The following is a 101,045-nucleotide window of genomic DNA, read 5'->3' as shown; positions in this document are numbered from 1 at the left end:
AGACTTTGCGCCATAACGCTGCCCGCGCATCCCTTCCTACTGATCAACAATGTCAAAGAACTCTAGGACCGAAGCCCGAAACCGTCCGCCCCGCGTCGCCGTTCTTGTTGGCGCCGCACTGCGTCGGTGGAGGCGGGTTATAGGGCCCTAACTCCGACCTGTAAATACCTTTTTAATGAAAAAACGCATTTAATCTTAATTTTTGCAAAATCCATTGATTTTCAACAGTTTCGCGTTTGGCCTCTCCCCAACCACAATCATGCACACACAAACACATCGTGACCATAAGTTGAAAAATCACGCTATTGGCATGAAAACCACGTTGAGAACGACCAACAGGCAGCCCTAAAAAAGCAAAACGGCCCGCGAGGATTCTTTAAACCATATCGAAAAATCGCAGCGCGAGACCCAAAGCATATGTTTAAGCCGGGGATTCATCAAATATCTGATTTGGGATTCTTGCGGGTTGTTGAAGGAATTCGACGCAGCTTACCATTTCCAAGCACGTCATTCTGGTGACGCACGATATATATCAAGGCGTATCATCACACATATAATATATGTCATTGCCAACAAGGTCACACAAAACCCCGATCAAAACGGGCATAAAAACAAATATGTGAACCTTTCCTTTACATTCTAACCCGATGATAGAGCTAGATATCCATGCCCCATCGAAACAATGGGCATCAGGGGACCGAGGGAAGATGATGAGACTGCGACAATACCTTCTATGTGCTGCTGCGATTACTGGGCTTTCACTGGCGGGGTGCACAGGGGCCAATCTTGTGCCAAACACGGCATCTGATACAGCCACGGATGGCAAAGGTGCTAAGCCCGTTCCGGCATTTACCCAGTTTACCGATATCCCGATGCCATCCAATGCATCACTTGATATGGATAAGAGCATTATCTTTGGCGCGTCTGACGCGTGGCATGGACGTCTTGTCCTTAATGCTGGCGGCTCGCAGGCACAGATGTATGATTTTTACGAACGTGAAATGCCGAATTTCGGCTGGACCAAAGTGACTGTGGTCCGGGCTGATATCTCAGTCATGGTTTATGACCGCGAAAACCGCGTTGCGACCATTAAACTGACAGGCGGCTCGTTCGCCGGATCAACGGTTGATGTGACGGTATCGCCAAAGGGCTGATCCCTGCTGATCCCAACAGTCGACCAAAACAACAAAAGGGTGCCAAGCGGCACCCTTTTTTATGGTCGTCTTCATTGCCATTAATGCTGGCAAGAATTAGCGCGTTCCGAACAAACGGTCACCGGCATCACCAAGGCCCGGCACGATGTAAGCTTTTTCATTGAGCTTTTCATCAAGACCTGCGGTGTAGATCGGCACATCCGGATGAGCATCCTGGAAGACTTTGACACCTTCGGGTGCGGCAACGAGCGCCATAAAGCGGATGTCTTTATCGGCAACGCCATATTTATTGAGCGTATCAATCGCTGCCACGGCCGAGTTTCCGGTCGCCAACATCGGATCGACCAGAATAAAGGTACGGCCTTCGACTTCTGGCAATTTCACCAGATACTCAACCGGCATATGGGTTTTGGGATCCCGGTACAAACCGATATGACCAATACGTGCAGAGGGCATCAGTTCGATCAAGCCATCGGCCATGCCCGAACCCGCGCGCAGGATCGGCACAACAGCCAGTTTGCGCCCCTGAATGGTCGGTGCCTTCATCGGGCAAATCGGGGTCTGGATTTCTTCAAAGCTGACCGGCAATTCACGGGTAATTTCATAGCCCATGAGCAGCGCAATTTCCTTTAGCAACTGCCGGAAGGTTTTGGTCGAGGTATCGACCTTGCGCATGTGGGTCAGCTTATGCTGGATCAGCGGGTGATCAAGAATGTGAAGATTGGGGAAATCCTTGTGCATGGTCATGTTCTGCCAGCCATCCTGTCTTGCGTCGTCGCAGCCAATAAAATGGTGCCACCTATAATAAGCGTTTCGGCCTACCGCCTAAAGCCTTTGTCCGATGATGGCAAGTAGAATGCCGCAAATAACGCGCAAAAACAAACACCATCCCGACAATTTAACCACCAGCACACGCCATGCGTGCGCCACGCATAAAAAAGGGACGATACATTGCTGTATCGTCCCGTTGTATCGATCTGCTGCAGTGCACAGCGTAAGATTATAAAACCATCAACGCGTGCTTGGCGTTATTCAACTTCGCGGTCATTGGGCTCTGCCCGGACCGGGAAACCGTCAACGCCCTGATTTTTCTTAATCTTGGCGGCATCGTCGCGGGCCTGTGCGAGATTGGCGTATTTACCAACCCGGACATAGTACCATGCGCCCTCGCCCTCTGCGCCGCGGATAACAACGGCGACCTCAAGCCCCTCTTTGCGCAGCTCTTCGGCGCGCTGGCTGGCATTTTCATGCACCTTAAATGCACCAACCTGAACCGAAAACGGCTTTGCGGCACTGTCGCCAGATGCGGCCGGTGCTTTTGTTTCGGCAGGTTTGGATGCGGCTTCTTTCTTTGCCGGTTCCTTGGCAGCAGTTGATTTTTCAGCCGCAGCGGCAGGTTCTTGCGCCTCAGCAGCCGGTGCTTGGTCCGCAGCTTCTGCGTCTGTGTCGCGAATTTCCGGCGCGGTCAGTGCATTATCATCAGATGCGCCATCAACATCGGGTGCTTCAGGTGCAGCGGGTGCATCCACCGGTTCGCTATCCGATACAGAGGCATCATTATCAGAGGCCGCGTCGTTCGACGTCTGTTGATCGGTCTGGCCGTCTGTTTCCGACAGCGCATCGGTCCGTTCAGCGATCAGATCGCCAACCGGATCATCTTCGGATGCCACGGTTTCGTTCGCATCGGGCGCAGTAGTCGGTTCAGATTGCGGCATCGGCGCACTGACAGAAGGTTCATCAGGTTCGGTCGCCAACATTTCGACCGGTGCCCGATCATTTTGCGCAACCGTTTCCGGGTCACTGGAATCCATGAACAGGCCTGCGCCAACCAACATGCCAGCAAAGAACAATACCAGGCCCAGCATGCCAGCCCCGGTTATGAGGCCAAGGAGAGTTTTGCGATCCATATCACCTATCCATGCATTGAAGTTTTGCCGATCTGCCGAGCGGTTGTTGCGGCCTTGCGCGTCCCCACGCCCGTCCCGACCATAAATAAACGCCGGAAGCGGCGCATCTTTTTGCGCGGGCTCGGCCGTTTGATCGGGTGCCTGTACTGGTGCTTGTGCCGACGCCTGTTCGGGTATGTGTTCAGGCGTTTTTTCCGGTTCAGGCCGTTTGCCCACATCCGGATTTGGGTCAGCACGCAAATCAGAGCGCGTATCGGGTTTGTTGGTCGGTTCTTCGCCAGCCATCCGCTTTGGCCTTTCTTCACGACATTAACGGTAATGTGCTTTGTAACCGGCAGGCCGTTTATAAAACCCTAAAGCCGTTCAATCAGAGACATAATTGGGTCATTTGTCGCCATCTGAAACGTAAAGCTATGTCCTGATGAGCCGCAGACACGCACATAGTCCCCATCAATGATGGAAAGCAAATCGCAACCTCAAAGTCGCAAAGCCAAAATTTGGATAAAAAAAGGGAGGCTGGTATTTGCCCCGGCATTGTCCCGCACAATGATCCGGATACCAGCCCCCTCGAGTGAGAGAGATCGACCTTCGGGGAGAGAGATCCCGAAGATAATCAGGTCATCAGCTACGCCATGTCAGGCTGATGACCGGGTCAGAAACGGCGTTGCCGTCTGCATTTGACAAAGACAGTGATAGACTACCCAAAACGCAATTGCAAACGATTATCACACACATTCGCATTATTTTTTGTAATTTATCAGCACACCAACGCCACGGTGCAATCAAAATCCCCTGTTTTACGCGGGTTTCACATCATTAGGTGGCATCTTTTCGTGGTGCTTTTCGTTCGGAAAATGACGGACAAGGCATCAGCCCCTTGCCCCAACACAAAAGGCGGCCCCGAATGGAGCCGCCTTTTTTACGTCGATTTGATCGCGACGCAGATTATTCTGCCGCAGATTTCGACGCGATTTCATAGAGATCGTTCGAGATTTTTGGTTTGGCGAGAATGCGCTGCAAAGCAGCCTGCATAAGCTCGGCCCGGTCCGTATCATATTTCGCCCATTTACCAAGTGGCGCACACAGGCGTGCGGCGACTTGGGGGTTGATGTCATCAAGTTCGATCAGGCGATCGGCATAAAACGCATAGCCCGAACCGTCCTTTGCGTGGAAGTGACGCGGGTTGCCCATGGCAAACGCGCCGATCAGGGACCGGACTTTGTTGGGATTGCGCATGGTAAAGGCCGGATGGTTCATCAAGTCTTTGACGCGGTCCAAGGTATCATCGCGCGATGACATCGCCTGAAGCGCAAACCATTTGTCCATCACAACGCCATCCTTGGCAAAGCGGTTTTCAAAATCGGCCAACGCGTCAGCACGTCCCGGATGATCAAGATGGTTAAGCACCGAAAGGGCTGCCATCTGATCAGTCATGTTGTCTGACGCCTTATATTGTTCGAACGCCAAATCGGCAAAGCGGTATTCGCCACTGGCCACCAAATAGCCAAGGGCGGTTGCCCGCAAGGCACGTTGACCGGCGGACGTCGCATCCGGGCTATATGCCGCGTCCGAGACATTTTCATGATAGGTGGTTTCGAAATCATCCATCAAACGTGCGCCAATTCGTTTGCGCAGGGCATTACGCACTTGATGGATCGCATCCGGGTTGGCCGGTTTGCGTTGTTCAGAAATAAACTCTTCCCCCGGCAGGACAAGTGCGTCCGCACGGAACGCCTTATCAAGTTCTGCATTCAGAAGCGTTGCGCGCATTGCCCCAATAAAGGCATCCACCGCATCCCCAGATGCGTCGAGCGCCGCATCCGCATCGCCGTCATTTTCTTCAAACTCGGCAATTGCCGCAAGGATCAGGCGGGTTGCGTATTTCTGGGCCGCTTCCCAGCGGTTAAACGCATCCGTATCATTGCCCATCAGGAAGACCAGCTCGTCATCTGGCTGATCGGTCATGACATTTACCGGTGCAGAGAATCCGCGATTAAACGACACCACCGGCATTTCAGAAACGTTTTCAAAAACGAATTCCTGAGTTGCCTCGGTCAGTTCAACGGTTTTGGCGGCCAGATCCTGTCCATTTTTGCCCAAAAGCCCAATTGAGACTGGCATATGGAGCGGTTGCTTTTCATACTGGCCAGGTGTTGGGTCGGTTTCCTGGGTCAGAGTGATGGTAAATGTCTTGGCATCGGCGTCATAGGCGCCTTCCCACCAAAGTTTTGGGGTGCCTGCCTGCGAATACCAAAGTTTCAGCTGGGTGAAATCAATGCCATTGGCGTCTTCCATGGCCTTGGCAAAGTCATCACAGGTGACGGCCTGCCCGTCATGGCGATCAAAGTAAAGATCAATCCCCTTACGATAACCTTCCGCACCCAAAAGGGTGTGCATCATGCGGATAAGCTCCGCCCCCTTTTCATAGACCGTGGCGGTATAGAAATTGTTGATTTCCATATAGCTATCGGGACGGACCGGATGGGCCAGCGGGCCGCCATCTTCGGGGAATTGACGGGCACGCAATTGCGCGACGTCCTTAATCCGCTGTACCGGGCGGGATCGTTGATCGGCGGAAAATTCCTGATCACGGAAAACGGTGAGACCTTCTTTCAGCGACAATTGGAACCAATCGCGGCAGGTGACCCGGTTGCCCGACCAGTTGTGGAAATATTCGTGGGCGACAATCGATTCAATCAATTCAAAATCGGTATCGGTCGCGGTATCGGGCTTGGCGAGAATGTATTTGGCATTAAACACATTCAGGCTTTTATTTTCCATCGCACCCATATTGAAGTCCGACACGGCAACGATGTTGAACAGGTCAAGATCGTATTCAAGACCGTAAACCTCTTCGTCCCACTTCATGGAGCGTTTCAGGCTGTCCATTGCGTAATCGCAGCGATCTTCGTTGCCATGTTCAACAAAGATACGCAGCGCAACATCACGGCCGGAAACGGTTTTAAAGCTGTCTTCGAGACAGGCCAGATCACCGGCGACCAGTGCAAACAAATAAGATGGTTTTGGGAACGGATCTTCCCACACGGCGAAATGACGTCCGCCGTCAAGATCGCCCTGATCAATCAGATTGCCGTTCGACAGCAAAACCGGGCAGGATGATTTATCCGCATTGATGGTGACTTTATAGGTCGCCATAACGTCTGGGCGGTCGGTGAAATATGTGATGCGGCGGAAGCCTTCGGCCTCGCACTGGGTGCAAAAGGCACTTTGCGAAACATACAGCCCTTCAAGGCGGGTGTTGTTGGCTGGTGAAATCTGTGTTTCGATTTCAGCGATGAAGGCGTCACTTGGCGCATTAAAGCGCAGCCCATCCGGATCAACCGTGAAATCACCCGACGCAAGTCGTTGATCATTGAGGGTAACGGAAACGAGTTTCATATCCTCGCCATGGAGAAAGACCTCGTCGCCTATTCCAGTTCCGCGCGTAGGATTCGCATGCATGAAAAGCCGCGATTTGACGTTTGTGACCTCTCGCTCCAGATCAAAGACCAGTTCGACCTTTTCTACAAAAAAGTCAGGTTCTTTATAGTCTTTACGCGAAATCACGTTCGGCTGATCAGACATTTTTACGCCCTTTTTCCCTTGGTCTGCGCGGTATTGGAATGGATTGTATAAAATCCAAATTATTGCACCGCGATGTGGTTTGTCAGAACTGAATTTCGTTCATTACCTTCAGTGATAGGATAAATTTCATTTTTCGACAAATGCGGAGTTTACGGCGCCGATTTTAGTGGGCATAATCTTAAGTGGTGGCGCGAGGGGGGCCAGAGTTTCACATTTCGTGGGGCGAGAGTGATCTTTGGTTTCCCTCACTCCTTCTGCTGATAAAAACCAAGGCAGTTGGACGCAATTCGGGTCGCACCGACATCTATAATTAAAATATCCCATCCTTTTCTCACCGAACATTTTGTGAGTTCCGCGTATTCCGGATAGAATAATTGCGACCTGTTGGGGAAATAACTTTCAGGGAAAATCGCTTATGTCTGACGGCTTCCAGATTCTGATCGCAGATGACCATCCGCTTGTGCGCGGCGCATTAAAACAAGCATTATCGACAGAACTGGATAACGTCACACTTTATGAGGCTGGCAGCCTGTTTGAAGCGATCGAGCAAATCGACGCCCATAAAAGCGATATCGATCTTGTTCTTCTTGATCTTCATATGCCCGGCATGAACGGCTTTACGGGTCTGTTTACGTTGCGGGCGTCTTATCCCGATATTCCCGTATCCATTGTTTCCGCCAGTCAGGATTTGCCAGTTGTGCGTCGCTCCATCGAATATGGTGCGTCGGCCTTTGTGCCCAAATCCGCCCCGGTTGATCAAATCGGCCTTGCGGTTAAAACGGTTCTGGATGGTGGCATGTGGATGCCCGATTGGGCGCGCGATGCCATGGAAAATGGCCCCGCTGACGACGAGGCCACCGACCTTGCCGAAAAAATCGGCCAGCTTACCCCGCAACAGCTTCGTGTTTTGAACATGTTGACCGAAGGCAAGCTGAATAAACAGATTGCCTATGAGCTTGATGTCACCGAAGCCACGGTGAAGGCCCATGTATCGGCCATCCTTCGCAAACTAAGCGTTCACAGCCGAACACAAGCGGTGATCATTGCCCGTGAATTGCAGCTTCAAGAACCTGCGGTCGAGGCTTAAGGCAGCCTTTCTGCAATGTCGCCTTTCAAACGAAGGCGGTAATTTATCCCAACGGCGTTAAGATACTTGCCGCTGTAGATTTGATTGAACTTGTCACTGCATCAATGGCTGCTTCATCTTGGAGGCCGCGCGCGATCGTTAGGCCGCCGATCAGTATTCCCAAAAATGCCCACGCCTTTTGTTGGCGCTGATCGGCAGGGAATTGCGTTAATCCCTTTGCCACCAGTCCGGCAATGATTTTCATCTTACGATCATAGAGCGCGCGGGTTTTATCATCGGCACGGGTCATTTCCGGCGACAGACTGGTCATGGCACAACCGCATGCAAGATCATCCCGATGGGACTGTCCAAGATAATAATCGATAAATGTATCCGTCCAGCCATCACCAAAATCGCGCTGAAATCGCGGCACACCGCCAATCACTTCGTCGAGGCCAAGCTCAAGGGCTGCACAAAATGCCCCGTCCTTTGACCCGAAATGAGCATAGAATGCTCCCGACGTAGCATTTGCCGATTTGGCAATTGCATCGACCCCCACCCCGGCAAAGCCAAACTCACGAAAACCACGGCTTGCCGCATCCAAAATGCTGCGGCGGGTTTCTTCTTTGCGTGTTTGATTTTTGACCATGTGACCTCATGTGATCTTCAGAAATATATCGGTCGTTATATTTTTAATTGACAGCCCACCTTCTGTCGATCATTAAATTAAATAACGATCGTTATATTTTAATCTATACGGAGCACAGCTATGAAAAAAGATCCCCTGCACAGACCGAACGTTTCTACCTGCCAGCTTGGTCGTCGTGATTTTTTAATCGCGGCGACGACGGGGCTGGCTTTGACAACGGCACCACTCCTTGTCCCACACGGGTAAATGCAAGCTCCCTTGCTCAGCAAATAGGAACTCCCCCATGACGCAGCAAGCTTTCGTCTATACCGAACTTCAAATCTCCGCCCCGTTTGATCAAGTGCCTTGGCAGAAGATCAATGAAACGATCAAAACCCAGCCGGGGTTCATAAACAAAACATGGCTTTCAGGTTTGGGAAACAATTCGGCAGGTGGCATATACGCGTTTGATTCTATCGAAAACGCCCAAAAGTTTGTGACCGAATACTTCCCATCAGAAGCGCGTAATTTCGGTGTAGCCCAGACGACGCGGGTTTTTGACGCAAGCGCAACGCAAGAAGCCAGCATTGATATGGGATCGGTACATTACGGCACCGCCCCCACGGCAAAACCGGGGGCCTTTGTATATACTGAGGTGCAGCTTCGGGTGATGCCATTCGTGGATGGCCCTTGGCGTGCGTTTAACCCAGTGCTTAAACAGCAGCCGGGGGTTTTGTCTAAAACCTGGTTAAGTGGTCTTCATACTGGAACGATTGGCGGTTTCTATGCGTTTGATGCCATCGAAAATGCCAATCGTTTTGCCCTTGATTACTTCCCGGGTGAGGCGAAAACGTTGAAGGCGGCGTTTTATACCCGCGTCTTTGACGCCACACGGACCGAGACTGCCAGCCGCGAAATGGCATCGCCGTTTTACAGCTGATCATTTGTCTGCTTCCGGATTGACCGAAATTGGCGCATCATGCGGATCATGATGCGCCTTTTCTCTATCCGGGCGACGCTTGGGAACACTTGGGAGCACTTGGGCCATTCTGGAACATCCGGTTGTGTTACGACGTTATGACCTTTAAGACTGCCGGTTGCAATTTTGCCTAGCAGGATAACGCGGATTAATATGCATGAGCGATCCAATCGCTGCTACCAACGGAACAGCCGAAAAATCGAGCGCCGACGACGCGAAAGAACGCGTGGCGATGACGCGTGCGCTTTTGTATCGTCGCGCGCGCACGATATCGGTGATTGGTACGTTTGCAGTTGTTGTGATTGGCTGCCTTCACATCGCCAAAGCCATTGTCCTGCCGATCATTCTGGCGTTCTTGGTGTCGCTGGTGTTTTCGCCTGTGGTTCGAACCGGGGCCAGATTCCGTATTCCGCGTGTTTTAACCGCCTTTACCATTGTTTTGGGTTTAACCGCGTCGGCCTTTGCCGCTGTGTATGGCCTAAGCGGCCCGGTATCGGGCTGGATCGACGAGGCCCCGCAGATCGAGCGACAATTGCGCCTGCGCTTTGCCGATCTGAGTGAACCGCTTGATAAACTCCGTGATGCGCAAAAGCAGGTTGCGGACGCCACCGATCAAAGCAGTACGGACGAGGACGTTCAAAAGGTTATCGTCACCGAACCCAGCATGATCAGCCAAGCCGCCCAAGGGGCACCGGGCATTATGACCGGTATCGGTCTTATGCTTGTGCTTGTGCTGTTTTTGCTAACAAGCGGTGATTTGATTTATCAGAAATTTGTTCGGGCCCTGCCGACCTTTGGCGACCGGCGCAAGGGTTTACATATCGCCCATGATGTCGAACGCGAAGTATCGCATTATCTTGCGACGATTACTGCGATCAACATTGTTCTGGGCATTGTGATCGGCTTCTTTATGGCGGTCCTTGATATGCCCAATCCCTTCTTATGGGGGATTGCGGCGATGGTGCTGAACTTCGTGCCAATTCTGGGCGCGCTTTGCGGAGTGATTATTGTTGGTGTCGTCGCACTGGTGTCGGTGCAAACCACCGGCGAAGCCCTTATCCCGCCGGCAGTTTATCTGGCCTGTACGGTGATTGAGGGGCAGTTGATTACCCCTGCCCTTGTCGGCAACCGATTGCGGATCAATTCAATTGCCATCATTCTGGCGATTGCCTTTTGGGGCTGGCTTTGGGGTGTGGTCGGCGTGCTTGTTGCGGTTCCGCTTTTGATCGTGACCAGCGTCATTGCCAACCATGTCGAAGGGTTGGGCGCCTTGCGCGAATTGCTGGGCCCGCATCACCCCCAAGATAGCAATCTGGCCCAAACCGTGGCCGAGGCCCCGCCAGCGGCGGAATCCCAATAGACCAATTACCGCGACCGTGCGGTTATTTGCGCCCCTAAGATCGTTGATCTTTGCGTGGGCAAGGTCTCTTTGCGCGGGCGTCATATCTTAGCATTATTTGACCAAGAAAAGGCCGGTTTATTGCCTTGGGATTCGATTTAACCGTAAATATATCCCCCAAATCCGTCACATAAAAGTGGCCAAAACCCAAATATTACCCCCCGTAATTCAAATATCCCAATCTCTGATTCAATACTTATCCACAGTATTCCCCATTTAATTTATTAATTTCTTTTTAACTTTACTTATGGTTGTCCTGCGAATCATCATCGCGAACGGGGGGATGTATTTTGAGTTCAAAATGTAGGATTGGGGATTCACATGAAATTCAATGCAATCAAAATTGCCACCAAAGTTTTTGGGGGCTTTGGGATCATGCTTGCGATGCTTTTGTTGCTCGCAGGCACTGGCATCTTTTATCAAACCAACAATAGCGACTATTTCTCGGAGTATCGGTCGACTGCGATGCAAGCCAATCAGGCTTCCCGTGTGCAGGCCAACATCCTTGAAGGCCGCCTTGCAATGAAAAATGTGCTGATATCGGATGATGTTAAGTCACAGAAAGCGGCTGTTGAACGCTTGAACAAAGCCATCGAGCTTAGCCAAAACCTTAAAAGCTTGGCATCAAATCCAAAGCATATCAAAACCGCAGAGCAAACGATCAAAGACCTTCAAACCTATCTTCAAACATCAGAAAAGCTGATTGCCCTTCCGCAATCATCGCCGCAACGCCAAGACCTTGCGACATCGATCCTTGATGTGGTGGGACCAAAGGTTGCTTCTGACATGGAAAGCTTGAAGCTGGAGCTTAAAGCAGAACAGGATCTGATCGGGCCGAAAATTGCGGCGGCGGTCAAGACATCCGTCTTGGTCAGCAGCATCGTTGCGGCCATCGCCATCATCTTTGGGATATCGTGTGCATGGGTCATTGGGATGGGCATTTCGCGCCCGATCAAAAACATCACCGATGCCATGACCAAATTGGCCGGTGGCGATAAAACCACCGAAATCCCGGCACAAGACCACAAAGACGAAATCGGCGACATGGCGCAGGCCGTGCTGGTGTTTAAGGAAAACATGATCAAGGCCGAAGAACTTGCCATCAAAGATGCCGAAGCCCGCAAACAGCGTGAAGTTCGTGCTGCCCTGATTGAAAAACTGACCGCCAACTTTGATCAGGATGTCGCAAAGGTCCTGGCCGACGTATCGGCATCTTCGGCACAACTTCAAACCACTGCACAATCGATGCAGCAAACAGCAGACAAGACAAGCGAGCAGTCAACAGTTGTTGCGTCTGCTGCCGAACAGGCTACCAATAACGTCCAAACGGTTGCGGCCGCGTCCGAAGAACTGACAACCTCTATCTCGGAAATCAGTGAACAGGTAACGCAGTCGGCCAACGTTGCGGATCGTGCGGTGTCAGAAGCTGAAAGAACCAATGCGCAAATTCGCAACCTTGCCGATGCTGCGCAAAAAATCGGGGATGTGGTTGGATTGATCAGCGACATTGCCGCACAAACCAACCTTTTGGCGCTGAATGCGACCATCGAGGCGGCCCGTGCCGGCGAAGCAGGCAAAGGGTTTGCGGTTGTTGCCGCCGAGGTCAAAAACCTTGCCAATGCCACATCCAAGGCCACAGATGAAATCACCGGCCAGATCACCGCGGTTCAGCAGGAAACCGGTGTGGCAGTTGATGCCATTGATTCGATCAGTCGCACAATCAAAGACATCAGCACCATCACCGCCACCATCGCCAGCGCGGTCGAAGAGCAAGGCTCAGCCACGCTTGAGATTTCCCGAAACGTGCAGGAAGCATCGGAAGGAACATCGCAAGTTTCGCAAAGCATTGTGACCGTGAATGATGGCGCAACCCTGACTGGGCAATCGGCATCCGAAGTGCTTGAGGCATCCGAAAACCTGACAAGCCACGCCGAACATCTGCGCAGCCAGATCGAGCAGTTCTTGTCCGAGGTAAAGGCGGCTTAACACGCACGTGGGTACGAGCACCCATTTTTAAAAACTTCATGCAAGACGCACCGTCGATTGGGCGGTGCGTCTTGCAGCCCCTCGCCCACGTGATGATTGCCAAATGGCGCAGATGCTGCCAATTTTGAATAATGTCACGCGATCAGGTCGAAATCCTTTGTCATGATGTTCCCGGTGTCGAGGCCGTAACGGCCACGACGCGCCATAGCTTTGCCAAACACACCCACGAGGCGTTTGGCATTGGCTTTATGTATGCGGGTGCGCAAAAGTCGGCCTCTGGGCGCGGCATGGTCGAGGCGGGTGCTGGCAACATCATCACGGTCAATCCGCGCGAAGTGCATGATGGTCATCCGATTGGCGACAATCCACGCGGCTGGAACATGCTGTATTTCGATCCAGCCCTGATCGCACGCGCCGCAACGGACCTTTCGGACTCTGCCACTGATCAATACGAATTCAGCCGTCCGGTGATGGATAGCCCGGACGTCCGGCACTGCTTTGGGGCGCTGTTTGATGCTGTAACGAATGGCACCATGCAAAGCGCAAAACTCCGGCGGGACGAAATGCTGTTGCTTTTGCTGCATCACGCCATGAATGCGCCGGGCGAGCCAACCCCAAAATCAAACACGCGCACCGCCGTTGCCCATGCCCGCGTCAAATGCGCCAAGGCGTTGCTCGATGATTGCCCCAGCACCGCGCACAGCCTTGATGACCTTGCGAACGTTACGGGTCTTAGCAAGTTTCAAACACTTCGCGATTTTACCCGTGCAACGGGCCTGACACCGCATGCGTACCTGATCCAGCGACGAATTGATTTGGCGCGCGCGATGATCAAGGCGGGCGAAGGACTTGCCAATATTGCCCACATGGTCGGCTTTGCGGATCAAAGCCACCTGAACCGGCATTTTGTCCGGGCCTATGGCCTTACCCCGGGGCGCTATGCCCGCGCGGTTCGGGCGAACTAGCTCCCCAAAAAACAAACGGCAGCCCCCCAAATGTCATTCCCGCGCAGACGGAAATCCATCTTTGTCTCGGCGAACCATGGATTCCGGGTTTGTGCTGCGCTTCGTCCGGAATGACGCATTTGGCAAAATCATGCTGCAATTCCGTTCAAGAACGATGCCTTTGGCGGGCGTAACGTTGGGCCAATAAAGCCACAAGAACGGAACCGCTTAGCATGATCAGTTTTGACTATCTTCTCACATCGCTCATCATCGTCGCCCTGCCCGGAACGGGGGTGATTTATACCCTTGCCCTTGGGCTGGGACGCGGGGCCAAGGCCAGCATTTGGGCGGCGTTTGGCTGCACATTGGGCATTGTGCCGCATATGGCGGCCTGCATTCTGGGTCTTTCCGCCCTGCTCCATGCCAGTGCAGTTGCGTTTGAAATCGTGCGATATCTTGGGGTGGCGTGGTTGCTTTATATGGCGTGGGGCATGTGGCATGGCACCGGGGCGATGCAGGTGACTGCGAACACCACCGCAACCGGGATCATCAAAATCCTGCGCGATGGCATCTTGCTTAACCTGCTGAACCCCAAACTGTCGTTGTTCTTCTTGGCCTTCCTACCGCAATTTGTCCGCGCCGATACGCCCGACACAACATTGGACATGACCCTGCTTGGCGTGATTTTCATGGCGATGACGTTTGCGGTGTTTGTGGTTTACGGCGTATTTGCCGCAAGTGTTCGCCACCACATCATTGAACGCCCGACGGTTATGCAGTGGTTGGGGCGTGGGTTCGCCACCGCCTTTGTCGCGATGGGGGTAAAGCTTATCTTTGCGTCGCGCTAACCGACCGATTGGAAAACGCGGGATTTCATGGTTTGATATCCAATCTAAAGCCGCTGACACAGGTAAAGAACATGGATTTCATTGGTTTTCTGGAAAAGTCGATGATGATGGATGACGCCACATGGAAACGTCACGCCAATCCCTGGAGCGTCTGGACACGGGTGATCATCCTGCCCCTTCTGACCTTGGCGATCTGGAGCCGGGTCTGGATAGGCTGGTGGAGCCTTATCCCCATCATCCTTTTGATCATCTGGGCTTTTGTGAACCCGCGCGCCTTTGCCAAGCCCGCGTCAACAACATCTTGGGCGTCAATGGCGACCTTTGGCGAACGGGTTTGGTTAAACCGAAAACAACACCCGGTCCCCAAACACCATCAACGTTTTATCCCCGTACTTAGCGCCATGACCGGACTTGCCACCCTGCCCTTAATTTATGCCCTGTTCACCAATGATGGGATCATCGCTTTCTTTAGCGTCATCTTGGTCGTCGGGATCAAATTGTGGTTTTTAGATCGTATGGTCTGGCTGTACCAAGATATGAAAGACCAACATCCTGAATACGCTTCTTGGCAGTATGGCGATGTAACGTAAGAGGACTTAACTGCCTCAAAAGTCATGATTCTGCGAAAACCAACGAGAAGACAAAACCACCACAGAATTTGTAAACAGTTAGCATCACTCCGCCGCATCACTTCCCAACCGATTAAGCGCCCTTGTCATCAACGCCCGCAACTTCGCTGGTCGAAGTGGTTTGTTGAGCAACGAAAAGCCCTGTTCGCGGATAAGGTCGCTGGTTTCTGTTGAGCGGTCGGCGGTGATGATGACGCCCGGCACGTTAACGCCGTGAACATCGCGGAGCTTGATCAGCACATCGAGGCCGGTTTGGCCGGAATCGAGGTGGTAATCGGCGAGGATGATGTCCGGGGCGAAGCTGTTATTTTTCAGCATGTTCTCGGCAACCATCCCGCTTTGGGCGGTTGCCACGACGCAATCCCAGTTTCCAAGCATCGCGCGCATGCCATCCAAGATATCGGGTTCGTTATCAATGCACAGTACGCGCAAACCGCCGAGTTCCCCCGCCATGCGGCGTTTGGGTTTGGGGGCGGACGTTGTATCGGCGATGCCAAGCGGCACATCGACGGAAAAGACCGTACCGCGCCCAGGCCGGGACCGGACCGAGACCGGGTGCCCAAGGGATTTGCCCAAGCGATCCACAATGGCAAGGCCAAGGCCGAGGCCCTTTACGTCGCTGGTTTGCGCACTTTCGAGGCGATGGAATTCGCGGAAGATGATTTTTAGTTTGTCTTCGGGGATACCCGGCCCGCTGTCCCAGACTTCAATGCGCAGCATTTCACCACGCACACGGCACCCGACCACCGCCCCGCCATCGCGGGTATAGCGCATGGCATTGGAAATGAAGTTTTGCAGGATACGGCGCAGTAAGCGGGAATCGCTGCGCACCCAAAGATCGCGTTTATGGACCTTAAAGCGCAGCCCCGCATGTTCGGCAACCGGGCCAAATTCGGTTTCAAGCGCGCCCAATACATCGGTAATGGCAAAATCACGGATGGTGGGCTGCATGGCGCCTGCATCAAGTTTGCAGATATCAAGAAGCTCGTTGAGCAGTTCTTCAACGCCCTTAAGCGACAAATCAACCTTACCAATCAGATCATGGATATCCTCGGCCAGGCCCTGCTTGCCGCCCAATGCGACAGTGAACAGGCGCGCGGCATTGAGCGGCTGCAAAAGGTCATGACTGGCGGCAGCAAAGAAGCGGGTTTTGGTGTCATTGGCGGTTTCGGCCTGTTCCTTGGCGACCGAAAGTTCAGAGTTCAGGACTTCGAGCGCGTGTGTGCGTTCGGTAACGCGTGCTTCGAGGCCTTCGTTGGCTTCTTTTAAGGCCTGTTCGGCGGCTTTGCGTTCGGTAATGTCATGATAGATGCAGAAATACCCCAGCACTTCGCCGGTTTCGTCAAAGTGCGGGATGTAGGTGCCTTCGGCGTAGCGGCCTTCGCGCACGCCCAGCACACCGCGTTCATCATTGCGATCACGCGTGATGGCCGGAAATTCGATTTCAAAACTTTGACGATGGCCTTTGAGGACCAGTTCGATCATCGCGGCAAGATGAACGTAGCGTTCCTCGCCGACGGCTTCGCGGACGGCCATGCCGTGCGCCTCAACCCGGCGCAGGCCAAACATCCGTTCATAGGGGCGGTTGGTAAAGCGTAGGCGTTGATTTTTATCGGCATAGGCGATCATCACCGGCATGTTATCGGTGTAAATCCGAATGTTGCGTTCACTTTCGCGCAGGGCTTCTTCGGTACGTACACGCGCCGTGATATCGGCAATGGTGGCAACAAAGCCGCCATCGGGCATCGGGTTGGTGCGAATTTCAAGCACCATGCCGTCGGACCTTTTGCGCTCATAAGTATGGGGCAAGCGGCGCATTTGCGGTGCGGCGTTACGGCCCAAAAGAATATCAATATCGACAGTGCGAGAGTCGTTTTCGCGGCACACGCGCACCAACTCAGACAGCGGCAAGGTGACTTGAATGTCGCTGGCGGCAAGACCCAAAAGATCAATGAAGCGATGGTTCCACGTTGCCAAACGCAGGTTTTGGTCAAACACCCCAACCCCTTGGGAAATGTTTTCCAGTGTGTTGAGCAATAGGTCACGGTTAAATTTAATCGCCTCGGAGGCCTCGTCGAGCAATTCCATCGCATCACGACGCGAGACAGCTTTGTCGGGCAACAGCAACGCCATCACAACGCGCGATGATGCCGCACCAACCGCGCCCGACAACAGATGTTCGGTAAAGCTGGCGGCATCGATATCGGCAATGTCGGAGCGTTTCGATGTGCCGCCGCGTTTTTCAAGATAGGTGCGAAAGGCGCGCTGCGCCCAGTGTTTCCCCAAAAAGCGCGCGGCCAAATCTTCGAGATCGCCCAGCGTAACCCGCCCCGGCCATGTATCGGTGCGCGCACGGGTATCTTTGCGCCAGACATCAACAAACCGTTGGGCTTGGCGGCGCTGGGTCACCCCCTGTACACCGACGGCCGATCCGACAAACATCAAAACAAAATTCACGCCAAGCGACCAAATCACCCCATGGGTGAGTGGATCTGCGATGCTGCCGCCCAGCAATGCCTGCGGTCTCAAAATCGCAATGCCAAACGGCCCGTCGGTCAAGATGGATGCCGGTAATCCCCCACCCTGAATAAAGCCGGGCAACAGCAACGTATAAGCCCACAGGATAAACCCGGACGCCAAGCCAAGGTGAACGCCAGTGCGGTTGATGGATTTGAGATAAATGGCGGCCAAAACCGCCGGGGCGAATTGCGCCATCGCGGCAAAGGACAACATGCCAATATCGGCCAGCGCATATTTTTCCGATAAAAACCGATAGAAACCATATGCCAGAAACAGCAGAACAATGACCGCGGCACGGCGGACTTTGAGCAACACCTGACTGACATCGCCTGACATGCGGTTTTGCAGTTTTTTCGCACGCAGCAAAAGCGGCATGACCAGATCGTTACAGACCATGGTCGACACCGCAACGCACGAGACAATCACCATGCCAGTACTGGCCGAAAGGCCGCCGATAAAGGCAACAACCGCCAACCAGTTCTGCCCGCCCAAAAGCGGCAAGGTCAGGACAAAGGTATCGGGATTAACCGTCGGATCACCGCGAAACAGGAACAAGCCCGCAACCGCAATCGGCAAGACAAAGATGTTGATGCCAATCAGATAGGCCGGGAACAACCAACGGGCACTGATCAAATTGCGGCTGTCATCATTTTCAACAAAGGTGACATGGAACTGACGCGGCAGGCAAAAGATCGCAAAGGCCGCGAGCATTGTGGAAATAAAGAAATGCGATGTCAGCCACGTATCGGGCTTAAATATCTGCTGCACGGTTGGATCGGACATGGCGCGCGCATTCATGTCGCCAAATCCGTCAAACAGGCCATAGACAACAAACACCCCGACCAGCAAAAGGGCGATCAGCTTGACGATGCTTTCAAACGCAACGGCCAGGATCAAACCATCATGATGTTCGGATGCGTGGATGTAGCGCACACCAAAAAGGATCGCAAAAGCCGCCATCAAAATCGTGACGTAAAACGCAGTGTCCTTGGAAAAGTCAGAGGCCGAATGACTGACAACCTGTTCGCCCAACTGCCCGATCAGCACATCAAAGGATAGCGACACGGCTTTGAGCTGAAGCGAGATATACGCCAGCACGCCCACCACGGCGATCACCGCGACAAGGGCGGCCAAACTTTGGCTTTTGCCATAGCGCGATCCGAGAAAATCAGCAATCGAGGTGATGTTTTGTTCGCGGCAGACCGTGGCGATTTTGGTCATGATGCCAAAACCGAAAATCATGATCACAATCGGGCCGATATAAATCGGTAAAAACGCCCAGCCGCGTGTTGCCGCCGTCCCGACCGAGCCAAAGAACGTCCAGCTGGTGCAATAGACCGCCATGGACAGCGCATAGATGGTTGGCTTTAACTTTGATCCGCGCCACTGATCGGCATATTTGTCGCCATAATGGGCAATGGCGAACAACAGCCCGATATAGGCCATGGCAACAATAAAGATCAGTCCGCCCTGAAGCATCCGTGCAACGCCCTGTCTACATAACTGTTATCTGTCTGCCAATTCAGGCAGTTATAATTATCTTGTACGGGGGACTATACCACGGGCGGGTAATTGTCTAAAACGTCGCAAATCCCATTCCGACGAAAGAGAGTTGTTTACATGGCTTCCGATTACGGATTTTACGCCGGAATTTTGCGTTTCGTTGCCAAGAAGACCGAAACAGAGGACCGCGAAATTCGCATCATGATGGGCCATCTGGCTGGCATCGCCGATGCGATTGAGCAAACCGGACGGTTCATGGTCGAACGCAATAACTGTGAAAGTGCCGCGCGCGCCTTTGCCGGTGTTGCCAAGTTCCTGCAAGAACGCATCCTGCCCGAGGCCCTTAATGCCGGGAATGAAGGTGCGGTCGCGCAGCTTAAATGGACGATTGAGACGTCGCTTGTTCTGGCAGCTGAGCTTGTTAAGCGTGCCGCAAATGAGGAATTAAAGGACCAAGATACCTTTACCTTTGACCTGCCCGCCGCCCCGGAACAAGTAACCGTTCATTAAGCCCATCGCGGCAACTTACTGCGTTTACGCAAAACAAATTGCAGACAAACAAAAAGGCCGACACCCAAAGGTGCCGGCCTTTGTTATTTTATCATCAGATATCCTGAAATCAGGAAGCGTCGCGGGCAAAGACCTTGGCGCGCTGCAGAAGTGAGGTTGCCTCAAATTCCTTGCCGTATGGCGCGGCTTTTTTGGCAAAGTCCATCATCGATGCGTAGATACGGCCATTCAGCTCGTTCTTGGCAACGATTTCTTCAATCGCGGCTTTGGACGCGTCGGCAAAGGCCAGGATCAGATCGTCATTGAAGTGACGGATTTCCGTGCCTTTATCGAGGATCGCCTGATAGGACTGAATGTTATTGAACGTGAAGTCCGCAAGGGTCTGATCGGTGTTGGCCTGTGCGGCAACAGCAACGATTTCCTGCAGGTCTTCTGGCAGTTCAGCAAATTTATCTTTGTTGATAAAGACTTCGATGCCTGAACCCGGTTCGGCGAATGCCGGGGTGTAGTAATATTTGGCAACGCTGGCCAAACCGAACGCGTAATCGTTCCACGGGCCAACCCATTCTGCCGCATCAATGGCGCCAGACTGCAAGCTTGGCAGAATTTCAGCCGCCGGAAGCAAGGTCGGGTTTGCACCCAGACGACGCATGGCTTCGCCGCCGATACCGGCATAACGGACTTTAAGGCCCTGAAGGTCGTCAACGCTGTTGATTTCCTTGTTGAACCAACCACCGGCCTGAAGGCCTGTGTTACCGGCCAAGAACGGTTTGACGTTGAACTGGGAATACAGTTCATCCCAAAGTTCCTGACCACCGCCAAAGCGCAGCCAACCGGAAAGTTCCCAGCCCATCAGGCCGAACGGAATGGTGGTAAAGAACGAAACAGCCGGATCTTTACCGAACCAGTAATACGGGGTGGAGTGCGCAAGATCGGCAACGCCCTGCTCGACCGCGTCCATGCACTCAAGAGCTGGAACCAGTTCGCCAGCGCCATACACGGTGATGTTCAGACGACCACCAGACATTTTGTTCACACGTTCGGCGAACAGTTCACCATTGGCACCAAGGCCCGGTGTGCCCTTTGGCCACGGCATAACCATACGCCAATTGATGGTTTCTTCGGCTTTGACGATCGCAGGTGCGGCTGCAGTCGCGGCAAACGCGCCCGCTGCAACACCGGCGCCGCTCAGAAACTGACGACGTTTCATAGTGAGGCTCCCAATCTTTTATTGGTAAAATTTTGCGTTAAACAGCCACGAAGGTAATTTCGTGACCCAGCATGAACCCAAAGTTACGTTTTTTGCCGCGCCCAACAATTCATCTTTGCGGGACGCAGCATCCCGTAGACTGCATACCATCGATTTTGTGTAAAGCAAAATTCACCCGCAAATTGCAAACAAAAAGGGGCAGCCAAATGACTGCCCCCTTTTTTCGCAAGACGCGAGACGTTTTGAAGGCAATGCTGTCACGGGTTTGACGCGTGATTTATCGGGCGATTATCGGGTCTTAAAATCCCCAGACTTTCGCGCGTTGCATCAAGCCGGTTGCTTCGAATTCCTTGCCATAGCGCGCACCTTTTTTAACAAGATCAAGGTAGCTTGCAGCGATACGGCCCGAAAGATCGTTCTGGGCGGCGATTTCATCCACGGCCGCCTTGGATTGCTCGGCAAGGGCCATGATGACGTCATCTGGGAACTGACGAACTTCAACACCTTTGTCGATCAGCGGCTGATAGGATTGCAGGTTATTAAAGGTAAAGTCCGCAAGGGTGTTTTCAGAAATCGCCTGTGCCGCACAGCGGACAATCGCCTTAAGGTCTGGCGCCAGACCTTCGAACTTGTCCTTGGCGATGAAAATCTCAAGCCCCGGACCAGGTTCGTGGAAGGCAGGCGTGTAGTAGTATTTACCAACCTGATAAAGACCGAACGCCAAATCGTTCCACGGGCCAACCCATTCTGCTGCGTCAATTGCGCCAGACTGCATGGCAGGCATAATTTCGCCCGGCGGGATCATGCTGACATTGGCGCCGACACGGCGCATGGCTTCGCCCCCCAAACCGGCATAGCGCATTTTAAGGCCTTGAAGGTCATCAAGTGAATTGATTTCCTTGTTGAACCAGCCGCCAGCCTGCATGCCGGAATTGCCCGCATAGAACGGAACAACGTTAAATTCTGCGTAAGCTTCTTCCCAAAGCTTCTGTCCGTCGCCAAAACGCAGCCAGCTTGAAAGCTCCCACGCGGTCAGGCCAAACGGAATGGTCGAGAAAAAGTTCAGGGCCGGGTTTTTGCCCTGCCAATAATATGGTGTGCCGTGCGCCATTTCGACCACGCCCTGCTCGACCGCGTCCATGCATTCGAACGGCGGGACGATTTCACCAGCACCATAGACGGTAATCGTCAAACGGCCATTGGACATTTCCTTGACCATGGTCGCGAATCGTTCGGCGTTGGTCCCAAGGCCCGGCGTGCCTTTTGGCCATGGCATAACCATGCGCCAATTTACGCTTTCCTGTGCTGAAACAACTGCTGGTGCGACAACCGATGCGGCGGCTGCACCGACGCCAACGCTGGCCCCTTTTAGGAACTGACGACGTTTCATGTGAATCCCCTAAATTATTATAATTTGGTGGTTTTTTGCGCGCCCACCGACGCCCATTAGGGGATTTTGGCTAAAACAGGCGTCTGTTTCCACTATTTTTGCGATATCGGTGGATAATTTTTTCACCGACGTTACGGAACGCTGGAATTTGACGCCCGCTTATCCAATGTAACGGTGGTAGTCGGCGATGAATTGTTGGGTCGTCCCCGCGCCAAGAGGTGTGTTGTAATATTGCTTCCAATACGCCGCCAAACCATCAAGATCATTTGCATCTGATGGCATCGCTGCAGGGGCGCGGTAATAGCGGATGCGACACATCGCTGTGGCATAGGCCAAATTCGTCGCAAGCTGGGTCGCCTTGTCCGGCCCGGCTGGCGCGCCATTTGTGTCAGACGTCATCGGGCTTTGCGCCAGAAACGCATCGACCTTTGCCTTAAGGTCTGCACGGCCGGGGTAATTTAAGTAATTTTCGTAACAATCATTTAGGGTTGCAGGCTCCATCTGATAGATGCCCATCGCGGGACCGCCCCCCACTTGTTTGATGAAGTCACCGAGATGGCTTTCATGGGCTGCCGTTCCCATCAAAAGGTTTTCTGCGACATCGGGTGCGGACAAATCCAACGCGGCAAGAACCGGGCGAACAACGAGTGTGCGGAGTTGGTCGGGATTGATTGGCATTTTGCGCTACCTCTTGGGGTCATGAAAATAAGTCACCACAGAGACGACGCACAAAAACGCTTTTTGGGAAAAATTAAATCCACTCTTGCGTGCATAAGACACTTCGCAGATACATATTCACGTACACAAAAACCATAACATATACCTATGTATAGTTTTCAGGAACGAGCGACACCCAATTTACACTAGAAGCTTGAAATTCAACCGGCCATAGGTATAGACCTGCACCAAAGGATAGATTATGCATCCGGAGCTTCAACGTAGACTTGATTTTATTGGCTTTAACGAAACGAAATCACAGCTACTCCGCAAGGCGTGGCCGGTTATCGATAAGAATATCGGGCCCATTCTTGATGAATTTTACAAAAAAGTCATGGGCCGACCAGAACTGGCCAAGATCATTGGTGATCCATCCAATATTGAAGGCCTTAAAAACGCTCAGCGCAAACACTGGGCCAAGTTGTTTGAAGGCACATTTGATGATGCGTTTTATGACGATGTGCGGCGTATCGGCAAGGCGCACGAACGCATTGGCTTAACCCCGGAATCGTATGTGTCCGCGTATAATTTTATGCTGGGCGAGCTTTCCGAACTTTTGTTCACAAACTTCAAACGTTCTTCTGATGTTTCCCAGATGGTTGTGGCTGCAACCAATGCCCTGTTGGTCGATGTTGAGATGGCGATCACCGTCTATTACGAAGAAACGCAGAATACGTATAACCGCATGCTCAATGAAATGTCGGCAGAGTTCGAAACAACAATTGGATCGGTTGTTTCGGCGGTTGCGGCATCAGCCAACGAGATGTCACAAGCATCAGACACCTTGATGGCAAGCATGAATGAAACCCAGTCCGAGGTCGAAAAAGCCCGGGGGGCCGCCGAAATTTCCGCGGACAACGCCACGACGGTTGCTGGTGCTGCTGAGGAACTTGATAGTTCAATCCGCGAGATTTCCAGTCAGATTGCGCGCGCCTCTACCATTTCGAACGAGGTGGAGACATCGGTCAAAACCACGACAGAGACGATTGAAGCGCTTAACGTTGCCGCCGAAGAGATCGGGACTGTTGTTGATTTAATTGACAAGATCGCCAGCCAGACCAACCTTTTGGCCCTGAATGCAACGATCGAGGCCGCACGCGCGGGGGAAGCCGGCAAGGGATTTGCGGTTGTTGCAAGCGAGGTTAAAAACCTTGCCAATCAAACAGCAAAAGCCACCGGCGACATCACCGCACAAATTGATTCGGTCCAAGCCAGCACCGGTGCCGCCGTGAGTGCCATCCGCGGGGTGGCAGAGCAAATTGGATCAATCGTTGAGGCAGTAACCGCCATTTCGGCCGCCGTTGAGCAGCAAGCCGCCGCGACCACGGAAATCAGTGGCAATATCAACACGGTTTCATCGGCCAATCGAGAAGTGAATTCCAGCCTTGAAACGGTGAACGGAACGGCAAGCAGAACCAGCTCCGTCGCGTCAGAAGTTTCAGAAGTCGCCAAAACGCTTTTGCGTAATTCAGAACAGCTGCGCGCCGATGTGGATGCCTTTGTCACCCGTCTGACATCAGACAGCTAAGCTATACGGCCGATAAACTTTAATTCGCAAAACAGGCGCAAGGATATCGCTCCTTGCGCCTGTTTTCGTTTCAAACTGATCTGCTGTTGACCGACCTATCGGATGTTATAGATCACCGGGACGGACAGGCTAATTTTGTCTTCCGTCATGCTATCGGGGAAAGGCGGAAACTTTTTAACCCGTTCGATCATGCGTTGCGTTTCGCGATCAAGCAGACGCGATCCACTGCCCGATGTCATTTCAAACACCTCAATGGTACCGTCGCGTGCGATCACAAGAAGAACTGTATTTTGGCCTTCGATGCGACGGCGTTTTGCACGTTCGGGATATTCGCGGTACCGATTTAGCATCTCAAGAACAGATGATTGGTAATCCACCATGGCCGCACGGCTTGCTGCCCCGCCACCACTTCCGCTGGACGAGCTTGCAGCCTGACTTTGGGCGGCTTTCCCCACCGTGCCTTCGGAATGGCTGGAATCGACCAAGCCTGCTGGCGGTGCGGTGGCCGTTTCCGATGTCTTTTCCGGCTTCTGCGTTTTAGGTGCTTCGGCCTTTTTAACCGGTTCTGGGGCCTTGGCTTTCTCGACTGGTGGCTTTGGCTTTACCGGTACGGGCAAAACGTCGGCAAGCTTTTGAACCTCTACGGGTTCGGGTTGCGGCACAGCCACAGGTTCGGAAATTTCTGGTTCCGGCTCAGGCTCTGCTTCCGGTTCCGGCTCGACGACTTCTTCTTCGACGACCGGTTCGGGCTCAGGTTCGGGCTCGACAACGGGCTCAGATGCCTCTTGCGGCTCGGGTTCTGGCTCGGTCACTGGCTCTGGTTCTTTGACCGGCTCTGGCTTTGCTTCTGGTTCTTGGGGCTCGACCGTTTCTTCGGCCACGCGGCTTTCGACAGAATCAGCTGCTTGCTGATCGGTTTCGGCTTCGCCCGTTGTTGCCTGGCCTGCGCCAAGTGAAATGCTAATGCTTTGCACATTGCCAGCCCCGCCCCAGCCAGACGGCTTGGGATCAGGCATCGCCAACACGACGCCCCCCACCAAGACAAACCCGGTCAAACCGGTTGCGATCAAGAAATCTATGCGTTTTGACATGTCATTCCTGTTCTGCTTCCATCGCCGTCATCAACTGGACCTTGTCGACGCCAAGTTCCTGCAAACGTTTAAGCAAGGCGACAACCTTTGCGCCATCGGTGCTGCGGTCTGCACGAATTTCGACCGGACGCCCGATATAATCCTCAGGTAAAAACGACGAAAGATTTTCAAGTGTGCCGGTGTGATCACCAAGGCCAACTTCGCCACCCTTCCCGAACCAAACCACAATCGTATCTTCGGGCTGGCTTTCGGCGGTGTGGCTTGCCGGTGGGTCGACGTCAAAAGGCCCTAGTTTTTGCAGGCTGCCCGCGATCATGAAAAAGATCAAAAGCAAGAAGACGATGTTGATCAGGGGCAACATCGGTTCCTGGGCGGGGCTGTCATCAGCAATATTGATACGACGGCGCTTCATTCGACCAGATCCACGTTTGTTACGCCACCACGCCCCAAGGCATCCATCACATTGATCAGATGCTGCAAGCTGGCCCCATTCACAGGACGCAGGCGAACTGGTGCATCGGAATGATCGCGCAGCAACATCTGCGGCAAGCCAGAAAGCGATACAGCTTCGCCATTAAGCGACAGCGCACCATTGGCGTTGACGTCGATTGTCACAGGGCGGACATCGCTTTGACTGGTCGATTTGCCATCGGTGATGGCGACCGACATTTCAAAGCCCTTCCAATCAAGAAAGCTTGATGCCAGCATGAAAAAGATCAGCAGAATAAAGACGACATCAATCAGCGGCGTCAGACCGATCATCGGCGAAGAGCCGCGATTACGTTCGCGCAATTGCATTGGGCGTATTCCGGGGTAAGTTTCTATTCAGCCGCGTGGCGCAGCTCAGACACGTTAGAGGCCTTTTGACGCGCCCTGTGCGACAATTCGTCCCGATTGACCACCATGGTACAGACGTCTTCCATAACAGCCGCTGCACGGCCAATAACGCCTTGCATCCACATATGAAACGCAGTTGCCGGGATTGCGACGACCAAACCGATTGCCGTGGTCAAAAGAGCCAACCAAATACCGCCCGACAAAACAGATGGATCAATGCGGCTGCCAGCACCTTCCATTTTCTGGAACGCTTCGATCATGCCCATCACCGTCCCCAAAAGGCCCAATAGCGGACTTAGGACCGCGATGGCCGACATAATGCGCAAACCACCATTGAGACCGTCGATTTCCTTGCGTGCGCGTGCGCCGATCAAATCAGAGGCCGCTTCGCGCTCCGCCGCGGAGGAAACCGAAAGGTTCAAGCCCGAAAGACCAATCCGGGCCGCCGGGTGACGACGACGTGCAAGCAAGTCAGCTGCTTGGGCTTCGTCCCCATTGGTCAGGTGTTTTTCGACATCCCCGACAAACCCGTCGGCAAACACGCCACGGCGCAAGAAGCCAACAAGCTTATAGAAGAACAGCACCAGTCCGATCAGCGCCATGGCCGCCAGAACCCAGCCAACAACGCCAGCACGGTCGACTTGCTCGATCACAGGCAGGCTCAGAAAACCGTCATTAACGGCAACTTGCGTGGTCGCCGTTGTATCGACCGGCAATCCGGTGCCCGGATCGACCGAGACGGTTCCGTCCGCACCGATGGTTTCGGCTGCTGTTCCGGTGTCGGCCCCGGTGGAGGTTGCGGCATCATTCGCAGTCGACGGGGTCTGTGCATCGTTGGATGCGACCGATGGATTTACGGGTTCAGGCATGTATCTCTTCCGATCAAAAATGTGATCATCACCGGATGACCTGCTCCAGTGCATTTGAAACTGATTTGCATTCTTTACATGAAATAGAATTGCGATGCAATCGCAACACGTCGATTTGCGTCGTTTTCTTAATGGTTTGCCGTGTGGCGAAGCATCGCAGGCAAACGCATTTTGCAATCGGCAGCAATTGGGGAGGTTCGGGCAAAGCCCAGATATGCAAAACCCCCGGAACTTATGGTTCCAGGGGTTTTGAATTGGTGAGCCCGACAGGATTCGAACCTGTGGCCAACTGATTAAAAGTCAGTTGCTCTACCAACTGAGCTACGGGCCCTCAACGTTGGTGAGCGGCGTTTTAATGGGCCTAGCGCAATCGGTCAACCCCCCTTTTTAAAGGAAATTGCATGCTTGCTACTATTTAAGGGAAAAACCGCTTAAAAACCGGGGTTTTTCCGGTCAAAAAAACTGTCACAAAAGGTCAAATTGAGCCCCTACCCCACACCGGATCGAAGCATGTTCTGGCAGCGAACTGTCCGATAAGACACAAAGACGTCCGAAACAAAAGTCGGGGCGATATTTCGTAAAAAGAAGGGATGATATTCCGGAAAAGAAAAAGCCTCCGAAACCGGAAAGGTTTCAGAGGCTTTTTGGTGAGCCCGACAGGATTCGAACCTGTGGCCAACTGATTAAAAGTCAGTTGCTCTACCAACTGAGCTACGGGCCCGTCTTGTTGGTGAAGCGCGTTTTAATGGCACAGCGCGCGCTGGTCAACACCTCATTTCTATATTTTTCCGCTTTTTATGCTTTCAAGCCCTAAAACGCGAAAGCCGCCCCACAAAGGGACGGCTTTCGGTTGTGATTGATCGCAGTGCGCGCTTACTCAGCGTCTGCTGCAACCTGCATTTTGATGATGTGATCTGGGTCCGCGACCGAGCCATTTGCCCATGAAGCACCCTTTTTGATCATATCGACATATTCCATGCCTTCAACCACCTCACCCCAGACGGTGTATTGACCATCAAGATGCGGTGCATCCGCCAAGCAGATGAAGAACTGAGAATCGGCACTATCGGGGCTGGCCGAACGGGCCATGGAAACCGTGCCACGCGCATGATGCTCGTTGGAAAACTCAGCTTTGAGCTTTTGACCCGAACCACCAGTACCATTGCCAGCCGGATCGCCGGTCTGCGCCATGAAGCCATCAATAACGCGATGGAATTTCAGCCCATCGTAGAAGCCCTGACGGGTCAGCTCTTTAATACGGGCGACATGGTTTGGCGCAAGGTCAGGCCGAAGCTGGATCACAACGCGACCATCTTTTAGATCAAGATACAGCGTGTTTTCCAGGTCCTGCGCGCTGGCGTCGTTTGCGTTGGACATGGTTACAATTCCTAGTGCGAGTAAAAATAGTGATAAAAGACGAATAAGACGCATGGCCTGCGTTATTCCTTTTCCTCTGCAAGCTTCTGATGCAGGCGGGTTAGCACGTTGGCAGGGACAAATTCTGTCACATCCCCACCCAGACGGGCAATTTCCTTCACAAAGCGCGAAGAAACAAACTGCTGCTTTTCAGAAGCCATCAAAAAGACGGTTTCAACTTCCGGGGACAACCGGGCGTTCATCCCGGCCATCTGGAATTCGTATTCGAAATCAGACACAGCACGAAGACCACGAAGGATCGTGCTGGATCCGTTTTCTTGGGCGAACTGCATCAAAAGCGAAGAAAATGGCTTTACCGAGGTACGGGCAGCAACCTCGCCACCGGCGGCCTTAAGGGCCTCTTCGACCAGCTTACAGCGTTCGTCGACACCGAACATTGGACCTTTGCCGGCGTTGATCGCAACGCCGACAATAAGCTGGTCCACAATTCGGGTCGCACGACGAATAATATCCATATGCCCCTGGGTCACCGGATCGAAAGTACCCGGATAGATCCCAATACGCGGGGCTGTAGAAGACATTTCAGTCATCGAACTTCCACTTAATCGTCGCTGTCTACACCATCCGATTCCGGTGCATCACCGGCATCTTCAGCACTGGTCTGTACGGCGTCATCCGCAACTGGGGCAGCATTTTCAATGCCGTCCACAATGCCTTCTTCGCCTTCGAGTTCTTCGTCGCCACCAAGGTTGGACAGACGTTCAACAGCAACGACTTCTTCGTCCTGTGCTGTACGGAACAGTGTCACACCCTGTGTCTTACGACCCGCCATACGAATGTCGTGGGTTGGCATACGGATGACTTTGCCACCATTGGTGACCATCATCAGCTCGTCGCCTTCTTCGATCACGAAGGATGCGGCAACGTCGCCATTACGTTCAGACATTTCGATATTGGCAAAGCCCTGACCGCCACGCCCGGTAACACGATACTCGTACGCCGAGGTCCGCTTGCCGTAGCCATTTTCAGTCACAGACAGGATCATCTGATCACCGCTGAGAATTTCCTGATAACGGTCTTCGGACAGCACTTCGAGCGGAAGGTTGTCAGCAGTGATTTCCTCGCGGCGGAGTTTGCCGGTAATCGAGAGATATTCACCGCGTTCTTCCATCGAAACGTGGTTACCAAACAGAACCGACATTGCGATAACTTCGTCTTCGTCTGCCAGACGGATACCACGGACACCAACCGAATTACGGCCGGTAAATACGCGGACATCGGTCACACGGAAACGAATGCATTTACCCTTACGGGTGGTCAGCAAGATATCATCATCATCGGTACAGGTCTGAACCGCGATCAGCTTGTCGCCACGATCTTCTTCAAGCTTCATGGCGATTTTGCCGTTTGATTTCACATTCACGAAATCAGCAAGACTGTTACGACGGACATTCCCGGTCGAGGTTGCAAACATCACATGCAGGTTCGGCCATTCTTCCTCGTCGGGAAGCGGAAGAACCGTGGTGATATATTCACCCTCAGACAGTGGCAGCATGTTCACAAGGGCCTTACCGCGCGATTGCGGGGTTCCTTGTGGCAGACGCCAGACCTTCATTTTATAGACCATCCCCTCGGAGCTAAAGAACAGCACCGGTGTATGGGTATTGGCCACAAACAGTTTGGATACGAAATCTTCTTCGCGGGTCGCCATGCCTGAACGCCCCTTGCCACCGCGACGCTGTGCGCGATAAGTCGAAAGCGGAACACGCTGGATATAACCGGTGTGCGACACGGTCACGACCATGTCTTCACGTGCGATCAGATCTTCGATGTCATGTTCAAAGTCGCCTTCCTGAATTTCACTACGACGTTCGTTGGCGAACTCGTTGCGCATTTCAGTCAGTTCATCCTTGAGGATATCAAGCTTACGCTCACGCGAGGCCAGGATATCAAGGAAGTCTTTGATTTTCTCACCCAATTCGGTCAATTCGGCCGCGATTTTATCACGTTCCAGACCGGTCAGGCGGTGCAGGCGAAGTTCAAGGATCGCACGGGCCTGAGCTTCGGACAGGCGATACTGCCCGTCGCTTGAGCCGACCTGAAGCGGATCCGCAATCAGTTCAATCAGCGGCACAATGTCGCCAGCCGCCCAATCGCGCGCCATCAGCTGTTCACGGGCAACCGTCGGATCGGCGGCACCACGGATCAGTTTGATCACTTCGTCAATATTGGCAACCGCAATACCAAGACCCACAACAACGTGGGCACGGTCACGAGCCTTTTTGAGAAGATGGATCGTCCGGCGGGTAATGACTTCTTCGCGGAACTCGACAAATGCCTGAATGATTTCTTTCAGGTTCATCAGTTCCGGTTTACCGCGATTCAACGCCAGCATGTTCACGCCAAAAGACGTCTGCAGCGCGGTAAAGCGGAACAACTGGTTCAAGACCACGTCGGAATTGGCATCGCGTTTAAGTTCGATCACCATGCGCACGCCTGAACGGTCAGACTCGTCACGCAGATCGGAAATGCCTTCGAGTTTTTTGTCACGGACCAGATCCGCGATCTTTTCCATCAAGCTGGCCTTGTTCACCTGATAGGGAACTTCGGTCACGATGATGGCTTCGCGGTTGGCACGGACTTCTTCGACATGGGTACGTGCACGCATGATCACCGACCCACGGCCGGTTTTAAATGCGGAATGGATGCCCGAGCGGCCCAGAATAAGCGCGCCTGTCGGGAAATCCGGACCATGAACGAATTCCATCAATCCTTCGATGGAAATGTTCGGATCATCGACATAGGCCATGCAACCATCGATCACTTCGCCCAGGTTATGGGGCGGAATGTTGGTTGCCATACCCACCGCAATACCGCCAGCACCATTGACCAGCATATTGGGGAAACGGGCCGGCAGAACCGATGGTTCCTTGGTCGTTTCGTCATAGTTGTCGCGGAAATCGATGGTGTCTTTATCGATGTCGTCAAGCAGGAAGTGCGCGGACTTTGCCATGCGCGCTTCGGTGTAACGCATGGCGGCGGCTTTATCGCCATCCATGGACCCAAAGTTCCCCTGCCCGTCGATCAGCGGCAAACGCATGGAGAAGTTCTGCGCCATGCGGACCATTGCATCGTAGATCGCGCTATCGCCGTGCGGGTGATATTTACCCATCACGTCCCCGACCACACGGGCCGATTTGCGGAATGCTTTGTTATAATCAAATCCGTTCTCGTGCATGGCGTACAGAATACGTCGATGCACCGGCTTCAAGCCGTCTCGGACATCAGGCAGCGCACGGCTGACGATCACGCTCATTGCGTAATCGAGGTAGCTTCGGCGCATTTCTTGTTCGATGGATACCGGGAAAATATCGCGGCTCTCGGAATTGGTCTCTTTGGTGGACAAAGGCCGTGACCTCATAAACGCTTGATCTGAAATGATTCAATCGGCGTGACACACACCCATATACAGGCACATGCCGGACCAGAAAGGCGGAAAGTATCAGGTTTGTCGTCTACAAACAATATTGACAAATCCCATCTGTCTTTATTGGACGACAAAGTTCGATTTTTATCCCTTTTTTTGGCTTTTCGCGCGGGATGAATGGGATGTTTCGCGATGATCTTTTTCCAATACCGGCGTAATCGGATCGCCCTGTGTACCATCCTTTTCGACCAGAAGGGATTTTCGTTTAAATCGAACCTGCGATGCGGCGATGCCGATCAAAATAATGCCCATCGCCAATAACGCGCTTGGTTGGGGCACCTCGTTTAAGACAATAAAGCTGATCAGCACCCCGACCGCGGGCACAAGATAGTTATTGAACACCAAAAAACTGGTCCCGGCAGATGCGACCAATTGTAGGATCAAGAACATCGCAATGCCGGTCGGAAACACGCCAAGATACAAAATCGCCAGCAGCCCCGTAAGATCAAATGCCATGGTCCATGGCTGATCAATGATCAGGGTAAAGGGCATCAAGATCATCGAAGCGAATGTTAAAATGACCGCCGTCGATCCAATGCGCGGCTGATCGCGCAGATTGCGCGATATGAGCGATGAAATGGCATAGCCCACCGCGGCAATCAAAATCGCCAACTGAAATAAGAAATCGCCACCAAGCCCCGACAAGGTTTCAGGCCCAACCAAAACAACAACGCCGACAGTGCCCAGCACAATGCCAATCACCTTGCCAAGGGTCAGCTTTTCATCATCGGTAAAGAAGTGTGCCAGTACCACCGCTGTCAGCGGCACGGTCGACATTAAAATGGCCGCAAGCCCCGCATCGACATTGGTTTCGCCAAAGCTGATCAAAAAGAACGGAATGGCATTGCCGATCAAGGCAATCGCAAAGGCCGACAACCACGCCTTTTTCCCGCGCGGCAAATCGGATTTCCGAAACCAGGCAAACGCCCAAAGCACAAGGGCGGCAAAGGTTAACCGGCCACCCGCAACGACAAGCGGCGAATAGGCATGCACACCGATCTTAATGAAAGTGAACGAACTGCCCCACATGCCTGCCAACAGCAGCAGCAAAACATATTCACGAATTCCCGGACGCGTCATTTTCAGAGCCTGTTTTTGCCATATTTATTGGGCTTTATCACGGCAGTGAAAAACCAGACACCAGCGTTAGAGGTGACGCATCAAAGAATCAAGAAAATAGAGGCAAGGCCTTGCTAACAGTGCGGCGCACAAATCAGCGGGGAATCCCCCGCATCACCACGGTCAACGGCCCGACGGTTGGCGGGCCAATTCAACAGAACCGGAAAACGCGCCGCAAAAACAAGACTTAAAGTCGAAAACGACACATCGGACACAACTTTACACTTGCGAATGATTTTCAATAGCAATATAGTGTGCGTAATAAAAAAATGGGAATATGAGCAGATGAGCTATGTTGATCAGGAATTAACGGTCGAAGAGATGCTTGCCGACCCGATCGTGCAGGCATTAATGCGCTATGACGGTGTTTGCGCAAGTGACGTCCGTCACACGATTGCGCAAATTAATCACGCCAGCGCACCGTCACCCGCCGCTTCGGAACGGACAAACGCAAACACGGCAATGCCAAACCGCCCGCGCCTTGCGTCGAAATCACCGTCCGACCGTCACGTCCGCCACCAAGCGGCGTGATTGGCCCCGCAAGTTTCTTGTAATTGGCTCTTACCGCACAACGGCAAGGTTCCTAGGCTTGATCAAACGCGCACCACCGCGCGCAAGCCAATGTGCCCCGCCAAGAAGGATTGCGTTATGAGCTTTGAAATTCGCCCCGTCACCCCGGACGACCATGCTGTTTGGCTGCCGCTTTGGCGCGGCTATCAGACATTCTATAAAACCGATATCCCAGCTGAGGTCAGTGATCATAGCTGGGCCCGTTTTTTGGACCCGAATGAACCGATGCACGCTGCCATCGCGTGGCAGAATAACAAGGCGGTTGGGTTGGTTCACTGGATCTATCATCGGTCCTGTTGGACGGCGGGGGATTATTGTTATTTGCAGGATTTGTTTGTCGCCCCAGACACGCGTGGAACTGGGGCCGGTCGTAAACTGATCGAACATGTGTATGACCATGCCAAGAATGCATCTGCCGCACGCGTTTATTGGCTAACACAAGAAGACAATGTCACCGCGATGAAGCTGTATGATCGCATTGGCGACAAGTCAGGCTTCGTCCAATACCGCAAGATGCTTTAACCGCATTTAGATCACCACACGCGACGAACGCCCGGCCATAAAGATTTGCGCCCACACGCAAAACTATGGCCGGGTATCGTTCAGTCGCCAATCATATTGATACCCGGCAATATCAAGCTCATCCGTATCACCAAGGGCCTCGGTTAACTTCGGCCCCGCAAAGCGTTTGAGATGGGCGATAAAATCCGCATCGCTTTTGCCAAAATCATCACGATACCAATCATAAAGCTGCGACAGAACGAACCCCCCATCCTTATTGCGCTGAACCGCGCGTGGATGATTGATAAATCCGGCTGCCGCCTGATTAAGCTGATCATTCAGTGTTGCGGCGTTATAGGCCTTTGCCGCCAACGCGGGACAGCCAACAGACGCACAATTCACCGCGTAATGAATGCGCGGGTCCTGCCAGATCGGGCGTAAGATACGATGTTCGATGTCATCAAGGCTAAGTGTCCTGCCCTCCACCGTGATCAGCTTTTTGCCCCACGGCCCGGATGAAAACAGCCCCGGCGAGATATCAATGTCGCGGATTGATGCGACCGGATAGTGATCAAGCACCACACGCACCGTCAGGGCATTATACAAATTCACCCAATAGGCAAATTGCTGATCCCGACTAAGACCGCTTACCGCGACCTTTGTCATTGCGGTGACATACCCCGATATCGCGTCATAGCCATCCTTCTTGGCCCCCGCATAATCAAACGCGGTAACACCGGGCTCTTTTGTCACCAGATAGCGATCCAGCACAGCTTGCCATGCGCCATGATCGATTTGTTCTGTGCTGGCGTCGTCATGGGCCTGCCAATCAGGCCAAAGGTCCGCACTTGGCGCGGCATGCGCGACACGGACCGCACCGGGAACGGCCAACAGAATTAAAACCATCAAGATCGACAAACGCATCATCGCCATCACATTTCAGTCGGGGCCAGTAAACGAGTTTAGGAAACAAGATTGGGAAATCAGTCATAATCTCAGTCATAATCCCTGGGCGACCACACCGTCACATCAAACCAGCGTGATCTGCATCATCAGCCTGGCCCCGCGCGGGCAACACATACCGCAGCACCGAAAACGACCCAATGTACTTTTAACCCCAAGTTGGGGTATAATACCCCCATGATACAGGCAGGTGCTATACAGGTTATCCCCGGAAGTGGTGGGCAACTTGGCCAAGTCATAGCCACACGCGCCCTGCCCGGCACCGGGAGCCAACCGTCGATCAATGGATCGGGCGGGTCGGGAAATGCTGCGCCAACAACAAAACCCGCCGCCGTTGCGATTGTGCCGCTGGCATCAACCATCGCCCCACCGCTGTCCCTACCGGAACCGTCCACGCAGCAAGCATCACCAAACACCCGCGGGCAAAATATCGGCGCACAAGGATTTGCCCGACAATCGCAACCGCAACAAGCCGCCGCCCAAACCACACCGCCAGCCACATCTGCACCGTCGCAACCAGCCCCGGTTCAAAGTGCCGCGTCGGTTGTCACGGTTATCCAACAACTTGATCCGCGCGATATAGAGGGCGAAGCCTCCACCCCGGAAACAGATGCCAGCAGCCCCGCCGAACGCCAACAGCAAGAACGCGAAGAAACACCAATACAGGCGCGCCAGCCAACGTCCAACCCGGCCCTTCTGACGGCGAATGAGCGCGAAATTGTGCAAGACCTTCGCGCACGGGATGCTGTCGTTCGCACCGAAGAAGAAAGCCATCAGACACTTGCCGGGGCGAATGCCGGCATGATCAGCTATAGCTACAGCACCGGACCGGACGGGCGGCTTTATGCGACGGGTGGGAAAGTCAGCCTCCATCCGATTGAAGGATTAGAAGGCGCTGCCGCCATCGCCAATCAGGCGGCGATTTCACGTGCGGCATCGGTTCCGGGCAGCTCAGCCGCGGATTTCACTGTCGCCAAAGGTGCGTCGATGAATATCTCCGCCATGATCGCTTCCCAGGCCAGTGCGGCTGCCGAAAGCTATCGCAATGCGATTGGCTTAAATGCCCCATCCGGTAAAATCGACATCAGCGGTTAATTGCAGATATTACCAGCTCCGCGACAATGCGCAGCGCCTCATGACATGACCGATCAGCCCCAATCCCTGCCAACCATCCAAACGAAAAAAGCGGCCCCGTTTGGCGCCGCTTTTGTCTGCTTTATCTAAGACTGTTCTGGATCCGTGGATCAAGCGTAATGCCAGAACACCTCAAAGCCCGGGTCAAAGACCGTGACCGGGCCATCGCCGGTTTCGATCTTGGCGGCAAACTTCGCTGGCTCTTCACGTTTTTCCAAGGTGATCTGATCGGCATTAACCGGCAGCCCATAAAACTGCGGACCATTGAGCGACGCGAAGCCTTCAAGCTTATCAAGCGCGTCTTCCTGTTCAAACACGTGCGCCAAAAGCTGCACTGTATTATTGGCGGTAAAGATACCGGCACAGCCGCACGGGCTTATTTTGCGCGCATCAGTATGCGGCGCTGAATCAGTCCCGAGGAAGAAACGGCTATCGCCCGAGGTTGCCGCGGCACGCAGCGCCAGACGATGCTTTTCGCGCTTGGCCACCGGCAGGCAGTACATATGCGGATGAATGCCACCAACAAGCATGGCATTTCGGTTAATGATCAGGTGATGGGTGGTGATTGTCGCCGCCAAATTCTTGTCATTGGCTTTGGCATATTCGACACCGTCTTCGGTCGTGATGTGTTCCATGATCACGCGCAGTTCTGGCAAACGCTTGCGCAACGGATCCAGAACCCGGTCGATAAACACCGCTTCACGGTCAAAGATGTCGATCTCGGGATCGGTGACTTCACCATGCACACACATCGGAATGCCAAGCTCGGCCATCCGCTCAAGGACAGGCATCGCCTTATCAAAATCGCGCACACCGCTGTCGGAATTGGTGGTCGCCCCGGCCGGGTAAAGCTTAAGCGCCTTGATCACGCCGGACTTATATCCTTCTTCGACGTCATCGGGGTTGGTCCCCTCTGTCAAATACAGCGTCATCAAGGGGGTGAAATCATGCCCAGACGGGATGGCGGCTGTAATCCGGTCACGATAGGCCACGGCATCTGCCGTCTTGACCACCGGCGGCACCAAATTGGGCATAATGATCGCACGGGCAAAATGCTCTGATGTCTCGCCAATCACCGCTTTAAGCATATCGCCATCACGTAAATGCAAATGCCAGTCATCTGGACGGCGAAGGGTGATGCGATTGGTCGACATGGGGCGATCTCCTGGCAAGCAATGAACCCGTTTGGGAAATATGGAGCGTTACCTAGCAGATTGGCGCAGAAATGTGAAACAAAAGGCATTCAGCACAAAGCCCCACCTGCTCGCCAACCTAGACAGGATAATAGCATGCGTCATGATCTGATAACCTGTCTCAAATCACGGATAGTAGACCAAACACAACGGTAGATACAAACCCGAGAATAGATAAGCCTGTCGTCCAACGATTTAATTTTTGAAGCTTCTGAAAACCATCCTCGCGCACCAATATAGCTTGAGATAACTCCCCAAGCTTCTTGCGAACTCCATCGTAGTCAGCGCCTACAAGAAACGCCTCAGCATCCTGTACTAGACTTCGCTCCAAATCGGGCAAATCTCCGTAGGGAGCTGCCGTTTCAGCAATCGCAATAAACCCACTTAATAATTCAATTTTGCGCGCGAAACTGCCTCGACTAACTTCCCCATCAGTCCATCGCTTCTTCGCATAAAGCTCCAGAATCATCTTACGCAGATGAGTTGCTAGACGCGACTTATTAACTAACTCTCCACTTGCCGCACCAGTAGCTGCCAAATACATATTCTCTACATTCGAAAAGCTGGGAAGTTCATCAAACTCCAAAGAGTTCCTCAACGCTTCCATGAACGCATTCTCGCGCTTAGCCTTCAAACCTTTTAAGCGTTTCGCGAAAGCACTGACAGCCAACCCGTAGCTCACTGCAACCAATGCACTAAAAAAGAACGATCCATTTGAACTACTGAGATCAAATGAATTAAACAACTCGATGAAATCCATTCCGCGAACACTCCATTGATGAGGACTCCATCAAAGAACATTCAATAGTGCTCATTCAAATACAAGGAGATTAAACGCGAAAAAGTCGGGCATTTCTGTTTGACCTTTTCGCAAATGGAGCAAGCGATGACAAAAGGTGACAGGTACAATCTCCTACTTCATACTGCCCATCACCCGTTTCACATGCGCACTGGCGCTTCTTTCAGGCCAGTGAAAGCACTGGCCCCTCAAGCAGATCCATCAGATCCCCAAAATATCCGCCGGATCGTGCCGGCGATGTCGGATCAGAGGTAATGGCCACCGCCAGATCCTGTTCTGGGTTTGCTGCGATGACCTGGCCGCCATAGCCGCGTGCGATAATGAAGCCGCTTCGCGTCAGGAACCAGCCATAGCCATAATCAAGCCCCGAATAAGGTGATCGGGTATGGGCTTGGGTTGATTGGTCGATCCAGTCGGCCGGAATTATCTGGTCGCCATTGAAGCGGCCTTGATCCCGCATAATGGTCGCGATGCGCAACATTCCGCGCGGTGTCAGCGCCATCTGGTTACCGCCAAAATAGTAGCCCTGTGGATCTTGTGTCCAAGCTGGAATTTCAATACCGAGCGGCTGACCAAGGACATCGCGCGCCTGCGCGAGCAGACTTTTTCCTGTCGCAACCGTAAGCACAGCGCCAAGGATATGCGTGGTACCGGTGGAATAGATCATACGCCCGCCTGGGGTTGCGACCATGGGGCGGCGCAGCGCAGAGGCCACCCAGTTGTCGGACGCGACCCAAGCGCCGTAGTTTCGCCCTGATGTACTCTCTAGCCCGGCCCTGAGCGTCAACAAATCTTCAATCGTCAGGTTTTCCACACCGGGTGTTGCGTCCGACGGAATGAGAGACGGCGCGATTTCGCCGATGGTGGCATCGACAGACGGGATCGCCCCCGCCGCGATCGCGCTGCCCGTCAGCAGACCGACGATGCTTTTTGAGCAGGACTTGATATTCGCACCCCGATCCAAGCCGCGCCCTCGGGGTGCTTCGGCGACGATGACCTCATCACCGCGCTGTACCAGAATTGCATGAAGCTGGGACATGTTAGCAATTCGCGAACGAATGTCGGACGGCGCCTGTGCGAAGGCTTTGGCGGCAAAGGGAACAACCATCGCCCCCAGGAGGGTCGCCGAAAAGGCACGACGGGTTAGTATCGGGTTTGGTCTTTCGCTGGGCATATCCATCTCTCCTTGGAGGTAGGGATGATGTGCGTATCCATACTATGCGCAGTCCATATGACCACGGGCGACACCGCACCACTTTCCAGTCAATCGGCCCGGAAGAAAAATCTATTATTTGGAATTATTTAGTCAACAATGTGACATCACCCAAAACCGAACAAGCCGAACAAGATCTTGTCGCAGTGTTTTGAGACCAGAAACGAAAAAGGCCAGGCATTTCTGCCTGACCTTTTCACAATGGGGCGAGTGATGGGACTTGAACCCACGGCCCCCAGTGCCACAAACTGGTGCTCTAACCACCTGAGCTACACCCGCCATCGTGTGGCGCGGTTTATATGGCCCGAGGCCTGTTACGTCAAGCGCATATTTTCACTTTTTTGCTGCAATTTCTTAGATAAAGCGCAAAGCCCCGATTTTTGCGGGGTCGCAGTCTTTGCTCAGGTAAATCAGGATTGATTTGCCTCACAAATCCCCCAACCTACCCGTCTGAACATCTTGCATGTCGCGTCATATGCCTTAATTAATGCACCTCAATATCATATCCAGATGAAGCACTTATGGTTCGGGCCGGACCACGAGCCGACATTTTAAGGCCCGACATTGTGCTATATTGTCTGGATTGCCTGTGCGTAACCGTGCGGGCCACGAACGAGAAAAAACAGACGGAGTATCGGAATGAAGTGGGGCATTATCAGCACCGCCAAGATCGGCACGGAAAAGGTTATTCCGGCCATGCAGGAAAGCGATCAGCTTGAAGTTTTGGCGATTGCGGGCCGCGATCTTGGTAAAACCCGCGAGGTCGCCGAGAATCTTCGTATTCCGCGCGCATATGGTGCGTATGAGGACCTTCTGGCCGACCCTTCGATCGAGGCGGTCTATAATCCGCTGCCCAACCATTTGCATGTCGAATGGACCATCAAGGCGCTTGAAGCTGGCAAGCATGTCTTGTGCGAAAAGCCAATTGGACTGGACACCAATGATGCCAAACGCCTGATTGAAGCGCGGGATAAAAGCGGCAAGCAAGTGCTTGAAGCCTTCATGATCCGCCACCATCCGCAATGGAATGAGGCACGCAAAATCATTGAAAGCGGTCAGATCGGTGATTTGACCACGGTGCAAAGCATCTTTACCTATTTCAACACCGATCCAAACGATGTCCGCAACAAGAAGGATATCGGCGGCGGCGGGTTGCTTGATATTGGCTGTTACTGCGTTGTCGGCCCGCGTTATGTTACCGGCAAGGAGCCGGTGCGCGTCGTATCGCTGATGGATAAAGACCCAAAATTTGGCACAGATCGTCTTGTATCGGGCATGCTTGATTTTGGATCAGGCCTTCAGGCAAGCTTTGTCTGCGGCACACAGTCAGCAGCAGTGCAGCGGGTGCATATTTTGGGTACAGAAGGACGCATTGAAATCCTGATGCCGTTTAACCCCATTCCCGAAAACCCGGCCATTATTCGCGTCGCAGGACAAAAGCAGCCCGGCTTTGACGATGCGCGCGAAATCAAATTCCCGGTCTGCAATCACTATACCCTGCAAGGGGAGTCTGCGACCGCGATCTTTAAGGGCGAAAGCCCGGTTGATTATCCGATTGAAGACGCGATTTCCAATATGCAGATTTTGGATGCGCTTGCCCGGTCCTCGAAAACCGGCAGCTGGGAAATGGTCAATCATTGATCGGCTAAATTTCCATAGCGCCGAAAACAAAAAAGCCGCAAAGCTCATGCTTTGCGGCTTTTGTCATTTAAGACGTCTTGCGTAACGATATCGTTATTTCGCAAACGCCTTTTTCATGCGTTCAATGGCTTCGGCCATTTTGGCCTCTTCCTTACAGAAGCAGAAGCGAACGAAATGGCGCACACCGCCGTCTTCGCCCTGATAGAAGGCGGAAACTGGGATCGCAACCACACCGGCTTCTTTGATCATGATCTGGCAAAACTCGACATCGTCACAATCATAGCCAAGCGGGCGGAAATCGCAGCTGATGAAATAAGTGCCTTGGGAATCGAGAACATCAAACCCGACCTCCTTAAGACCCTTCATCAGATAATCGCGTTTGGCCTGCATTTCGGCGGTGAAGTTTTCGAAATAGGCATCTTCCTTGTTCAGGCCAAAGGCCACCCCGTGCTGCAATGCCGGCGGCACGGTAAAGACAAGGAACTGATGGGCTTTTTTAATCGGCTCCATCAAGCGCGCACAGGCGGTGACATAGCCGATTTTCCAGCCCGTCAGCGAAAAGGTTTTACCCGCTGATCCAATGCGCACGGTACGCTCATGCATGCCCGGGAAGGTCATCAGAGGCTTATGCTTGCGCCCGTCAAAGACAAGGTGCTCATAGACCTCATCACACAGGGCAATCACATCATGCTTGATGCAAAGATCCGCGATGAATTGCAGTTCTTCGTCGCCGTAAACTTTTGAACATGGGTTCTGCGGCGAATTCACCAAGATCAGCTTGGTCTTTTCAGAAAACGCCGCAGCCAATTCTTCGCGCGGCAAATCCCAGTGCGGCGGGGTTACGCGCACCAGCTTGGGAATCCCACCGGCCAGCTTCACAATTGGAAGGTAGCTGTCATAAAGCGGCTCAATCAGGATGACTTCGTCGCCCGGCGCAACAAGGCCCAAAATCACATCCGCCAATCCCTCGGTCGCGCCAACGGCAACAAGGACTTCGGTTTTGGGATCAACATCGATACCATAGAAACGCTTATTATGGTCGGCCACGGCAGTAAGCAATTCTGGCACGCCGGCAAGTGGCGGATACTGGTTGGACAGCTCCATGGTTGCCTTGGCCGCGACTTCGCGGATATCGGCCGGACCATCGGTATCCGGTGCGCCCTGCCCCAGATTGATGGCCTGATGTTTTTGGGCCAGTTCGTTCATCACTTCAAAAATCGTGATGCCGCCCGAAGCAAAAAGAGGATTACCGACAAATTCGGTCATGAGGCGTCCTTTTCTTTATGGTCCTGTCACCGGAGGTGGCGCCATGGTGGTTCAACGTGGCATCCGGCGATGTTCATTCATATGCATGTCAACGTGATGCCACAGGACAAACGATATGTCACAGCGATAATACACCGATTTTGCAAAACCGTGTCGATCTGCGGCAATTTAGCCCCGTAAGCGGCCCTAAAATCACTGTGCAATCTAAAAGCCGCCGAGTCACATGCAAGATACTGGTTTTATAGCAGAAATGGATATCGCGCAGGAATTTACAGACCGTTTCTGTCGCATGGCGCCCCGAACTTGGCAAGCCGAGATCGGCCTGTGTGCAGCCGCAACACGGCCACACACGGATTCTGCATAAACTTTAATCAGACCGCCTAAAAATAAGTCACATAAAAGAGCGAAAAGATCAAAAATTTCATGGGTTTTGCTGGTTTTCGGCGCAAGAGTCCTTAGAATGCAGATGCGGGCCTGAATTGGCATGGTCCGTGCAAAAGACACTGGGCGAAGCATCATGCTTTCCGAGTTCTACGCAACTCTCGCAAAAGCAGAGGGCGCTTAATGAAAAAGATTGAAGCCATCATCAAGCCGTTCAAGCTTGACGAGGTCAAAGAGGCTCTTCAAGAGATTGGCCTCAAAGGGATTACCGTAACCGAGGCCAAAGGTTTCGGCCGTCAGAAAGGTCACACGGAGCTGTATCGCGGCGCCGAATATGTTGTGGACTTTCTGCCGAAGGTAAAGCTGGAAATCGTTGTCGAGGACACGCTTCTTGAGCGTGCGATTGAGGCAATCCAGCAGGCCGCACATACCGGTCGTATCGGCGACGGTAAAATCTTCGTTTCCTCACTCGAGGACGCGATCCGCATTCGTACTGGTGAACGAGGCGACGACGCGATCTGATCGGTCATTGTCTTTTATTGAACACCAGACGGTAACTAATTTTGAGTTTTAAAGGGTTGCATCATGTCTGACGCTGCTTCTGTACTTAATCTGATCAAAGAAAAAGGCATCCAGTTTGTCGATCTGCGCTTTACCGATTCCAAAGGTAAATGGCAGCATACTGCGCAGGATATCTGCACGATCGACGAAGACGTCTTTGTTGACGGCATCATGTTCGACGGTTCGTCGATCGCCGGTTGGAAAGACATCAACGAATCCGACATGATCCTGATGCCGGACCCGGCATCGGCTGTTGTTGATCCGTTCACCGCACAGCCTTGCTTGATCCTGTTCTGCGACGTTATCGAACCGGCCACCGGCCAGGGTTACGAGCGTTGCCCGCGTTCGACCGCGAAACGCGCACTTGCTTACATGCAGTCTGCAGGCATCGGTGACACCGCATTCTTTGGTGCAGAGCCAGAATTCTTCCTGTTTGATGATGTTCGTTGGAGCACCAGCCAGGAAAGCATGGCCTACGCGCTTGATTCCGAAGAAGGTCCGTACAACACCGGCACCGAATTCGAAGGCGGCAACCGCGGCCACCGTCCGGGACCGAAGGGTGGTTACTTCCCAGTACCGCCAGTTGACTCGGCAAACGACATTCGTGCCGAAATGGTCAACTACATCAACGAAATGGGCGTGCGTTGCGAAAAGCACCACCACGAAGTTGCACCGTCGCAGCACGAACTGGGTATCGCATTTGGCACCCTGATCGACCATGCCGACGCGATCCAGATCTACAAATATTGCATCCAGATGGTTGCACACCAGTATGGCAAAACCGCCACCTTCATGCCGAAACCGGTATTTGGTGACAACGGTTCTGGTATGCACGTGCACCAGTCGATCTGGAACGAAGGCAAACCGCTGTTTGCTGGTAATGGCTATGCCGATCTTTCTGACACTGCCCTTTACTACATCGGCGGTATCATTAAGCACGCCAAAGCACTGAACGCCTTCACCAACCCGACGACCAACTCTTACAAGCGTCTGGTCCCGGGCTTTGAAGCACCAGTTCTTCTGGCATACTCGGCACGTAACCGTTCCGCATCTTGCCGTATCCCGTACACCGCTTCGCCAAAAGGCAAACGTGTCGAGATCCGCTTCCCGGATGCCATGGCCAACCCGTATCTCGCATTCACCGCAATGCTGATGGCTGGCCTTGACGGTATCGAGAACAAGATCCACCCGGGCGATGCCATGGACAAAAACCTCTATGACCTTCCGCCGGAAGAGCTCAAAGACGTTCCGACCGTTTGTGGTTCGCTGCGTGAAGCGCTTACCAGCCTCGATGCAGACCGCGAGTTCCTGAAAAAAGGCGACGTGATGACCGACGATCTGATCAATGCTTACATTGATCTGAAAATGGAAGAAGTCATTCGCTTCGAACAGTCACCGCACCCGGTCGAATTCGACATGTACTACAGCGCGTAACGCAAAGCGTTGCTTCTTAGGGAATACCTGAGATAAGCGTTAGATTTTAAGCCCCCTTTCGCCCAGATACCGTCAAGGAGCTGACTTAAGTTCCAAGACGGTATCGAACGCGGAAGGGGTCTTTTTTTATTTGTTGTAGAACCGGCCCCAAGTCGTTTCGATATTATTGCGCAACCAGCCCTGCCCTAGCATGGCCTTCATCAGCCAAGCGGGCACTTTGCTTTTTTGCTCAATGTCTTTGATTTCGTCGTAACGCGACTGGAATTTTGACGGGATCTCGGCCTTGTTGCCAGCCATGACCCATTCTTCAAACGTTTTGCGGTCATCGCCCTCAAGCGCATTCCACAGTTGCACCCGTGCGGGGGTCCATGCGGTCGGTGTAAATCGTTGGCTGTTTGATTGTTCTTCTGTCATGGCCCTGCCTCGTAATGTTCTGGCGCGGGTTTAGCACAGGGTTGGAATTTCCAAAAGTCCACGCATTGACCAACGATGAATTGATCGCGCTTCCCCCGTAATGCGAGGCGCGATTTTGGGGCAATGATGCACACATGATCGCCGCCCCAGCATCAATCAGCTTGGTCGAAATTACATTGGATGTATCGCAGGGTGCGAAGGGCTTACTCGCCGTCATCCTGATAGATTTCCGGCTCCAACTCGCGCTGATACAGGCAGCAGTTCCCTGGTCCATCGCTTTTGGCTTTGCGCATGGCTTTATCGGCACGGCGCAGCTGTTCGTTCATGTCGCTGAGACCGCCGTTAAAGACCGAAAAACCAATGGTGGCGGAAATATTGCAATCTTCATCGTTCCAGATGAAGGGCTTGTTGATTTCAGCCAGAATATTGTTTGCCATTTCGGTCATTTCGGCTTCTTTGCCCTTATTGATAAACAACAGGGTAAATTCATCGCCCGCGACACGCGCAATTTCATCAGCCCGGCGTGCGGCCCGTTTAAGGCGCTTTGCCGTTTCGGTTAGCACCCAGTCACCGGCCGCGTGCCCCTTGGTGTCGTTAAGCTTTTTAAAGCCGTCCAGATCAAGGACAAACAGGGATGCGGGCGTATCAGTACCGCGCAAGACCACTTCGCACTGATCAAGCTTTTGCGTGAACCGCGCACCGTTGGCCAAACCGGTCAGTTCATCGTTATTGGCTTTATTTTGAAGTTCGCGCGCGGCGTGCTTTTGCCGGGTGATGTCACTTGTCCACCACAGAACAGCATTTTCGCCTTCAAATGTCACCGGCTCCAGCGAGGTTTTTAACCAGCGGGCTTCTGACATGCCCGGGCGGCGCAGTCGAAGTTCAACATTCTGCAACTGGCCAAGCATATCCATGTCTTGAAGCGACTGCTTGCGATAGCGTTCGGAAAGCAAAATCGAATCTGCCGGGTCCTTGGCGTCGCCGATATTCAGAAGCGAATCAAATGCTTTGTTAAAGAAGCGGAAGACACCGCTTTCACGGCTTGAGATCGCCACACCGACAGGCGCACTTGCCAACACTGTCGTCAGGCGCTTGGTTGCTTGGGCGACTTCGGCCTCGGCCTTTTTGAGTGATGAGACATCCACCACCGATCCAATTACACCCGCAATGGCCCCACTTGGCGCCTTAAGGCTTGATGCGGTCAAAACAGCCACATGGTACTTATCACCAAGTTCAAAGGCGATTTCATCATGCACTTGACCGTCTTTCTTTAAAAGCGGTGCTTCGTGCGAGCCAACGGTTTTGGCAAGGCTTTCGGGGGCGATGTCATCGAATTTTGCACCAGTGACATCGCCAAGTTCTTTGCCAAGGAACGCAGCAAAGGCAGGATTACAACGCGTGACAACCCCATCAAGGTTTTTGACGTAAATCGGGGATGGAACGACATCAATCAGCTGCTGAAGAAGGCCCTTTTTTGCAGCAAGTGCGCTGGCAAGTTCTTGTTCTTTGCCGGGGTCGCGCAGCACAAGTGCGACCGTATCTGCAGGTCCGGGTGCGCAGTGCCAATCAAACTTTTTACCAGACAAACGAAACGCAGGAAGTTCGGCCTGTTTTCCGGCCGAAATACTTGCCAAGGCATCCCTTACGGCGCCGACAGCGTCGCCATTAATAAATTCGCCCTTCTTGGCCAGAAAGGCCAGGAACTGCTTTACCTCGGTTCCCGCACGGATCACCGACTTGGCATCTTCAAGCTGGGTTTGTGCCGCCTCATTGGCGTGCACAACCTTCAGGCTCGATTGGTCCAGAAAAACAAGACTATCGCGTGACAAAGCTGCCGTTGCTGCAATTTCAGAACTGATTGACAAATCACTTGCAACGCCGAAGACCGGCGCACTCCATATTATATTGGTTTTCGTGATGTCCCTGAACCAGCGGGCCTTTTCGGCCCTTTCTTTTATGCGTAAGTCATTACATATACTTACGAATAAGTCATTATTTTTCTTATATTGCAGCGAAATTGCCTATGGTTTTTCTGCCGAAGTCGGAAGATCGATATAGCCGCGGTCAATGCAATGCTCCAACTCGCGTGCAGCAGCCAGCATTTCCTGATAGGTTTCACGCAGGTGCTTTAGCTTTGCCAATTCTTCCTTTGTCGGGTGCTGATCGTTGCGATCTGCACTCAGCTCAAACGCGTATTTCAGGTAATCCGCACGAAGCCGGGCGACATTAATTATAAGTGGCACAGCATTTTCAACCGACATGTCGGGAATGGCCGGGCTTATAATCTCGTGATTAATTTCACGAAGAACATGTTCCATGCTCATCATGAAGCGGCTTTTACTGCGACCGCTGGTATCCTGCGTCATGACCTTTACTCCTTAACCATAAGGGTCGAATTTGTCCGTTAAGTATCGCGTCCGAAAGTAAAAACTCCAATAACAGTTTAGCACCGCCAAGCGCATTAATCCCTCCCGATCTTTCGTATTCCGCGTGATCACATATTGCAGCTGCGCGCGAACCGCGCTAGAGCATGGGTTAACTGTATTTCACAAATAGGAATTTGATCATGGAAGCACGGGTAAAGTGGCTTGAAAACCTGACCTTCACCGGCACCAGTGGCAGCGGACACGGTGTTGTTATGGATGGCAACCGGGAAAACGGTTTTGGTCCCAGTCCGATGGAAATGCTTCTGCTTGGGGTTGCTGGCTGTTCGTCTATTGATGTGGTGCACATCCTTAAAAAAGGCCGTGAAAACGTTTTGGACGTTGTGACCGACGTCAAAGCAGAACGGGCCGAAACCGATCCCAAGGTTTTCACCAAAATCCACCTTCATTTCAAAGTGAAGGGCGAAAACCTCAACGAAACCAAAATTGGGCGTGCGGTCGAATTGTCAGCGGAAAAATATTGCTCAGCCTCAATCATGCTGTCAAAGGCGGCAGAGGTTACCCATAGCTGGGAAATCATGGAATAACCGCAATATCAAGCGGCGTTGCAGCCCCTAAAACATTCCAAAATCAAAGCGGTCTTAACGGGCCGCTTTTTTTCATACTCGCGCCGCGGCACACAGCACGTTAAGCTTAAAAGAATAAGATCAATCGCCCCGGCCCGGAGACGCCCCATGTATGCCAATAACCCGATACGTTCGTGCCTGTGTTTTATCAGTATCGCAACCGGCCTTCTTGCGGCGTCCGGTGCACACCAAAATGCGCATGCAGATGCATTAACGCCGTCGGGTTCTGCCATTACAGCCCCCTCGCCCGATATGTCGTTTTCTGACTATGTCAAAAATACTCGCAGCCAACTTCGTAACGTTTTACAGCGCAGCCGCTTTGCCGATGAAAAAGAACCCTTTGGGTCCTTTAGCCTGGATGACGTTGTTGAAATGCGTGCCCCGTATGAGATCGCGCCAGATCAGAACACCTGTGCACGCGGAGATGCCCTGTTATCGCGCGGAGAAAATCTTGGATTTGTTTTGGTTCATGGCCTGACCGACAGCCCCTATTGGCTGGACGATGTGCGCGATGCGTTGCAGAAAAACTATCCGTGCGCGTCATTTCATGGCGTTCTGCTTCCGGGGCACGGCACGGTGCCAGCAGATTTGATGGATGTCAGCTATGAAGACTGGCTCGCCACGATAAAATTCGGCGTTGAATCCTTTGGCCCGGATATCGAACACATTATCCCCATTGGCTATTCCGCTGGCGCAGCCCTGATTGGGCGCTATTACGATATGCCGGACCATGACGACCGGCTTGCGGCCCTTGTAATGTTGTCGCCAGGCCTTGCGGCGCATAGCGGCATGGCGTGGCTGACGCCCTATGTTCGTTACGTCAAAGACTGGGTCGGTCAGGGACAAAACAATGATCCGGGCAAATATGGCGCCATGGCGATGAATGCGGCAGCGGAATTTCAGCTTCTGACATCGCCGTTCCGCGACGGAGCCATCGGCCCGATAGATATTCCGGTCTTTATGGCGGTCAGCTCAGATGATCAAACGGTTGATCCTTTGGTTTCCCTTGATGTGTTTTGCGAAAAAGTCACGTCAGAAAACCGGCAGATGCTGTGGTATCAGGGCGAAATTCAAATCCCTGACGACAAAAATGTTTGCGATGACGTCGATCGTGTTGACTCCGCCAATGCCGATTTAAGAACCCTGAACCATGCCCATACCGGTATCACGCTTTCGCCGAGCAATCCGGTTTACGGGCTGGATGGTGCTTATTCAGATTGCGGTCACTATGAAACAGACAAAGACAAGGAAAAATGCCTTACCGCACCCAGCGCGTTTTACGGGGAGCGCAACCTGCTAGAGGGTGCGACACCGGGCACATTGCGCCGCGCGACCTTTAACCCGGACTTTGACGAGATGATGGAAAAAATCACCCATTTCATCGCGGTTGCCCGTGCCATGGCGCCCACCGTCACAGTGAAATAAACTTTGAAATAATCCCTCCTAGAAACATGTTCTTCTCGCCCGCACGGATGAGAATACCTATTCAATTGAAAGTCAGGACACACGCGTAAATGCCATTTTCGTTTCATGAGGCAATCGACAAAGATGGTGTGCGCCTGCGCTATGGCATTCATCCCCCGACGGACCCGAAATCAGATCGCTATATCCTGATCCTTCAGGGGCGCGGCGAATATGTTGAACGCTACGAAGAAACCGCCGATGACCTTACCCGGCGTGGCTTTGGCTGCGTGACATTTGATTTTCGCGGCCAAGGCGGATCGGACCGCGCCACACCGGACCCCACGATGGGTTACGTGAGAGATGTAGGCGACTATATGGCGGATACCGCCTGCGTGATCGATGACCTTAAACGCCATCACAACATTGTCTGCCCAATGGTTTTGACCCATTCGACCGGTGGGTTGGTGGCGATGAATATGCTGCTTTTAAATCCTGATCTTTGGCAAAGCGTGGTGATGATTGCGCCGTTTTTTGGCATGGGTGGGCCGAACTGGTTTTCAAAGGCAGCAAAGATTTTGTCAGCCAACCTGTGTCGGTACGGCCTTGATCGTCGATACCTTCCGGGGCAAAAATTGATGTCGCCGTTGCGCCCCTTTGCGCCGGAAAACCTTTTGACGTCTGACCAGGCGCGGTATGAACGCAATGTTGCGTCGCTGACATCGCAACCCGATCTTGTGATTGGTGGCGTATCTGCTGGGTGGCTTAATGCGTGTTTTCGCACACAGGCTAGTGTTGCCCAAAAATTCGCTGCCACGGCACCGCGCCCGCCTTTGCCCCCCATCACCATGGTGCTTGCGGGCAATGATCAGGTCGTGTCAAACAGCACAACCCACGCCCTTTTTGACGATCATCCAAATATCACCGTCACCGACATCCCCGGGGCGCGGCACGAAGTTCTGCAAGAACGCGACATCTATCGCGATCAGTTTTGGCAAACATTCGATGCCCACGTCGCCCGACATCCGGCTTAATACAAAAACAGCACCCGACGAAAACCGGGCGCTGTTTAAATGACGGATCAGGTCGGATTTATCGAAATCCCACACTAAAAATTCAAGTGCGATTTAAAGTTTGGCAATCAGTTCTGCCTTGGTGACGTCGTCAACAAATGCGGCCTCAAGTGCGGTGCGGGTAAGACCGATCAGCTCCGCATCGCTAAAGCCGAAATCATCCTGTGCGCGCTGATATTCATCGGCCAAAGTCGTAAAGAAGAACGGCGGATCATCTGAGCCCAGCGTGACCTTCACCCCGGCATCATAAAGTTTACGAAGCGGATGTGCGGCGTAATCGGGATAGACCGAAAGCGCGATGTTTGACCCCGGACAGACTTCAAGAACAATGCCGCGCTTGGCAAGGGTTTCGACCAATTTCGGATCTTCGATAGACCGCACACCATGACCGATCCGGGTTACAGGCAGCTTATCAATTGCATCCCAAACACTTTGTGGTCCTTCGACCTCCCCTGCGTGGGTGGTGCAGCCCAATCCGGCATCAGCGGCAATTTTAAAAGCCGGATAGAATGTTTCTTGGGAAAACATGCTTTCATTGCCGCCCATGCCAAACCCAACGATATAGGGGTGGCCGCAGGCAACCGTTTCTTTGGCTACCTTAAGCGCGATATCCCCGCCAACATGGCGGACACATGTCATGATGATCCGGCCAATGATGCCGCATTCCTTTTGGGCGCGGTCAATGCCATCAACCACCCCTTCAAGATGATCATCAAACGAAATCCCGCAGTCGGCGGCATGAGTTGGCGAACAAAATAGTTCAACATAAAGCGCGCCTGCCTTGGCCTGCTCCGTCAGGTAAAAATGCGTCAGATCAGCATAATCCTGCTTGGTGCGGATGGCGGCACTGGCTTTATCAAAACTTTTAAGAAACTCAGGAAAATCCGACCAGATATAACGATCCTGATCATCATAAATATCATCGGGCAATGTCAGGCCATTACGCTTGGCAAAGGATCGTACAAGTGACGGCGTCATTGCACCTTCAAGATGCAAATGCAGCTCTGCTTTTGGGAGTTTCAATGTCATCAGCGCACTCCGGCGTTTTTAAAATTTCTTGTTGTATGAAACCTTTTTAGCCCGAAGTCCCCTAAGACGTCACGCTGCAAACTTTTTTCCGGGTTATTCGCCAGGTGTTTTGTCCAATGCGGACGTAGCCAGATCAAGGTCCGCCAATGGACCGATATAGGGCTTAAACCGCTGCCATTTTCCAAGGGAATCAGTATAGATGGGGCGGCGCACCTGAATCATACTGGCCGTGGTTGCGGCTTTGTCATTGCGATAAAATTCCAAACACGCCGGATGCCAGTCCAAACAACAATGGGCCAGATATGCCTTCCCAACCGTTTCGGGATCTGCCACTAAATCTTCGTAGGGCAAATCAAAAAGCATCCCGTTTCGGTCGGTCTCGAAATACACCTTCATCAGGTTTTCGTAGGCACGGTAATAATCGGTTAAATCACCCAAATCATCGGCAAACCGCATTGGGTTGGCAAATGGCGTTGTATAAAGCGAAAGACAGGTTGCCAACGGATGACGATGGGTGTGAAGAATTGGCGCATCGGGAAAGACCCGGCGAATAGCCTCTACCCGCAAAAAATTGGCTGGTGTTTTGTTCACAACAAAGCGCGCATTAGGCGCATAGCCCTTCATTGCCGCAAGGTAGCGTTTTCGCACCTCGACTATGTTTTTCGGGCTCAGACGGGCGATCTGCTCGGACATGGTGCCACGTCCGACCACTTCGATCAGAGCCTTTGCCAGATCGCCGATTTCGCCGGCGGCATAGACATCTGGATGCGCACCCAAAATACGTTCACTTAGGGTCGTGCCAGACCGCGGCATTCCAACGATAAAGATCGGTTTGGGTTTGGGTCCGTCTTCTTCTGCGACCAAATCCGTTTTTGCATCTTCCTGCTCAGAAGCCGCCTTGCGCGCCAGTTCTGCAATCAGCTCCATCTCATGAAGCTCCGCCGTCATATCGATGGGACGGGCTTTGCGGCTTGCGGCATGGCCGACTTGGTACCAATCAAATGCTGATTTCATATCACCCGCTGCCTCGTCCATGCGGGCAAGCACAAAGGAAGCCTTGTAAACCTGATCATACGGGGCGTTTGGCGTATTGATAATCGCGCCTAACACATCCCGCGTATTTTCTGGTAAATCAGCGGCACGCATGAATGAAACGATATTGTAGGGCTGCGCACCGCAATCTGGAAATTCATCAATGATCGTAAGGCAGGTGGAAACCGCTTTGTCGACCTGCCCGGCAAAGGCATAGGTTGATGCCAGTTGTTCGCGCAGTGCTAAGTTATTTGGCTGCTTCTGCGCGATCTTGGCCAGAAGGTCAGATGCCTTTTGATGGTGATCTTGATACAGGAAAATGCGCGCCAGCAATATCTGGGCATCGATTTGATGCGGGTCGGCCTCCGGTATTTTTGCCAAAATTTCCACCGCATAATCTAGCTGTGGGGCAAAGCTTCGGCCCGGACTTAAATGGGTTTGATGGCGAAAAATAACTTCGGCAAGGAGACACGCAAAAACGCCGTACTGGGGGGCAGCGCGATAGCGCTGTTCAAACGCGGCTTCGACGGCCTCAAAATCACCAGTTCGCTCAGCATATTGGATTAAGTTTTGCGTCACTGGCACGAAAAAACGATCGTCGGGTGCCAAATTGCGAAAGATACGCCGCAACCGTTGCCCCGCCTGTGCGGGCATCTTGCCCTGCAACTCGCTTACGGCGGTCATGATTTGGATGTCGGTTCGTTTTGGATGCAGTCGGAGGATACGGGCGCCAATTTTGGCTGCCTTGTCAAATTCGCCCGCCGACATTGCCAACTTCAAATCCTGTGCAATGTCCGCTTTCACCTGCGTCATTTATGTATCCTTGGTGCCTGTAAATTTAGAAATGCGCCCTCCCAAGCCAGAGGTGACTATAAGTCATTTGCGTAACAGTGCACAGGGCAAATATCCGCCCTGTTTCCCGATGACGAGCGTACCGTTCAACCGCCCGTCAACTGGCGAAGGCCTTAAAATTTCGGCCCAATTGCGTGGTCCGCAGCGCGGTAAACCGCTATGCCTTACGCCGGGATCGCAAAATCATATCGCGCGATGCCACAAGCGCCCCGCCGACAATAAACAAACAACCAAGTGCGACAGCAGGCGTGGCATCGGCCTTACCAAACACAACCAGCAAAATCGTGCTTAGAAGTGGCGCGCCATATGCCGCCACACCGAGCACCTGAATATCGCCGTGTTTTGTGCCAAAATCCCAGACAAAGAATGCCGCGCCCACCGGGCCAAGTCCCAATCCGATGATTGCCAACCATTGCCGCACATTTGGCATTACCCAGCTTTCCATACCCAAATGCGTAACGAAACCAAGCACAGCCGCCCCGGCACAGAAGCCACATACCGCTTCGACCGGAACGGCACCATATCGACGGTTCAAAACGGAATAGCCCGACCATAGCAACGAACAGATAATCGCCGCCCCATAACCAAGCCCAAAGGCCGGATCAAACGCAATCCCCTGCCCTTTGGTCACCAGCAACGCCGCACCACACAGACCAAGAAAGCCGCCAGCCACATGATACCACCGCAGTGTTTCCCCCGGCAGCAGAGCCGAAAAAACCACAATTAGCAGTGGCCAAAGATAGGCAATCAAACTGGCCTCGACCGCCGGGGCATTTGCCAAGGCAACGAAATAGAAAAAGTGATAGCCAAACAGCCCGCCGACACTAAGCACCCAAGCCCCCGGTGGCTGTCGCAAAATAAGGCGTGGGTTTTTGCCGCTCAGCACAATCCAGACAAAACTAAAGACGGCTGCAACCGCAAAGCACAGACTGACTAACTGAAAAGGCGGGATGGCGCTGACCTCTGTGGTGAAAAGCGCCAAGAGCGCCCAGAGCACCACGGCAATCATACCCACAAAGGTTGCTTTTGATTTTTGTGCAGCCAATGACATCAACGCCATCCCAAGTTTCATCTAATCGCGGGGCGATCATTGAACAGATGCGCGGTTTCTGTCTGTGCTGAAACTCCGGATGTGGAGCTTACGGCCAGATACAGAGGCGATCTTTTGAGACGGGATAATACCGTTAATTAAAGGCTGCTAAATCAACGGCGCCTTGCATCCGCATTTTTAGCGGTGAGCAACCAAACCGGCGCGAGAATGCACGCGAGAACGCGCTTTGATCGGTAAAGCCAACTTGCACGGCAAGGTCGCCAATCGCGATATCTTTGCCCGATGCCATCAGCAAATGGCGCGCGGCAAGCAACCTTTGCTCGGTCAACCAACGCATCGGCGTTGTGCCGATATATCGCTGAAAAGTATCAAAAAAGCTGCTTTCAGACTGAACCGCGACGGCGGCCATATCTGATACCGAAATCGGATCAGCCAACCGCAATTCGGCCCAATCAAGAACCCGCTGCAAACGCGGCGGGATCAAAGAGAGGCCATTGTGAGTGCTGGCTTTGGCGGTTAAGCCGATTGAGGCGGCTGATGTTCCGGCCAAAACCCGCAACAGGCTGTTGCAGACAATGCCCTCCTCGCCAGACAGATCATCGATCAACGTTCCGCAGTCGCCCACCCGACTGGATAAACTGATCGGCGCCCCGGCCTGTCGGGATGAGGTAACCGTACGCAACAGATCGGACAGGGCCGCCTGCTGGCCGTTTGCAATTTGAAGATAGGGCGATGCATTGGCATTGCGATGCCAAAGGGCTTCGATGCCAGCGCGCTTGGCAAGATCGGTGTCGACATCAAGCACCAAAAACCTGTTTAGCCCCTGCGCACGATAGGCATGCGTGTCCCCGGCGGGCACAAATGCCAACCGCGTCCCGCTGACCGCGCCGCCGCGTCCTTCAATTTCCAATTCCAAAAGCCCCAAATCAGAAATGATGATCTGATGAAAATCGGTATGGCTATGGCTTGCGGCTTCTGATCGATATTGCCGAAGACTAAATTGCATGATGTCGCGTTCTCCCTGGCGCATCATAGATATGGAAACGTGGCGTGCCAACCAGACTTTCAGCGATGTGATCGCGGTAAAATGAACCTGACGACCTGTGGTATCGTATGAAAAGAAAACGATTGGAAAAGCCGTGCCACAGGACACACGCACCATCGACAAAAACTTAAACACAGGCGATCCGCACATCACGGATGACATTGCGCGCAAGGCCAATCGCAATAAAGACGCCGATACAGACCATCGGTATTGGTCAGCTGCGCCCGCAACGCCATTTGTGCTGCGCTATATCCGTGCCCTGATCGGGATGGCGATCATTGATGTGTGTTTTTCCGGGGCCTATGTGCTGATTTCTGGCAATACATCGCTGATTTGGCGCGCGGCACTTGTTAACATCACGATCTTGGTCGGTCTAAACGCGCTTGGTGCGTGGGTATTGTTTCGTCCCATTAGTCACCTGATTACCGGCTTAAACACCGACACCCGGCAACGCATCGGCCCGGGTGTAAGACGGTTGCGCCACTTGGCATTGGTATCGTCGATTTGGGCGTTTGTCGTGGGTGTGATCTATTCTGTTTCGGCGTTTGGATTGGGCGTTTTTAACACCAATCCTGAATTGTCTGAACAGGTTCCCGCCATCACCAAACTATATGGCAGCCTGTGGTTCGCGTTTGCCTATGCGGCGCATTTTGCCATTTATGCCTTCTTTGCAGCCGCGGCGTGCTGCGAAACCATCAAGCACGATATCCATACCAAGTGGGGATTTAATTTCCGTCCGGGTCGGGCGCGAATTGGCTATCGGTTGGCGGTTGTGATTTTGGCCCTGACCTTGATTTCATCGCTGGCGATTTTGTTGGACTTAACAGTGTTTCGTGAAATTCGCGCCACGCAGGGTTTAACCGTTCAACAGGCGGTGATTTTGGATGTGATCGCCACCGAAACCGCCGCCGTCTTGTGCCTGTATTTCATCACCCGCACCCTGACATCACCAATCGGCCGCCTGACCGAGGCAGTGCGTGATATTAGGCAAGGCAAGGTCGATACCCGCATCGCCGTCACAAGCGACGACGAAGCAGGCAAACTTGCGTTTGAATTTAACCGTATGGCGGACGGCCTATCTGAAAAGGACCGCATGCGCCGCGCGTTTGAACGGTATGTCAGTCAGGATGTGGTTCATCTGGCGATGGAACGTGAACGCAACGCCGACCCACGTGCTGGTGGGGAACTTCGCTATGCCACGGTGATGTTCACCGATATCAGTGGCTTTACCCGTATGGCAGAACAACTTGAACCAGCCCAAGTTATTTCATTGCTGAATGAATATTTTGATCTGGTCAACGCCCCGATCCGCGATCACGGCGGGGCGGTTCTGAACTATGTTGGTGATGCCCTGCATGCGGCATTTAACGTTGTCCATGATGATCCAGATCATGCCGCCAATGCTGTGCGCGCAGGCATTGCCATGCAAAAGCTTAGCCGTGATCACGTCTTTGCCGGCGGTCAGAAAATTAAAACCAGAATTGGCATTCATACCGGGCCGGTGGTTGCTGGGCCGGTCGGATCGCGCGACCGGGTCGATTTCACCATTCAGGGGGACGCGGCCAATTTGGCATCCCGATTGGAAAACATGAACAAGGAAACCCGCACCGAAATCCTGATCAGTGCAACGACAAAGGCCCTTTGTGGTGCGATTGAGGAAGACGGGATCGCGTTTCGTGACCTTGGGACGTTTGATATTCGGGGCCGGACGCAAACGATCGATTTGTTCACCATCGATATTTGACTGATTTTTGTCCGATGTTTGACGTCGCGGATGACGTCATTTATTCCTATGAAAATAGTATTTTTTGAAATTGCGGGCTCGCAACGGTCACTAACGATTGCCACATACTGCAATTGCGACACGGCGAAATTGCCACCTGATCTGTATTTTCTTTCAATCTCTTACGGGCAAACGATGCCGGAGCGAACCAGATGACCTATTGCCCAAAGTGTGATTCCATTCCGGAAACGACCCCGAAAGAAGGCCAGTTGTTTTTGTGGCCACCGGTCGCACACGTTACGGGCAAGATCCTGGCCGCCGCCAAGTTGATCAATCTGCCGGTGTCCAAAACAGAGTCCGCCGTCACATTAACAATCAACTATTCCCGTCCGGGATTTCGCGACCTGATTGACGCAGTTTCCAAAGACCTGCTGCCCGAAGAATTGTCTGAAACCAAAGCCCTGATTATGGCGCCAAACACGTCACCAGAAATTGACGATATTGGCCGCATCACAAGTTTAAGCGCGATCCGTGCAGCACTTGGCGCAGAATGGCTTGGCGATCTTTTGCGTGAAAACCGACTTAATTCGGCCTTTCAACCGATCTTTCCGATCAATGACCTGACAACGCCATACGGGCATGAATGTCTTTTGCGCGGGGTTGCCCCCGATGGAAGCGAAATAAGTCCCGGGGTGCTGTTTGGTGCAGCACATTCCGCGACATTGCTGTTCCAACTTGACCGGGCGGCACGCGCTGCAAACGTGCGCAATGCCCATCAGGCCAAGGTGGATGGCAACCTGTTTATCAACTTTACGCCAAGTTCAATCTATGACCCGGATTTTTGCCTGCGCTCAACCATTGACGTGGTCGAAGAATGCGGGCTTGATCGTAACAACGTCATTTTTGAAGTTATCGAAACCGAGAAAATCCGCAGCACAGCCCACCTTGGCACCATCCTGAGATCGTACCGAGATTCCGGATTTAGAGTGGCCCTTGATGATATCGGATCGGGCTATTCGACGTTGAATATGCTGCCGGATCTGCGTCCGGACATTATCAAAATTGACCGCGAGCTGATCGATCATGTTGATCATGACAGCTACAAACAGGCCATCGTGAGCAAGTTGATTGATCTTGCCAAACAGCTTGGCATAGAAGTCGTCGCCGAGGGTATTGAACGTCAGGAAGAACTTGAATTCCTGGCCGAGCACAAAGTCGATTATGTCCAAGGTTTCCTGCTTGGACGACCGAGCCCCCAGCCCTTTAAGTCACCGACGGCATAGCAAGGCTTGAACCAAGGGTGACGTCCCGAAATTCTATTTTGCGCCAAGCATATCGGTGATTTCACTGCGCACCATGCGCTTGTAACTGGCAACGATTTCGCGTCCCTCTTCCAAGGGGACAGAAATTGCCAATCGCATGGTGGCTTCGCCCATATTCATAATTAGCAAACAGCGCGCCGAAACCGATGCCTGAATGGTTTGATCGCCGCGAAGCTGCGTAATTTTCCGGGCCAGCAGTGCGCCATTTTCACGACTGACTTCAAGTTCCATATCACGCAGGGTTTTATCGGCTTGCGTCCCTGTCCAAATATCGCAAATCACCGGCTCGGCCAAAAACAGGTCGAAATAGATATCGATCAGTTGATCAAATGCCGTGATCAAAGTCTGGCCGGAAGTCACCTGCGAAAAGGCTTCTTCGATGCAATGGCGCGATTCATCGTTATAGCGATCGGCAAGCGCATGAATGACCGATGCCTTGTCGGGAAAATATTGATACAGCGATCCGATGGAGACTCCGGCCTTTTGCGCCAGTTCCCCCATCTTCATGCCGTCACTTCCCTGTGCCGCGATTAAATCACATGCCACCTTCAGGATGTTTTGCACACGTTCGCGGCTTCTTTTTTGTGTCGGTGCGCGGCGCATCTTTTTTGCGTTATCGGGCAAATGGTTACGTCCTGTTTTGACCAGTTGATCGTATCGGTTTTAGCCAAGCATCAACAACCTGTCATTCATCGAATCTCTTGACGAATAAAATACGAGGATTTATCACATTTGGCAAATGTGAGGATTACTCACATTCATAACCTTTCCTCAGGAGATTTGTAATATGTCACAAAAGCCGCGCTTTCTTGTTCTTGGTGCAACCGCCAAAACCGGCCGTCGCGTCGCCGAAAAACTTCAAAAGCTTGGCCATTCAGTTGTTGCCGTTTCACGCAGCACCACCCCCGCCTTTGATTGGACAAAGCCTGATACTTGGGATGCCGTTCTTCCTAATATTGATGCGGTGTATGTCACGTTTCAGCCCGACCTGGCGGTTCCAGGATCAGATAAAATCATTGCCGATTTTGCGAAACGTGCCGTAAGCCACGGCGTCAAACACCTTGTAATGTTATCAGGTCGCGGCGAAGAAGCCGCCGAAGATGCAGAAGACGCCCTTCGCACATCAGGTGCAGATTGGACCATTTTGCGCGCCAACTGGTTCTTCCAAAATTTCAGCGAAGATTTTTTCCTGCCTTACCTAATTCAAGGCACACTTGCCCTTCCGGCAGGCAACACGCCAGAGCCGTTTATTGACACCGATGATATCGCCGATTGCGCGGTCGAAGCCCTTCTGAACCCAGCCCACATCGGTAAAAACTATACCCTTTCCGGCGCAGAAGCCCTGACCTTTGCCGAGGCCACCGCCATCATCGCCAATGCGGCCAAGCGCGATATCGTATTTCACCCGATCACGCTGGAGCAACTCGACATGGGACTTGTCATGGATGGTGTGCCCGACGACGGCCGGGACTTAATTCGTTATCTGTTTTCAGAGGTGCTTGATGGCCGCAACAGCGCGCCAACCGATGACGTTCAACGCATTCTTGGCCGCGCACCGAAATCATTTGGTACCTATGCCAGCAATGTCGCAAAAACGGGCGTTTGGGACGCTCAGGAAAGCAACTGACAAACCCGCGTGCCGCAAATGCTGCAACCATCCTGCATATGATTTGCAGACGGTTTTTCGCTTTGCGGCACGCCAAAAGTCGCTGTCTTAAATGTCTTTAAGCAGACGAAGCGCATCGTAAATCGCGGCATGCGTATTGCGCGCAGACACAGCATCGCCAATCCGAAACAGTTGGAATGATCCATCAGAATTGCGCACGACTGATTGGGGACCCCCCGTAATCAGTTGATCATGCGACACCTCGCCATGGTTTGACGACAAAGGTTTCAGATCAAAATACAGATCATCAAGTGGAATGGTGCCGTGGTTGATAACCACCTGATCGACTTTGCGTTGCTTGGAACCCCCGCCATAGTCGCTTCCGACATGGGCAACAAGTTGATTGCCATCTTTTTCAACCGCTTCAAGGCGATATGTCACAGTAAATGTCACATCAAGCTTTTGCATGGACCGCATATAAGGAACAAGGTTCATCGCCATGACTTCCGGGGCAAAGGAACGGTCCGGGGTCATGATTTCGACTTTTGCGCCCGTTTGCGCAATGTGATCAGCCGCCTGAAGCCCCGCATGATCCCCGGCATCATCAAATACCAAAACATTACTGCCCGGCTTCACATCGCCAGAAATAATATCCCAAGAGGAAACGACCAGATCGTTGCCACGTGACAGCACCTCGGTATCGGGCAGGCCACCGGTTGCGACGATGACCACATCGGGATTTTCCGCCTGAACCGTATCGGCCTCTGCCCAGGTATTAAACCGGAAGGTCACGTCATGTTGCGCGCACTGGTTCATACGCCATTCAATGATGCTGATCATTTCCTTTCGGCGTTCGCTTTGGGCGGTTAACAGGATTTGTCCACCGGGCCTGTCGGCGGCTTCGAAAACAACCACATCATGGCCACGTTCGCCCGCAACCCGCGCGGCCTCCAACCCGGCGGGGCCAGTTCCGATAATGACGACCTTTTTGCGGGTTTGCGCCGGTGCCAGACGATGGGGCATGTCCAACTCACGCCCCGTCGCGGCGTTATGAATGCAATAAGCCGATCCGCCTTGATAAATCCGATCAAGGCAATAGTTCGCACCAACACAGGGACGAATATCATCTTCGCGGTTTTCGATGATTTTGCGCACGATGTGCGGGTCGGTAATATGGGCGCGTGTCATGCCGACCATATCGACCTTGCCCGACGCAATCGCATGGCGTGCGGTTGCAACATCGGGGATCTTTGCCGCGTGAAAGGTTGGAAAGTTTGTGGCCGCACGGATGTCGCCAGCAAAATCCAAATGCGGGGAATTTGACATTCCTTGGATCGGGATCACATCGGTCAAGGCGGCATCGGTATCAATATGACCACGGATCACGTTGAGAAAATCGATCATGCCGCAGTCTTTTAGGCGCTGAGAAATCGTCAGACCGTCTTCTTTGGTGAGCCCGCCTTCCATATCCTCATCGGCGGTATAGCGCATCCCAACAATGAAATCGGGGCCAACCCGTTTGCGGACTTCGCGCAAAACATCGAATGTAAATTGCAGTCTATTATCCATACTGCCGCCATATGGACCATCAAGATCATTGGTCAAAGGCGACCAAAACTGATCCATCAAATGGCCATAGGCTTGAAGCTCTATCCCGTCCATGCCGCCCGCCTTCATGCGTTCGGCGGCATCGGCATAATCCTTGATGATCCGCTCGACATCCCAGTCTTCCATCTTTTTGGGAAATGCCCGATGGGCGGCTTCGCGTTTGTGCGATGGCGATACGACGGGTAACCAGTATCCTTTGTCCCAACGTGTCCGCCGACCCAAATGGGTGAGTTGGATCATCACCGCGGCACCCTGTTCGTGGATGGCGTCGGTCATATCCTTCATCCACGGCACGACCTCATCCTTATAAACCAGAAGGTTGTTGAAAACCGGTGGGCTGTCTTTCGATACGGCCGCCGACCCCGCCGTCATGGTCATTGCCACCCCACCCTTTGCGCGCTCAACGTGATAGGCGCGGTAGCGTTCCTTTGGCATGCCATCTTGCGGGTATGCCGGTTCATGGGATGTCATGATGATGCGATTGCGAAGCGTAAGATGCTTAAGCTGATAAGGCTGAAGAAGAGGGTCTTTGGACATTTGCGAAACTCCAATTTCCAACGCGCATTTCTCAACCATAAGAACAAATGTACAGATATGTCAATTTTAAGATCACTAGTGTATATTTCTAAATTGGCAATGCTGAGCTTGCTTGCCGCTTTCTCGTTAATTTGGTAAATGCCTTTTCATGGAACAACAAATGAACAGCGGCGGCTGGCGTGGCTCCGCGGATGTCTGGCTGACGGCGGCGTATGACGCCCTGCTTGAAACCGGCGTTGAGAGCGTCAAAATTCAGCTTCTTGCCAAAAAGCTTAATCTATCGCGGACAAGCTTTTATTGGTTTTTCAAGGATCGTCAGGCGCTGCTTGATGCCCTGATTTCGCTGTGGCGCGAAAAGAACACCGGGAATGTCATCAAACAAACCACCGCCTATGCCGAAACAGTGACCGAAGCGATGCTAAACGTCACGGATTGTTGGCTGAATGACGATCTTTTTGATTCGCAGTTCGAATTTGCGGTCCGAAGCTGGGCGCTGCAATCCCCGGAAATCTTACAAGAAATCCAGAATGCAGATCACGAACGTCTTTCGGCCCTATCGCGCATGTTTGTGAAGTTCGGCCATTCAGAACAGCAGGCAGATGTCCGTGCACGCACGATCTACCTTGTTCAGATCGGCTATATTTCGATGCAGACACAAGAAGACCTAGAAACGCGGCTTAAACGCATTCCCGAATATGTTGAGGTTTTCACCGGCCAGCCCCCCGCAAAAAGGGAAATCGACCGGTTTTTGGCCCGACACCAAACAACACCGGAATAAACGTTATCGGTCTGGGCAAAACTTCTGGGAAATGAACGGTTAGGAAAACAGTTCTTTGTTTTCTTCGATGATCTGGGGCAAGCGTTCCATCGTCCCAGAAAGGTGCTTTCGCATTTGGGTGGTCGCGCCATAGCCATCGCCAGCTTGGATGGCATCAATAACTGCCTTGTGGCCTTCTAAAACCGAAAACATTTTGCCTGCGCGTGGTAAATCCAGGCTTCTCACCCGTTCGAGATGCCCACTGCGTGCTGTAATCTGCAAATGCAGGTTGGACTGATTTACCCCATCAAAAAGGGCAGCGTGGAAGCTTTCATCAAGCTGCTTGAACAGATCAATCTGTTCGATATCGCCAACCAGTGCTTCTTGCATTTTGACAATACCCTTGGCCTTGATCACGGCTGCTGAATCCTTGGTTTCAGCCAATTGGCGAACCGCTTCGCATTCGGCAGCAACGCGCAAGAAATGTTCTTCGCGAATGCGCGCAACATCAATCTTTGTCACGACCGTTCGCGACTGCGGATAAGACACCACCAATCCGTCCTGTTCAAGGCGCATGATGGCTTCGCGGACGGGGGACTGGCTGACACTGAAACTGTCAGCCAGCTCCGCACGTACAAGCGTTGTTTCAGGCAAAAGGGCCAAGGAAACAATCTGTCGTCTGATTTCTTCATATACCAGGGCAGAGGCAGGAACATGGGCATTGGTTTTAATCCCAGTCCCTTGCACGGCAATCAACCCGCCCATAGAAGTCTTCATGTTCGATCTATCTCCTTGGCAATCTTTTGATGCCTGAATTTCCTAGGTCACCGATTACATCAATGTGTTGGGCAAGATCAACGTCAAGCTTGGGATCGCGGCCATCAAAACAAAGAATAATATCATTGCGATGAAAAACGGGATGGAAGCACGGCTATAAGCCCCTGTCTTCACATCCAAAATCCCACACACCGTAAACATGATCACGCCGACCGGCGGTGTTAACCCACCAAAATTGATCAATGTGACAATCAAGATGCCCATATGAACCGGGTCATAGCCCGCACTGACCAAAACAGGCATCACAATCGGTGTTACCAAAAGGATGTTCGCTGCCCCTTCGAGGAACATGCCACTGATCACCAACACGGCCACCACCAGCATCAAAATCAGCGTCGGGTTTTCCGTCAATGTCGTGACAAATTCTGTAATTTGCTGCGGGGCACGTTCGATGGTCATGGCATAGCCAAGAACAGCGGCCATGATGATCAGCAACATCACCATTCCCAAATCGGAAATCGAACTTGAGACGGCGTCGCACAGCCTTTTGAAATCAAGTTCGCGGTAAACAAAGAACCCAACACACAGCGCATAAAACACAAGGAATGCACCGGCTTCGGTCGCGGTAAACAGACCAAACCGGAACCCGACGATCAAAATTACCGGAAACGCCAGTGCCCAGATGCTTTCGGTAAAACTTGAAAAAAGCTCTTTGCCGCTGGGGACTTTGGGAAGGTCGGGCTTATAACCCTTTTTATGAGCCACCAACCATGACGTAATCATTAAAACGATGGTCAGGAAAATACCGGGCAAAACACCCGCAAGGAACAAGCGCCCGATCGAGACTTCGTTGACAAAGCCAAACAGGATCAAACCGATGCTTGGCGGAATGGTCGCGGTAATGACCGACCCAAACGCCAGAATGGCCGCCGTTGTTGCCTTGGAATATCCTTGCTTGATCATGCTGGGGCCGAGCAAGCGTGCTTCCATTGATGCATCCGCAACGGCCGATCCGGAAATACCGCCCATCATGAAACTCAGCACGATGGAAACCTGGGCCAAACCACCGGCCATCCAGCCGGTTAGCAATGTGGCAAATTTGATCAAACGCTGGGTAATGCCGGTGACATTCATCAGGTTACCGGCAAGAATAAAGAACGGCACCGCCAAAAGCGGGAAGCTTTGGGTCGCAGTGACCATTTTCTGGATCACGACCGTTGGCGGCATCGCGCCACTAACGACAAAGACGGGAATGGATGCAAGTGCCAACGAAAAGGCAACCGGCATTCCAAGGATTAGGAAAACTGTAAACAGAACTGCGATCAAAATAAGCATTACAAGCCCCCCTTATTTCGCAAACGCCGGATAAGCTGGGAAATCATGGTGCGCATCATCAAAAGGATGCCGACAACCATGGAGGCATGAATGTAAGACGCATGGATCTGTGCCGACCCGACCAAGCGCGGATGCATCAAAATCATGTTGCCCCAGGCGTAATAGAGCAAGAACGCCAAAAACCCGATGATCACAACGATGTTAAACAGCTCAAGCCATGCACTCGCACGCGTGGACAGGCTGTCTTGAATGACCTCTAGGCCGAAATGTCTGTCTTGTTGCATGGCAATGTCAGCGGCCAGCATGCACAGCCAGGCAAAGATCAACTGCGCCATTTCGACCGACCAGATAATCGGCGATCCCATCGCCCGGGCAACGGATGCCACCGCAACAAGAATGACCACGGCGACAAGTAGAATCCCGCCACAGGCCAACTCAATTCGCTTGAGCATGTATTCTATTCCATCTTGAAGTTTTAAGTGCGTTGCCCCGGATCGAAGCAACGCACTTTAAGAAGGCACGTACGTCGGTCTTGGAAATTAACGTCCGAGGACTTTGTTGACGATTTCCGCTTCAGCTTCGAGATCAAGCTGTTTGTAAACCGGCTTGACCGCTTCTTTGAACGGCGCAAGATCAACTTCGCTGACTTCAACACCGCTTGCAGCAACGTCTTCCAGTGCTTTTTCACCAAGCTCAATGGTCAGCTTCGATGCATAACGACCATCTTCCACCGCAAGGTCACGAACGATTTTCTGATTTTCCGGGGAAATTTCGTCCCAAGCATCGGCGCCAACAACAAGCGCTGTTACCAATTGGATATGACCGGTTTTGGTAACGTTTTTGATTACTTCGTAAAGTTTGGCGTTCCAGATGGCAGTTGGCTGGGCTTCGGCACCGTCAATCGTACCAAGCTGAAGCGCGCTATATACTTCGCCCCAGGCAATTGGGGTCGGCTCGGCACCCATCGCGCGGATGGTTTCGATCCAGACCGGCGCACCGATTGTCCGCATACGTACGCCTGACAGATCGGCTGGTGTTGAAATCGGCTTCTGGGTAAGGGCATGACGTGCGCCCTGATACCAATTTGATGCAATCATCACGAGGCCGGATTTTTCGCGAAGCTCTTCACCCCACGCAATATATTCATCCGAAAGCGCAAATTTATCGGCCTGTTCATAGGTATCAAACAGGAACGGTGCCGACATAATCGCAAGCGACGGCACAAAACTTGAAAGACGTGCCACATCTGTGACCGTACCAACGGCCGCACCGGCGCGCGCCTGATCGATCATTTCGGTGGTGTCACCAAGTTGGGAATTATGGAAAACATCGATGGTGACTTCGCCGTTGGTGGCTTTTTCAACATCCGTTTTGAACTTTTCAAGCCCCTGCCCCATCGGATCATTCGGCGACAAAACCGTACCGATACGCAGGTTGGTTGCAGCATTGGCTGGCATGGTAAGCGCACCAATGCCAAGCATCACCGCACAGAGTCCAAGTGTCTTGATATTCCGCTTCATTAGAAATCCTCCCGTTGGATTTAGATGTTTTTTCTTAATTGATATTTCAGTTAGCTTGATATTTTAAAACAACCTTGTCAATTGTTTTATCAAGCTTAAAAATTCAAACAAATCAAAATGGTATAACGAAATAGCCATTTCGCATCGCAACACACATCATCAACCAAGGCGCGAACTTCATGACATTAACGCTTAAAAATCAGCGTAAATGCGCATCGCTGCGTCATTAGAATGACGCGCTTAATTTTCAAATTTAATTGGGGATGGTGTGGCTGAAAACATGGGCAAATAGACCCCATTTAGATCACGACTATCGGTTACCGCGCCCATAAACAGCGCCGGTTAATAAGCCGAAAGCACTCGCCATTTCCGGCCCTCACAGGGACTCGGTCAAATTATTGGGATAGCTTACGATAGGTTGCCGGGGTCACACCAGTGATGGCGCGGAACCGGGTCGATAAATGTGCCTGACTGGAAAAGCCGGTCGCGACCGCGATTTCGGCCAAGGATGCTGGATCGGCGCGCAACATATTCATCGCCTGTTCGATCCGACGCCGCAGGACATATTTATGCGGCGCTTCGCCAACGGATTTTCGAAACATTCGGGCAAAGTGATAGGGCGACAAACCCGATACCGTCGCCAATTCTTCGATTGTCAGGGCCGCATCCAGATTGGCATCGACATAGTCAAATACCCGGCGCCTTATCACTGGCGACAATCCACCGCGCACCTTAAAGTCCAAATCACGCCGCGTGGAATAGCTGCGCAACACGTGCCCCATCAAAAGTTGCCCGGCATGGGACATCGCCATACGGTCAGCGGGAATATCCCAATCAAGGGGCAGCATGGCGTGACGTACAGTTTGTTCGATCAAAGGATCAAGAAAGAACGTCTTTTCCGGCACTTCAACCGCGTTTGGTTCAATGTCAAAGGCCTCAACCACCGCGCGTTCCCACGATGTGTGTGGGATATAAAGGTGGAATAGCTCCACCTTGCCCTGCACAACCCAATCAGACGTCATGTGTGCAGGCATCAGGCAACAACGCCCTGGCCCACCCCCGGTCAGGGGATCCGCCCCGGTTTTGCGTTGAATGCCCGTGCCACCATTGACATACAAACTGATCGTGTGGTGATCGGGTTCAGTATAACGGGTCAAAACGTCGGCTTCGCGTCGCCAATGGGCGGCGGAAATGCTGTCGCCGAAATCCCCTGCACGCAGCAAATTTGCATCCCCAATCAACTGATTGAAGACCTCAGATTTCTGGTAGCGTCCGTTGGGCTGAAACTTCATTGATCGAAGATCCTGCCCAGACACCTTTGCAGCCTGTGGGTGACTCATTTGTTGTTCCTGATGTAACAGGGCCCAATCATCGCACTGGTCATCGATATTGCATAGTCCCCTGCGCGCAAGACTGCCCTGTTTTGCGCAAGAATATGAAAACAGGGCAGCTTAGAACCGCGTGCACATCAATCTGATGTCGGCTTAACCCGCCACCTTAATCACGTTTGTTTGGTGCGGGCCAAGCCAATACCGGCCCAGCCAAAACATCCTCCGTCGCCATACCCCGGCCCGAGGCGGCACCGTTTTTACCTTGCATATGTTCGGACAGCTCCGCCGCCGACATGCGGGAAATATCGCGACGTATTTTCGCATCAAGCGCCTGCGTTTTCCGTAAAGACTTATGCATTTTTCGTTCTTCGCGCCACGCGCTAAAGGCACTCAGCAAACGCTTGGCAACGCTTTTGCACTTTGCCGAGGTTAACGTCACACCCGCCTTTGATGACGCATCGTTTACCTTGCCACGTTGATTGTTTTCATAGGCAATGAAAGATACAGACATGAGATTCTCCAATCGTTGTTTTTCTAACGATGATCTTTTCTCATTGATTAGACAAACGAGAAGATTTAACCTTCGTGATTAGAAAAACTCATAGATAAAGTGCTTTTGGCACCTACCGTGCCCTGCAAAATCCAGCACATCTGAACATAACGAGGCTTGCGATGAACTCGACCTCTGCCATGATTTACAACCTTGATCTTGATCTTGCGCGGACCTTTGTTGCGATCTGCGAAACTGGCAATTTTTCGCGCGCTGCAGAAAAGGTCCATCGCAGCGCATCGGCAATCAGCCTGCAGGTCAAAAAGCTTGAAGGCATGGTGGGGCGTGCGCTGTTTAAACGCGAAACGCGTAAGGTCACGTTGACCGAAGACGGCGAAGTTCTTTTGGGCTATGCGCGTCGGCTGCTAAAACTCAATGACGAAGCGATGTCGCATTTTCACGCCCCGGCATTTTCCGGCACAGTGCGGCTTGGCGTGCCCAATGACACGGGCATTATTGCCGTCCCTGAAATCCTGCGACGCTTTGCCGACAGCCATCCGCATGTTGATGTCGACGTGCATCTTGGCCCAACCAAAAACCTGCGGGAACGCATCGCGGCGGGCGAAATTGACATCGCCATTTTCAGCTTCGACCCGGAACTTGATTCCCAACCGCCGATCCATTCAGAACCCTTGGTATGGCTAGGCGCGCGGCATGGAACCGCCCTTGATAAACAGCCCATCCCGGTATCCATGGCCGAACCGGGCTGTTATTGGCGTGCGATGGCCCTAAAAGCACTTGATAACGCCGGCCTGAAATATCGAATTGCCTATACCAGCGAGTTTTGCCAGGCACAGATTGCTGCTGTACGTGCCGACCTTGCGATTGCGCCCCTTCCGCTCAGCGTCATTTCAGATGATCTGGTGCATCTTGGATCGCGCCATGGGCTGCCAGAACTCGGGGAATATCGCATGACCCTTGCCAAACGTGATGGCTGCGGGGCGGTTGAAGACGCCCTGGCCGAGCATGTCGTCGCGGGCTTTCGCAAAATATCGGAACGCGGCATGCGCGTGTTTGCCTAAGGCTGTGATCAAACACCATGGTGGAATGCTGTTAAGCGCAAGAATGTGAAAGCCAACCTGCGGGATTTCGGACTTTACTGAGCCTATCGGATATCGCCCATATGTCCGATGCACAACTAAGACAAGTTGTCCTGTAACGGGCAGCTTGTCTTACCAGCTAATAAACCGAACACCCCGTCGCGCCCGGAAAGCCAAAGACCGCCCTAGCCGGCCCCACATTACGTCGTCGTTGCGTCCCCCGTCGCGTCGCCATCAGCCGACGGCCTCACGCCGCTTGCGAAGAAAGCCCCACATATGACCGTTCTTCTTTTTGCCATCGTCACCGCCTGCTGGGGATTCACCTGGTATGCGATCAAGCTTCAGATCGGGTCGATCCCAGTTGAAATTTCGATCTTTTATCGCTTTGCCTTGGCCGCAATGGTGCTGTGTGGCTTTTTGCTGATCAGTCGTAAATGGCGCTCCGTCCCGTGGCGGGCGCATCCATGGTGCGTGCTGCTTGGCTGCGGGCTTTTTGGCATCAACTTTATCCTGATGTATTCCGCCACCGCCTATATCGCCAGCGGCATTGTTGCGGTGATCTTCACCACTTCAACCATCTTTAATGCCCTTGGCAATTGGGCGTTTTATGGCAATCGCCCCGGATTGCGCTTTGTCTTTGGTGCGCTGTTTGGGCTGGGCGGAATTGGCTGTTTGTTTGCCAATCAGATTTATGCCCTATCGCATAATCCCCACGCGATTACCGGTATGTTGTTCGCCCTTGGCGGCACAGCGGTATTTAGCTGCGGCAACATGGTATCGGTCAAGCTGCATGCGATGGGCATTCCCAATCGCGACGCCGTGGCGCGCGGCATGGTCTATGGCACGGTGTTATTGTTACTCTTTGCGCTGTTGCGCGGCCAAACACCGGTGATGCCAACAGAACCGCTTTATATCGGTGGCCTGATCTATCTGGCCATTCCGGGATCAGTGGTGGCGTTTCTGGCCTATCTGGCGCTGGTCAACCGGGTTGGCGCCGGGCGGGCGGCTTATGTCACCGTCCTGTTTCCGGTGGTGGCCCTTACTGTGTCGACCTTCCTTGAGGGATATAACTGGACGGCGATTGGCGCCTCTGGCCTTGCCATGATCTTTCTTGGCAACATTACCATTTTTGCCAAACTGCCAAAATTCATTGGTATGAGGATTAAATCGCACCCCGCAAGCTAACCGTTTTATTCTCAGACAATACAAAGGCGTCGCCGCAAATGACATTATGTGGCAGCGCCTTTTTCATATGTGGTCAGGAAGGTGCAGTGTCTATTCACCTACCCTGCACCATCCCTCCTCCAAGGCGCCCTCCGTCCAAACATTGACGTCCGAAACTGGCGAGCAGGCAAAATGCTTTGCGCCTAGGCTAGCTCCATTGCCAACGCATTCTTCGGTGGATGGAGCCAACAGATGATGCCCTATGATGTCAAGACGCGCTGCTCGGAACTTGATGACTATGCCAAGGACAAACCGCGTGGACAGCGGCCATCACCGTCATCTCAGCCGCCCCATCCAAAGGATGCCCATGCCAATAGCCCTATCATGGACGGCAAAAGCTGGTTGATGCTGATTACGCTTTCAATCCTGTGGGGTGGATCGTTTTTCTTTACCGCGATTGCGTTGGTTGATTTGCCGCCATTTACGCTTGTGCTGTGCCGGGTTGTGATTGCGACCATGATCCTTTGGTGGGTCGTCTTATTGCGGCATATCCCAATCCCCAGCGCCCCTAAATTCTGGGGCGCAATTGCCGTGATGGGGGCGCTCAATAACCTTGTGCCGTTTTCATTAATTGTCTGGGGCCAAACGCACATCAGCAGCGGTTTGGCCGCAATCCTAAATGCCACGACACCGCTTTTCACCCTGCTGATCGCCCACGTCGCGACGGATACGGAAAAGCTTAATCTGCGTAAGGTGATTGGTGTTTTGATCGGCTTTGTCGGGGTGCTTGTCGTTATCGGCATGCCACACATAGAAACATCAAATGCCTCAGACCTGCTATCGACCTTGGCCCCCTGTGCTGTTCTTCTTGCGGCGATATCCTATGGCTGTGCCGGGGTGTATGGACGGCGTTTTCGCAACACACCGCCGATTATGACGGCGGCAGGCATGACAAGTGCATCAAGCCTGATGCTGCTGCCCTTGGCCATGATGGTTGATACCCCGTGGCGCCTGCCCGTCCCCACAACTGCAACCATTTGGGCTGTGCTCGGCATTGCAGCCCTCAGCACCGCATTGGCCTATATCCTGTATTTCGCGATCCTTAAACGGGCGGGGGCCAGCAACCTTTTGCTTGTTACCTTCCTGATTCCGGTCAGTGCGATTTTGCTGGGGGTGGGATTTCTCGGCGAAATGCTTTTGGCACAACACATCGTAGGTATTGGGATTATTGGGATTGGGTTGGCGGTGATTGATGGGCGGCTAGTGGGGCAAGTAAACGTACACGGAAATAAATAAGTCTGTCCCTTTTTCGGCAAAGATAGCAGCTAGAGCCCAAGATCATTGTTCGTTACGCGATCAAAATCAAAGTAAGCAAATGCATCTGAAGGATTAACCACCTCTCCCCATAGCTCTTTTCTATCCCCCAAGTCTAAAGCCCAAAATTTTTCTAAAGTCTCGATGTCACTGAAATACTCTGCCAATTGAGGAGATAGAATAATTCTACTCAAGGCCGTCCGAGCAATATACTCAATTGAAGATTCTAGTTTCGCAATTTCCAAACGACTTTCGCGGTCCGCTGCGCCTAATAAGGTGTGATCATTCATATGCTCCACCGCACTTCTTACAGTGTAAAGTTTATCCATCAAAGAGTGGTGTTTTGGACCGATGAAAAGCTCTGTTTTTCCCTTGAAACGCTGTTTAGTTTGACCTTGCTCAGGCAGAATCAGACCCTCTACGCACCGAACAAACTGATGAATTCTGTCTAGTATGTCGTTACTATTTCGGGCTGATTGGTAGATGGCCAAGCAGCGTCGAAGTCGGCAGTCTTCATTTTTCCAAGCTCGAACAAATTTCCCAAGGTTTTCACCAATTGATGCTGCTGTTTTGAGTTGGTTAGTAGTTATGGGTTGGTCATCAACAACTATTGCTCGAGCTGGTGACGCAATTTCTCCAAATGTACGCACGTCTAGTTGTCCATTAACTTTGCTTCCCGTCGCTTGGTAACCGCTTCTGTAGGTCCAATAGCTACGAGCCAGCGTCAGCCCCATCATCCAGTTACCAACTATTGAGAGCAACTCTTGGTTCTCAGCATCCATAACTTTTGGGGTTTCACTCGACTTTTTTGCGACCAGCAGTAGACCGAATTCTTGGATATCTTCCGTTCTGATGGAGCCGATCCATTGTCTCCATAGCTCATCCATTTCAAATTCTTCTGGCCCCAGAGCTAATAATTCAGAGCCGAAACAATGAACCTGACAGTCATCTTCCTGTGCCAAATCCAAACCAATGACTGCAAACTTTTGGCCGTCTTCAAGCCATTTCATTACTTTTCCCCTACCCCTTATTCAACTAAGTCGAACCGAAGGCAAATGGTCTATGCTCCACAACCAAACCACGAAGAACACGTAAGATTAGCAAAGATCAGATATGAATTATTCTTTGAGAATGATGACGCATGCGAATTGTAAAAACCAGCCTCTGGGCTGCTTTTTATCCTTTGGCTTTGCCCTGCGGACCGTTGCACGTTTCGGCACCGTCTCTCGAAAGCTACCTTCGTCGCTTTCTCGCGAACCCACGGAGGCAAGCCCGATCCTACGGGTACAAATGAAATAAGCCCTACACCGACAGGTGCAGGGCTTATTTAATTGGTAGCCGAGGAGGGACTTGAACCCCCGACACGCGGATTATGATTCCGCTGCTCTAACCAGCTGAGCTACTCGGCCACATGATGTTCTGTGGTGTTCCGTAATGTTTGGAACGAGGCGGTTTTTAAGTCAGGGATGGCTCCTCGTCAAGCGCCTTTTTGACGTTTTTGTCAAAAAAGATATCTACAAAACCAATGGGCGAGGAACATCCGCCCTCGCCCACGTAATCATTGATCGAATGATGATCTATTCCCGATCCGTTCTGGATCAGGCGGCACTTGCCGTACCGGCCATCATTTCTTCGCGGGTGATCCAGCCGCCACCAAGAACGCGTTCGCCCTGATAGAACACACCCGCCTGCCCCGGTGCGATGCCAAACTGAGCATCATGAAGCTCAATCCGGGCTTCGCCGGTTGCTTCTGGGTACACGGTGGCCGTGGTTGGTTGCATCGCCGAACGCAGTTTGACTTCGACTTCAACGCCGTTTTCATCAATCTGATCGCCATCAAGCCAGTTAAGGTCTTTGACATAGACCAGTTTCTTGGCCAAGGCGGCCTTTGGCCCTACAACGACCTGACGTTTTTCGGGCACCAGTTTAACCACATAAAGCGGTTCTGCTGTGCCACCGATATTCAGGCCGCGACGCTGCCCGACGGTGTAGTGGATCAGGCCACGGTGATCGCCCATGACATTGCCATCAACATCAACAATCTGGCCGGGTTCACCGGCCTCGGGGCGCAGGCGTTCAACCAAACGGGCATATTTGCCATCCGGGACAAAGCAAATGTCCTGGCTGTCGGGCTTGTCGGCAACTTCCAAGCCGAATTTGGCGGCAAGGGCGCGTGTTTCGGCCTTGCTCATCAGATGGCCCAACGGGAAGCGCAGGAAATCGAGCTGTTCCTGTTTGGTGGTAAACAAGAAATAGCTTTGATCGCGATTGGGATCAGCAGCACGGTGCAGTTCCGCCCGGCCATTGGCACCTAGTTTACGCTGCACATAATGGCCCGTGGCCATGCAATCCGCCCCAAGATCGTGCGAGGTTTCGAGCAAATCGCGGAATTTGACCGTCTGATTGCATTTAACGCATGGGATCGGGGTTTCACCGCGCATGTAGCTGTCAGCAAAATCATCGATCACTTCTTCGCGGAAGCGTGATTCGTAATCGAGCACGTAATAGGGAATGTTGATATCCTCAGCCACCTTACGCGCATCGTAAATATCGCGCCCGGCACAACAGGATTTCGCACGGGTCGGGGCATTGGCCCCCATATCATAAAGCTGAAGCGTGATACCAACCACGTCGTAGCCTTCTGATTTCAGAAGGGCCGCAACGGCGGAACTATCGACCCCGCCCGACATGGCAACAACCACGCGGGTATCTTCCGGGGCTTTATCAAAGCCAAGAGAGTTCATTTTTTCTCACCCATCCGCGGGTCAAGGCCGCAGCGACAAGAGGTTAATAAAAACGGGGTGGTCTTCAAACCACCCGCAAAATTCGGTTCGCAGTCATATAGGGGATTTCACCCTATTTTGCCAGATCAAGTCCCATTTGCCAAAAATCAGCTTCCAGGCGGCTTGCCGTGGCGAATGTCTGGGTCAATCCTTCGATCCGGGCATTACCACCGCGTTTGGCGGCCGTATGTTCCAGCAGATCAATTTCGGCCTTTGCGACATCCTGAAATTCTTCGGATGCGTACATTTCAATCCAGGCCCGATACGGATTGCCTTCCAGCACTGTATCAGAACTTGCCATCAGACGGTTTGCGATTTCGGCATAGCCCACCATACAGGGCATCAGAGCCACCTGCAGGTCCACGACATCGCCCTGCATGCCCTGATCCAGCACATAGCGCGTATAGGTCACACAGGCGCGTGCTTCGGGCTCTGAGATGATGTCTGCTTCGGACAGGCCCCAGTTTTGGCAAAATTCAAGATGCAGGCTCATTTCCATATCAAGGATCGCATGCACGGTCGCAGAAAACTGGCGCATCGCCATCAAGTCTTCGGCCTTATAAACCGCCAACGCATAGGCCCGCGCAAACTGGATCAGGAACAGGTAATCCTGAATAAGGTAATGTTTAAACGATGCTTCGGGCAGTGTGCCATTGCCAAGCTGTTTGATGAAATCATGGCAGACATAGCTTTGCCATGCATCCGGTGCCTTGGCGCGCAATTTGCCAAACAGGCTGTCTGCGGGAATGATGTCGGTGAAGGTTTTGGTCATGATCGCCCTGCCCTGATCGAGGATAACAATCTTTTGGATATGCAAAGGCCAGCCGACGGACTTTATCCGGGCTGGCCTTAACGATATGGAACTATGCAGCAATGGATTCCCGCATGCGCGGGAATGACACGTGATATATGCCGTCACTCCCGCGAAGGCGGGAGTCCACATGCACAGACGTTCTCAATCTTCGCGTTCGTCGATCCAGGCCATTTGGATGGCTTCGAGAATTTTCTCGTTCGATTTCTCGGGATCGTCTTCAAAACCGTCAAGCTCGCAAACCCACTTATGCAGGTCGGTATAGCGCAGATTAAGGTTATCCTTTTCAGGATGCGCTTCTTCAAGCTCGATCGCGATGTCCTGAATATCTGTCCAACGCATATCAGTCTCCTTTGGTGCCCGAACGCCGAAATAGGCCTTCGGTCAAAAGAAGGTCAAACTTACTTGTCGACCATCATATTTCGGGTCGCTGACGGCAGCTTAACGCGCAGGCCATCAAGCTCGTCGCTCATGATGATCTGACAGCCAAGACGCGAGGTTTCGGTCAGGCCGAAAGCAAGGTCAAGCATGTCTTCTTCATCTTCGGACGGCTCATCAAGTTTATCAAACCAATCTTCGTCCAGAACGACGTGACAGGTCGAGCACGCAAGCGAACCTTCGCAGGCACCTTCAAGGTCGATGCCGTTTTTATGCGCGGCTTCCAGAACGGACAGGCCGTCGGCAACTTCGAATTCTTTTTCGGTGCCATCTGGCTCAACAAAAACGATCTTAGGCATCTGTGCCTTTCTCCTCGGTAATACTTTTTGTTCGATCTCTGTTTAACACCCAATCATCGATCGGGTGCTGTGTCCGACCTGACCTTTGGCGGTTGCACGGGACAATCGCCGCAAGTGGCCGGTTTGTCAATTATTCGGCACGTGTTTAGTTAACAGCATCCACATTCTGTCCTGTCAGGGCCTGACGAATGCGGCTATCCATTCGGCTTTCGGCAAACGGACGCGATGCTGTTTCAAGGGCCTCTGCGGCCTCGTTGATTGCATCACGGTCATCGCCCGCCATTGTGGCTTCGAGTTTGGCAATCGCATCTGCGATGTTTTTATCATCTTCTGGCGTTAGCAACGCGCGGTCTGCTTCCATCGCGGCATGAACGGCCAGAATGTTGCGTTTTGCCTCGACCCGGGCCTCGGTCAGAAGACGCAGGGTCATGTCTTCGCGGGCATGGACCATGCTATCGCGCAGCATGTTGGCCATGTCCATTTCATTGATGCCATAGGTCGGCTTGACCGCCACTTCCTGCTCTACCCCGGTAGTTTCTTCGCGGGCGGACACGGTTAACAGGCCATCGGCATCGACATTAAACTGCACGCGAATACGTGCCGCCCCAGCCGCCATCGATGGAATGCCGGTCAGAACAAAACGCGCGAGCGATCGGCATTGATCAACCATTTCACGTTCCCCCTGCACCACATGGATCATCATGGCAGACTGGCCATCTTGATAGGTGGTGAATTCCTGTCCTTTGGCGACCGGAATCGGAGTGTTGCGATCAATGACCTTTTCAACAATCCCGCCCATGGTTTCCAAACCAAGCGACAAGGGCGTGACATCCAAAAGAAGGTTGTCAGACCCGCCGGTTAGTGCTTCGGCCTGAAGGGCGGCACCAAGGGCAACAACTTCGTCCGGGTCAATGTTTGACAGCGGTTCTTGTTCGAACAAATCGGCCACAGCTTTGCGCACCGCAGGTACACGGGTCGAACCACCGACAAGGACGACGCCCTTTACGTCTTCGGGCATGACATCTGCGTCATCTAGAACCTGCTCGGTAATCGCGGTCGTGCGCGACACCAGCTTGGCGATCATGGCTTCGAAATCAGACCGGGTGACTTCGTGGCTGGTTTCTGAACCATTCAGATCCACAACCACCTCGACCGTATCAAGGTCGGTCAGACCTTCTTTGACTTTGCGGGCAACTTTCAGCAGACGCTTGGCGTCGGAGGCATCAAGCTCATCGGTCGCACCGCCGTCTTTACGCTTAGACAGCAGATGCTCGGCAATGGCGTGATCGAAATCATCCCCGCCAAGGGCGGCATCGCCACCGGTTGCCTTAACCTGGAAAACGCCCTTTTGCATTTTCAAAAGCGAAATATCAAAGGTGCCGCCGCCAAGATCGTAAACGGCGTAAAGTCCCTCTGCCCCGTTATCAAGGCCATAGGCAAGGGCTGCTGCGGTCGGTTCGTTGACCAAACGCAGCACTTCGATGCCAGCAAGCTTGGCCGCATCCTTGGTCGCGGTACGTGCGCCATCATCGAAATAGGCTGGAACTGTAATCACCGCCTTTTCGACCGTCTGCTCCAGGCTTTCTTCGGCACGGGCACGAAGAGCACGCAGAATATCGGCCGAGACTTCAACAGGGGTTAAAACGCGGTCGCCGACATTCAGGCGTACCATCATCGGTTCGGCCATTTGATCGGCGGCATCGCCATCGGATTTTTCGGGGACTTCGACGTGATAAGGCAGTGTGCCCGCCAATGATTTGACGTCTTCGATCCCGCGGCCCATCAGGCGTTTGACCGATGACACGACCCGGCTTGCATCTGTGTTGATGTAATCACGTGCGGCTTCGCCCACCACAGGGGTGTCTTCGCCGTAATAGACAACAGATGGCACAATTGCATTGCCACCAGATTTATCACGCAGGACTTCTGGTTTTTCATCGCGCGAAATCGCAACCACGGAATTGGTGGTTCCAAGATCGATCCCCACCGCAATCTGGCGTTCGTCTTCGTGGGGAAGCGGCGTTTCGCCCGGCTCGTGGATTTGTAACAAGGCCATGAATTCTATCCGTTATCTTGAAATGATCAGGCTGCCGCGAGACGCGACTTCTTCGCGCGCGCTTCCTCGGTCATTTTCATCAGGTATCTAAGGCGGGTGGTCAATTTTTTGGCGTCATCAAATGCGTCTTTTTCAAACGCATCGGCCAGATCTTTTTCACAGGCACGCGCCTGTTGGCGGGTATCCTTGACAATGGCATCAACCGCGGCACGGTTATCGGCATCATCAAGGGCCTCACGCATTTCCATGGCTTCCATCAGAAGTTCTGGATCATTCACCGTGTGGCCTTCGCCGCCTTCGGGCTCATGCCCGGAAAGACGCATCATATAATGCGCACGCGCCACCGGGTTTTTAAGCGTTTCAAATGCTTCGTTCAGGCTTGCGGCCTGTTGCGATGACAGGGCCTGTTCACGCCCGGATTTAGAGGCAAACCGGTCAGGGTGCAGCAATTGCTGCTGCTTAAGGTAGGTTGCCTCGATCGCGTCGATATCGACAATAAAGGACGGTTCAAGACCGAACCGCGTAAAATGATCAAGCTGACCCGGGGGCTGAATGGCGTTGCATGTATCGCAAAACAGCGCACGCGCATCGACAGGCCCCTTGCAGGACCAGCAAACATTATGTGCGGGATGTTTCGGGGTGCCCGTTTGTTTTTCGGTACCGGTATTGCTCACGCTATGCACTTCCGAGAATATAAAAAATAATGTCTGGCGTTAAACAGGACAGACACAAATGTGTGAAAAAGACCCTGTCCTATTCAGGCGACGGCCCCGGCGAATTCCACCGAACTCACTGGGGCCACAACCGTCTTTTATGCAGGAAAAAACCTGACACGCTTGGGTATCCTAGATGTGGAAGGACTCCCCACAACCGCAACGACCTTTTTCGTTGGGATTGCGGAAAACGAACCCTTCTTCCATCTTGTTGACCTCATAATCCATTTCTGTGCCAAGCACGAACATCATGGCTTTTGGGTCAATCAGGATTTTCACGCCGTCCTCAAGCTGGACAACTTCTTCAAAGCCACTGGCTTCGTCGGCATATTCCAGCGTGTAGGACAAGCCCGAGCACCCTTTGCTGCGCACACCAAGCCGGATACCTTCGGAGGGTTTTCCGCGGCTATCAAGCAACGCCTTGATATGAACAAGCGCTTCTGACGTGACAGAAATCGGTGACGGTAATGCCATAGTCTTCTCCCAAATTCCCGAAAACGAGGGGGCCGTGAAGCTGCTTATTCAGCAGCTTCAACGTCGCCCTGACCGTTTTTGGTTTTGTAGTCGCTGATTGCGGCTTTGATGGCGTCTTCGGCCAAGATCGAGCAGTGAATTTTAACCGGCGGAAGGGCCAGTTCTGCTGCAATCTCGGAGTTCTTGATCGCGCCAGCTTCGTCGATTGACTTGCCTTTGACCCATTCGGTGATCAGCGAGCTCGACGCGATGGCCGAACCGCAACCAAAGGTCTTAAACTTCGCGTCCTCGATGATGCCATCTGCGGTCACTTTGATCTGCAGTTTCATCACGTCACCACAGGCCGGTGCACCAACAAGACCGGTACCAACAGACGTTTCATTTTTGTCCATCGAACCAACGTTACGCGGGTTTTCGTAATGGTCGATCAGCTTTTCACTATAAGCCATGATAGGAATCCTCCTAGAATTCTTGTGTCTCTCTCACGAGATAAAAACGTCGATAGTCGTCGTCAGTCGTTCTTAGTGTTCAGCCCACTCGATCGACTTGATGTCGATGCCTTCTTGGGCCATTTCCCAAAGCGGGCTCATTTCACGAAGACGCTCAACCGCAACGCTGATTGATTCGATCGCCTCGTCGAGCTCTTCCTTGGTTGTGTAACGGCCAATCCCGATACGCAGCGAGGTGTGGGCGAGTTCTTCGTCAACACCAAGCGCACGCAACACGTAGGATGGTTCAAGCGACGCCGAAGTACAGGCTGAACCGGAAGAAACCGCAATGTTTTTGATGTCCATCTGCAGGCTTTCGCCTTCGACGTAAGCAAACGATACATTGAGGTTACCCGAAACGCGGGCTTCTTCGTCACCATTGAGGTAGATGTCAGCCAAACGGTCGCGGAACTTCTGAAGCGTATAGTCGCGAAGCTCGGTGATGCGTTTGTTTTCTTCTGCCATTTCGTTTGACAGAATGTCACAGGCTTTGCCCAGACCAACAATCAACGGGGTCGGCAATGTGCCCGAACGCATACCGCGTTCCTGACCACCACCGGTGATCTGCGCAATCACGCGAACACGCGGACGGCGACGCACATACAACGCACCAATGCCTTTCGGGCCATAGATTTTGTGGCCTGAAATCGACATCAGGTCGATTTTCATGTCGTCAACGTCAAGATCAATCTTGCCAACCGCCTGCGCACAGTCGGTATGGAAGAATACTTTGCGTTCACGGCAGATTTCACCGATTTCCTTAAGCGGCTGGATCACACCGATTTCGTTGTTCACACCCATGACAGACACAAGTGCGGTTTCGTCGGTGATCGCAGCTTTAAGCTCTTCAAGGTCGATCAGGCCGTTTTCCTTAACGCCAAGATAGGTGACTTTGTACCCTTCTTGTTCAAGGTGACGGGCACTGTCGAGCACGCATTTATGCTCGGTCACGACCGTAATCAGATGTGGCTTTTTCTTACCATAGAACTTCATCACACCTTTAAGCGCGAGGTTGTTTGACTCCGTCGCACCCGAGGTAAAGATGATTTCCTTGGCCGACGCACCAATGATGTTGGCAATCTGTCCACGTGCGACATCAACAGCATCTTCGGCCTCCCAGCCAAAGCTGTGATTGCGCGAATGCGGGTTACCGAACTTCTCGGTGAAGTATGGCAGCATCGCATCCACCACCCGCGGATCGGTCGGCGTCGTTGCCTGGTAATCCAGATAGATCGGCTTTGCTTTAAGCTCGTTCATAATTAAGACTTCCTCACTCACTCTCTTGTCAGGCAGCGTGACGCGCCTTTTTGCGCGCTGCATTACCCCTCATCCGGCTCCAAACTCGGACAAACGTATCGATATCTTCATGGGTTGTTTCCAATCCCAGGCTGACACGTATGGCCGACCCGGTATCGGAAATTCCCATTTCTCTAAGCACGTGGCTTTCACGTACTTTGCCTGACGAGCAGGCAGATCCCGAACTGATGGCAACACCACCTAAATCCATTGCCATAACCTGGGTTTCCCCGGGCATTCCTGGCAGGATCAGGCAACTTGTATTCACCAGTCGCTCCGTTCCTTTTCCGGCGACCACAAGCTCTGGGGCTTCTGATGCCAATTCGGTTTCAAGACGGTCGCGCATTGCGGCGATATCCGTCATTTTCGCCATGCTGGCCTCGGCACGTTCGGCGCTGGCGGCAAAGCCTGCGATGCCCAAAACGTTTTCCGTGCCACCACGGCGGTATTTTTCCTGACCGCCACCGCAAATCTGCGGGACCAGCATCACACCGGGCGCAATCGCAAGAGCACCAACCCCTTTGGGGCCACCGATCTTGTGGGCGGACACCGACATCATATCGACAAGCAAACGGCCCATGTCTAATGGTATACGGCCCAAAGCCTGAACTGCGTCACAATGGACTTTCGCCCCGTATTCGCGTGCGAGCAAAGCAACCTTTGCCACAGGCTGGATCACACCGGTTTCATTGTTGGCCAGCATGACCGAAACCAAAACTTTTTCGCCGTTCTGCGATGCATCTTTGAGCATCGTTTCAAGGGCCGCCAGATCAATCACCCCATTGCCATCAACCGGGATGCGTTTGGCATCGCTGCGCGCTTCGATGACGGATGGGTGTTCCACCGCGCTGGTAAAGACCGTAAAACCTTCTAGCCCGTTTAAGGCCAGATTGTTTGCCTCGGTCCCGCCGCTTGTAAAAATGATCCGTTCGGCATCCCCGCCCAGCATTTCCGCAATGGTGCGGCGTGCATGGTCGACGATTTTGCGGGCCGCACGGCCACTGGCATGAACCGAAGACGGATTACCCGTGACATCCATCGCAGCAATCATTGCCTGCTGTGCTTCTTTGCACAGCGGCGCGCTTGCGTTGTAATCAAGGTAAACCTGCTCGGTCATCAGTTTAAAATCATCCTTATTCGCATCTACCGCCCTACCGACGATATAGAGGAGTACTTACTGTGCCGCAACCTGCGACGGTTCTTCTATTTGGGTCGTCTGGCTCGGGAAAACCCGAAGCGATCCGGTAACATTCCGCCCCACGACATCAGCCAAGCTAACCGACGCCAGATAAAGGTAAATCTGGTTGCCAAGTTCTTCCCATAATTCGTGGGTTTGGCAACGTCCTTGGTTGCCTTTGCAACCCTTTGGCGAACCCGATTTACAGCGGGTTGCACGGATCGGCTCATCAACAGCCAAGATCACATCGGCAACGCGGGTTTCTTGGGCGTTGCGCGCCAAAAGGTAACCACCTCCTGGGCCGCGCACGGAACGGACCAAGCCGCCTTTGCGCAATTTGCCAAAAAGCTGTTCAAGATAAGACAGTGAAATTTCCTGACGGTCAGCGATATCCGCAAGAGCTACCGGTCGATCCTTGCTGCTCTCAGCAAGATCAACCATCGCCATAACGGCATAGCGGCCTTTGGTACTCAGCTTCACGGTTCATCCTCCTGCCTTGCTGCCCCGGCGATGCGAAAATGCATGCGAACCTGACAGCGGGCTGTTCGTATTCCTGGTTCGTGCGCCGAACTTATTCCGACGACGCGACGATACGTGGTTTATCGGCGACCACATCGCCAGCAGCACCAACGGGCGCGTTATCGGCTTCTAACTTGACAACATGATCGCGCAGATCTTTGACTTCGCGACCCAGCTCTTCAAGGGCGCGCGCCACCGGATCGGGCAGATCGCCAATCGGCGTACCATACGCACAGAAACGATCATCGGCTTCTTGGCGAACGACCTTGGCCGGGATACCAACCACTGTTGCCCCTTCGGGCACCTCGGAAAGCACAACGGCATTACCGCCGACACGTGCATTCTTGCGCACGGTAAACGGACCAAGGATTTGCGCCCCCGACCCGACAATCACACCATCTTCCAGTGTTGGATGGCGCTTCAGACCGCGCTGACCGTCACTGTTAACGCTTGGCGATGTGCCGCCAAGGGTAACGCCCTGATACAGGGTTACGTCGTCACCGATCTCGGCAGTTTCACCAATCACAACACCCATGCCGTGATCGATAAAGAAGCGTTTGCCAATCTGCGCGCCGGGATGAATTTCAATCCCGGTCAGCCAACGGAAAATCTGCGAAACGAAACGTGCCGTAACGCGAAAACCGCGCTGCCAAAGCCAGTGTGTGCCACGATATCCCATGATTGCGTGAAACGCCGGATAACAGAGCGCGATCTCCATACGGGAGCGTGCCGCTGGATCGCGGGCAATCATCGCGTCAATTTCCTGACGAATTAGCTTGAACATGGGGCGGTCCACTGTGTAATTAGTATCTTCGATTCCCGGCAACCTCGCGCAAGCACGACCTTACATTAAATGCAAGATCGGGCGAAAACGGCGCCAACGGGTTAGCCGGAATATAGGATAACCGAGTAACTTGGTCAAGTATTTGCCCAAAGCAATTTATGCGCAAACACGAAAAAAACTTACAAAAACACTCGGATATTTTTGTTGCACACTTTATTCCATTCGTGGACAGGAGCAGTCTGATCCATGCCTGAGGTCATTTTCAACGGCCCCGAAGGTCGCCTTGACGGTCGCTATCACCACAACGGCGCTGACGATTCGCCCATCGCCGTCATCCTCCACCCGCACCCGCAACAGGGTGGCACAATGAACAACAAATTGTGCTTTAACATGTTCAACATGTTCAAGGATCGCGGGTATTCGGTCATGCGCTTTAACTTCCGCGGCGTTGGTCGCTCGCAGGGGGTATATGACCAGGGGATCGGCGAACTGTCTGATGCTGCGTCTGCGCTTGACTGGATGCAGACCTATAACGCCAATGCGCGCGCCACTTGGGTTGCGGGCTATTCGTTTGGGTCGTGGATCGGCATGCAGCTTTTGATGCGCCGCCCGGAAATCGATGGTTTCATCTCCGTTGCGCCACCGGCCAGCGACTATGATTTCACTTTCTTGGCCCCGTGCCCATCATCGGGTCTTATGATCCACGGCACGCAGGACACCAACATCCCTTTGGCGTCGGTCAACAAACTTGCCGATAAACTTAATGCCCAGAAAGGCATCGAAGTTGATCTGTGCACCATTGAGGGTGCCGATCATTACTTTGCCAAGCAGCAAGACGACGTGATCAAGCATGCGACTGCGTATCTTGATAAGCGCGGCGCTTAAGTCCGTTTTCTGAACCTACCGATAAAGACCAAAGGCCGCCTGATCAGGCGGCCTTTGTCGTTTGGTAAAGCTTGCCACCGCAACAGGGCTCTTTCACCCCGGTCGTACCCGGAAAACTAAGCGGCAACTCGCGCAGATGGCGCACCGCCAAATAACCAAAACATTCCGCCTCAACCGCGTCGCCATCCCAATCAAGAACATCCACCGTCTGAACCGGGACGCCTAAGCGGGCATGAAGTTCGCCCATGATATAATCATTATGTCGGCCGCCCCCACAAACGAACCAGCCTTTGGGCGCGATAGGTAAATGGTTTACCCCGGCAACGATGGCCGCCACCGTGCAATTTGCAAGTGTCGCTGCACCATCGGCAACACTAAGCTTTGCCTCGGCCACCAAGCCATCAATGGTCAGCGCCATATCTTCGCGATCCAGTGATTTTGGTGGAACGCGATCAAAATACGCATCTTGCAAGAATTTCACTTCGACCATTGCATCGGCCTGCCCCGATGATGCCGTTGCGCCGTTCATATCAACCGGGGTTCCGGTGTGGCGTAACATCCAGTCATCAAGCCGCGCATTGCCCGGACCACAATCAAAAGCCAGCAAGTTGCCGTCTGGTCCAATCCAAGTTACGTTTGACACACCGCCGATATTTAGCACCGCGACAGGCATTTCAACACCTGCACTTTTCATCAGTGCAGCGTGATAAACGGGCGCAAGCGGTGCGCCCTCCCCACCGGCGGCGACATCAGCAAGACGAAAATCTGCAACAACCGGGATGCCGGTTTTTTCCGCCAGCATGTAAGGTGTGCCGATCTGGCGCGTGATACCGGCAGCAGGTTCGTGGAAAACCGTCTGGCCATGAAAACCAATAACGCCAATATCAGCCGCTGCCATACCCGTTTTCTCCAGCAGAATGTTAACGGCATTCACATGTACATCTGTCAAATCGTCCGCCACGACCTGCTCGCTATTGGTCGGCGTCCGATTGCCAAAGCAGGCCCGCATCCGTTCACGAAGTGCTGCATCATAGGCCACGAAGACCGAATGTCCTGAACGCCGCACATCAACGCCATCGGTTTCAATCAGTGCAGCATCCACACCATCTAGCGAGGTACCACTCATCATTCCGATTGCCTTGATCCAGCCGTCTGTCATTCGATACTCCGTTGGGTTTTGTCGGTTTTGCGAGCTTGGGTCGACAACTTAAAACCAATTTATCGCGAATTCGTTACTGTCATTGCAGAACTGCGTCCCGATCCGTTGCCGAGCGGATATTTTATATGCTAGATCATCGAACCGCATTAAAATGCGTCTCGTTTTTATTTATCACAACCAAACATAGCGCAAAAACCATGACTGAACTGAAGTCTGATTTTCTCCGCGTCATGAATGACCGCGGTTACATCCACCAATGCACTGATCTTGAAGGCCTCGATGCCTATGCATCGGAAAATACGGTGGTGTGCTATGTAGGCTATGATTGCACTGCAGACAGCCTGCACGTCGGATCGCTGATATCGATCATGATGCTGCGCTGGTTGCAGAAAACCGGCCACAAACCGATTGTCCTGATGGGCGGCGGCACCACCCGCGTTGGCGATCCGACCGGCCGTGATGACGCGCGACCGGTTCTGACCGATGAGATCATCGAAGCCAACATGGCCGGTATCAAAAAGGTATTTGAGCAGTTCCTGACCTTTGGCGATGGGCCGACCGATGCGATCATGGTCAATAATGCCGATTGGCTCGACAAGCTTAACTACATTGAATTCCTGCGTGATTTCGGGCGCCATTTCTCGGTCAACCGGATGCTGAGCTTTGACTCCGTTAAAATCCGTTTGGAACGCGAACAGTCACTGAGCTTCCTTGAGTTCAACTACATGATCCTTCAGGCCTATGACTTTGTTGAACTGAACCGCAACTATCGCTGCACACTGCAGATGGGCGGATCCGATCAGTGGGGCAACATCGTTAATGGTGTTGAACTGGGCCGTCGTGTTGATGAAAAATCACTGTTTGGCCTGACCACATCACTGTTGACCACCGCATCCGGTGCGAAGATGGGGAAAACAGCATCTGGTGCTGTATGGCTGAATGAAGAGCGTCTGTCGTCTTATGATTACTATCAGTTCTGGCGCAATGCCGAAGACGCCGACGTGACCAAATTCATGCGTCTGTTCACCGAAATGCCGCTTGAACAGATTGCAGAATACGAAAAGCTTGAAGGATCGCAGATCAACGAAGCCAAGAAGGTTCTGGCGTTCGAAGCGGTCAAACTGTGCCGTGGCGAAGAAGCGGCCTTGGCCGCAGCAGAAACCGCCCGCAAAACCTTTGAAGAAGGTGTTTTGGCCGATGACCTTCCGACGGTTGAAATCGCCAAAGCCGATCTTGATGCCGGCATCCCGGCGTTTGATCTGTTCCGTCGCGCTGAACTTGCCACAACAGGTGGCGAAGCACGCCGCCTGATCAAGGGTGGCGGTGCGAAAATCAATGACGAAAAAGTCAGCGATGAAAACGCCCCCATTTCCGCCGATGCCGTCAATAATGACGGTTTCATCAAACTTTCGGCCGGGAAAAAACGCCACGTTCTGATAAAGCCTGTCTGATCTGGTAAACGACCAAGCTTTAAATAACAAAAGCCCCGTAGCATATGCTGCGGGGCTTTTGAGTTATGCGACAATACGAGGGGTTTAGCCGGGTTCAGCACCAGTGATTAGATTGCGGAATATCCCCGGGATAAACGTCGATAACGGGTTCACGGTGACATCGGGATCACTCAGATCACCTTCGATGGTATATGTGGGGGCAAAGACCCCACCGCCTTCTTCACCGACCAGCAAATCACCCAAAATCGGAATAACGCCAAGTGCGGAATTTAATGCATAGATCGGCACGATTGATCCGGACAATCGGATTTCCGATTTCGCAAGATCAATAGACCCGTTGGCAGTCACCCCGATGGCGGAACCATTTGCCGCCACCTTGCCAAGGGTCACCACATCATTCACATAGGTGAAATCACCATTTAGCTCGTCAAAGGCGATACCGTTGCCCGACAACACATCGCCCAACCCGGTCAAGGACGCAGCGCCCAAGACCCGTGCGGCAATCGGGGCATTGACCACCCGGAAGGCACCGATTTTCACCGTGCCCGTGAAAGGCTGCATTTCTTTGGCTTCGTTAACCGTGCCTTCGATTGTCATCTTGCCGCCAAGCACGTTGTCATACATATCAACCGCGCGCAAAAAACGCCCGGCATCGTCAGATGTCAGCCGGACCTTACGGGTTTTCGGACCTTGACGTTCGACTTGGGCAAAGACGTTGGACCGATCTCCGAGGGTGCCATTTAAAACGATGCCATCCCATTCATCACCGATCATGTGAATGGCGCCATCAAACTTGTTGATCAGTTCGCCATTGGCCATAACGACCTGATCGACATTCATGAAAATGTCCGTTTTACCGCCGGCACGGGATGCCTTTTCGCCGATCCCGCCACTATTGGGATTGCGGCCGACCTGCTTGTTTTGTTTATCGCTGTCATCGGAGACAAGCCACGGCGTCAAAATGGCTTGCTCGACCTCGATATCGACTTCTTGGTTCGCTCCAATTTTATTGAGCACGATTTTACCGACATTCAAGGTGGGCTCATCGCCCTTAATCAGGAAGCTGTCCCCCGACAGCGTGACAGCCAGATTTTGGTTAAGTGTATTTTCTGTGGACGGGGCGGCCGCATCCGCTTGAACATCCTCGACAAAGGGCCGCAGATCAAATTGCTTGCCGGTCAGATCAACGATCAACCGTTGATCCTGCCCTAACCGCACCGATCCTGAAATCCCCCGGCTTTGGCGGAAATCTGCGCTGGCGAGTTGTGCGGACCAAACATCGGACATTGCATTTCCGCCAGCCCAATCCGCTTTGCCAATTGCGCTGAGTTCGGGGGCGGAAATACGAAATGATTTAACCGTTCCGCTATTATCGCCAGCAACGACAAGATCAAATTCCGCCTTGGCCGGAACGTTTTTCGGTTTTTGATAGTCCGCCGCCGCAAGCGACATCGCGACCTGATCAAGATTAAGATCGCCGGTGACGCTAACGTTTTTCTTGCCGACCTTAATATCAAGGGTCCCCTTTGCCATACCGGTCAAATAGGGCGCGACGTCAAGATCAACACGGCGCAACGCGGTAAGATCAAGGTCACCCCAAAGGGTATAATGGCTTCGCTGGGCAGCTTGTTCGTCGAAACTTTCAATCCATTTGATGTTCGTACGCCCCTTCTCAATCGCGGCGTCACCATTTAACTCAAGGCCCTTGGTATTGACCTGCAATTCGAAGGCACCGTCAGCAATATCGAGATCGCGAAACGCATTGGTCACCTTGGCGTTTTCAATGCGGGTGGCGGCGGCGACTTCAACGTCATCAAATGTGACCGCGCGGATCAGCGGGAAATACAGTTTTACGCGGGTTGCCTGATCGCCGCTAATCTGTTTGGGATCGATGCCCAAGCGCCTTGCAAAGCCAAGCGGCTCAGCGTCAATCAGTTCAAGCGCCTTTTGCACGCTGCCATGGGCTACGACTTCGATATCAGTCGATGGTCTGGGGGCATTAAGCTCGGTAAATTCGATCGATGCCTTATCGACGATCAAGCCATCTGTATGGCCTTTATCGGCATAGATTTTAAAACTGTCCGCATCGAATTCCGCCCGCCCGGCGGCATCCAAAACAACCGGCATGTCACCAAGATAGTGCACTGTGACGCCCGACATGGTCATCTGACCTCCAAGGGCATCAATTGCAACTTCACCTGCCGCATCTTTGTGAAGCTCTGCATGCATGGTTGCCTGATGAACGCCACCTTCTGACAGGTTTTCCACCACCCATTTGCGGGCGTCATAGCCGACATTTTCTGGCCAGAGACGGTTTAGATCGTTTGTCTTAACGTCCGTTGCTGAAACATCGAAATTGACCTTCCAGTCGGCAAATGGATCAAGAACCACACCTTTTAGATTGGCCCTTGAATCCCCGACATTCAGGGTGACGTCATCAAGACTAAACCGACCAGGCACATAGCTTGCGGCGATACGTCCATCCGTCACACGGTAGGTCGCATGTATTTCTTCGGGCAAGGACAAAACACCACTTCCGACCGCAAGATCGGCACTGGCGGTGATAACTTCACCGTCAGCACCCACCGTTGCCTTAAGCACACCCGACACCGGCAGATAGGCGTCACGCAAAGCATCAAAGGCATTTGAAATCGTCGGAAGGTCGGAAAGCTCGATCTTGCCAATATTGGCAGTAAGATCAATTTCACCGGTGCGATTGCTGTAATCACCGGTCAGGTCGACATGCGTTTCAACGCGCCCGGCGGAAACCTGCATGGACGCCTGAGCTGTGACGCCAAACTTCCCACGCGTCAAAAGAATATCAGCCTGCGGTGCTGCCCATACGACATCAAGCTTTTCATCGACCACTTCAAGGTCGGCATTTACAACGCCAAAGCTTTCAAAGTAGTCGGCAGCCGGAAAATCAGTGCGTGCGCCAGAGAGGATATCAACAATATCATGCAGTGCGGTGCTACCGGAATGCTCGGTTCCCGCAGAGTTATCAGGTTTATCTGACGCGTTTTCCGCTGCGGGCCCGGTCGTTGGGCCAACCACAGGATCGTTTTCCGGAACCGGGGGAAGATCGATGCTGACCGATGGCACGCCATCTGTCGCCTGGGCGCTGTCACCTGACGTTTTATCATCTGCTGTACTGTTATCGTCAGACGATGTTTCTGCATCAGTCGATGCAATGTCGTCCATGGCATATCCGACATTGATTTTGCCATCGCGTCCCCGTTCGAGGCGGATACGCGGCCCGATCAGGTTTAATTGACGGAGCGCAAGCACACCTTCAAACAGGGCCTTGGTCGAAAACACAACGTCTGCTTCGGGGACGTGCAGCAGTTCAGAATTATCTGGCCCTAAAACCGAAACATCGCGGAGGCGGACATCAAACTTTTCGTCCCAGCCCCGCCAAGACAGGACAAGATCGCCGACAGACAGCCGGTTTTCGCCCATTGATTCATTTAGATGATCGACAATATAGGGGGTAATTCGATGCAATGACACAGGGCCCTGCGCAACACGCCAAATCGTGACTGCGCCGAACACACCGACAAATAGGACGATGGCCCCCAAAAACAGGCCCAACCATCCAGAAAAGGTTTTTATCAGGCGCACCCTATTTACCCTGAATTCGCGGTGTCATACACAGATTTACCCATAGCCCAAAATAACCTTACCCCAGTTTATCGTAGGAACTGTCGTTCTAAAACTGGCAAAAGAAACAAACTGTTATTGATCTTATCCCTTATTACCGTGCTACAGAAGAGCACGGTCAACGATGCGCAAGAGAAACATCTTTTCCCGATCATCGGGATCACGATACCATCAAAGATATTCAGCGCTCAGCGTTAAGTCTGTGCATAGCCCGGTTCGTCACCATTTCGCAATACGAGGAAAGCAATAAAGTGTCCCTTTCCGCGATGTCACACGATCTGCCAAAACCCTTCGATCCAGAACGGACAGCCACCGCGTTTGAACGCTGGCAGGCTTTATCCGACCGTCCTTCTTTTGAAAGTATCGCCGATCAAATTGGCGAGATTGCGTCAAACGAACAAAAATCTCGTGTTTTGGCCGCACTTTTTGGCAACAGCCCGTACCTGACGAACCTGTGTCTTCGTGATCCAGAAACTGTTTGCGATGTCTTTGCCAATGGGCTTGATGACGCCTTTAAGGGGGCGCTTGATCCAGTGCGCGACAGCGCCGCTGCCGCGCCACTTGATCAGCCAACCACCATGGCCACCGTGCGCCGAGCAAAACGCCGTGCAGCCCTTGTCATCGCGATTGCCGACATTTCAAAATCTTGGCCGCTTGAAAAAATCACATCGGCGATCAGCGACACGGCGGAATTGACCCTTGGTTTTACCATGGCGCATTGCCTGTCTGCGCTGGCCAAGCTTCGCAAATATGACCTGCCAAATCCAGATGATCCACTTGAAGACAGCGGCATTTTTGCGATTGGCATGGGCAAACTTGGCGCGGGTGAGCTGAACTATTCGTCCGATATCGACCTGATATTCTTGTATGATCAGGATGTCGTGACCTATGTCGATCCGGATCGGATACATCAGGATTTGGTCCGCATGGTGCGCGATGTCGCACGCATCATGGAAGAACGGACGGGTGACGGATATGTTTTCCGCACCGATTTGCGCCTGCGTCCGGATCCGTCATCAACGCCGCCGATTTTATCGATGCTGGCAGCTGAGACGTATTACGAAACGGTCGGTCAGAACTGGGAACGTGCGGCCATGATCAAGGCCCGCATCGTTGGGGGCGACCACAAATCAGGCAACGAATTTTTGGAAATATTGCGCCCCTTTGTCTGGCGCAAACACCTTGATTTTCTAGCAATCCAAGACATTCACGCGATTAAGCGCCAGATCAACGCCCATAAGGGCGGCAGCAAAATCAACATTCCCGGCCACAACATCAAACTTGGCCGCGGCGGCATTCGCGAGATTGAATTTTTTGCCCAGACCCAGCAACTGATTTGGGGCGGGCGCGAAGTTGCGCTGCGTTGTAAGGCGACCTGCGAAACATTGCGCGAACTTACCGATTTTGGGCAGGTGTCGGAAACGGTCCGTGACGAAATGTTGGCCGCATACGAATTTCTGCGCACGGTCGAACATCGCCTGCAAATGATCAATGACCAACAAACCCAAACCCTGCCCGACACTGACGAAGGCCTGCTGGCCCTGGCAACCTTCCTTGGCTATGACGATCAGGCAGGTTTTGTTGGCGACCTTTTGCATCATCTGCGCAATGTTGAAAACAATTACGCCGAACTGTTCGAAGATGACGTTCCATTGGACGGGGATGCGGGCAACCTTGTTTTCACCGGCACCGAAGACGATCCGGACACGCTTGAAAACCTGCGCAAAATGGGATTTGAAAATGCCGAAAATGTCTCGGTAACCGTACGCGGATGGCACCATGGCCGGTACCGCGCAACCCGGTCACGGCGTTCACGTGAAATCCTGACGGAATTGATGCCAACCTTGCTTGGCGCATTGGCAAAAACAACCAATCCTGGCATGGCATTTCGCGCGTTTGACGAGTTCCTTAAAGGTCTTCCGGCTGGCGTTCAGGTTTTCTCGTTATTTACCGTTCACCCTGAACTTCTTGAACTGTTGGCACAAATTGCCGGCACCGCCCCCCGGATGGCGAAATATATTGGCCGTAATGCCGCTGTTCTTGATTATGTGTTGATGTCAGGTTTCCACGAAGAATTGCCCGACGCCACCGCCATGCTTGAAGAACTCAATGCAAGGCTTTCACGTGAAGACATGGTGGAAGACTGGCTTGATTGCGCCCGGCGTTGGGGCAACGATCAAAAATTCCAGATCGATGTGCAGACCATCCAGAACCGCCATACCCCGCATGAAGCCGGACGGGCTCTTGCCGATGTTGCAGATGTCGCGATCCGCGCCCTTTTCCCGCGCATTGCCGAAGATTTCGCAGACAAGCATGGGCGCTTTGACGATGGCGGATTGGCGGTCTTTGCCCTTGGCAAGCATGGCGGTCAGGAACTGTCGCCGGGATCGGACCTTGATATGGTCTTTATCTATGACGTGCCGGAAGATGCCGAGGAATCTGATGGCGACAAGGCATTATCACCAGGACATTATTACATCCGCCTAAGTCAGCGATACATCAATGCCCTGTCGGCCCCAACGGCAGAGGGCATATTGTTTGAAACCGATTTGCGCCTGCGCCCTAGCGGGGCCAAAGGCCCGCTTGCCACGCATTTCAAAAGTTTCGACGCCTATCAAAACAATGATGCTTGGACGTGGGAACATATGGCCTTAACACGGCTGCGCGCTGTTTACGGCCCAGATGAGCTGTGTGACCGGGTTTTAGCGACCACCAAGGCGGTTTTATGCAAAAAACGCGATCCTGATCGTTTGGTGCGCGAAGTATTTGATATGCGCAACCGCATCGATGCGGGCAAAGGCGACAATCATCCATGGGCAATCAAGATGCGCCGTGGTGGTCTTGTTGATCTGGAATTCATTGCGCAATATCTGCAACTGCGTCATGCCCACGACCATCCTGAAATTCTGTCACCGACCACGCGCGATGTGTTTAAAAACCTGGGTGCCGCGGGCATTCTGGATCCAGATCAGGCAAAGTTCCTTGCCAATGCTGGGTCGTTCTGGTTGGCAATTCAGGCCATGCTGCGTTTGACGACAGAGGGACCGTTTGAACCCCAAACCGCCAGTGTTGATTTGCGGCGTATGCTTGCGACGGCGGGTAAATGTGATGATTTCGATCAGCTACAAAACAAAGTCGAAGAAATCGCAACCCAGACCAAGGCGATCTATGACCGCATTATTAGCGAACCGGCGGAAAAAGTCGGCCCGATTGCGGAAAGCTAGGGACCACCTTAAATCATTTAAACCCTTGATGATCCGTAGGGCGTTGCCATCCCTATAACTGTTTGTAATTTCATGGGTGCACGGCAAAGCGGATCGTAAATGTGCACAAACTTACAAAGGACGGAACATGACACTCGAAACAGGTGATAAAGCCCCGGATTTTGAACTGCCAACAGATGGCGGTGGCACGGTGAAACTGTCTGAGCTGCGCGGCAAGCCTGTGGTGATCTATTTCTATCCCAAGGACATGACACCGGGCTGCACAACTGAGTCATGCGAATTTCGCGATGCCGAACCGGATTTCAGCGCGGTTGACGCCCAGATCATTGGTATTTCCAAAGACAGTGCTGAACGCCATGACAAGTTTAAGGCCAAACATGACCTGAACTTCATTCTCGCATCGGACGAGAATGGAACCACCTGCGAAGATTACGGTGTGTGGAAAGAAAAGAACATGTACGGCAAGAAATTCATGGGGATTGAACGTTCAACCTTTGTGATTGATGCCGACGGCACCATCCAAAAAGCATGGCGTAAGGTCAAAGTGAAAGGGCACGTCGCAGAGGTCCTTGAAGCCGTTCGCGCCCTTTAAATACCCCTTATTTCGTTTTTTGGCCCGACATCACTGGTGTCGGGCCATTTTTTATTGTTCTAAAAATCATTTAAGTTCAATGCGATGGCCTATAGACCATGTATTGATTTTGTTGCCTTCCCTTGTTTGTCGGGATAAGAATTTGAATATGGGTGTGTAGGTGTCGGTAAATCGCACCTATATTTAGATAACAAACCGGTTTCCCGGCAAGGCAGGTAATTCAATGAACAACAATATTGTCGATCTTGACGATCAGATGCTTGCAGACTTTCGTGATGAAGCCGATGACATCATCAGTTCTATCGATGTTCATTTGCAAAACGCCCGAAGCAAGCCAGATCCGGAGCACCTGACATCCATTCAGCGCGAAGTTTTCAATCTGCGCTACAAAGGGAAATCGGTTGCTGCGCCGTTGATCAATCTGACCAGTCACCGTCTTTCAGATTACGTGACGAACTGCAAAGAACTGAATGAAGGCGCGATCACCGACATTCAGGCCTTTATCGATAAAATTCGCACCATTCTTGAAGGCGACCTAAGCGGTGGCGGCACGGATACAGCCGAATTCGTGCGTGAACTTCCTTCCAAACGCACACCAGACATCGACCCCAATTGGCTAAAGCAGGCCAATGTCGAGGCCCTTTTGGTCATCCCACAACGGTCCATGGCGGTCATTGTCGAACGCGAACTGGCTGCTTGCGGTTATCGTAGCTCGGTAACTCAGACATCATTCGAGGCCATCGAACTTGCCGTGCGCACCCGCCCCGATTTTATTATTGTTGCCAAAACCATCGATGAATTGGGCGGTGTTGATATTGCCAACGCGCTGCAATCAATGCCCAAAACCCGAAATATCCCGACCGCGGTTCTGACCTCTGATGCACCAAATCACCCGTCATTGCGTGATCTTCCGTGCCGGACTGCGATCATCCGCAAGGGCAATTCGTTTGGTGAAGATCTGGCAGAAGCACTTGCACGCTTTAACATCACCTGATCTGGCATCATCTCGATAAACGTTTTTAAGGGCGTTCTGGCAAGCTTTGCCAAACGCCCTTTTTGCTTGGCATCTGTTTGCACATTGACCGGCCATTGGCCAGATGGCAGATAGTGCCCCCAAACGCCCGCACACTGAAAACACGGAAAATCATGAGCAAGCTAACCCTCGCCGAAGCCGCCAAACGTGCGCTGCTGACGGAAGATGCCACCGAAAAAGCCAACGTAACGGCCGAAATGGCCGCCCTATGGCGCAATGGCGAGATCACCGAGGTTGGCGCAACCGATTTGCCAGATCGCCCTGGGCGCCCTGAAAATCCAGTATTACTGCCGCCCAACAAAATGCCCAAGCGCAAAAAGGGCAGTGTGCAGGGCCGAATTGGCCTTTTGCATGCGTTGGCACATATCGAACTGAATGCCATCGATCTGGCGTGGGATCTTTGTGTCCGCTTCCCCGAGGCCGACATGCCCAAGGATTTTCACGATGCCTGGGTTCAAGTTGCCGATGACGAAGCCCGCCATTTTAAAATGCTAAGTAAACGCCTTGGCGAAATGGGGGCAGCATACGGTGATCTTCCGGCCCATGATGGTTTGTGGCAAACATCGATGGATACGGCCTATGACATCTTGCCCCGCTTAGCCGTTGTACCGATGGTGTTTGAAGCCCGTGGCCTTGATGCAACGCCCCCAACCATTGAACGGCTTTTGGAGCATGGCGATACTGAAAGTGCGCGTATCTTAAAAATCATTGCCAATGATGAAATTGCCCATGTCGCAGCAGGGCGCAAATATTACGAATATATCTGTGATCAGCGCGACCTACCCTACTACACCACGTGGCACGAATTGCTGCGCAAGCATTTCCGTGGCCCCCTAAAACCGCCCTTTAATGACGAAGCCCGATACGAGGCAGGCATGCCACCCGATTATTATCAGGATTACGTGCTTGAGCTGCCTGATGTTGGTTTTGAAAGCTGACGCAACAAAATCAATCAAAAGTTGACGCAGAGCAAAGCTTTCACACCGCCATACTTCTATCCTTTCGATGCGAGTTAATTAGGCCCAACTGAACGGGCCGTTTTCTTCCGTCAGGAGGTACAAGCATGCCGAGCACTATGAAAGCTGCCTTGGTTCGTGAATTTGGCAAACCATTATCAATTGAGGACGTCACCGTCCCCAAAGTCACGCCGGGCAAAATCCTTGTGAAGATCGAAGCATCGGGGGTGTGCCACACCGACCTGCATGCTGCCGAAGGCGACTGGCCAGTCAAACCCAACCCGCCCTTTATCCCCGGCCACGAGGGGGTCGGCTTTGTTGCCGAAGTTGGCGAAGGCGTCAAATCAGTTAAAGAAGGCGACCGGGTTGGCGTGCCTTGGCTCTATTCCGCATGCGGGCATTGTCATCACTGTATAACCGGTTGGGAGACGCTGTGTGGCGAACAAATCAACACCGGCTATTCCGTAAATGGTGGCTTTGCCGAATATGTTTTGGCCGACCCTGATTTTGTCGGCCACCTGCCCAATACGCTTGAATTCGGCAATGCCGCTCCGGTCCTGTGTGCTGGGGTTACGGTCTATAAGGGTCTTAAGCAAACTGAATGTAAGCCCGGCGAAACGGTTGTGATTTCCGGGATCGGCGGCCTTGGGCATATGGCAGTCCAATATGCCAAGGCCATGGGCATGAAAGTTATCGCCGTTGACATTGCACAAGATAAACTTGATCTGGCAAAGGACCTTGGTGCGGATTGGGTACTGAATGCAGCCGAAACCGATGTGATTTCGGAAGTTCAAAAGCAAATGGGTGGGGCAAACGGGGTTCTTGTCACCGCCGTTTCCAAGCCGGCCTTTAAACAAGGTGTGGGCATGCTGGGCCGTGGTGGCACAATGGCCTTGGTTGGCCTGCCACCCGGAACGTTTGAGCTTGATATCTTTGATACGGTTCTGTCGGGAAAAACCATCCGCGGTTCGATTGTTGGTACCCGTGCCGACCTGCAAGAAGCCATTGAATTTGCTGGCGATGGCAAGGTGCATTCGCACTTCACGACCGAACCCATCGAAAACATCAATTCGATCTTTGATCGCATGCGCGATGGTAAAATTGATGGCCGTATCGTGATGTCGATTTAACAAATCCCAAACTTACCGAAAAAAGGGCGGCCATTCGGCTGCCCTTTTTGCATCATGCGGCTTTGGCAAGGATGCCCGCTTCGTGGTCAAGCAACCACGCCTTTCTCTCCAGCCCGCCCGCATAGCCGGTTAAGGTCCCGTTCGATCCAATCACCCGGTGGCACGGAACAATGATCGATACCGGATTAAGGGCGTTGGCACGCGCAACTGCACGCACTGCCTTCGGGTTGCCAAGTTCACTGGCCAATTGGGCATATGAAACGCTTTTGCCACACGGAATAGAAACCAGCGCATCCCAAACAGATTTTTGGAATTCGGTCCCGATCATGGTGATGTCATCCATCGGAAGTACCCCGGCCTCCCCCGCGAAATACGCATCCAACCATGATATGATCGATACCGGTGCGCTGGCGCCCGCATTTTGGCTTTCAACCCATTCGATGTTTTTGAAACGCCGGTTCTGAATGGTTTTAAGGCGGTTCTCGTTTCCTTCGAAGTCCAGGTGAACCAGCCTGCCGCCGACACTTGCAAGGCTAATCTTGCCAATCGGGCTGTCATATCCTGCGACGTTAATTTGGGTGGTTATGCTCATTGTCATTCTCCTTCAAGGGCCGACCAAAGATACTGCGCGGCATAGGCTCGCCACGGTCGCCAACTTTCCGAAAGGGTTTCAAGCTCCTTCGCCTTATCCGGGCCACCGCCCATTTTTGACGCCTTTAGAATACCAAGATCGGCAGCCGGGAACGCGTCAGGATCGCCCAGACCGCGCAGGGCAAAATAATTCAACGTCCATGGCCCGATCCCCTTGACCGCGGCCAATGCAGCGATCAGTTCATCATCGCTTTTTTGACCGCATCCGAGGGCGGCAAACATACCGATCACATCTGATACCGTTTGTGCTCGCCGCTGGGTCAGGCCAATCCCAATCAAATCTAATCCCAGCAGCTTTTCTGGTTGCGGGAATAAATGGGTCACCCCAGTGCCGTCGGATAACTCAGCCGGAAGTTCATTACCGTACTTCTGCACTAGCCGCCCCGCCAAGGTGCGGGCCGCCGCCACTGAAACCTGCTGGCCCAACACGGCGCGCAGTGCCAATTCAAATTGGTCCCAGCATCCAGGCACCCGTAAGCCTGGCCGTTTATCGATCAAGGGCGCCAGCAAGGCATCATCAGAAAACTGTTTCGTGATGGTTGGCACATCGGCATCCAAATCGAACAAACGACGCACCCGTGCGCCAATTTCAAGCACCGCTTCACGCGCCGGCCCCCGAAGGATAACATTGACGCCGCTTTGATCCGGGCTGAAATGACAAATCATCATGCCAACCGCATCCCCGATGCGAAAACCACGGGCATAAATCCGGTCACGTACCGTTTCCAAGCCGGGGACCGCACGTGCTCGGAAAAAGGCCAAAAGATACGTGGCATCAAATGGCTGGCGGGCACGAAGGCGCAATATCAGATCATCATTGCGCGGTGCAAACGGATCATCCGCAGCGACCGGTTTAGGCGACGTCTTGGCTGAAATGCCTCGGCGAAAGGCGGTTGGCGCCTGCCCATAGGCCTGCTTCATGGCATCGTTAAATCGGCGCAGGCTGGAAAAACCTGCGATATCGGCGATTTCGGTCATGGTCAGGTTGCTATCGACGATCAATTGTCGGGCGCGCAAAAGCCGCCTTGCCTTGGCATGTTCTTGCGGTGTGACGCCGGTATGGGTCTTAAATATCCGGCGCAAATGACGATCCCCAACCCCAAGACGATCGGCAAGATCCGCAATACTGCCTTCTTGAAGCGCACCCTGTTCAATCAGGCGCACCGCACGGGCAACTGTGGCGTGAACGCCAGCACTTGCGGGGCTTCCCGGTGCGGCTTCGGGCCGACAGCGCAGGCACGGCCGAAAGCCATGCGCAATCGCGGCTTCGGCACTGGGATAAAACTCGACATTGGCACGCTTTGGCGTCACTGCGGGGCAAACCGGGCGACAAAAAATTCCAGTGGTCAGAACGGCGGTATAAAACCGCCCGTCAAACCGCTGGTCCCGGGTTTTGAGTGCGTGATAGCAAATATCGTAATTAAGCTGTTCCATGCCACGCAGTTTATCAGAATTGACGCACAAAACTCGCCAGATTCGGACTCAAACGTCAACTGCACCAACAAACCAAAATCCCCTGCCCTAATTTAGCGGGATGTCATTGTCCGATTTGGTGTCCTGATATTGGCGTGAAAGCTGATCATACTGATCGGAAATGGCACGTGCGCGGGCAAGGTATTTGGTTTGCTGATCATCGGGTAAATCATCGACCATCGCCATCATTGAATGACTTTGCCAGAATGCGTTCGATTTGTTGTATTCGCCGTCTTTAAGCGTGAAAACTTCCTGCATGATTTTCAAATCATGGGGAATGGCGAATGCATCGCGCGAATCTTCATAGGAAAAGAAATAATAGAAATTATCAAACCCAGCCCACGTGATTGCCGACAGGCACATCGAACAGGGTTCATGGGTTGATAGGAAAATAAGATTCGATGTCGCAGGGCGTTGATCCGCGGGCAATTCGTAAAACCGTTTCAGGCAATGGACCTCCCCATGCCAAAGTGGGTTTTCCATTTCATTGTTGGTTTCGGCAATCACCAAGGAATGGTCGGATTTTCGTAAAATCGCCGCCCCAAAAACCTTGTTGCCCGCGA

The 101,045-nt window shown here is 52.7% G+C and carries 87 protein-coding genes and 4 tRNA genes (1 of these 91 cut by a window edge); 33 read left to right on the top strand and 58 right to left on the bottom strand.

Features of this window, described 5'->3' with window-relative positions; translation table 11 throughout:
• Positions 1–707: 707 nt before the first annotated feature.
• Positions 708–1,154 carry a hypothetical protein gene (locus HCZ99_RS18125; RefSeq protein ID WP_254869731.1) on the top strand — a complete coding sequence of 149 codons (447 nt, stop codon included), beginning with the start codon at positions 708–710 and terminating at the stop codon, positions 1,152–1,154.
• Positions 1,155–1,250: 96 nt separating this feature from the next.
• Here the strand turns inward: HCZ99_RS18125 and upp are convergent, their stop codons facing one another.
• The 3 genes from upp to pepN form a co-directional block, all read right to left on the bottom strand.
• Positions 1,251–1,901: a uracil phosphoribosyltransferase gene (gene upp, locus HCZ99_RS18120; protein WP_167448408.1), complete on the bottom strand. Its 651-nt coding sequence runs from the start codon at positions 1,899–1,901 to the stop codon at positions 1,251–1,253.
• 281 nt (positions 1,902–2,182) lie between these two features.
• A complete protein-coding gene (locus HCZ99_RS18115; protein WP_167448407.1) occupies positions 2,183–3,346 on the bottom strand; it encodes an SPOR domain-containing protein in 1,164 nt (387 codons plus the stop codon).
• A 660-nt stretch (positions 3,347–4,006) separates the two neighbouring features.
• On the bottom strand, positions 4,007–6,646 hold the full coding sequence (gene pepN / locus HCZ99_RS18110; RefSeq protein ID WP_167448406.1) for an aminopeptidase N: 2,640 nt from the start codon (positions 6,644–6,646) through the stop codon (positions 4,007–4,009).
• Positions 6,647–7,061: 415 nt separating this feature from the next.
• Between pepN and HCZ99_RS18105 the strand changes: the two genes are divergently transcribed.
• Positions 7,062–7,733, top strand: coding sequence for a response regulator (locus tag HCZ99_RS18105; RefSeq protein WP_167448405.1), 672 nt, complete (start codon positions 7,062–7,064; stop codon positions 7,731–7,733).
• A gap of 43 nt (positions 7,734–7,776) precedes the next feature.
• On the opposite strand, the gene HCZ99_RS18100 is transcribed toward HCZ99_RS18105, so the two are convergent.
• On the bottom strand, positions 7,777–8,361 hold the full coding sequence (locus HCZ99_RS18100) for a TetR/AcrR family transcriptional regulator (RefSeq protein ID WP_167448404.1): 585 nt from the start codon (positions 8,359–8,361) through the stop codon (positions 7,777–7,779).
• Between the two features lie 283 nt (positions 8,362–8,644).
• Here HCZ99_RS18100 and HCZ99_RS18095 point away from each other — a divergent pair, with 283 nt between their 5' ends.
• From HCZ99_RS18095 to HCZ99_RS18070, 6 genes are all read left to right on the top strand, one after another.
• Positions 8,645–9,280, top strand: a complete 636-nt coding sequence (locus tag HCZ99_RS18095; RefSeq protein WP_167448403.1) for a YdhR family protein — start codon at positions 8,645–8,647, stop codon at positions 9,278–9,280.
• A 196-nt stretch (positions 9,281–9,476) separates the two neighbouring features.
• Positions 9,477–10,679, top strand: coding sequence for an AI-2E family transporter (locus HCZ99_RS18090; RefSeq protein WP_167448402.1), 1,203 nt, complete (start codon positions 9,477–9,479; stop codon positions 10,677–10,679).
• Between the two features lie 360 nt (positions 10,680–11,039).
• Positions 11,040–12,704 carry a methyl-accepting chemotaxis protein gene (locus HCZ99_RS18085; protein WP_167448401.1) on the top strand — a complete coding sequence of 555 codons (1,665 nt, stop codon included), beginning with the start codon at positions 11,040–11,042 and terminating at the stop codon, positions 12,702–12,704.
• Positions 12,705–12,835: 131 nt separating this feature from the next.
• On the top strand, positions 12,836–13,669 hold the full coding sequence (locus HCZ99_RS18080) for an AraC family transcriptional regulator (RefSeq protein WP_167448400.1): 834 nt from the start codon (positions 12,836–12,838) through the stop codon (positions 13,667–13,669).
• Between the two features lie 212 nt (positions 13,670–13,881).
• Positions 13,882–14,496: a LysE family translocator gene (locus tag HCZ99_RS18075; protein WP_175581570.1), complete on the top strand. Its 615-nt coding sequence runs from the start codon at positions 13,882–13,884 to the stop codon at positions 14,494–14,496.
• A gap of 71 nt (positions 14,497–14,567) precedes the next feature.
• Complete coding sequence (locus HCZ99_RS18070) at positions 14,568–15,086, top strand: DUF6653 family protein (RefSeq protein ID WP_167448399.1); 519 nt, start codon at positions 14,568–14,570, stop codon at positions 15,084–15,086.
• 84 nt (positions 15,087–15,170) lie between these two features.
• Here the strand turns inward: HCZ99_RS18070 and HCZ99_RS18065 are convergent, their stop codons facing one another.
• On the bottom strand, positions 15,171–19,124 hold the full coding sequence (locus tag HCZ99_RS18065; protein ID WP_167448398.1) for a NahK/ErcS family hybrid sensor histidine kinase/response regulator: 3,954 nt from the start codon (positions 19,122–19,124) through the stop codon (positions 15,171–15,173).
• Between the two features lie 141 nt (positions 19,125–19,265).
• On the opposite strand from HCZ99_RS18065, the gene HCZ99_RS18060 reads away from it, so the two are divergent.
• Positions 19,266–19,658, top strand: a complete 393-nt coding sequence (locus HCZ99_RS18060; RefSeq protein ID WP_167448397.1) for a hypothetical protein — start codon at positions 19,266–19,268, stop codon at positions 19,656–19,658.
• Between the two features lie 109 nt (positions 19,659–19,767).
• Here the strand turns inward: HCZ99_RS18060 and HCZ99_RS18055 are convergent, their stop codons facing one another.
• The 3 genes from HCZ99_RS18055 to HCZ99_RS18045 all read right to left on the bottom strand — a co-directional run bounded on the left by HCZ99_RS18055 (position 19,768) and on the right by HCZ99_RS18045 (position 22,936).
• Entirely contained in the window at positions 19,768–20,868 is a 1,101-nt protein-coding gene (locus tag HCZ99_RS18055; RefSeq protein ID WP_167448396.1) for a TRAP transporter substrate-binding protein, read from the bottom strand.
• A 298-nt stretch (positions 20,869–21,166) separates the two neighbouring features.
• Positions 21,167–22,258 (bottom strand): TRAP transporter substrate-binding protein, encoded by a 1,092-nt coding sequence (locus HCZ99_RS18050; RefSeq protein ID WP_167448395.1) that lies wholly within the window; start codon positions 22,256–22,258, stop codon positions 21,167–21,169.
• A 159-nt stretch (positions 22,259–22,417) separates the two neighbouring features.
• Positions 22,418–22,936 carry a hypothetical protein gene (locus HCZ99_RS18045; RefSeq protein ID WP_167448394.1) on the bottom strand — a complete coding sequence of 173 codons (519 nt, stop codon included), beginning with the start codon at positions 22,934–22,936 and terminating at the stop codon, positions 22,418–22,420.
• A gap of 241 nt (positions 22,937–23,177) precedes the next feature.
• On the opposite strand from HCZ99_RS18045, the gene HCZ99_RS18040 reads away from it, so the two are divergent.
• The gene (locus HCZ99_RS18040) at positions 23,178–24,503 is read left to right on the top strand and encodes a globin-coupled sensor protein (protein WP_167448393.1); all 1,326 of its coding nucleotides are present in this window, start codon (positions 23,178–23,180) and stop codon (positions 24,501–24,503) included.
• Positions 24,504–24,598: 95 nt separating this feature from the next.
• Here HCZ99_RS18040 and HCZ99_RS18035 read toward each other — a convergent pair whose 3' ends face one another.
• The 10 genes from HCZ99_RS18035 to HCZ99_RS17990 all read right to left on the bottom strand — a co-directional run bounded on the left by HCZ99_RS18035 (position 24,599) and on the right by HCZ99_RS17990 (position 33,244).
• The gene (locus HCZ99_RS18035) at positions 24,599–25,594 is read right to left on the bottom strand and encodes an energy transducer TonB (protein ID WP_167448392.1); all 996 of its coding nucleotides are present in this window, start codon (positions 25,592–25,594) and stop codon (positions 24,599–24,601) included.
• 1 nt (position 25,595) lies between these two features.
• Positions 25,596–26,006: an ExbD/TolR family protein gene (locus tag HCZ99_RS18030; RefSeq protein WP_167448391.1), complete on the bottom strand. Its 411-nt coding sequence runs from the start codon at positions 26,004–26,006 to the stop codon at positions 25,596–25,598.
• Positions 26,003–26,392: an ExbD/TolR family protein gene (locus tag HCZ99_RS18025; RefSeq protein WP_167448390.1), complete on the bottom strand. Its 390-nt coding sequence runs from the start codon at positions 26,390–26,392 to the stop codon at positions 26,003–26,005. The genes HCZ99_RS18030 and HCZ99_RS18025 overlap by 4 nt, the downstream gene beginning before the upstream one ends.
• A 23-nt stretch (positions 26,393–26,415) precedes the next feature.
• Positions 26,416–27,300, bottom strand: a complete 885-nt coding sequence (locus HCZ99_RS18020) for a MotA/TolQ/ExbB proton channel family protein (RefSeq protein WP_167448389.1) — start codon at positions 27,298–27,300, stop codon at positions 26,416–26,418.
• A 255-nt stretch (positions 27,301–27,555) separates the two neighbouring features.
• Positions 27,556–27,631, bottom strand: a tRNA-Lys gene (locus HCZ99_RS18015).
• A 314-nt stretch (positions 27,632–27,945) separates the two neighbouring features.
• A tRNA-Lys gene (locus HCZ99_RS18010) sits at positions 27,946–28,021 on the bottom strand.
• A gap of 152 nt (positions 28,022–28,173) precedes the next feature.
• The gene (locus tag HCZ99_RS18005; RefSeq protein ID WP_217701527.1) at positions 28,174–28,677 is read right to left on the bottom strand and encodes a peptidylprolyl isomerase; all 504 of its coding nucleotides are present in this window, start codon (positions 28,675–28,677) and stop codon (positions 28,174–28,176) included.
• Between the two features lie 62 nt (positions 28,678–28,739).
• Complete coding sequence (gene coaD, locus HCZ99_RS18000) at positions 28,740–29,267, bottom strand: pantetheine-phosphate adenylyltransferase (protein ID WP_167448387.1); 528 nt, start codon at positions 29,265–29,267, stop codon at positions 28,740–28,742.
• Positions 29,268–29,278: 11 nt separating this feature from the next.
• Positions 29,279–32,098: a DNA gyrase subunit A gene (gene gyrA / locus HCZ99_RS17995; RefSeq protein WP_254869725.1), complete on the bottom strand. Its 2,820-nt coding sequence runs from the start codon at positions 32,096–32,098 to the stop codon at positions 29,279–29,281.
• 150 nt (positions 32,099–32,248) lie between these two features.
• Positions 32,249–33,244 carry a DMT family transporter gene (locus HCZ99_RS17990; RefSeq protein ID WP_167448385.1) on the bottom strand — a complete coding sequence of 332 codons (996 nt, stop codon included), beginning with the start codon at positions 33,242–33,244 and terminating at the stop codon, positions 32,249–32,251.
• Between the two features lie 324 nt (positions 33,245–33,568).
• On the opposite strand from HCZ99_RS17990, the gene HCZ99_RS17985 reads away from it, so the two are divergent.
• Together HCZ99_RS17985 and HCZ99_RS17980 are read left to right on the top strand one after the other, a co-directional pair.
• Complete coding sequence (locus tag HCZ99_RS17985) at positions 33,569–33,814, top strand: hypothetical protein (protein WP_167448384.1); 246 nt, start codon at positions 33,569–33,571, stop codon at positions 33,812–33,814.
• A gap of 117 nt (positions 33,815–33,931) precedes the next feature.
• Positions 33,932–34,375, top strand: a complete 444-nt coding sequence (locus tag HCZ99_RS17980) for a GNAT family N-acetyltransferase (RefSeq protein WP_167448383.1) — start codon at positions 33,932–33,934, stop codon at positions 34,373–34,375.
• Between the two features lie 63 nt (positions 34,376–34,438).
• Here HCZ99_RS17980 and HCZ99_RS17975 read toward each other — a convergent pair whose 3' ends face one another.
• A complete protein-coding gene (locus HCZ99_RS17975) occupies positions 34,439–35,287 on the bottom strand; it encodes a DUF547 domain-containing protein (protein WP_254869724.1) in 849 nt (282 codons plus the stop codon).
• 207 nt (positions 35,288–35,494) lie between these two features.
• Between HCZ99_RS17975 and HCZ99_RS17970 the strand changes: the two genes are divergently transcribed.
• Entirely contained in the window at positions 35,495–36,412 is a 918-nt protein-coding gene (locus tag HCZ99_RS17970) for a putative metalloprotease CJM1_0395 family protein (RefSeq protein ID WP_167448382.1), read from the top strand.
• Between the two features lie 149 nt (positions 36,413–36,561).
• Here HCZ99_RS17970 and pyrC read toward each other — a convergent pair whose 3' ends face one another.
• The 4 genes from pyrC to HCZ99_RS17950 all read right to left on the bottom strand — a co-directional run bounded on the left by pyrC (position 36,562) and on the right by HCZ99_RS17950 (position 39,935).
• A complete protein-coding gene (gene pyrC / locus HCZ99_RS17965; protein WP_167448381.1) occupies positions 36,562–37,605 on the bottom strand; it encodes a dihydroorotase in 1,044 nt (347 codons plus the stop codon).
• A gap of 160 nt (positions 37,606–37,765) precedes the next feature.
• Positions 37,766–38,404, bottom strand: coding sequence for a hypothetical protein (locus HCZ99_RS17960; protein WP_167448380.1), 639 nt, complete (start codon positions 38,402–38,404; stop codon positions 37,766–37,768).
• Between the two features lie 202 nt (positions 38,405–38,606).
• Complete coding sequence (locus HCZ99_RS17955; RefSeq protein ID WP_167448379.1) at positions 38,607–39,617, bottom strand: serine hydrolase domain-containing protein; 1,011 nt, start codon at positions 39,615–39,617, stop codon at positions 38,607–38,609.
• Positions 39,618–39,858: 241 nt separating this feature from the next.
• A tRNA-His gene (locus tag HCZ99_RS17950) sits at positions 39,859–39,935 on the bottom strand.
• Positions 39,936–40,295: 360 nt separating this feature from the next.
• On the opposite strand from HCZ99_RS17950, the gene HCZ99_RS17945 reads away from it, so the two are divergent.
• Positions 40,296–41,297, top strand: a complete 1,002-nt coding sequence (locus HCZ99_RS17945; protein WP_167448378.1) for a Gfo/Idh/MocA family protein — start codon at positions 40,296–40,298, stop codon at positions 41,295–41,297.
• A gap of 93 nt (positions 41,298–41,390) precedes the next feature.
• On the opposite strand, the gene HCZ99_RS17940 is transcribed toward HCZ99_RS17945, so the two are convergent.
• On the bottom strand, positions 41,391–42,563 hold the full coding sequence (locus HCZ99_RS17940) for an aminotransferase (protein WP_167448377.1): 1,173 nt from the start codon (positions 42,561–42,563) through the stop codon (positions 41,391–41,393).
• Positions 42,564–43,127: 564 nt separating this feature from the next.
• Here HCZ99_RS17940 and HCZ99_RS17935 point away from each other — a divergent pair.
• Positions 43,128–43,466 carry a P-II family nitrogen regulator gene (locus tag HCZ99_RS17935; RefSeq protein ID WP_167448376.1) on the top strand — a complete coding sequence of 113 codons (339 nt, stop codon included), beginning with the start codon at positions 43,128–43,130 and terminating at the stop codon, positions 43,464–43,466.
• A 63-nt stretch (positions 43,467–43,529) separates the two neighbouring features.
• Positions 43,530–44,939, top strand: a complete 1,410-nt coding sequence (glnA, locus tag HCZ99_RS17930) for a type I glutamate--ammonia ligase (protein ID WP_167448375.1) — start codon at positions 43,530–43,532, stop codon at positions 44,937–44,939.
• Positions 44,940–45,065: 126 nt separating this feature from the next.
• Here glnA and HCZ99_RS17925 read toward each other — a convergent pair whose 3' ends face one another.
• From HCZ99_RS17925 to HCZ99_RS17915, 3 genes are all read right to left on the bottom strand, one after another.
• Positions 45,066–45,353: a hypothetical protein gene (locus tag HCZ99_RS17925; protein WP_167448374.1), complete on the bottom strand. Its 288-nt coding sequence runs from the start codon at positions 45,351–45,353 to the stop codon at positions 45,066–45,068.
• A 203-nt stretch (positions 45,354–45,556) separates the two neighbouring features.
• Entirely contained in the window at positions 45,557–47,218 is a 1,662-nt protein-coding gene (locus HCZ99_RS17920; protein WP_167448373.1) for a GGDEF domain-containing protein, read from the bottom strand.
• A 156-nt stretch (positions 47,219–47,374) separates the two neighbouring features.
• Positions 47,375–47,719 carry a hypothetical protein gene (locus HCZ99_RS17915; protein WP_167448372.1) on the bottom strand — a complete coding sequence of 115 codons (345 nt, stop codon included), beginning with the start codon at positions 47,717–47,719 and terminating at the stop codon, positions 47,375–47,377.
• Between the two features lie 200 nt (positions 47,720–47,919).
• Here HCZ99_RS17915 and HCZ99_RS17910 point away from each other — a divergent pair, with 200 nt between their 5' ends.
• From HCZ99_RS17910 to HCZ99_RS17900, 3 genes are all read left to right on the top strand, one after another.
• A complete protein-coding gene (locus tag HCZ99_RS17910; RefSeq protein WP_167448371.1) occupies positions 47,920–48,324 on the top strand; it encodes an OsmC family protein in 405 nt (134 codons plus the stop codon).
• Between the two features lie 147 nt (positions 48,325–48,471).
• The gene (locus tag HCZ99_RS17905; RefSeq protein WP_167448370.1) at positions 48,472–49,788 is read left to right on the top strand and encodes an alpha/beta hydrolase; all 1,317 of its coding nucleotides are present in this window, start codon (positions 48,472–48,474) and stop codon (positions 49,786–49,788) included.
• Between the two features lie 89 nt (positions 49,789–49,877).
• Positions 49,878–50,798, top strand: coding sequence for an alpha/beta fold hydrolase (locus HCZ99_RS17900; protein ID WP_167448369.1), 921 nt, complete (start codon positions 49,878–49,880; stop codon positions 50,796–50,798).
• A gap of 93 nt (positions 50,799–50,891) precedes the next feature.
• Here the strand turns inward: HCZ99_RS17900 and HCZ99_RS17895 are convergent, their stop codons facing one another.
• The 4 genes from HCZ99_RS17895 to HCZ99_RS17880 all read right to left on the bottom strand — a co-directional run bounded on the left by HCZ99_RS17895 (position 50,892) and on the right by HCZ99_RS17880 (position 55,807).
• On the bottom strand, positions 50,892–51,866 hold the full coding sequence (locus HCZ99_RS17895; RefSeq protein WP_167448368.1) for an adenosine deaminase: 975 nt from the start codon (positions 51,864–51,866) through the stop codon (positions 50,892–50,894).
• Positions 51,867–51,959: 93 nt separating this feature from the next.
• On the bottom strand, positions 51,960–53,711 hold the full coding sequence (locus HCZ99_RS17890; RefSeq protein WP_167448367.1) for a tetratricopeptide repeat-containing sulfotransferase family protein: 1,752 nt from the start codon (positions 53,709–53,711) through the stop codon (positions 51,960–51,962).
• Between the two features lie 196 nt (positions 53,712–53,907).
• A complete protein-coding gene (gene yddG, locus HCZ99_RS17885; protein ID WP_167448366.1) occupies positions 53,908–54,801 on the bottom strand; it encodes an aromatic amino acid exporter YddG in 894 nt (297 codons plus the stop codon).
• A gap of 133 nt (positions 54,802–54,934) precedes the next feature.
• Positions 54,935–55,807 (bottom strand): helix-turn-helix domain-containing protein, encoded by an 873-nt coding sequence (locus HCZ99_RS17880; RefSeq protein WP_167448365.1) that lies wholly within the window; start codon positions 55,805–55,807, stop codon positions 54,935–54,937.
• A gap of 133 nt (positions 55,808–55,940) precedes the next feature.
• Here HCZ99_RS17880 and HCZ99_RS17875 point away from each other — a divergent pair, with 133 nt between their 5' ends.
• Both HCZ99_RS17875 and HCZ99_RS17870 read left to right on the top strand, forming a co-directional pair.
• On the top strand, positions 55,941–57,590 hold the full coding sequence (locus HCZ99_RS17875; RefSeq protein WP_167448364.1) for an adenylate/guanylate cyclase domain-containing protein: 1,650 nt from the start codon (positions 55,941–55,943) through the stop codon (positions 57,588–57,590).
• Positions 57,591–57,781: 191 nt separating this feature from the next.
• Positions 57,782–58,852: an EAL domain-containing protein gene (locus tag HCZ99_RS17870; protein WP_167448363.1), complete on the top strand. Its 1,071-nt coding sequence runs from the start codon at positions 57,782–57,784 to the stop codon at positions 58,850–58,852.
• Between the two features lie 33 nt (positions 58,853–58,885).
• On the opposite strand, the gene HCZ99_RS17865 is transcribed toward HCZ99_RS17870, so the two are convergent.
• Positions 58,886–59,515 carry a TetR/AcrR family transcriptional regulator gene (locus tag HCZ99_RS17865; RefSeq protein WP_217701525.1) on the bottom strand — a complete coding sequence of 210 codons (630 nt, stop codon included), beginning with the start codon at positions 59,513–59,515 and terminating at the stop codon, positions 58,886–58,888.
• A 163-nt stretch (positions 59,516–59,678) separates the two neighbouring features.
• On the opposite strand from HCZ99_RS17865, the gene HCZ99_RS17860 reads away from it, so the two are divergent.
• Positions 59,679–60,518: an NAD(P)H-binding protein gene (locus tag HCZ99_RS17860; protein WP_167448362.1), complete on the top strand. Its 840-nt coding sequence runs from the start codon at positions 59,679–59,681 to the stop codon at positions 60,516–60,518.
• A gap of 87 nt (positions 60,519–60,605) precedes the next feature.
• Here HCZ99_RS17860 and HCZ99_RS17855 read toward each other — a convergent pair whose 3' ends face one another.
• A complete protein-coding gene (locus tag HCZ99_RS17855; protein WP_167448361.1) occupies positions 60,606–62,642 on the bottom strand; it encodes an NADH:flavin oxidoreductase in 2,037 nt (678 codons plus the stop codon).
• Between the two features lie 148 nt (positions 62,643–62,790).
• Between HCZ99_RS17855 and HCZ99_RS17850 the strand changes: the two genes are divergently transcribed.
• Positions 62,791–63,420: a TetR/AcrR family transcriptional regulator gene (locus tag HCZ99_RS17850; protein ID WP_167448360.1), complete on the top strand. Its 630-nt coding sequence runs from the start codon at positions 62,791–62,793 to the stop codon at positions 63,418–63,420.
• A 39-nt stretch (positions 63,421–63,459) separates the two neighbouring features.
• On the opposite strand, the gene HCZ99_RS17845 is transcribed toward HCZ99_RS17850, so the two are convergent.
• The 6 genes from HCZ99_RS17845 to HCZ99_RS17820 form a co-directional block, all read right to left on the bottom strand.
• Positions 63,460–64,176: a GntR family transcriptional regulator gene (locus HCZ99_RS17845; protein WP_167448359.1), complete on the bottom strand. Its 717-nt coding sequence runs from the start codon at positions 64,174–64,176 to the stop codon at positions 63,460–63,462.
• Between the two features lie 54 nt (positions 64,177–64,230).
• Positions 64,231–65,511, bottom strand: coding sequence for a TRAP transporter large permease (locus HCZ99_RS17840; protein WP_167448358.1), 1,281 nt, complete (start codon positions 65,509–65,511; stop codon positions 64,231–64,233).
• On the bottom strand, positions 65,511–65,963 hold the full coding sequence (locus HCZ99_RS17835) for a TRAP transporter small permease (RefSeq protein WP_167448357.1): 453 nt from the start codon (positions 65,961–65,963) through the stop codon (positions 65,511–65,513). Before HCZ99_RS17835 ends, HCZ99_RS17840 begins: the two co-directional genes overlap by 1 nt.
• 87 nt (positions 65,964–66,050) lie before the next feature.
• A complete protein-coding gene (locus HCZ99_RS17830; protein ID WP_167448356.1) occupies positions 66,051–67,031 on the bottom strand; it encodes a C4-dicarboxylate TRAP transporter substrate-binding protein in 981 nt (326 codons plus the stop codon).
• 395 nt (positions 67,032–67,426) lie between these two features.
• On the bottom strand, positions 67,427–68,323 hold the full coding sequence (locus HCZ99_RS17825; protein WP_254869716.1) for an AraC family transcriptional regulator: 897 nt from the start codon (positions 68,321–68,323) through the stop codon (positions 67,427–67,429).
• A 205-nt stretch (positions 68,324–68,528) separates the two neighbouring features.
• Positions 68,529–68,873, bottom strand: coding sequence for a hypothetical protein (locus HCZ99_RS17820; RefSeq protein WP_167448354.1), 345 nt, complete (start codon positions 68,871–68,873; stop codon positions 68,529–68,531).
• 161 nt (positions 68,874–69,034) lie between these two features.
• On the opposite strand from HCZ99_RS17820, the gene HCZ99_RS17815 reads away from it, so the two are divergent.
• The 3 genes from HCZ99_RS17815 (at position 69,035) to HCZ99_RS17805 (ending at position 72,412) form a co-directional block, all read left to right on the top strand.
• Positions 69,035–69,934 carry a LysR substrate-binding domain-containing protein gene (locus HCZ99_RS17815; protein ID WP_167448353.1) on the top strand — a complete coding sequence of 300 codons (900 nt, stop codon included), beginning with the start codon at positions 69,035–69,037 and terminating at the stop codon, positions 69,932–69,934.
• Positions 69,935–70,228: 294 nt separating this feature from the next.
• Positions 70,229–71,137 carry a DMT family transporter gene (locus tag HCZ99_RS17810; RefSeq protein WP_167448352.1) on the top strand — a complete coding sequence of 303 codons (909 nt, stop codon included), beginning with the start codon at positions 70,229–70,231 and terminating at the stop codon, positions 71,135–71,137.
• A gap of 231 nt (positions 71,138–71,368) precedes the next feature.
• Positions 71,369–72,412 (top strand): DMT family transporter, encoded by a 1,044-nt coding sequence (locus tag HCZ99_RS17805; RefSeq protein ID WP_368484279.1) that lies wholly within the window; start codon positions 71,369–71,371, stop codon positions 72,410–72,412.
• Positions 72,413–72,441: 29 nt separating this feature from the next.
• Here the strand turns inward: HCZ99_RS17805 and HCZ99_RS17800 are convergent, their stop codons facing one another.
• The 14 genes from HCZ99_RS17800 to cysE form a co-directional block, all read right to left on the bottom strand.
• Complete coding sequence (locus HCZ99_RS17800) at positions 72,442–73,440, bottom strand: hypothetical protein (RefSeq protein ID WP_167448351.1); 999 nt, start codon at positions 73,438–73,440, stop codon at positions 72,442–72,444.
• 322 nt (positions 73,441–73,762) lie between these two features.
• Positions 73,763–73,839 (bottom strand) — tRNA-Met (locus HCZ99_RS17795).
• Positions 73,840–74,028: 189 nt separating this feature from the next.
• The gene (gene mnmA, locus HCZ99_RS17790; RefSeq protein WP_167448350.1) at positions 74,029–75,174 is read right to left on the bottom strand and encodes a tRNA 2-thiouridine(34) synthase MnmA; all 1,146 of its coding nucleotides are present in this window, start codon (positions 75,172–75,174) and stop codon (positions 74,029–74,031) included.
• 112 nt (positions 75,175–75,286) lie between these two features.
• The gene (gene tenA / locus HCZ99_RS17785; protein ID WP_167448349.1) at positions 75,287–75,985 is read right to left on the bottom strand and encodes a thiaminase II; all 699 of its coding nucleotides are present in this window, start codon (positions 75,983–75,985) and stop codon (positions 75,287–75,289) included.
• 183 nt (positions 75,986–76,168) lie between these two features.
• Positions 76,169–76,366, bottom strand: a complete 198-nt coding sequence (gene iscX / locus HCZ99_RS17780; protein ID WP_167448348.1) for a Fe-S cluster assembly protein IscX — start codon at positions 76,364–76,366, stop codon at positions 76,169–76,171.
• Positions 76,367–76,425: 59 nt separating this feature from the next.
• Complete coding sequence (locus tag HCZ99_RS17775; protein WP_167448347.1) at positions 76,426–76,761, bottom strand: ferredoxin family 2Fe-2S iron-sulfur cluster binding protein; 336 nt, start codon at positions 76,759–76,761, stop codon at positions 76,426–76,428.
• A gap of 145 nt (positions 76,762–76,906) precedes the next feature.
• Positions 76,907–78,817 carry a Fe-S protein assembly chaperone HscA gene (hscA, locus tag HCZ99_RS17770; protein WP_167448346.1) on the bottom strand — a complete coding sequence of 637 codons (1,911 nt, stop codon included), beginning with the start codon at positions 78,815–78,817 and terminating at the stop codon, positions 76,907–76,909.
• A 26-nt stretch (positions 78,818–78,843) separates the two neighbouring features.
• Complete coding sequence (gene hscB / locus HCZ99_RS17765; RefSeq protein ID WP_167448345.1) at positions 78,844–79,491, bottom strand: Fe-S protein assembly co-chaperone HscB; 648 nt, start codon at positions 79,489–79,491, stop codon at positions 78,844–78,846.
• A 171-nt stretch (positions 79,492–79,662) separates the two neighbouring features.
• A complete protein-coding gene (locus HCZ99_RS17760) occupies positions 79,663–80,004 on the bottom strand; it encodes a HesB/IscA family protein (RefSeq protein WP_167448344.1) in 342 nt (113 codons plus the stop codon).
• 44 nt (positions 80,005–80,048) lie between these two features.
• On the bottom strand, positions 80,049–80,453 hold the full coding sequence (gene iscU / locus HCZ99_RS17755; RefSeq protein WP_167448343.1) for a Fe-S cluster assembly scaffold IscU: 405 nt from the start codon (positions 80,451–80,453) through the stop codon (positions 80,049–80,051).
• 72 nt (positions 80,454–80,525) lie between these two features.
• Positions 80,526–81,749, bottom strand: a complete 1,224-nt coding sequence (locus HCZ99_RS17750) for an IscS subfamily cysteine desulfurase (protein ID WP_167448342.1) — start codon at positions 81,747–81,749, stop codon at positions 80,526–80,528.
• A gap of 28 nt (positions 81,750–81,777) precedes the next feature.
• Positions 81,778–82,905: a cysteine desulfurase family protein gene (locus HCZ99_RS17745; RefSeq protein ID WP_167448341.1), complete on the bottom strand. Its 1,128-nt coding sequence runs from the start codon at positions 82,903–82,905 to the stop codon at positions 81,778–81,780.
• 57 nt (positions 82,906–82,962) lie between these two features.
• Positions 82,963–83,445: an Rrf2 family transcriptional regulator gene (locus tag HCZ99_RS17740; protein WP_167448340.1), complete on the bottom strand. Its 483-nt coding sequence runs from the start codon at positions 83,443–83,445 to the stop codon at positions 82,963–82,965.
• Positions 83,446–83,536: 91 nt separating this feature from the next.
• Positions 83,537–84,268, bottom strand: coding sequence for a serine O-acetyltransferase (cysE, locus tag HCZ99_RS17735; protein WP_167448339.1), 732 nt, complete (start codon positions 84,266–84,268; stop codon positions 83,537–83,539).
• A 246-nt stretch (positions 84,269–84,514) separates the two neighbouring features.
• Here cysE and HCZ99_RS17730 point away from each other — a divergent pair, with 246 nt between their 5' ends.
• Positions 84,515–85,153: an alpha/beta hydrolase gene (locus HCZ99_RS17730; protein ID WP_167448338.1), complete on the top strand. Its 639-nt coding sequence runs from the start codon at positions 84,515–84,517 to the stop codon at positions 85,151–85,153.
• Positions 85,154–85,196: 43 nt separating this feature from the next.
• Here HCZ99_RS17730 and HCZ99_RS17725 read toward each other — a convergent pair whose 3' ends face one another.
• Positions 85,197–86,312 carry an anhydro-N-acetylmuramic acid kinase gene (locus HCZ99_RS17725; protein ID WP_167448337.1) on the bottom strand — a complete coding sequence of 372 codons (1,116 nt, stop codon included), beginning with the start codon at positions 86,310–86,312 and terminating at the stop codon, positions 85,197–85,199.
• A gap of 197 nt (positions 86,313–86,509) precedes the next feature.
• Between HCZ99_RS17725 and tyrS the strand changes: the two genes are divergently transcribed.
• Positions 86,510–87,763: a tyrosine--tRNA ligase gene (gene tyrS, locus HCZ99_RS17720; protein WP_167448336.1), complete on the top strand. Its 1,254-nt coding sequence runs from the start codon at positions 86,510–86,512 to the stop codon at positions 87,761–87,763.
• Positions 87,764–87,847: 84 nt separating this feature from the next.
• On the opposite strand, the gene HCZ99_RS17715 is transcribed toward tyrS, so the two are convergent.
• Entirely contained in the window at positions 87,848–91,384 is a 3,537-nt protein-coding gene (locus HCZ99_RS17715) for a YhdP family protein (protein ID WP_167448335.1), read from the bottom strand.
• 116 nt (positions 91,385–91,500) lie between these two features.
• Here HCZ99_RS17715 and HCZ99_RS17710 point away from each other — a divergent pair, with 116 nt between their 5' ends.
• From HCZ99_RS17710 to adhP, 5 genes are all read left to right on the top strand, one after another.
• On the top strand, positions 91,501–94,647 hold the full coding sequence (locus tag HCZ99_RS17710) for a bifunctional [glutamine synthetase] adenylyltransferase/[glutamine synthetase]-adenylyl-L-tyrosine phosphorylase (RefSeq protein ID WP_368484280.1): 3,147 nt from the start codon (positions 91,501–91,503) through the stop codon (positions 94,645–94,647).
• 127 nt (positions 94,648–94,774) lie between these two features.
• Positions 94,775–95,239: a thioredoxin-dependent thiol peroxidase gene (bcp, locus tag HCZ99_RS17705; RefSeq protein ID WP_167448333.1), complete on the top strand. Its 465-nt coding sequence runs from the start codon at positions 94,775–94,777 to the stop codon at positions 95,237–95,239.
• A 223-nt stretch (positions 95,240–95,462) separates the two neighbouring features.
• Positions 95,463–96,233 carry a hypothetical protein gene (locus tag HCZ99_RS17700; RefSeq protein ID WP_167448332.1) on the top strand — a complete coding sequence of 257 codons (771 nt, stop codon included), beginning with the start codon at positions 95,463–95,465 and terminating at the stop codon, positions 96,231–96,233.
• Between the two features lie 152 nt (positions 96,234–96,385).
• Positions 96,386–97,210: a ferritin-like domain-containing protein gene (locus HCZ99_RS17695; RefSeq protein ID WP_167448331.1), complete on the top strand. Its 825-nt coding sequence runs from the start codon at positions 96,386–96,388 to the stop codon at positions 97,208–97,210.
• A gap of 125 nt (positions 97,211–97,335) precedes the next feature.
• Positions 97,336–98,358: an alcohol dehydrogenase AdhP gene (gene adhP, locus HCZ99_RS17690; RefSeq protein WP_167448330.1), complete on the top strand. Its 1,023-nt coding sequence runs from the start codon at positions 97,336–97,338 to the stop codon at positions 98,356–98,358.
• Positions 98,359–98,410: 52 nt separating this feature from the next.
• On the opposite strand, the gene HCZ99_RS17685 is transcribed toward adhP, so the two are convergent.
• The 3 genes from HCZ99_RS17685 to HCZ99_RS17675 all read right to left on the bottom strand — a co-directional run.
• On the bottom strand, positions 98,411–98,950 hold the full coding sequence (locus tag HCZ99_RS17685; protein ID WP_167448329.1) for a methylated-DNA--[protein]-cysteine S-methyltransferase: 540 nt from the start codon (positions 98,948–98,950) through the stop codon (positions 98,411–98,413).
• 2 nt (positions 98,951–98,952) lie between these two features.
• Entirely contained in the window at positions 98,953–100,443 is a 1,491-nt protein-coding gene (locus HCZ99_RS17680; RefSeq protein WP_167448328.1) for a DNA-3-methyladenine glycosylase 2 family protein, read from the bottom strand.
• 87 nt (positions 100,444–100,530) lie between these two features.
• Positions 100,531–101,045, bottom strand: partial view of a nucleoside deaminase gene (locus HCZ99_RS17675; protein ID WP_167448327.1) — the 3' portion only. The gene runs 91 nt beyond the window's last position; only the last 515 of its 606 coding nucleotides appear in the window; its start codon lies off the right edge, out of view — the gene reads right to left on this strand; the stop codon is at positions 100,531–100,533.

This window comes from Thalassospira lucentensis, from assembly GCF_011806425.1.
GTDB classification, from domain to species: domain Bacteria; phylum Pseudomonadota; class Alphaproteobacteria; order Rhodospirillales; family Thalassospiraceae; genus Thalassospira; species Thalassospira lucentensis_B.
This window is presented reverse-complemented; position numbering and strand designations above follow the sequence as displayed.

What these genes read in the sequence shown, in the direction of transcription:
- HCZ99_RS18070 (WP_167448399.1), top strand. Translation starts at nt 14,568, where the DNA reads ATGGATTTCATTGGTTTTCTGGAAAAGTCGATGATGATGGATGACGCC.
- HCZ99_RS17880 (WP_167448365.1), bottom strand. Translation starts at nt 55,807, where the DNA reads ATGCAATTTAGTCTTCGGCAATATCGATCAGAAGCCGCAAGCCATAGC.
- mnmA (WP_167448350.1), bottom strand. Translation starts at nt 75,174, where the DNA reads ATGAACTCTCTTGGCTTTGATAAAGCCCCGGAAGATACCCGCGTGGTT.
- HCZ99_RS18090 (WP_167448402.1), top strand. Translation starts at nt 9,477, where the DNA reads ATGAGCGATCCAATCGCTGCTACCAACGGAACAGCCGAAAAATCGAGC.
- HCZ99_RS17895 (WP_167448368.1), bottom strand. Translation starts at nt 51,866, where the DNA reads ATGACATTGAAACTCCCAAAAGCAGAGCTGCATTTGCATCTTGAAGGT.
- HCZ99_RS17830 (WP_167448356.1), bottom strand. Translation starts at nt 67,031, where the DNA reads ATGAAGCGGAATATCAAGACACTTGGACTCTGTGCGGTGATGCTTGGC.
- HCZ99_RS17745 (WP_167448341.1), bottom strand. Translation starts at nt 82,905, where the DNA reads ATGACCGAGCAGGTTTACCTTGATTACAACGCAAGCGCGCCGCTGTGC.
- HCZ99_RS17935 (WP_167448376.1), top strand. Translation starts at nt 43,128, where the DNA reads ATGAAAAAGATTGAAGCCATCATCAAGCCGTTCAAGCTTGACGAGGTC.
- HCZ99_RS18075 (WP_175581570.1), top strand. Translation starts at nt 13,882, where the DNA reads ATGATCAGTTTTGACTATCTTCTCACATCGCTCATCATCGTCGCCCTG.
- HCZ99_RS18100 (WP_167448404.1), bottom strand. Translation starts at nt 8,361, where the DNA reads ATGGTCAAAAATCAAACACGCAAAGAAGAAACCCGCCGCAGCATTTTG.
- HCZ99_RS17910 (WP_167448371.1), top strand. Translation starts at nt 47,920, where the DNA reads ATGGAAGCACGGGTAAAGTGGCTTGAAAACCTGACCTTCACCGGCACC.
- HCZ99_RS17680 (WP_167448328.1), bottom strand. Translation starts at nt 100,443, where the DNA reads ATGGAACAGCTTAATTACGATATTTGCTATCACGCACTCAAAACCCGG.
- HCZ99_RS17700 (WP_167448332.1), top strand. Translation starts at nt 95,463, where the DNA reads ATGAACAACAATATTGTCGATCTTGACGATCAGATGCTTGCAGACTTT.
- HCZ99_RS17730 (WP_167448338.1), top strand. Translation starts at nt 84,515, where the DNA reads ATGCCTGAGGTCATTTTCAACGGCCCCGAAGGTCGCCTTGACGGTCGC.
- HCZ99_RS18080 (WP_167448400.1), top strand. Translation starts at nt 12,836, where the DNA reads ATGTCACGCGATCAGGTCGAAATCCTTTGTCATGATGTTCCCGGTGTC.
- HCZ99_RS17825 (WP_254869716.1), bottom strand. Translation starts at nt 68,323, where the DNA reads ATGAAGTTTCAGCCCAACGGACGCTACCAGAAATCTGAGGTCTTCAAT.
- cysE (WP_167448339.1), bottom strand. Translation starts at nt 84,268, where the DNA reads ATGTTCAAGCTAATTCGTCAGGAAATTGACGCGATGATTGCCCGCGAT.
- HCZ99_RS17870 (WP_167448363.1), top strand. Translation starts at nt 57,782, where the DNA reads ATGACCTATTGCCCAAAGTGTGATTCCATTCCGGAAACGACCCCGAAA.
- adhP (WP_167448330.1), top strand. Translation starts at nt 97,336, where the DNA reads ATGCCGAGCACTATGAAAGCTGCCTTGGTTCGTGAATTTGGCAAACCA.
- pyrC (WP_167448381.1), bottom strand. Translation starts at nt 37,605, where the DNA reads ATGTCGACCAATCGCATCACCCTTCGCCGTCCAGATGACTGGCATTTG.
- HCZ99_RS17725 (WP_167448337.1), bottom strand. Translation starts at nt 86,312, where the DNA reads ATGACAGACGGCTGGATCAAGGCAATCGGAATGATGAGTGGTACCTCG.
- HCZ99_RS18025 (WP_167448390.1), bottom strand. Translation starts at nt 26,392, where the DNA reads ATGCAATTGCGCGAACGTAATCGCGGCTCTTCGCCGATGATCGGTCTG.
- coaD (WP_167448387.1), bottom strand. Translation starts at nt 29,267, where the DNA reads ATGACTGAAATGTCTTCTACAGCCCCGCGTATTGGGATCTATCCGGGT.
- HCZ99_RS18115 (WP_167448407.1), bottom strand. Translation starts at nt 3,346, where the DNA reads ATGGCTGGCGAAGAACCGACCAACAAACCCGATACGCGCTCTGATTTG.
- HCZ99_RS17860 (WP_167448362.1), top strand. Translation starts at nt 59,679, where the DNA reads ATGTCACAAAAGCCGCGCTTTCTTGTTCTTGGTGCAACCGCCAAAACC.
- HCZ99_RS18045 (WP_167448394.1), bottom strand. Translation starts at nt 22,936, where the DNA reads ATGCCAATCAATCCCGACCAACTCCGCACACTCGTTGTTCGCCCGGTT.
- HCZ99_RS18065 (WP_167448398.1), bottom strand. Translation starts at nt 19,124, where the DNA reads ATGCTTCAGGGCGGACTGATCTTTATTGTTGCCATGGCCTATATCGGG.
- tenA (WP_167448349.1), bottom strand. Translation starts at nt 75,985, where the DNA reads ATGACCAAAACCTTCACCGACATCATTCCCGCAGACAGCCTGTTTGGC.
- HCZ99_RS17750 (WP_167448342.1), bottom strand. Translation starts at nt 81,749, where the DNA reads ATGAACGAGCTTAAAGCAAAGCCGATCTATCTGGATTACCAGGCAACG.
- HCZ99_RS17960 (WP_167448380.1), bottom strand. Translation starts at nt 38,404, where the DNA reads ATGGATTTCATCGAGTTGTTTAATTCATTTGATCTCAGTAGTTCAAAT.
- upp (WP_167448408.1), bottom strand. Translation starts at nt 1,901, where the DNA reads ATGACCATGCACAAGGATTTCCCCAATCTTCACATTCTTGATCACCCG.
- HCZ99_RS17695 (WP_167448331.1), top strand. Translation starts at nt 96,386, where the DNA reads ATGAGCAAGCTAACCCTCGCCGAAGCCGCCAAACGTGCGCTGCTGACG.
- HCZ99_RS17985 (WP_167448384.1), top strand. Translation starts at nt 33,569, where the DNA reads ATGAGCTATGTTGATCAGGAATTAACGGTCGAAGAGATGCTTGCCGAC.
- iscU (WP_167448343.1), bottom strand. Translation starts at nt 80,453, where the DNA reads ATGGCTTATAGTGAAAAGCTGATCGACCATTACGAAAACCCGCGTAAC.
- HCZ99_RS17890 (WP_167448367.1), bottom strand. Translation starts at nt 53,711, where the DNA reads ATGACGCAGGTGAAAGCGGACATTGCACAGGATTTGAAGTTGGCAATG.
- HCZ99_RS17905 (WP_167448370.1), top strand. Translation starts at nt 48,472, where the DNA reads ATGTATGCCAATAACCCGATACGTTCGTGCCTGTGTTTTATCAGTATC.
- pepN (WP_167448406.1), bottom strand. Translation starts at nt 6,646, where the DNA reads ATGTCTGATCAGCCGAACGTGATTTCGCGTAAAGACTATAAAGAACCT.
- HCZ99_RS17900 (WP_167448369.1), top strand. Translation starts at nt 49,878, where the DNA reads ATGCCATTTTCGTTTCATGAGGCAATCGACAAAGATGGTGTGCGCCTG.
- HCZ99_RS17805 (WP_368484279.1), top strand. Translation starts at nt 71,369, where the DNA reads ATGATGCCCTATGATGTCAAGACGCGCTGCTCGGAACTTGATGACTAT.
- HCZ99_RS18095 (WP_167448403.1), top strand. Translation starts at nt 8,645, where the DNA reads ATGACGCAGCAAGCTTTCGTCTATACCGAACTTCAAATCTCCGCCCCG.
- HCZ99_RS17915 (WP_167448372.1), bottom strand. Translation starts at nt 47,719, where the DNA reads ATGACGCAGGATACCAGCGGTCGCAGTAAAAGCCGCTTCATGATGAGC.
- HCZ99_RS17980 (WP_167448383.1), top strand. Translation starts at nt 33,932, where the DNA reads ATGAGCTTTGAAATTCGCCCCGTCACCCCGGACGACCATGCTGTTTGG.
- HCZ99_RS17815 (WP_167448353.1), top strand. Translation starts at nt 69,035, where the DNA reads ATGAACTCGACCTCTGCCATGATTTACAACCTTGATCTTGATCTTGCG.
- HCZ99_RS18060 (WP_167448397.1), top strand. Translation starts at nt 19,266, where the DNA reads ATGGCTTCCGATTACGGATTTTACGCCGGAATTTTGCGTTTCGTTGCC.
- HCZ99_RS18085 (WP_167448401.1), top strand. Translation starts at nt 11,040, where the DNA reads ATGAAATTCAATGCAATCAAAATTGCCACCAAAGTTTTTGGGGGCTTT.
- HCZ99_RS18125 (WP_254869731.1), top strand. Translation starts at nt 708, where the DNA reads ATGATGAGACTGCGACAATACCTTCTATGTGCTGCTGCGATTACTGGG.
- HCZ99_RS18050 (WP_167448395.1), bottom strand. Translation starts at nt 22,258, where the DNA reads ATGAAACGTCGTCAGTTCCTAAAAGGGGCCAGCGTTGGCGTCGGTGCA.
- gyrA (WP_254869725.1), bottom strand. Translation starts at nt 32,098, where the DNA reads ATGAGGTCACGGCCTTTGTCCACCAAAGAGACCAATTCCGAGAGCCGC.
- HCZ99_RS18020 (WP_167448389.1), bottom strand. Translation starts at nt 27,300, where the DNA reads ATGCCTGAACCCGTAAATCCATCGGTCGCATCCAACGATGCACAGACC.
- HCZ99_RS18035 (WP_167448392.1), bottom strand. Translation starts at nt 25,594, where the DNA reads ATGTCAAAACGCATAGATTTCTTGATCGCAACCGGTTTGACCGGGTTT.
- HCZ99_RS17800 (WP_167448351.1), bottom strand. Translation starts at nt 73,440, where the DNA reads ATGAAATGGCTTGAAGACGGCCAAAAGTTTGCAGTCATTGGTTTGGAT.
- HCZ99_RS17955 (WP_167448379.1), bottom strand. Translation starts at nt 39,617, where the DNA reads ATGCCCAGCGAAAGACCAAACCCGATACTAACCCGTCGTGCCTTTTCG.
- HCZ99_RS17990 (WP_167448385.1), bottom strand. Translation starts at nt 33,244, where the DNA reads ATGACGCGTCCGGGAATTCGTGAATATGTTTTGCTGCTGCTGTTGGCA.
- HCZ99_RS17855 (WP_167448361.1), bottom strand. Translation starts at nt 62,642, where the DNA reads ATGTCCAAAGACCCTCTTCTTCAGCCTTATCAGCTTAAGCATCTTACG.
- HCZ99_RS18055 (WP_167448396.1), bottom strand. Translation starts at nt 20,868, where the DNA reads ATGAAACGTCGTCAGTTTCTGAGCGGCGCCGGTGTTGCAGCGGGCGCG.
- iscX (WP_167448348.1), bottom strand. Translation starts at nt 76,366, where the DNA reads ATGCGTTGGACAGATATTCAGGACATCGCGATCGAGCTTGAAGAAGCG.
- HCZ99_RS17840 (WP_167448358.1), bottom strand. Translation starts at nt 65,511, where the DNA reads ATGCTTATTTTGATCGCAGTTCTGTTTACAGTTTTCCTAATCCTTGGA.
- HCZ99_RS18030 (WP_167448391.1), bottom strand. Translation starts at nt 26,006, where the DNA reads ATGAAGCGCCGTCGTATCAATATTGCTGATGACAGCCCCGCCCAGGAA.
- HCZ99_RS17945 (WP_167448378.1), top strand. Translation starts at nt 40,296, where the DNA reads ATGAAGTGGGGCATTATCAGCACCGCCAAGATCGGCACGGAAAAGGTT.
- tyrS (WP_167448336.1), top strand. Translation starts at nt 86,510, where the DNA reads ATGACTGAACTGAAGTCTGATTTTCTCCGCGTCATGAATGACCGCGGT.
- HCZ99_RS17820 (WP_167448354.1), bottom strand. Translation starts at nt 68,873, where the DNA reads ATGTCTGTATCTTTCATTGCCTATGAAAACAATCAACGTGGCAAGGTA.
- HCZ99_RS18105 (WP_167448405.1), top strand. Translation starts at nt 7,062, where the DNA reads ATGTCTGACGGCTTCCAGATTCTGATCGCAGATGACCATCCGCTTGTG.
- HCZ99_RS17970 (WP_167448382.1), top strand. Translation starts at nt 35,495, where the DNA reads ATGATACAGGCAGGTGCTATACAGGTTATCCCCGGAAGTGGTGGGCAA.
- glnA (WP_167448375.1), top strand. Translation starts at nt 43,530, where the DNA reads ATGTCTGACGCTGCTTCTGTACTTAATCTGATCAAAGAAAAAGGCATC.
- HCZ99_RS18040 (WP_167448393.1), top strand. Translation starts at nt 23,178, where the DNA reads ATGCATCCGGAGCTTCAACGTAGACTTGATTTTATTGGCTTTAACGAA.
- HCZ99_RS17845 (WP_167448359.1), bottom strand. Translation starts at nt 64,176, where the DNA reads ATGAAGACTTCTATGGGCGGGTTGATTGCCGTGCAAGGGACTGGGATT.
- HCZ99_RS17835 (WP_167448357.1), bottom strand. Translation starts at nt 65,963, where the DNA reads ATGCTCAAGCGAATTGAGTTGGCCTGTGGCGGGATTCTACTTGTCGCC.
- HCZ99_RS17925 (WP_167448374.1), bottom strand. Translation starts at nt 45,353, where the DNA reads ATGACAGAAGAACAATCAAACAGCCAACGATTTACACCGACCGCATGG.
- HCZ99_RS17810 (WP_167448352.1), top strand. Translation starts at nt 70,229, where the DNA reads ATGACCGTTCTTCTTTTTGCCATCGTCACCGCCTGCTGGGGATTCACC.
- HCZ99_RS17850 (WP_167448360.1), top strand. Translation starts at nt 62,791, where the DNA reads ATGGAACAACAAATGAACAGCGGCGGCTGGCGTGGCTCCGCGGATGTC.
- HCZ99_RS17685 (WP_167448329.1), bottom strand. Translation starts at nt 98,950, where the DNA reads ATGAGCATAACCACCCAAATTAACGTCGCAGGATATGACAGCCCGATT.
- HCZ99_RS17775 (WP_167448347.1), bottom strand. Translation starts at nt 76,761, where the DNA reads ATGCCTAAGATCGTTTTTGTTGAGCCAGATGGCACCGAAAAAGAATTC.
- HCZ99_RS17975 (WP_254869724.1), bottom strand. Translation starts at nt 35,287, where the DNA reads ATGGCGATGATGCGTTTGTCGATCTTGATGGTTTTAATTCTGTTGGCC.
- bcp (WP_167448333.1), top strand. Translation starts at nt 94,775, where the DNA reads ATGACACTCGAAACAGGTGATAAAGCCCCGGATTTTGAACTGCCAACA.
- HCZ99_RS18005 (WP_217701527.1), bottom strand. Translation starts at nt 28,677, where the DNA reads ATGTCCAACGCAAACGACGCCAGCGCGCAGGACCTGGAAAACACGCTG.
- HCZ99_RS17940 (WP_167448377.1), bottom strand. Translation starts at nt 42,563, where the DNA reads ATGACCGAATTTGTCGGTAATCCTCTTTTTGCTTCGGGCGGCATCACG.
- HCZ99_RS17760 (WP_167448344.1), bottom strand. Translation starts at nt 80,004, where the DNA reads ATGGCATTACCGTCACCGATTTCTGTCACGTCAGAAGCGCTTGTTCAT.
- yddG (WP_167448366.1), bottom strand. Translation starts at nt 54,801, where the DNA reads ATGTCATTGGCTGCACAAAAATCAAAAGCAACCTTTGTGGGTATGATT.
- hscA (WP_167448346.1), bottom strand. Translation starts at nt 78,817, where the DNA reads ATGGCCTTGTTACAAATCCACGAGCCGGGCGAAACGCCGCTTCCCCAC.